The organism is Parabacteroides sp. PF5-9, assembly GCF_029893105.1.
GTDB lineage: Bacteria > Bacteroidota > Bacteroidia > Bacteroidales > Tannerellaceae > JARXWG01.
The window spans coordinates 1-102908 of record NZ_JARXWG010000014.1; the positions used below are offsets into that span (position 1 = coordinate 1).

94 protein-coding genes and 1 tRNA gene are annotated in these 102908 nt (G+C 40.6%); 37 read left to right on the forward strand and 58 right to left on the reverse strand.

Translation table 11 applies throughout. The features are described 5' to 3' along the window. Positions 1-301: 301 nt before the first annotated feature. From pdxA to M2135_RS09085, 9 genes are all read right to left on the reverse strand, one after another. On the reverse strand, positions 302-1405 hold the full coding sequence (pdxA, locus tag M2135_RS09045) for a 4-hydroxythreonine-4-phosphate dehydrogenase PdxA (RefSeq protein WP_280748169.1): 1104 nt from the start codon (positions 1403-1405) through the stop codon (positions 302-304). Between the two features lie 12 nt (positions 1406-1417). Continuing rightward, on the reverse strand, positions 1418-2464 hold the full coding sequence (locus tag M2135_RS09050) for a DUF4837 family protein (RefSeq protein ID WP_280748170.1): 1047 nt from the start codon (positions 2462-2464) through the stop codon (positions 1418-1420). Between the two features lie 55 nt (positions 2465-2519). Beyond that, positions 2520-3554, reverse strand: a complete 1035-nt coding sequence (gene rlmN, locus M2135_RS09055; RefSeq protein WP_280748171.1) for a 23S rRNA (adenine(2503)-C(2))-methyltransferase RlmN — start codon at positions 3552-3554, stop codon at positions 2520-2522. A 93-nt stretch (positions 3555-3647) separates the two neighbouring features. Continuing rightward, entirely contained in the window at positions 3648-5783 is a 2136-nt protein-coding gene (locus tag M2135_RS09060; protein WP_280748172.1) for a peptidylprolyl isomerase, read from the reverse strand. A gap of 97 nt (positions 5784-5880) precedes the next feature. Further along, on the reverse strand, positions 5881-7134 hold the full coding sequence (locus M2135_RS09065; protein ID WP_280748173.1) for a hemolysin family protein: 1254 nt from the start codon (positions 7132-7134) through the stop codon (positions 5881-5883). Then, positions 7131-7769: an LPS export ABC transporter periplasmic protein LptC gene (gene lptC, locus M2135_RS09070; RefSeq protein WP_280748267.1), complete on the reverse strand. Its 639-nt coding sequence runs from the start codon at positions 7767-7769 to the stop codon at positions 7131-7133. The genes M2135_RS09065 and lptC overlap by 4 nt, the downstream gene beginning before the upstream one ends. Before the next feature lie 7 nt (positions 7770-7776). After that, on the reverse strand, positions 7777-9141 hold the full coding sequence (locus M2135_RS09075; protein WP_280748174.1) for a hypothetical protein: 1365 nt from the start codon (positions 9139-9141) through the stop codon (positions 7777-7779). Between the two features lie 31 nt (positions 9142-9172). Continuing rightward, positions 9173-10444 (reverse strand): hypothetical protein, encoded by a 1272-nt coding sequence (locus M2135_RS09080; protein ID WP_280748175.1) that lies wholly within the window; start codon positions 10442-10444, stop codon positions 9173-9175. Further along, positions 10431-11159, reverse strand: coding sequence for a type III pantothenate kinase (locus M2135_RS09085; RefSeq protein ID WP_280748176.1), 729 nt, complete (start codon positions 11157-11159; stop codon positions 10431-10433). Before M2135_RS09085 ends, M2135_RS09080 begins: the two co-directional genes overlap by 14 nt. Before the next feature lie 512 nt (positions 11160-11671). On the opposite strand from M2135_RS09085, the gene cysK reads away from it, so the two are divergent. Then, positions 11672-12619 (forward strand): cysteine synthase A, encoded by a 948-nt coding sequence (gene cysK / locus M2135_RS09090; RefSeq protein ID WP_280748177.1) that lies wholly within the window; start codon positions 11672-11674, stop codon positions 12617-12619. A 64-nt stretch (positions 12620-12683) separates the two neighbouring features. Here cysK and M2135_RS09095 read toward each other — a convergent pair whose 3' ends face one another. Further along, complete coding sequence (locus M2135_RS09095; protein WP_280748178.1) at positions 12684-12884, reverse strand: winged helix-turn-helix domain-containing protein; 201 nt, start codon at positions 12882-12884, stop codon at positions 12684-12686. A 217-nt stretch (positions 12885-13101) separates the two neighbouring features. On the opposite strand from M2135_RS09095, the gene M2135_RS09100 reads away from it, so the two are divergent. Further along, on the forward strand, positions 13102-14166 hold the full coding sequence (locus M2135_RS09100) for a 6-bladed beta-propeller (protein WP_280748179.1): 1065 nt from the start codon (positions 13102-13104) through the stop codon (positions 14164-14166). Positions 14167-14168: 2 nt separating this feature from the next. Here M2135_RS09100 and M2135_RS09105 read toward each other — a convergent pair whose 3' ends face one another. From M2135_RS09105 to M2135_RS09140, 8 genes are all read right to left on the reverse strand, one after another. Then, positions 14169-15443, reverse strand: a complete 1275-nt coding sequence (locus M2135_RS09105) for a DEAD/DEAH box helicase (RefSeq protein WP_280748180.1) — start codon at positions 15441-15443, stop codon at positions 14169-14171. A 65-nt stretch (positions 15444-15508) separates the two neighbouring features. Beyond that, entirely contained in the window at positions 15509-16327 is an 819-nt protein-coding gene (locus M2135_RS09110) for a transporter substrate-binding domain-containing protein (RefSeq protein ID WP_280748181.1), read from the reverse strand. Between the two features lie 4 nt (positions 16328-16331). Further along, positions 16332-18476 (reverse strand): putative porin, encoded by a 2145-nt coding sequence (locus M2135_RS09115; RefSeq protein ID WP_280748182.1) that lies wholly within the window; start codon positions 18474-18476, stop codon positions 16332-16334. 71 nt (positions 18477-18547) lie between these two features. Further along, positions 18548-19090 (reverse strand): 2-oxoacid:acceptor oxidoreductase family protein, encoded by a 543-nt coding sequence (locus M2135_RS09120; RefSeq protein ID WP_280748183.1) that lies wholly within the window; start codon positions 19088-19090, stop codon positions 18548-18550. Between the two features lie 4 nt (positions 19091-19094). Further along, complete coding sequence (locus tag M2135_RS09125) at positions 19095-19859, reverse strand: thiamine pyrophosphate-dependent enzyme (protein ID WP_280748184.1); 765 nt, start codon at positions 19857-19859, stop codon at positions 19095-19097. Positions 19860-19901: 42 nt separating this feature from the next. Further along, positions 19902-20072: a hypothetical protein gene (locus tag M2135_RS09130; protein ID WP_280748185.1), complete on the reverse strand. Its 171-nt coding sequence runs from the start codon at positions 20070-20072 to the stop codon at positions 19902-19904. A gap of 7 nt (positions 20073-20079) precedes the next feature. Beyond that, positions 20080-21165 carry a 3-methyl-2-oxobutanoate dehydrogenase subunit VorB gene (locus M2135_RS09135; RefSeq protein ID WP_280748186.1) on the reverse strand — a complete coding sequence of 362 codons (1086 nt, stop codon included), beginning with the start codon at positions 21163-21165 and terminating at the stop codon, positions 20080-20082. A gap of 3 nt (positions 21166-21168) precedes the next feature. Further along, a complete protein-coding gene (locus tag M2135_RS09140; RefSeq protein ID WP_280748187.1) occupies positions 21169-21396 on the reverse strand; it encodes a 4Fe-4S binding protein in 228 nt (75 codons plus the stop codon). Between the two features lie 776 nt (positions 21397-22172). Here M2135_RS09140 and M2135_RS09145 point away from each other — a divergent pair. The 5 genes from M2135_RS09145 to M2135_RS09165 all read left to right on the forward strand — a co-directional run bounded on the left by M2135_RS09145 (position 22173) and on the right by M2135_RS09165 (position 25652). After that, on the forward strand, positions 22173-22934 hold the full coding sequence (locus M2135_RS09145) for a hypothetical protein (protein ID WP_280748188.1): 762 nt from the start codon (positions 22173-22175) through the stop codon (positions 22932-22934). Next, complete coding sequence (locus M2135_RS09150; RefSeq protein ID WP_280748189.1) at positions 22909-23286, forward strand: GtrA family protein; 378 nt, start codon at positions 22909-22911, stop codon at positions 23284-23286. Before M2135_RS09145 ends, M2135_RS09150 begins: the two co-directional genes overlap by 26 nt. A gap of 7 nt (positions 23287-23293) precedes the next feature. Then, positions 23294-24235 (forward strand): glycosyltransferase family 2 protein, encoded by a 942-nt coding sequence (locus tag M2135_RS09155; RefSeq protein WP_280748190.1) that lies wholly within the window; start codon positions 23294-23296, stop codon positions 24233-24235. 196 nt (positions 24236-24431) lie between these two features. Beyond that, a tRNA-Pro gene (locus M2135_RS09160) sits at positions 24432-24506 on the forward strand. 165 nt (positions 24507-24671) lie between these two features. After that, complete coding sequence (locus M2135_RS09165; RefSeq protein WP_280748191.1) at positions 24672-25652, forward strand: hypothetical protein; 981 nt, start codon at positions 24672-24674, stop codon at positions 25650-25652. Positions 25653-25671: 19 nt separating this feature from the next. On the opposite strand, the gene atpG is transcribed toward M2135_RS09165, so the two are convergent. Genes atpG through atpD form a run of 9 tightly spaced genes read right to left on the reverse strand, consistent with a single transcriptional unit; the run spans position 25672 to position 32789 of the window. Then, on the reverse strand, positions 25672-26541 hold the full coding sequence (gene atpG, locus M2135_RS09170) for an ATP synthase F1 subunit gamma (RefSeq protein ID WP_280748192.1): 870 nt from the start codon (positions 26539-26541) through the stop codon (positions 25672-25674). 4 nt (positions 26542-26545) lie between these two features. Next, a complete protein-coding gene (gene atpA, locus M2135_RS09175; RefSeq protein ID WP_280748193.1) occupies positions 26546-28132 on the reverse strand; it encodes a F0F1 ATP synthase subunit alpha in 1587 nt (528 codons plus the stop codon). Between the two features lie 3 nt (positions 28133-28135). Continuing rightward, entirely contained in the window at positions 28136-28687 is a 552-nt protein-coding gene (locus M2135_RS09180; RefSeq protein ID WP_280748194.1) for a F0F1 ATP synthase subunit delta, read from the reverse strand. 4 nt (positions 28688-28691) lie between these two features. Next, positions 28692-29192: a F0F1 ATP synthase subunit B gene (gene atpF, locus M2135_RS09185; protein ID WP_280748195.1), complete on the reverse strand. Its 501-nt coding sequence runs from the start codon at positions 29190-29192 to the stop codon at positions 28692-28694. Positions 29193-29204: 12 nt separating this feature from the next. Next, positions 29205-29453 carry an ATP synthase F0 subunit C gene (gene atpE, locus M2135_RS09190; RefSeq protein WP_280748196.1) on the reverse strand — a complete coding sequence of 83 codons (249 nt, stop codon included), beginning with the start codon at positions 29451-29453 and terminating at the stop codon, positions 29205-29207. 44 nt (positions 29454-29497) lie between these two features. Next, positions 29498-30556, reverse strand: a complete 1059-nt coding sequence (gene atpB / locus M2135_RS09195; RefSeq protein WP_280748197.1) for a F0F1 ATP synthase subunit A — start codon at positions 30554-30556, stop codon at positions 29498-29500. Beyond that, entirely contained in the window at positions 30543-30968 is a 426-nt protein-coding gene (locus M2135_RS09200) for a hypothetical protein (RefSeq protein WP_280748198.1), read from the reverse strand. Before M2135_RS09200 ends, atpB begins: the two co-directional genes overlap by 14 nt. A gap of 21 nt (positions 30969-30989) precedes the next feature. Continuing rightward, positions 30990-31232, reverse strand: a complete 243-nt coding sequence (locus M2135_RS09205) for a F0F1 ATP synthase subunit epsilon (protein ID WP_280748199.1) — start codon at positions 31230-31232, stop codon at positions 30990-30992. Positions 31233-31250: 18 nt separating this feature from the next. Then, positions 31251-32789 (reverse strand): F0F1 ATP synthase subunit beta, encoded by a 1539-nt coding sequence (gene atpD / locus M2135_RS09210; RefSeq protein WP_280748200.1) that lies wholly within the window; start codon positions 32787-32789, stop codon positions 31251-31253. A gap of 527 nt (positions 32790-33316) precedes the next feature. Between atpD and M2135_RS09215 the strand changes: the two genes are divergently transcribed. After that, positions 33317-34750: a serine hydrolase domain-containing protein gene (locus M2135_RS09215; protein ID WP_280748201.1), complete on the forward strand. Its 1434-nt coding sequence runs from the start codon at positions 33317-33319 to the stop codon at positions 34748-34750. Between the two features lie 154 nt (positions 34751-34904). After that, positions 34905-35354 (forward strand): hypothetical protein, encoded by a 450-nt coding sequence (locus tag M2135_RS09220; RefSeq protein WP_280748202.1) that lies wholly within the window; start codon positions 34905-34907, stop codon positions 35352-35354. A gap of 30 nt (positions 35355-35384) precedes the next feature. Here the strand turns inward: M2135_RS09220 and M2135_RS09225 are convergent, their stop codons facing one another. The 5 genes from M2135_RS09225 to M2135_RS09245 all read right to left on the reverse strand — a co-directional run bounded on the left by M2135_RS09225 (position 35385) and on the right by M2135_RS09245 (position 40479). Beyond that, the gene (locus M2135_RS09225) at positions 35385-36515 is read right to left on the reverse strand and encodes a glycerate kinase (protein ID WP_280748203.1); all 1131 of its coding nucleotides are present in this window, start codon (positions 36513-36515) and stop codon (positions 35385-35387) included. A gap of 106 nt (positions 36516-36621) precedes the next feature. After that, positions 36622-37641 (reverse strand): galactofuranosyltransferase, encoded by a 1020-nt coding sequence (locus M2135_RS09230; protein ID WP_280748204.1) that lies wholly within the window; start codon positions 37639-37641, stop codon positions 36622-36624. A 6-nt stretch (positions 37642-37647) separates the two neighbouring features. After that, positions 37648-38760 (reverse strand): UDP-galactopyranose mutase, encoded by a 1113-nt coding sequence (glf, locus tag M2135_RS09235; RefSeq protein ID WP_280748205.1) that lies wholly within the window; start codon positions 38758-38760, stop codon positions 37648-37650. Positions 38761-38803: 43 nt separating this feature from the next. Next, positions 38804-39820, reverse strand: a complete 1017-nt coding sequence (locus M2135_RS09240; protein WP_280748206.1) for an inorganic phosphate transporter — start codon at positions 39818-39820, stop codon at positions 38804-38806. A gap of 11 nt (positions 39821-39831) precedes the next feature. Further along, positions 39832-40479: a DUF47 family protein gene (locus tag M2135_RS09245; protein ID WP_280748207.1), complete on the reverse strand. Its 648-nt coding sequence runs from the start codon at positions 40477-40479 to the stop codon at positions 39832-39834. Positions 40480-40768: 289 nt separating this feature from the next. Here M2135_RS09245 and M2135_RS09250 point away from each other — a divergent pair, with 289 nt between their 5' ends. The 16 genes from M2135_RS09250 (at position 40769) to M2135_RS09325 (ending at position 55236) form a co-directional block, all read left to right on the forward strand. Continuing rightward, a complete protein-coding gene (locus M2135_RS09250) occupies positions 40769-40945 on the forward strand; it encodes a hypothetical protein (RefSeq protein ID WP_280748208.1) in 177 nt (58 codons plus the stop codon). A 337-nt stretch (positions 40946-41282) separates the two neighbouring features. Beyond that, the gene (gene aspS / locus M2135_RS09255; protein ID WP_280748210.1) at positions 41283-43055 is read left to right on the forward strand and encodes an aspartate--tRNA ligase; all 1773 of its coding nucleotides are present in this window, start codon (positions 41283-41285) and stop codon (positions 43053-43055) included. Positions 43056-43090: 35 nt separating this feature from the next. After that, on the forward strand, positions 43091-44185 hold the full coding sequence (locus M2135_RS09260) for a Nif3-like dinuclear metal center hexameric protein (RefSeq protein ID WP_280748211.1): 1095 nt from the start codon (positions 43091-43093) through the stop codon (positions 44183-44185). Between the two features lies 1 nt (position 44186). Continuing rightward, positions 44187-44951, forward strand: coding sequence for a C4-type zinc ribbon domain-containing protein (locus tag M2135_RS09265; protein WP_280748212.1), 765 nt, complete (start codon positions 44187-44189; stop codon positions 44949-44951). A 72-nt stretch (positions 44952-45023) separates the two neighbouring features. After that, a complete protein-coding gene (tilS, locus tag M2135_RS09270) occupies positions 45024-46340 on the forward strand; it encodes a tRNA lysidine(34) synthetase TilS (protein ID WP_280748213.1) in 1317 nt (438 codons plus the stop codon). Between the two features lie 205 nt (positions 46341-46545). After that, positions 46546-48564: a transcription termination factor Rho gene (gene rho / locus M2135_RS09275; RefSeq protein WP_280748215.1), complete on the forward strand. Its 2019-nt coding sequence runs from the start codon at positions 46546-46548 to the stop codon at positions 48562-48564. A gap of 122 nt (positions 48565-48686) precedes the next feature. Beyond that, complete coding sequence (locus M2135_RS09280; protein WP_280748216.1) at positions 48687-49157, forward strand: adenylyltransferase/cytidyltransferase family protein; 471 nt, start codon at positions 48687-48689, stop codon at positions 49155-49157. A 6-nt stretch (positions 49158-49163) separates the two neighbouring features. Then, the gene (locus M2135_RS09285; RefSeq protein ID WP_280748217.1) at positions 49164-49892 is read left to right on the forward strand and encodes an SDR family oxidoreductase; all 729 of its coding nucleotides are present in this window, start codon (positions 49164-49166) and stop codon (positions 49890-49892) included. Positions 49893-49898: 6 nt separating this feature from the next. Next, a complete protein-coding gene (locus M2135_RS09290) occupies positions 49899-50792 on the forward strand; it encodes a CDP-alcohol phosphatidyltransferase family protein (protein ID WP_280748219.1) in 894 nt (297 codons plus the stop codon). Further along, complete coding sequence (locus M2135_RS09295; protein ID WP_280748220.1) at positions 50789-51616, forward strand: lysophospholipid acyltransferase family protein; 828 nt, start codon at positions 50789-50791, stop codon at positions 51614-51616. Before M2135_RS09290 ends, M2135_RS09295 begins: the two co-directional genes overlap by 4 nt. Positions 51617-51715: 99 nt before the next feature. Continuing rightward, positions 51716-52903 carry a sigma-54 dependent transcriptional regulator gene (locus M2135_RS09300; RefSeq protein WP_280748221.1) on the forward strand — a complete coding sequence of 396 codons (1188 nt, stop codon included), beginning with the start codon at positions 51716-51718 and terminating at the stop codon, positions 52901-52903. A gap of 3 nt (positions 52904-52906) precedes the next feature. Next, on the forward strand, positions 52907-53419 hold the full coding sequence (locus M2135_RS09305) for an LptE family protein (protein WP_280748222.1): 513 nt from the start codon (positions 52907-52909) through the stop codon (positions 53417-53419). Positions 53420-53447: 28 nt separating this feature from the next. Further along, positions 53448-54194: a hypothetical protein gene (locus M2135_RS09310; protein WP_280748224.1), complete on the forward strand. Its 747-nt coding sequence runs from the start codon at positions 53448-53450 to the stop codon at positions 54192-54194. A 7-nt stretch (positions 54195-54201) separates the two neighbouring features. Further along, the gene (secG, locus tag M2135_RS09315; protein ID WP_280748225.1) at positions 54202-54561 is read left to right on the forward strand and encodes a preprotein translocase subunit SecG; all 360 of its coding nucleotides are present in this window, start codon (positions 54202-54204) and stop codon (positions 54559-54561) included. Between the two features lie 84 nt (positions 54562-54645). Continuing rightward, positions 54646-54948, forward strand: a complete 303-nt coding sequence (locus M2135_RS09320) for a DUF4491 family protein (protein WP_280748226.1) — start codon at positions 54646-54648, stop codon at positions 54946-54948. A gap of 84 nt (positions 54949-55032) precedes the next feature. Further along, a complete protein-coding gene (locus M2135_RS09325; RefSeq protein ID WP_280748227.1) occupies positions 55033-55236 on the forward strand; it encodes a hypothetical protein in 204 nt (67 codons plus the stop codon). On the opposite strand, the gene M2135_RS09330 is transcribed toward M2135_RS09325, so the two are convergent. From M2135_RS09330 to M2135_RS09380, 11 genes are all read right to left on the reverse strand, one after another. Continuing rightward, the gene (locus tag M2135_RS09330) at positions 55216-55740 is read right to left on the reverse strand and encodes a TlpA disulfide reductase family protein (protein ID WP_280748228.1); all 525 of its coding nucleotides are present in this window, start codon (positions 55738-55740) and stop codon (positions 55216-55218) included. The genes M2135_RS09325 and M2135_RS09330 overlap by 21 nt on opposite strands. 12 nt (positions 55741-55752) lie before the next feature. Beyond that, on the reverse strand, positions 55753-57543 hold the full coding sequence (locus M2135_RS09335) for a M14 family zinc carboxypeptidase (RefSeq protein WP_280748229.1): 1791 nt from the start codon (positions 57541-57543) through the stop codon (positions 55753-55755). Between the two features lie 101 nt (positions 57544-57644). After that, positions 57645-58520 carry an N-acetylmuramoyl-L-alanine amidase-like domain-containing protein gene (locus tag M2135_RS09340; RefSeq protein WP_280748230.1) on the reverse strand — a complete coding sequence of 292 codons (876 nt, stop codon included), beginning with the start codon at positions 58518-58520 and terminating at the stop codon, positions 57645-57647. Position 58521: 1 nt separating this feature from the next. Then, complete coding sequence (gene uvrB / locus M2135_RS09345) at positions 58522-60540, reverse strand: excinuclease ABC subunit UvrB (RefSeq protein ID WP_280748231.1); 2019 nt, start codon at positions 60538-60540, stop codon at positions 58522-58524. Between the two features lie 3 nt (positions 60541-60543). Next, entirely contained in the window at positions 60544-60744 is a 201-nt protein-coding gene (locus M2135_RS09350) for a PspC domain-containing protein (RefSeq protein ID WP_280748232.1), read from the reverse strand. Positions 60745-60790: 46 nt separating this feature from the next. Continuing rightward, positions 60791-63442 (reverse strand): DUF5916 domain-containing protein, encoded by a 2652-nt coding sequence (locus M2135_RS09355; protein ID WP_280748233.1) that lies wholly within the window; start codon positions 63440-63442, stop codon positions 60791-60793. A 114-nt stretch (positions 63443-63556) separates the two neighbouring features. Further along, positions 63557-64291 carry a copper homeostasis protein CutC gene (locus tag M2135_RS09360; RefSeq protein ID WP_280748234.1) on the reverse strand — a complete coding sequence of 245 codons (735 nt, stop codon included), beginning with the start codon at positions 64289-64291 and terminating at the stop codon, positions 63557-63559. A 350-nt stretch (positions 64292-64641) separates the two neighbouring features. Next, the gene (lpxA, locus tag M2135_RS09365) at positions 64642-65409 is read right to left on the reverse strand and encodes an acyl-ACP--UDP-N-acetylglucosamine O-acyltransferase (RefSeq protein WP_280748235.1); all 768 of its coding nucleotides are present in this window, start codon (positions 65407-65409) and stop codon (positions 64642-64644) included. Between the two features lie 21 nt (positions 65410-65430). Continuing rightward, positions 65431-66813 (reverse strand): efflux transporter outer membrane subunit, encoded by a 1383-nt coding sequence (locus M2135_RS09370; protein ID WP_280748236.1) that lies wholly within the window; start codon positions 66811-66813, stop codon positions 65431-65433. A gap of 6 nt (positions 66814-66819) precedes the next feature. Continuing rightward, complete coding sequence (locus M2135_RS09375) at positions 66820-69990, reverse strand: efflux RND transporter permease subunit (RefSeq protein ID WP_280748238.1); 3171 nt, start codon at positions 69988-69990, stop codon at positions 66820-66822. A gap of 23 nt (positions 69991-70013) precedes the next feature. Next, positions 70014-71180, reverse strand: a complete 1167-nt coding sequence (locus M2135_RS09380; protein WP_280748239.1) for an efflux RND transporter periplasmic adaptor subunit — start codon at positions 71178-71180, stop codon at positions 70014-70016. A 212-nt stretch (positions 71181-71392) separates the two neighbouring features. Here M2135_RS09380 and M2135_RS09385 point away from each other — a divergent pair, with 212 nt between their 5' ends. The 6 genes from M2135_RS09385 to rpmA all read left to right on the forward strand — a co-directional run bounded on the left by M2135_RS09385 (position 71393) and on the right by rpmA (position 75602). Then, positions 71393-71782: a DUF3784 domain-containing protein gene (locus M2135_RS09385; RefSeq protein WP_280748240.1), complete on the forward strand. Its 390-nt coding sequence runs from the start codon at positions 71393-71395 to the stop codon at positions 71780-71782. A gap of 152 nt (positions 71783-71934) precedes the next feature. Next, positions 71935-72858 (forward strand): DMT family transporter, encoded by a 924-nt coding sequence (locus tag M2135_RS09390; protein ID WP_280748241.1) that lies wholly within the window; start codon positions 71935-71937, stop codon positions 72856-72858. A 73-nt stretch (positions 72859-72931) separates the two neighbouring features. Next, the gene (locus M2135_RS09395; RefSeq protein ID WP_280748242.1) at positions 72932-74092 is read left to right on the forward strand and encodes a DUF362 domain-containing protein; all 1161 of its coding nucleotides are present in this window, start codon (positions 72932-72934) and stop codon (positions 74090-74092) included. A 2-nt stretch (positions 74093-74094) separates the two neighbouring features. Continuing rightward, the gene (locus M2135_RS09400) at positions 74095-74865 is read left to right on the forward strand and encodes a DUF6599 family protein (protein WP_280748243.1); all 771 of its coding nucleotides are present in this window, start codon (positions 74095-74097) and stop codon (positions 74863-74865) included. A 140-nt stretch (positions 74866-75005) separates the two neighbouring features. Next, positions 75006-75323 carry a 50S ribosomal protein L21 gene (gene rplU, locus M2135_RS09405; protein ID WP_280748244.1) on the forward strand — a complete coding sequence of 106 codons (318 nt, stop codon included), beginning with the start codon at positions 75006-75008 and terminating at the stop codon, positions 75321-75323. Between the two features lie 21 nt (positions 75324-75344). Continuing rightward, positions 75345-75602: a 50S ribosomal protein L27 gene (rpmA, locus tag M2135_RS09410; RefSeq protein WP_280748245.1), complete on the forward strand. Its 258-nt coding sequence runs from the start codon at positions 75345-75347 to the stop codon at positions 75600-75602. Between the two features lie 107 nt (positions 75603-75709). On the opposite strand, the gene M2135_RS09415 is transcribed toward rpmA, so the two are convergent. Beyond that, positions 75710-76006 (reverse strand): hypothetical protein, encoded by a 297-nt coding sequence (locus M2135_RS09415; protein WP_280748246.1) that lies wholly within the window; start codon positions 76004-76006, stop codon positions 75710-75712. A 173-nt stretch (positions 76007-76179) separates the two neighbouring features. On the opposite strand from M2135_RS09415, the gene M2135_RS09420 reads away from it, so the two are divergent. Both M2135_RS09420 and serS read left to right on the forward strand, forming a co-directional pair. Then, on the forward strand, positions 76180-76701 hold the full coding sequence (locus M2135_RS09420; protein ID WP_280748247.1) for an NlpC/P60 family protein: 522 nt from the start codon (positions 76180-76182) through the stop codon (positions 76699-76701). A gap of 88 nt (positions 76702-76789) precedes the next feature. After that, positions 76790-78061, forward strand: a complete 1272-nt coding sequence (gene serS, locus M2135_RS09425) for a serine--tRNA ligase (protein ID WP_280748248.1) — start codon at positions 76790-76792, stop codon at positions 78059-78061. Between the two features lie 74 nt (positions 78062-78135). On the opposite strand, the gene M2135_RS09430 is transcribed toward serS, so the two are convergent. The 3 genes from M2135_RS09430 to M2135_RS09440 form a co-directional block, all read right to left on the reverse strand. Further along, complete coding sequence (locus M2135_RS09430) at positions 78136-79113, reverse strand: dihydroorotate dehydrogenase-like protein (RefSeq protein WP_280748249.1); 978 nt, start codon at positions 79111-79113, stop codon at positions 78136-78138. Between the two features lie 85 nt (positions 79114-79198). Further along, positions 79199-79867, reverse strand: coding sequence for a YggS family pyridoxal phosphate-dependent enzyme (locus tag M2135_RS09435; RefSeq protein WP_280748250.1), 669 nt, complete (start codon positions 79865-79867; stop codon positions 79199-79201). A gap of 16 nt (positions 79868-79883) precedes the next feature. After that, the gene (locus tag M2135_RS09440; RefSeq protein ID WP_280748251.1) at positions 79884-80387 is read right to left on the reverse strand and encodes a DUF4494 domain-containing protein; all 504 of its coding nucleotides are present in this window, start codon (positions 80385-80387) and stop codon (positions 79884-79886) included. Positions 80388-80571: 184 nt separating this feature from the next. Between M2135_RS09440 and M2135_RS09445 the strand changes: the two genes are divergently transcribed. Continuing rightward, positions 80572-80838: a hypothetical protein gene (locus M2135_RS09445; RefSeq protein WP_280748252.1), complete on the forward strand. Its 267-nt coding sequence runs from the start codon at positions 80572-80574 to the stop codon at positions 80836-80838. A gap of 86 nt (positions 80839-80924) precedes the next feature. Here the strand turns inward: M2135_RS09445 and ndk are convergent, their stop codons facing one another. Next, the gene (ndk, locus tag M2135_RS09450) at positions 80925-81386 is read right to left on the reverse strand and encodes a nucleoside-diphosphate kinase (RefSeq protein WP_280748253.1); all 462 of its coding nucleotides are present in this window, start codon (positions 81384-81386) and stop codon (positions 80925-80927) included. A 382-nt stretch (positions 81387-81768) separates the two neighbouring features. Then, entirely contained in the window at positions 81769-83052 is a 1284-nt protein-coding gene (locus M2135_RS09455) for a DNA recombination protein RmuC (RefSeq protein WP_280748254.1), read from the reverse strand. A gap of 310 nt (positions 83053-83362) precedes the next feature. Between M2135_RS09455 and M2135_RS09460 the strand changes: the two genes are divergently transcribed. Then, positions 83363-84646 (forward strand): MATE family efflux transporter, encoded by a 1284-nt coding sequence (locus tag M2135_RS09460; RefSeq protein WP_280748255.1) that lies wholly within the window; start codon positions 83363-83365, stop codon positions 84644-84646. A 67-nt stretch (positions 84647-84713) separates the two neighbouring features. Here the strand turns inward: M2135_RS09460 and M2135_RS09465 are convergent, their stop codons facing one another. The 8 genes from M2135_RS09465 to M2135_RS09500 all read right to left on the reverse strand — a co-directional run bounded on the left by M2135_RS09465 (position 84714) and on the right by M2135_RS09500 (position 95039). Continuing rightward, positions 84714-86423 carry an acyl-CoA dehydrogenase family protein gene (locus tag M2135_RS09465; RefSeq protein WP_280748256.1) on the reverse strand — a complete coding sequence of 570 codons (1710 nt, stop codon included), beginning with the start codon at positions 86421-86423 and terminating at the stop codon, positions 84714-84716. Between the two features lie 2 nt (positions 86424-86425). Then, entirely contained in the window at positions 86426-87445 is a 1020-nt protein-coding gene (locus tag M2135_RS09470) for an electron transfer flavoprotein subunit alpha/FixB family protein (protein ID WP_280748257.1), read from the reverse strand. 1 nt (position 87446) lies between these two features. Beyond that, positions 87447-88319: an electron transfer flavoprotein subunit beta/FixA family protein gene (locus M2135_RS09475; protein WP_280748258.1), complete on the reverse strand. Its 873-nt coding sequence runs from the start codon at positions 88317-88319 to the stop codon at positions 87447-87449. Between the two features lie 147 nt (positions 88320-88466). After that, positions 88467-89852: an MFS transporter gene (locus tag M2135_RS09480; protein ID WP_280748259.1), complete on the reverse strand. Its 1386-nt coding sequence runs from the start codon at positions 89850-89852 to the stop codon at positions 88467-88469. A gap of 133 nt (positions 89853-89985) precedes the next feature. Beyond that, the gene (gene gcvP, locus M2135_RS09485) at positions 89986-92841 is read right to left on the reverse strand and encodes an aminomethyl-transferring glycine dehydrogenase (protein ID WP_280748260.1); all 2856 of its coding nucleotides are present in this window, start codon (positions 92839-92841) and stop codon (positions 89986-89988) included. Between the two features lie 11 nt (positions 92842-92852). After that, positions 92853-93491 carry an MBL fold metallo-hydrolase gene (locus M2135_RS09490; protein WP_280748261.1) on the reverse strand — a complete coding sequence of 213 codons (639 nt, stop codon included), beginning with the start codon at positions 93489-93491 and terminating at the stop codon, positions 92853-92855. Further along, a complete protein-coding gene (gene rsmG, locus M2135_RS09495; RefSeq protein ID WP_348537112.1) occupies positions 93488-94108 on the reverse strand; it encodes a 16S rRNA (guanine(527)-N(7))-methyltransferase RsmG in 621 nt (206 codons plus the stop codon). The genes M2135_RS09490 and rsmG overlap by 4 nt, the downstream gene beginning before the upstream one ends. Before the next feature lie 76 nt (positions 94109-94184). Continuing rightward, positions 94185-95039: a DUF3298 and DUF4163 domain-containing protein gene (locus tag M2135_RS09500; RefSeq protein WP_280748263.1), complete on the reverse strand. Its 855-nt coding sequence runs from the start codon at positions 95037-95039 to the stop codon at positions 94185-94187. 534 nt (positions 95040-95573) lie between these two features. Between M2135_RS09500 and M2135_RS09505 the strand changes: the two genes are divergently transcribed. After that, complete coding sequence (locus M2135_RS09505; RefSeq protein WP_280748264.1) at positions 95574-96731, forward strand: 6-bladed beta-propeller; 1158 nt, start codon at positions 95574-95576, stop codon at positions 96729-96731. Between the two features lie 90 nt (positions 96732-96821). Here M2135_RS09505 and M2135_RS09510 read toward each other — a convergent pair whose 3' ends face one another. Then, the gene (locus tag M2135_RS09510; protein WP_280748265.1) at positions 96822-100778 is read right to left on the reverse strand and encodes a hybrid sensor histidine kinase/response regulator transcription factor; all 3957 of its coding nucleotides are present in this window, start codon (positions 100776-100778) and stop codon (positions 96822-96824) included. Positions 100779-100961: 183 nt separating this feature from the next. Here M2135_RS09510 and M2135_RS09515 point away from each other — a divergent pair, with 183 nt between their 5' ends. Beyond that, positions 100962-102668, forward strand: coding sequence for a T9SS type A sorting domain-containing protein (locus M2135_RS09515; RefSeq protein ID WP_280748266.1), 1707 nt, complete (start codon positions 100962-100964; stop codon positions 102666-102668). The last annotated feature ends 240 nt before the right edge of the window (positions 102669-102908 follow it).

Consider the following 102908-nt stretch of genomic DNA (forward strand, 5'->3'; position numbering starts at 1 on the left):
TCTGTTTTCTGTTAGAGGTACGTCTAAACAAATTTAGAGGTACCTCTAAATCGATTTAGAGGTAGGTGTAAAACATTTTAGAGGTACCTCTAACAGAAAAGTGTTCGAAACAATTCTGTTTTTTCATTACGAAGTGGTAAAAAAAGCAATGGGAGGTTGTTTGGAAATGTCAATTCTAAACAGCTTTTCAACTGACAGTCAGTACGTGTAAGGATTAAAAGGGTAGAGGGTTGAAAACAAAAAAAGATGTATGGTTTACTCCTTACATCTTTTTCTTATTTCAATATCAGCTTCGTCTTGTTTAAATATCAGCTTCTTCCTGGGTCAGATCTAATTTTTCATTATCCGCGCCTTTGTCGAAATATTGCTTTCGTAAAGGGTTTTCAGTCGCTTCACGGTATCTGATGCGATTGCGATAAATATCCAGTGCCGTATAGATTGACTGCCGGAAAGAGGCTTCAGAGGCTTTATTCTGGCCTGCAATATCGTAAGCCGTTCCATGGGCTGGGGAGGTTCGGATAACAGAAAGACCTGCGGTGTAATTCACGCCGTCTTCCATGGCTAATGCTTTGAAAGGCGTCAGTCCCTGGTCGTGATACATGGCCAGAACACCATCAAACTTACTATACATTTCAGCACCGAAGAAACCATCTGCGGCATAAGGGCCAAAAGACATCACATCTTTCTTTTCGGCTTCTTGCATGGCCGGGATAATGATCTCTTTTTCTTCCGTACCCAGTAAGCCGTCATCTCCGGCGTGAGGGTTTAGCGAGAGTACCGCAATACGCGGTTTAATTATGCCAAAATCCTGTTTGAGCGAGCGATTAAACAAAACCAGTTTTTGGGTAATATCTTCGACAGTAATTGTGGATGCCACTTTAGAAAGAGGGATATGACCTGTAACCAGTGCTACCCGCATCTGGTCATTCATCAAAATCATAAGTGCTTTTCTTCCCAATCCACCAAAGTGTTCTTCAAGATATTCGGTATGTCCAGGAAAATGAAACGCTTCGTTTTGAATGTTGTGTTTATTGATTGGTGCTGTCACTAATAGATCAATTGTTCCCTGTTTAAGATCGGCAATTGCTGTTTCCAATGCTTTAAAAGCGGCCATGCCGGCCACTTCTGTCGACTGTGCCAATTCAACTTTCGTCTCTTCATCGACACAATTGATGATATTGATACGGTTGTTGCCGGCCTCTGCAGCGTTTTTGATACTATTCATGTTTACAGCAGGCAATTCCAATGCTTTGCGGTGGAAAGCAGCAATTTTTGATGATCCGTAGATAACGGGAGTACACAACTCTGTTATACGGGTATCAGCAAATGTTTTTAGAATCACTTCGTAACCAATTCCATTGATGTCACCATGTGTGATGCCGACTTTGATCAATCCTTCTTCCATGTATATGTGTTCTTATTTTTCGTTTTTAGCAAGTTCAACAGTTGTACTTACTATCGGTTTTTCAAATTCTCCAGGTAAGCGTAATGTATATAAGGAGGCTTCGAGTCGCCTCATGTAATTTCTTTTATCGGTCTCCGGTGCATAGACAAAAGCTTCGGCAACGATGATGCGGTTACTTGTTTCATCCAAACGTGTATGGCTGACAAAAGGGCCTCCCATCATGTCTCCCTGCATGCGCCATAATCCACGTAATACACCGCAGTATTTCCCATGAACGGTTATCGGCGTATAGGAAGGTTTCAGATAATGTGTTTCTGTAGCCATATAGGACTCTGGAAAGCTGCCGGGTATATTCGCTTTTAAGACAGAATCTCTTTTATGAATCAGGTATTCTGCGGTAAAGGTATTTGGATCGGTATATGGAAAAGAATAGACAACAACATCCATCCGGCCTGTAGAAGCATTATTAGATGTCCAGAAAAAATCGGTCGTGTCTTTATAGAAATTCATATTGGTCGGAACATTCAGCATAATACCGAATTTCTCTTTGACAGTATTCATCACCGTGATATTATATTCATTTTCGAATAATGCGACTGCGCGGTTCATTTCCACATTTGTAAAAAAGTCGACTAAGATCCGCTTATTATCTAACATGAATGCCAAGAGTTCTTCACGGTTGGGCGCATTGATTGTTACTGCAACCTGCCCTTGTACCCATCGGTTGTCTTCATAGTTCATAGATACTTTTGTATACGCAGTAGGATTGATGTTTACAAGAAGAATGTTGCGGACATAGGTTAATATACCGTTAAAGTCGTTAGGCGTAACATAGGTAATACGCATGGAAGGTTCTGCTCGTGGTAATCCCAGAACGCTTGAGGTTAACTCTTCTTTTACCGCTTTTCCCGCCTCACTATTCCAGTCGGGACGTTCCATGACTACAACAATCTCGTAAGGAATACCGGTCGCTTTAGCTACAATTGAACCGGAATTACAATTACTCATCATACCGAGAAGTAAAAGCAAACTTGTAATAATTAAAATATGAGTCTTCATTTGCGTAATAATTAATAATGATACAAATGTAATTCTTTTTATTGAACAATTAGGTTTACTTGTTTTCGCTGTTTTTTGCAGTAGACAACATTCCACAGGCCGCAAATATATCTTCTCCACGGGATGTTCGTATTGTACATAAGACTCCTTTGGCATTTAATGTATCGCGGAAAGTTTCCATTTTTGTTAAGTCTGAACTTTCCAGTGCTACATTGGGGATGGCATGAAAGCGGATCAGATTAACTCTGCATGGTATCTGTTGTAATAAACCGGCCAAGGCTTCCGCATGCTGAATACTATCGTTCAGATTTTTAAAAATGATGTATTCAAAAGAGACTCTTCTCTGATGAGAAAAGTCATATTGTTTAATTAGGTTAATAATCTCTTTAGCCGGAAAGGCTTTTTCGACGGGCATCAAGGTTAATCGTTCTTCCGGAAATGGGGAATGTAGACTGACGGCTAAGTGACAATCACTTTCTTTCAGAAAACGTTGAAGTCCCTTGTTTACTCCGATGGTAGAAACTGTGATGCGTTTAGGACTCCAACCGTATCCGTAGGAGGCTGTCAGTATTTCCAACACTTTAAATAATTCATCCGTATTGTCTAATGGTTCACCCATTCCCATGAATACGATATTCGTTAAAGTGTCTGTTTCTGGCAACGCCTGAATCTGATTAAGTATTTCGTTTGCTGTGAGGTTGGCTTTGAATCCTTGTTTTCCCGTCATGCAGAATAAACAATTCATTTTGCATCCTACTTGCGATGATACACATAAGGTTGCCCTGTCGTGTGTCGGTATGTATACCGACTCTACAAAATAGTTGTTTTCAACAGGAAACAGGTACTTGATCGTTCCGTCGATGGAACGCATAGATTCAGTCGGGGATGTTATACCTACATCGAAATGATTCTCCTCCAGCCAGGTTCGTTTCGCTATCGCAATGTTTGTCATTTCAGCAATACTGGTCACTCTTTTTTTATATAACCAGTCTGCTAATTGCTTACCGGCATAAGCAGGAAGATCTGCCTGAATAGCTACTGCTTTCAGTTCGTCTAAGGTCATTCCCAACAGATGCTTTTTCTTATTCATTTCCGATGTTTAGTACAAAGATAAAAAAAGCTGCCGTATCATAGAGATACAGCAGCTTAAGAGTTGATAAAAAGTCTGTTATTTTATTGTCTTTTAATAAAAGCGAATGCGATTATCTTCAACTTTCGCTTTGTTAATTAATGATTGAACGGCCTGGAAACCATAACGATATTCATTCATTTGGTTCAGTGCTCCAACCTGTTGTGTTTCGTTGTATTCTTTGTTATCGTTATTAACGGCATATGTTTGGACTACGTATACACCGTTATTACCTATAATCGGCTCACTTGTCTGGCCGGTTTGTGAAGAAGCAACATATGCATTGACTTTAGGCTCTACACCGATACCTGTAATCCGACGGGTCTCGAATGTCACAAACTTGGCAGAATCAACAGCTGATCCCATCGCCTGTGCATAAGCACTGACCGAACTGAGATTTTTTGATTTTAATTCATTGGCTATTTTTTCTCCTTTCTTCTGAGCGATTAATTCAGTCTGGATAGTCGGAGTCACATTGGCTAATGAACGATATCCTTCTGGAATAGTTCCTTGAACAGCAGCAACGATAAACCGGTTTCCAACTTCAAAGATATCTGAAATAGCTCCTTTTTCATTCTGGAATGCCCAACGAATCACCTGACGTGAGTTAGATATCATTGCAAGTGTTTGATCACTGGCTGTAATTGTCACATCTTTGGTCACGTTATATCCAGCACCCTGAGCGTTTTCATTTATTTTGGCAATGGTGTTATTGGTCGAAATAAACTGATTCAGATCATTATAAATGTTACTGAAAGTCGTAGAACTAGGTGATACGGTCAGATCGACATCTGCCACTTTATACTTCGTTACATTGGCTGTTTTCTCTGTAACCTTAACCAGGTGTGTGCCGTATAATGATTTAACAACAGCTATTTCATTGATCGGTGTTGAGAAAACTGTTTTTTTGAATTCTTCGTTAATACCTCTTAAGGCAGTCGCTTCTGTAAACCAACCCAATTCACCACCGGCTTGTGCAGCTTGATCCATTGAAAATTGTCTAGCCAATTCAGCAAAGTCAGCACCTGTTTTCAGAACATTCTTTAAACTGTCGGCAAGAGCGGTCGTGCGTGCTTCCGTTAGACCAGCCAACATGATATGGCTGACAAATACGGAGTCGGGAGCAACGGTTTTATCAACCAATTTGAACAGTCTGTATTTATTGTTTGAAAAGAATGGACCTTCGATCGCACCGATCTCAGCAGATGTAGCAAACTGTTTCAATTCGGCATCAAATGCATTTTCAGAAAAGAAAGCATCAATGTAAGGAACCTCCGAATTTTCATTGACTATTTCAGCAATTCTGTCTGATGAGGCCAACTCTTTCTTGATCTCTTCAATTTCAGCTTGAACTTTATTATAGTCGTCTTGGCTCGGATTGATATCTACAGAGATATAATCGATGACTTTACTTTCTTTCTGTTTGTATAACTCTTTACGCTGGTTGTAGATTTTTTCTATTTCACCTTTACTCACCTGTATAGTAGAATCAGGGATAGAGTTGTAAGTTTGCATTGCAAAAACAATATCTTTACTTCCGGTAGAGGCGTTGAACGCATCTTTGGCTTCTAAGGTGTTCGCAGAAACAGCTTTACTTAACAGTGTGGTATATTTTTGCTCCAGACGTTGAAGTTTAATATTCTTTTCCCAGAACAGCCAGAAACTTCTGGCTTGCAGTAATTGCGCCTGCTGCTCTGCCGGATAAGAAGAGATATTATCGTCGTCAATGGCTTTAAGGAAGTTCAATAACGCCGTTTTATCAAATGCTCCGGTCTGAGGATCTGTAAAAAGTTGCATCTGTTGAATCATCGGAGAGATGTTTTCACCCTGCACCATGTCGAACAACTCTTCAGGCCCAACAGTCAACCCTAATTCTTCTGTTGCCTTGTTCAATACAAATTCTTGAACCATACTATCAAAGACAGACTGGCGAATCTGTGCCGTAATCTCTTCGGACAGATTTGCTGAACCGCTTTGCATTTTATAGACTTCAGACATTTCGTCTATGCGCAATTGATAGTCCTGAATATTAATAACTTCTCCGTCAATAGACGCGATTTTCTCCTGAGATTGTCTGAAATAAGTAGAACCTGAGTTTAAAAAGTCACCGATAATAAAGGCGAACAGTGCCACCCCCACAACAATCACTAATAGTCCTGCCTTGCTTCTAATTTTTTCCAGCGTAGCCATTTATCTTTTATTTGTTTAAAGTTTATAACTCCTCATTTTAAGGGCACGAAGATACAAAAAAAAGGATTTGTTCCATCAATTAATCCTTTTTTTTTGTCTAACTGTTCACTTTCATCCTTACAAGTTCTATTTTAGTAGCAGTTACCTTGACAATTTTAAATGTATATTTATCAATTTCAATGGTCTCGTTGAGTTTGGGGAATTTTTGATAATGGTGTAAAATGAATCCGGCAACAGTCACATAGTCATCGGCATCGGGAATGTCCAGGTTGAACATTTCGTTCAGGGCATCTATCTCCAGTCTTCCGGATAACAGGTATTCATCTTCTGCCACTTTCTTGGCGATATGCGATTTGATGTCATGCTCGTCTTCTATCTCTCCGAAAATTTCTTCTACCAGATCTTCCAGTGTGACAATACCTGTGGTACCTCCGAACTCATCGACGACAACAGCAAGGCTTTTTTTATCCTGCATCAAGAGTTTCATTAATTTATTCGCTGCCATCGTTTCGGGGACAATAGAGACACTGTTTATATTCTGCATGATATCCGAAGGGTGTTTAAACAGTTCGGAGGAGTGGATATACCCAACAATATCATCAATATTTTCATTATAGATAAGTATTTTGGAAAGGCCTGTCTCAATAAATTTTGCGCGCAACTCTTCAACCGAAGTCTGTGTATCGCAAGCGACAATCTCTGTACGGGGAACGATACAATCGCGCAGACGCACATTGGAAAAATCCAATGCGTTTTGAAATATTTTTACTTCGGTTTCTATTTCCGAATGTTGAGGAACATCTTCCAGGCTTTGTTGGATAAAATAATCGAGGTCGACCTTACCTAATCCCTGTTCGTTCGCCTCATTTTTTTTAACGCGCAATACCCATAAAATGCTGTGTGAAAGGAATGATGCAAATTTTGAAATCGGATATAATAGAATGTAAATAATGAATAGGGGGATCGCAAACAGATTTAATGAGAAATTGGGATTGATCCGAAAAATTGTTTTGGGAATAAATTCACCGGCAAACAGGATTAACAGGGTAGAAATAATAGACTGAATCAATACGATTAAAGCTTCGTTAGGAATAAACCGTGCGATGTAGGGTTCTAACAGAAGTGCCATTTGTAATCCATAGATAACAAGTGCGATATTATTGCCCACAAGCATGGTGGAAATAAACTGATTCGGATGACGGTAGAAAATGGATAGTAGTTGACAAGAGAGACTTTTGTTCTTTTTATCCAGTTCAAAACGCAGTTTATTTGATGAGACAAAGGCTATTTCTATGCCTGAGACAAAGGCTGAGAAAGCCAGGGATATGAATATGTAGACAAATGTGTTCAAAGGTTATCCTGTTCGGTATTGTTTGCTGTTTGAGTACTGTCAGCCGGAGCAGAGTCTTTTACTGGGAAAACACCCTGGGAGTTAAATATGCGATATTGAGACATGTTTTGATTGGATTCAAAACCAATACCGGTAATAATTTTATCTTCTTGTGTGATTTTGATATACTGATCCGAATAAATCTTTTCGTTTTCCTGATCCCAATACAATAAAGAAGTCTCGAAAAACTCTCCATTCAGATTTTCTATCTCCACATTGTTGATCGCTTTCCATAGTTTCTTTTTTTCAAAGTAATAAGCGGTATCCGCTTTTATACTTGCTTCGGTTTGGAAGAGCGTATCAAATTTCTCGACATAGACGCCTTCCGGAAAATACCAGTAAGGTTCTTCTGCTTTTCCATAAATGAACCATTCTTTGGTTACCAGCCGATAACGGGTCACTCCCGAATCGGAAATAAGTGATGCGACATCTGTCGTTTTCACCGTAAAGGTGTTTTCGGGGTCGAATACCACCTCTACCACTTCCGTTTTATCCTTTCCGCAGGAGGTAGATAATAAAAGCAACATAACAACCACTGCGATAGTGGTTGTTATGTTGGTATAAGTCGTTTTGCAATGAAAACGTTTATTGGTCATACTGTGATTATCTAACGATGGTTCGCTCGTTAATCCAACCACCGATAGTGATTGTTTTCCCTTTTTCCAAATCCGGATGCATGAAAATTTCTTCGGTAGAAGGGAGGTGGGCACGATAAGCGCTGATCAATGAGTTCGCTTCTTCTGCAACTGTAGAATCAACTTGTCTGCCTTTTTCAAACTTATCAATAGCTGTATTGTATACCACTCTTGCCATTACTCCATCATTCGGATAAACCGATTTGGCTGTTGCTGCATACATCTTTCCAATCAATAAATAAGGACTTCCGTAATTCGGATTGTTTTCGATGGCTTTTAATGCATACTGTCTGGATCTTGAATAGTTGTTTTGTTCAAACATCAACAACGCAATCATGTAATAATCATCAGCGATAGAATTCGGATCTGTATCCAGAGTAGCCGCTTCTTCAAAGTAGGTGATTGCTGTATTATAATCTTTATCACGAACAGCCTGTTTTCCTAAACCAACTGCTGATTCAGCTGTAGGTGCATTCACGTGTACGTATCTTGAAGCTGCGAAATAAGCATCGATTTCCTGGCAACGTACTCTTCTGAACAACGCTAACGTTTCACGAAGAAATTCCATGTCTGTTTTGTTGTCTTCGATTTTTGCAGCATACATATTCTGCAATGTTTCGCAATCTGCAGCGCCACTGTTTACGAATCCATTGTCGACAGCTGATTTGTAGGTAGTCAGATTTTTGATATCACGTTCTGAATTAGCTGCTTGGGCTGCTGCGATCTGTGTATCCAAGATGGCAGAACTTTTCAGGTAATCTTCCAGATATTGTTCTTTAAAACCAGGATCACTCAGTAATTGCTGGTGAGCAGAAAACATATAAAGCGAAACGGCTAGAGCTTCTGTTTTTTCACCGAACTGCTCGAGTACAGGTTTCAACCAACCATACAACACTTTCGGATCTACTTTATCACCCATGTATTGGATGTAATCCTGTGCTTTACGAGAGATAATCCAGTCGGTTCCGTAACGCGGATCATTACCGAAATATTTAACACGTTTGTCATACACAGCCATCAAATCATCCACTAATGCACTTTTTTTAGCAGGATCAGTTTCGTTACCGATTTGCCAACCAACGATTTGTACACCATACAGATAGATGTCCTTCGTCGCAGCAGGACATTCTTCATACACTATTTTCCAAAACGGATAAGCATCCGCATAGTTTTTTGCTTTTGCGTAGGGAACGAATAAACTAATGTTGGTAATACAACGTACACTGTCCTCACCAGAACCGAATTGAGTACCATTATCTACTCCCTTTTGCGCATAGGCCCCGAATACTCCTATCGAGAATCCGATGGCAATTAATAACACTTTGATTTTCATATCTATTCCTATATAAAATTAACAACTCGAATCAATCAATTTTCCGTTTAAAGAACCAGAATTCATTAAATGTGTAGTTCACTGTAAACCGAAAATATTGCTCATCAATCATCGATTTCAATTCCGGTCGTACCTTCACATATTCAAAAGAAATATTAAGTAACGAACGGTTATCAATCAATGGGAGGCCAAATCCTAAACTTGCTCCGTACTCTTTGTAGCCGTATGGGTTGTACATGTTTCCTTCCTTCATGGTGATTTCCTGGTAGGAATTGCTGTAATGTGCTCCAACACGATATCTGACGCGACTAAAATAGGCTCTGTTCATGTACTCCGGTATATACTCGGCACCGGCAGCTACGCGCATACGGTTTTTAAAATTATCCTTTTTATCAAAGAATGTAGCACTACTCCAATCTTCATATAAAAAATCTGCAGCTAACGTCAGTTTATTCTCTTTTGTATAGGATATACCTGCACCGTAAGAATGTGGTATATCAAATCGTTGTCCGGTTATGGTGTCGCTCTCCGCATTGGAGGTAGAACCTACGCTTTCAATGGAATAAGAAGTGGTATTGAGTTTGTTGGACGGCGAATAGATAAGACCCAAGGTGAAACGCTCTCTGGCGCTGATCGGGTGTGTATATTGTACACCGAAATCCAGTTTAATGTCTCTTACTTCAATACGTTCTTTCTTATATACATTATTGGCAACACTCGACGAAGGAAAAATAACATTCTGCTCATGTGTAATATTTCCAAAGAAATAGCCGACATTGGCTCCAACTGAAAGACGCTTCTTCCATATATCTATAGACAAACCAGCATACACTTCGTTTAATCCACCCGAACCAACAAAGTTTTCGGTATAGCTTAAATCTCCGTTAGTGATCTGATCGCCAAACTTATATCCGACATACGAATAAGGCAACATTCCTATACTCATCGCCATCCACCGGGTTATCGGAAATTGCATAGCAACATATTCAAAATTTCCATTGACATTCTTTCGGCTGTTCGCTCCATCGTCAAACCATGAAACTTGTCCGGCTGCACCAAAATCGAAAAGAAATGTTAATGAATCCATGCTGGTATAAGACGCCGGATTCATCGGATTTATTTGTTTAGAAGATCGTAACCCGATTCCTACACCTCCCATTGCTCTTCCGGCTCCAAACGACCGATCTGCCAACTCTCCATACCCAAATCGTGTATATGGCGAATTGGTATTATTTTGCGCATGTAATGATAACTGAGTGAATATAAGAATACTTATAATTACTACCTTATTAATTTTCAACATTATACTCTAAGATTCTGTTTAATCCCATCAACACTAAATTAATGTCTGCAAAGATGCAGTTTTTTAGTCGTCTTTCAAAATAAAACGAATGACCTCCTGTTAAAAAAACCAAAAGATCGGGATATTTTGCTTTCAGTTTATCGATATATCCATCCATTTCGAAAATAATTCCATGTACAACGCCTGCTTGAATAGCCGAACGGGTGTTTACTCCGATCAATGGAACCTCTTCTTTTTCGTTTACCAACGGTAATTTCTTTGTAAACTCATGCAGTGCCCTGAAGCGTGTTGTCATTCCCGGGGAGATGTTCCCGCCCAGATACAGTCCGGAAGCCTCAATGACTTCATACGTAATTGCTGTTCCGGCATCGATCACCAGGATGTCTTTTCCGGGTTGCAGGTAATTCGCCCCGACGGCCGCTGCCAGACGGTCTTTTCCTAACGTTTCCGGCGTTTCATACCCGATTGTAATCGGTAAAGAGACATGTTCGTTCAGCAAAATGAATGCAGGTAATTTCTCTTTTAAAAACAGAATGACATCATCACTGATTCCGGTTACAGTCGACAGTATACCGTTTGTCGGACTATACGTTTCAAGCAATGAGGTGACAACACTCAGGTCAAATACGTTATAGGTAAGCGAGACTTCCAACTGTCCCTTATTGTATATTCCAACTTTTGTCGATGTATTACCTTGCTCGATAATCAGATTCACTTCGCTGAATTTTACGGCAAAGAAAAACAAAATTGGTGATAAATAGATCAATACGGCTGGTAATTTTTGTCAAAAAGCTAAGTTCATACCGGTTATTTAAATATTCTTTAGGATGGAAGCCTGTCAGTTTTAAAAAATGTAAATCGATAGTCGTTATAAAATGGAATAACAACAAAATTCCCTTAGGCAATACATGTCAAGAGAGAACCAAATCAAAAATCGTCACGTCGCTGTCGGTTTATTTGAGGCATCATAAACACTTTTTTGTTAGAGGTACCTCTAAATAATTTTAGACGTACCTCTAAACGGATTTAGACGTACCTCTAAATTGTTTTAGACGTACCTCTAACAGAAAACAGAGGTAGGTGTCACAGAAAAGTGTTTTTTATGGAACAAAAAAACCGACAGCATGTTGTATTATAATCGTTATATTTGTACAAAGAAACGATCCATGTAGCGGATTTTTTTTTGATACCTCCTCTGAAAATCAGGTATAATATAAAAAAATCATTATGACACAGTATGCAAAACAATTAACTGATTTTATCGGCCGTACTCCTTTATTGGAGTTGTCCCGTTTTAATGCAGCCAATAAATTGGATGCGGTTTTGGTGGCCAAACTGGAGTGTTTTAATCCGGGAGGAAGTGTGAAAGATCGTATCGCTTTAGCGATGATTGAAGATGCGGAATCAAAAGGTTTGTTGAAGCCGGGTTCTACAATAATCGAACCGACCAGTGGAAATACAGGGATCGGTTTAGCACTTGTTTCAGCCATAAAAGGATATACATTAATTCTTACGATGCCCGAGACAATGAGCCTGGAACGCAGGAATTTGTTAAAAGCATTGGGAGCACAATTGGCATTAACACCCGGAGAAGAAGGGATGAAAGGGGCGATAGCCAAAGCGGAAGCTTTACGTCTGCAGATCCCGGATGCCGTCATATTGCAGCAGTTTGAACATCCGGCTAATCCGATGGTACATAGGCATACTACGGCCGAAGAGATCTGGAAAGAGACCAACGGCGAAGTGGCTGTTTTTGTGGCGGGAGTAGGAACGGGCGGAACAGTGAGTGGGGTAGGTGTGGGATTGAAAAAGTATAATCCGGCTATTCGTATTGTAGCAGTGGAACCGGCCGACTCTCCTGTATTGTCGGGAGGAAATCCGGGGCCGCACAAGATTCAGGGTATAGGAGCCGGTTTTGTTCCAAAGAATTATCATCCGGAAGTCATCGATCAAATCATTCGGGTTAGTAATGATGATGCGATTCGTACCAGTCGTGATCTGGCTCGAAAGGAAGGACTTTTGGTCGGTATTTCATCGGGAGCAGCAGCTTATGCGGCTGTTCAGTTGGCAAAATTACCGGAATATAAAGGGAAGACTATCGTGACATTATTGCCTGATACCGGAGAACGTTATCTCTCCACGGTGTTGTATGCTTTTGATGATTATCCATTATAAAAAGCGAGTCCGGTCTGAAATGCAGACCGGACTCGTTTTTTTCTATTTATCAGTTATACATCTGTTAAACTAATTCGACATACAATATGCCATTTTGATTGTTGAAACGGATTTTATTTTCCCGTGCCAGCCATCCTAACGCCATGAAAATATGGGATTCACTCCAATGGGTTAATTCTCCGATTTTACGGATAGAGGTGCTCCTTTTTTCGGCCAATATCTGCCACACCCGCCCTGCATTTCTGCCTACATCATTCTTTTCCATATAATACAAGATTTTGATTTCGCTTAAAACTAATAAAAATAACCATATAAATCAAGCCTTTTGAGATGTTTTTATCCGAAAACATCGTTTTTCTGTGTTATAACAAGAAAAAGACCGTTTTGTTCATTGTTTTTGTTTTTCTTGTTCATGATATTCAATAAATAGCTGTTTCTTTCGTTTCTACAAAGTAGAAGCGTTTAATTGAATAGATGGAGCGATGAAGCGAACTTTTGGAATTTTATTGGTGGTGCTGGCCATAGGCTGTGCAAAAACAATCTATGAGCGGGTAAATAATGATGTTGTAAAAACGTTTATGACGGGAGTCTTATCGGATATCGCTGATGAGGTTATTGCTATTCCATTGGAACTGCCTGAGGGTGAGTTTATAGAAAAGGTCAGGAGTGTACGAAAAGAAGGGAATAACCTGTTTCTGATCAGTAACGAGGTGCTTTATCGTTTCGACAAAGCAGGTAAATTTATTTGCCGCATAACGAATCCGGAAGAGATTCAGGTAGCCGGTTATGTTGTTTATCAAACCAAACGCGAATTGATTGTTTTAGGGAATAAAGATGATATTTTTTACTATTCGTATGATGGGGTTTTATTGGAGAAGAAAAAATTAAAGAGTGATTTTCAGCATCATCAGATGTCGTCGGTTGCGCTTTACCGAGACCGGATATGGAGTATGGAGGAGTACGCATCGATTGATGCGGATACCGGCAGTCTACGTATAGAGAAGGCTGTGGTCGAATACGATACCTCATTCAACAAAATCACTACGCGTTCGTTATCACCTGTTGATTTGGGCAGAGCACAATTTGCTCAGGTGTATCCTATTCCGCGGTTAGCTGTTGCTGATCATTCCGGGATGCTCTATGCCTATGTGCCTTCTACGACCGATGAGTATTTATTGCAAGACACATTATCTCTGAAAAATCGTTGGGAAGATGCCACCCGAGATGCCTGGCAAGAGCAGATGGTGTCTCTGTTTCCTTTCTGTTTGGGTAGTCGTTTCTGGATCGCAAATTATCAACAGAACGGAGATCAGTCTTTAAATTATTCTTATTGTTATGATTTTAAAAACGATATTTCCTGGCAGAAAAGTGAGGGTTGGAGAGATGATTTTTATCAAACAGGCATGATTAATGATCTGGATTCGATCGATATCTATAATCATTCCTATTGTTTTTTTAAAACGGGAAAGGAGTTGGAAACCTCTTTCCCGGATAAGGAGAACGAATTGCAAGCAGTCTTGTTTATCGTAAAAATAAAACAGGCCTGATATCAGGCCTTCTTTTGGGGTTTTCCGGTCTTGTTTTTGTTGGAAGGATTGTTTTTTTGACCGGCAGGTCTTTTTGTTGTTCGTGAATGACTCCCTTTTTTTCGGAACTGTCTATATTTCTCCGGTTCATATAAGGGGACTTCTCCGAATTTAGTATCGATAGGTATTTTATAGACCTCTTTTTCCAGAAAGTCCTCTATCCGTTTAAATTGCGCTTGCTCTTCTACAGAGACGAAAGTGATAGCCACTCCGGCTCCGTCGGTTCCCCGGGCTGTTCTTCCTATACGGTGGACATAATCTTCCGGATCATGCGGTATATCAAAATTAACGACCAATGTGATATCATTAATATCTATGCCGCGCGAAACAACATCGGTGGCAACAAGAATATCGATCCGGCCGTTTTTGAATTCTTTCATCACCTCTTCCCGTTGTGCCTGTTCCAGATCGGAATGCATGGCGGCAACATTAAACTTCATACGTTTGAGCGTCGAAGCTAACTCTTTTACCTTTAATTTAGAGGAAGAAAAAATGATCACCCGCTTCGGTTTACTTTGCGAGAAGAGATCTTCCAAAATCGGCAATTTCTGCATATCATAACAGATATAGGCCGTTTGCATAATCGATTCGGGCGGGCGTGAAATGGCTATTTTGATCTCTTCAGGATTTTTCAGAATCGTTTTTGCCAATGTGCGGATCTTAGGAGGCATAGTGGCTGAAAACATGATGACCTGACAGGAGGCTGGCAGTTGTTTGTATACCTGCATGATGTCGTCATAAAATCCCATATCCAACATTCGGTCGGCTTCGTCTAAAACAAAAAAGGAGACTTGGGATAAGTCGACTGTGCCTAATTTAATGTGAGATAACAGTCGTCCGGGGGTGGCTATAACAATATCGGCACCCATTTCAAGACCTCGCTTTTGCTGTTCCCAGGTAACCCCGTCGGTACCTCCGTAAACAGCTACAGCAGAGACAGGGATGAAGTAAGTAAATCCTTCGATCTGTTGATCGATTTGTTGAGCCAATTCACGGGTAGGTGCCATAATAATGGCATTCACTGCGTGATCAGGATGTTGATTTTTGCTTAATTCGTTAATAATTGGCAATACAAAGGCGGCTGTTTTCCCAGTTCCTGTTTGTGCACATGCGATAAGGTCGTGACCTTCTAAAATAACTGGAATTGTAAGTTCTTGGATGGGAGTTGTTTCTATAAAATTCATGGCATCAAGTCCATCCAATACATCATCTTCCAGTTTCAGTTCATCAAATCTCATTATACGATTAATTTTTGGTAAAGATAGATAAAATTCAATAATGTGAGCGGGAAACCGTCTTTTGGTTATGGATAATAGCGTTTATAGATTTTATTGTATACGCCATTTTTGCGTATCTGACGCATCCAGGAGTTTAAACTATCGAGTAAGACAGGCGAATCTTTCCGGACTGCCCATGACTGTAATTGAGTGAAACTGATATCGGTATCAATATCAATTTCAGGGAACTGTTTTTTTGACTTCAATGCAATTTGCTGATCGCATACGACATAGTCGATATCTCCTTTGGCCACCATAATAATGAGTTGTTCGGAAGAGTATACCTTATCTTCTACAATATAAATCGTATCTCCAATTTCATGTTCCAGGTTACGGATACGTAGTATGGCCGGAGAGTTTTCAGGGATATAGAGTGTCTTTCCCGCCAGATCTAATTGATTACGGATAGGAGGGATGTTGTTATTGGCTTTTGCTGTCCGCTGAACAAGTACCTGTTTATTCAGAACAATAGGATCGGTAAAAAGATAAAGTTCCCGGTTTTCGATCGTCACTGGTATATTTTGAGCAATGATATCACACTGTTGTGTCGTTAATTGATCAAAGCTTTTTGTCAGACTCATTTCCAGTTGAATTTGAACTTCCAATCCTGATACCTGCGCGATGGCCTGTGCCAGTTCGTATTGAAAACCTTCGATGGTATCTCCAGAAATATAGTATCCTGATTGATTATATTCGGTGACCATCCGTAGAACTCCTTCTTGGCGGATTTCCTCATAATCTCTTGGTGATATCGTTTTGTTTTTAAGATACCAAAGCATTATCATACTGATTACGGCAAGAAATAGTAATACGATATAAACCGTAAAAAGTTTTTTGAAACGCATGCGATTAATTATTGAAATTTACGGAAATACCGATCTTGATAACCATCGGATCTAACGGGTAGTTTGGCAATGAGAAGTAATTGGGATCAACGAATTTGGATCCGACATTATAGGCCATCACAAAAAAACGAGCCTGTTTCAAGTGTAAATTGGCATAGGCATTAATAAGCGGATAGCTGCCTATCTTTTGTCTTCCAGGATGCGCCTGAAAGTCAAATCCGTTTTCCGGTTGTAATTGAAACTGCATGGTGGCCGGTTCGTAATAAGGCGCGTAATAATCGGTATGATAATATAAGTTGGCTCCCAGTTGAACGGTTAAAACCGACACAGGCTTAAATACCACATACATATTAGAGTATACGCTTACTTGCGGAAGGGGGAGTATCTCTTTTTTGCTGGTATATTGATAAACCGCTTCGTTCTCCCAACCGAAAGCACGGTAATGAAAATCTTGTTTTAGTCGTGCTGTGATGATTTGTATATCGTTTTCGTATTGATTCGGATGTCCTGTCTGATCGAAATAAACATAGTTGGTCAGACTGGTCACTCCTGCGGATAGTTGAGTTTTGGAACTTTCCAGATCGATTGTTCCTCCGGCATATACCCGCTTTTCATTTTTTAATTTGTAATCCCACTGAAAATAGCGCGAACGGTTGTGGCGGTAAAAGAATGCCGGAGTCAAATTGTTGATATAGCCATCCAAGCGTATGCCGGCTTCTTTTTTGAAAAGTGAAAATTTGGTCTGTATTTCACCATTCAAACGGAATTCTCCGATGTCGTCGCCCACGACACAAAGTTCTCCTCTGGCATTGTAAGTCAATACACTTCCTCTTCGTTTGGATAATTCTGCTCCGAGGTAAGTCGAGAATTCATCAAACTTCTCGAATACCTCATAATTTGTTAAATCTTCCGGATAACTTGGTTTTACAGTTGGATTTTCCGGATCAATCGATAATATGGACGGATTTTCGGGACCTATTGGCTGTAGTTTAAACTGGCGTTTCTCCATATTGACAAAGGCTGTTAAACCAAATTTGGCCCAGTCCTGAAAGCCTTCACGAAGGGATAAAGCAAATGTGTTGGATAATTTCCAGCTTTCGGCACGGTCGTTCAATGCAGCTGTATCTTGTCGGTAGATATATGGATATTCATAGTCAATATTTCGTGTGTTTTCTCCCGATCCGACATAGGCTCGCCGCCGGTTATCTTCGTAATTGATGGTATGAATGATACTTGATACCGGTACAAATACATTGATATCTATCGGATTCCCCTCTTCATCTACTGTTTCCCCTATTGTGCGGTGAAATCCTAAGTTGTAACGATGAGTTAGGTAAAACTGTTTACCACGCACCCGGTTGATATAATTGTAAAGGCGGGTTTTGATTCCTTTACTGGTAGGCGATTTATCATCCGCAATGGTATCCGGATTGGTGATGTATCCAATATTTCTTATCCCTCCATTTTCGTGGAGTGCAAAATGGTAGTTACGGACAAAAGCATTCATCTCGTAGCGATCCGATCGATAACTCCCGAAAAAGCGGTAAGTAAGTAATTTGTTTCCGTTAGAAGCGTAATGTCCCCGACTGAAAATATAATCCATTTCTGCTCCGACATTTATTTTTTTGCTGAAGTTAGAGGTTAAAACCCCTTTCAGATGGTCTGCTTTCGCGTCGCTTCCGCCTCCAAATGTATAGAGGATGTTGGTATAAGGTACTTTGGTATCGTAGAAACAGGCGTTTTTGTCGTCAATGATATAATAATCGAATGGGTCGGCAAACATAAAATCACGAGCCTCCTTTCGTTCGTTGAATATTTTGGATTGGGCGCCCGAGCCAAAATTGGCCAAATAGCCGACAGCCACTGAGTTTGATTCCACCAATGTCCGGTTACTGGAATTGAATATCCCGGTATCTATCGGTACCACATAAGCCTCTCCCAATAAAGGGGTTAAGCGATAGGCGATCGTGTTTTGAGTACGTATGGCCGCGCTATCCGCAAAAAGAAGACTATCTGGAATCTCTGTGTCGGAAGAAGTCAGGTCTTGAAGAGAGAAAGCACTTCGTTCGCCCAAATCTCCGCCTTGTTGAGCATCAACAGAAGAAACACCCAATAGGAGTAAAAGCAATATATTCAAGCAATGCTTCATGGGTTGCAAATATAGAATAAAAAGGGCGTTCTTCCGTAAGAAACGCCCCTCTTTATCATCTTTTTACAAGTTTACACTTTCTGAATGATTTCCATACCCTTTTTAATCGCCGCTTCATTCATAGGGATGAGTTTATGGTGGCGTTCAGGTAAAGATTTCTTTAATCCCAGGAGTACATTTTCGAGTTTAACCATCGGAACGATCTTCAGCATACCTCCCAGGATCAGCATATTGAATGCTTTTTCGTTTTTCATCTCGGTAGCAGCATCCATCGCATCCACACGATATACGTTGATATCCGTTCTTTTTACGGGTGTATGAATGCCATAACCGTCGTAGATTAGTATGCCTCCGGGTTTGACCTTACTCTCAAATTTATCCATGGAAGGCTGATTCAGAATAATGGCGATATCGTATGCATTGAGAATCGGCGAACTGATCGGATCGTCACTGACGATGACTGTGACATTCGCTGTTCCTCCACGTTGTTCAGGGCCATACGACGGCATCCAGGTGACCTCTTTTCCTTCCATCAATCCGGAGTAGGCAAGTATTTTCCCCATGGATAATACCCCTTGTCCTCCAAAACCTGCTATAATTATTTCCTGCTTCATGTGATTAGTCGTTATTTTTTAAGTCTCCCAGCGGATAAAACGGGAACATATTCTCTTCCATCCATTTATTGGCTTTTTCCGGTGTGGTTTTCCAGCCCGATGAACAGGTTGAGACAAATTCAACAATCGAAGTTCCTTTTCCGGCCATCGCATTTTCAAATGCTTTGCGAAGCATTTTCTTGGCTTTACGAACTGCGGCTGCCGTATGAACACTCTGACGGGTCACCAGACAGGTTCCCTCCAGTTGTGCCAATAGATTGGTTATTTTTAAAGGGTAACCATTCAATGCGATATCACGTCCGTAAGGGGTCGTCGATGTAGGCATCCCCTCTAACGTGGTCGGAGCCATTTGTCCGCCTGTCATTCCGTAAATGGCATTATTGACAAAGACGATAACGATGTTTTCTCCCCGGTTGGAGGCATGAATCGTTTCAGCCGTACCGATTGCAGCAAGGTCTCCGTCGCCCTGATAGGTAAAGACCATTTTATCCGGATTTAACCGTTTGGCAGCTGTAGCTACAGCCGGTGCGCGTCCGTGAGCCGCTTCGATCCAGTCGATGTCCAGGTAGTTGTAAGCAAAGACTGCACATCCTACCGGAGAAACACCAATTGTCTGATCTTCAAGCCCCATATCGGCAATCACCTCTGCGATGAGTTTATGAATCACCCCGTGGCTACAGCCGGGGCAATAGTGCATCGGATTGTTATTCATTAATCCGGGTTTATCGTATACGAGATTTTCCGGTTTAATTATTTCGTTGAGTTCCATATATTAAAATGTAAATTATATGTTAAATAGATCATCCCATTCTTATCCGAAATACCGGAGTACATATTGCACGATTCGCAGCACCACCGCAAATCCACCTAAAGCCAAAAATACGGTGCGATCACTAACTGCAAAATAACAGACTACAGCCGCAATGGCCAGTACCATAAAAATCAGTGTAAAGACTTCATCTAATCTGCTTCCTCGTTGCATGGGATTTCTATTTATTGATTATTTTATCTTTTAAAGCAACTAAAATTTCATCCGGTGTGAAGACGATTCCGCCCAGACGTCCGAAGTGTTCCACTTTTACTTTTCCGTTTACAGCCAAGCGAACATCTTCAACCATCTGACCGGCATTTAACTCGACAGATAACATCCCTTTCACTTTGTCGGCATACCCACCAATGGCATTCGAAGGGAAAGGCCATAAAGTGATCGGGCGAAGTAATCCCAGTTTAATCCCTTCCGCACGGGCGTTTTCTACCGCTTTTTGGCAAATACGAGCGGAAGAGCCGAAGGCCACTAACAAATAGTCGGCATCTTCGCATAGAAACTCTTCGTAGCGTACTTCATTTTCTTCGATCTGACGGTATTTAGCCTGGAAGCGCAGGTTGTTCTCTTCCATCGCTGCCGGATCCAGTTCCAACGATGTCACCACATTGCGATCGCGGTTGTTTTTCTTTCCACGAGCGGCCCATGGCGATTCTTCATAGATCTCACTTTCTGTTTTACGCGGACGTAGTGGAGGAAGCGTTACTTTTTCCATCATTTGTCCGATAATACCATCGGCAAGGATCATAGAAGGGTTTGAATATTTAAAGGCCAAGTCAAAACCTAATCCGACAAAGTCGGCCATTTCCTGTACTGAAGACGGAGCTAATGTGATGAGGCGGTAATCGCCATGTCCTCCTCCTTTTACTGTCTGGAAATAATCGGCCTGGCTGGGTTGTATGGTTCCTAATCCAGGTCCACCACGCATAATATTTACAATCAGGCAAGGCAATTCTGCACCTGCAATGTAGGATATCCCTTCTAATTTCAGGCTGATACCCGGACTGGAGGATGAAGTCAATACCCGTTTGCCGGTCGCAGCACCTCCATAAACCATGTTAATAGCGGCCACTTCACTTTCTGCCTGTAAAACCACCATGCCGGTTGTCTTCCAAGGCATTTCGGCCATTAACGTTTCAAGGATCTCCGATTGCGGAGTGATCGGATAACCAAAATACCCGTCGGCTCCATATCGTATGGCTGCGTATGCAATCGCCTCGTTACCTTTTAATAGTTTTATCTCTTCTGCCATCGCTTAAATTTTTACTTTATAAATTGTCAGACAACCGTCGGGACATACCAATCCACAACTTGCACAACCGATACATTCGTCCGGCTTTTTCATATACACATAATGGTATCCTTTGTTGTTAACCTCACGCGGATGCAATTCCAATACATCCGTAGGGCAAGCCACGACACAGAGGTTGCACCCTTTGCATCGTTCGGTGTTAACAACAACAGTTCCTCTTATTTTTGCCATAATTCGCTTATATTTAATGCTTCTTAGTATTCTATCGCTTAAAAAGACGGACAAAGTTAGCAAATTCTTTCTATTCAATCTGTTTTTTCAATGAGTTATCCGCACAATTTCGGATAAAGGAGCGATTGGTCATCTCTTTTTGATGACTGTTTTGTTGGTGTAGATTTAGTTGGGGTGACTGTGTCGTTTTATAGTTAAAAACAAGAAAAATGTGATAAAAATAAAACGAAATGCATTTTTTGCTAACTCATTCTTTTGTTGTTTTTGATCAACCAGGAGCCTTTTTTGAGTGTTTTAGGCAAAAGATAGGTTGTATTTGATTTTTTGAACTGCATCATCCGTTCTTTTTATCGGAATGATTTTTAAAAAGATGCAGATAGTCTTGGAGAAACATCTAAATACTTTGAGTAAACCATTTAGATGATTTTTTTGAGGGGCTGAAATAGCTGAAAAAACAGATTCAAAAGCGGTTGTTTTTCTCCAGAATAGTTCATTTTTCAGATCGTGAAAAATGAGTGATACAACTTGAATATCAATACTTGAGTCGTAAATAAACCCCCAAATCCTTGCGCTTTTTACGGACAGGTTTGTCTTGGTGCTCAAATAGACGAGTATTGAAGGGGGTAAAATAACAATTTGTTCAAATTGTCAAAATGTAACTTCAGCTTTAATCGAGTTAAAAAACGGTTTATAGATCGATTTTTCGTTATTAAAGAAAAAGCCGTACCTTTGTTCTGCATCTTATTTTTAAGAAGTAGATTCTAAATAAAAGGTTTATGGGGAAAGAAGAGGGTGATGTGTTTAAACAGTTTCGGGAGTCTTTTGATAAAATGGAAGGTCATTTCCATATTTTGGAACAACGTATTCCTGTAAAAGAACAGATGGCGTATTTTAAGAATTCCGAACAAATGCGTAAGGATAATGCATTGACACCCCCTTTGGATGACGAGGAGAGTGAAGTTCTTTTTAATTTACTTCAACTGGAAAGTACGACTAAAGCGGAGAAAAAAGAGTTGTTGACTACGCTTGCAATCTCAAAATCGATTAAAGCATATCGCTTACTGCAGGAGTATGTGCAATCTCCCGATCCGGAAGTCAAAGACTGGGCGTATATGGCCTTAATGGAATCCCGTATCTCTTTGGAGTCGGAATTATCTGATGAAAAGCAAATCTATATATCAACCGGTTTAGGCGGCAGAGACGGAAAGTTGCGTTTTTATATCCTCATCTTGTCGAAAGATAAAAAGCCTTTTGAAGAGTACCAGCGCCAGGTGATCGAACGCGAATTTGCTTACTACTTGCCGAAAGATGATTGTGAGATCGAACGGTTGGATGTGATGGAACAGTATGTTGAACTACTTTTTTTGATCCCTGTCAAAGCGGATATCAAAGGCATACTGGATAATGTTATTAATGAATGTAATCAGTATGGCAATTTCCTTTCAGATGCTTTTACGATCACCAATGTAAAGGAGTTGACCAAAGAAGAAGTAGCGGAAATTATCGAAAAAGATGGAGACGATCAAGCAGGCGATTAAGTATGGTATTGTGGGGGTGAGCAATACTGTTATTACTGCGATTGTTATATGGATAATGATGCGGATTGTTGGATGCTCGGATGTTTTATCGAATGCCATAGGTTATGCGGCAGGGGTTGTCAATAGTTTTATCTGGAATAAGCAGTGGACTTTTCAGAGTTCGGCTGGATGGATCCGTAGTGGTATCCGGTTTATAATTGTTTTTGGGATCTGTTATCTGTTGCAGTTGGGTTTATTGATTTATTTGAATAAACATCTGATGATCGATTCGTATTATAATCAGCTTATTGCGATGGCTTTTTATACGGTGATTAACTTTATACTGAATAAATTCTATACGTTTAAACCATAAATATATAATGAAAAAACTATCGGTGATAGTGCCTTGCTACAACGAAGAACTGGTGATTGCTGAGTCTTACCGGCGTACCAGAAAAGTGTTGTCCGCCATACCTAATCCTACGGAAATCATCTATATAAATGATGGAAGTAAGGATAATACGCGTGTATTGTTGAATGAAATCGCCTCCTCTGATCCTGAAGTAAAAGTGATTCATTTTTCCCGTAATTTCGGACATCAGCCGGCAGTAACCGCCGGCATAAATAATTGTGATGCTGATCTGGCTTTGATATTGGATGCCGATATGCAAGACCCTCCGGAATTGATTCCTGCGATTATGGCATTGCAGGAAGAAAAAGAGGCCAATGTGGTCTATTGTGTGCGAAAATCCCGTGAGGGTGATGGATGGTTTAAGCGGCTTTCGGCGAAACTGTTTTATCGCTTTATGAATGCCATGAGCGAAGTTCAATTTCCGGTAGATACAGGTGATTTTCGTTTGATTGACCGCAAAGTGATGGATCAGTTTAATAGCCTGAAAGAAAAAGGGAAGTATATTCGTGGGTTGATCAGCTGGATTGGTTTTAAGCAGGTTCCATTTTATTATGAACGTGAAGCACGGGTAGCTGGTGAAACAAAGTATCCTTTACGGAAAATGTTACGGTTTGCTTCTACAGCACTGATCTATTTTTCTAAAAAACCGTTGAAGCTTGTGATGGGTTTGGGATTTACGGCGGTATTGGTCGGATTGCTATTGACTACATGGATTACATTAGGGAAATTATATGGTTTCAGCAATGCTGAATCGGGTTGGTCTTCTATTGTGACCATCATTGTCTTTTTTGGCGGTGTGCAGCTTATCACCATTGGCGTACTGGGGCAATACATAGGCACTCTTTTTGATGAAATCAAATCGCGTCCGGAATATATTATTGACGAGAAGGAAAATTTTAAAAACGATTAGCCTGAACAGGTTGAAAAAGTATAAAACATTAAAACAAGTCGCTGTAGAATAGGGTTGTCTTAGTGCGGAAGAGTTTGATCAATGAGGCGATCCTTCTAAAATGGTCGGTAAAATCTGAAAAAAACAGTGAAATAATTTTGCTTTTTCAAATAAAACCCTACCTTTGCACCGCATTCGGAAAGAACATCTGAATATTCGGGGTGTAGCGCAGTCCGGTTAGCGCACCTGCTTTGGGAGCAGGGGGTCCCAGGTTCGAATCCTGGTACCCCGACAAAAAATAGCTTGTAATGAAATAATTACAGGCTATTTTTGTTTATTTAATTAGTTTTGACCATTTTTGTATGGAAATTTCATACAGTCTCTATTGTACCTGGACACTTTAATTAGGCTATAGCATAGACTTATTTTTATAGTAAGACAATAAAAAAGTACCATTATGAATAAGTTATCTCTTTTATCTATTCTCATATTGATGTTGTTGGTCAGTTGTGAAACGCATCTTAGTCGCTCTGTTATAGAGCCTTTGACTGTAGAGGAGATCCAGTCGGTATTGGCTGAAGATCCATCGTTTGAAGAAACTTACCGAACTATAAAACTGATCAGGGATACTTATCTGACCTCGGAGTTGGAGCAGGCTATATTTGCCGATTTGACTTATAAACGGTTGATTGATTATCTGAAATTGACTTCCGATACGCTAAAAATGGCGCAAGTGCAAGATTCTATTCTAATAGATTGGGAGTATGATTACGGATTCTATTTAGCCAAATTGGATTCGGTCATTAATTATTGGGAGGGTTATAAAAGAAGCCATTCTTTGAATAAATATGTAGAGATCGAATTGGAACGCATCAATAGGGATTATTATCCATATAGCAGAGAGGTTAGAAAAACGAATTTAGGGTTTCGGATTACTCCGATAAGTGGTAAGGTAGAGCGGATTGTCTTTGGTTATAAGATCGTTGAGAAAGGCAATGAGGAGGCTTCTTCTTTATCCGATTACACCAGATGCCAGTCTTCAACTTCTTTTTCTGCACCGGTACTAAGGTATTGGGAGGCCAGTAGAGCTGATCTGGAAATATTATCCGATAAATCGGTAGAAGCATTGTTGAGCGACTATACGCTCTATGTTAATGTAGAGGAGATTAAAATAGATGGTCAGACAATGAGTGTGAATAATTTGCAGATGCCCGAATCGGTAGAGAACTATTATAAGTACAAAGACCGGAGTGAGTTTCTGAGAAAAAAATATGCCGAAGATCTGATCAAGGAAGAGGTTTATAGCGATTATATTTCCGAATCATTGTATACCTTAAATGCCTATGATAGTTATTTGAAACAGCGAGATCCTTTAGCCTATCGATTTCTCGGATTATTGAAAGAAGAGGATATGTTGTACGATCTTCCAAATCTCTGAAAAAGAATAAGATTCTAAGTTAGGCAAACGAACTTCCGATAATATCCAACAACTCTGATGTGATGTTTTGTTGCCGTAGTTTGTTGTATGCTAATTGTAACTCACCAAGGATTTGATCCGCATTTTCTGTCGCCATTTGCATAGCCATTGTACGGGCTGCATGTTCAGAGGTTTGATTTTGCATCAGTACATAATAGAAGTTCGATTTAATGACCATCGGTATCAACTCTTCTAATAGTTGCTGCTTCGACGGTTCCATAATAAAATCAGCTTTCTCATTGGATGGGGTGTTGGAAAAACCTTTTGACATCGAAAAAGGCAATAGAGTCATCTCCTTGATCTCTTGTATGGCCATGTTTTTAAAATGGTAATAGATCAGTTCGACCTGTTTGACCTTTTTTGAACGGTAAAGTTCCATAAGGTGAGTGACCATTTCTGCTGCTGCTTGATAGGTCGTTTTCCCCGCCAGATGATCCGCCTCTTCTCCCGATTCAAACCCGATGTCGAATCCCTCTTTTTCTACCGATTCCCGTATTTTTTTACCAATGGGGAAAAACAAAAGCGGATCTTCCGGGTAATAGGCACGGATATTATGCAATACTTTGGTCATATTGACATTGAATGATCCGCACATCCCTGAATTGGAAGAGAAGATCACAATAGCCACAGGGCCAGTCTCCTGTTTTTGAGTATAAGGAGATTCGATCTCCTCATGATCTAATAGGCTGGAGATTAGTCTGTCCATAGACTCTTTATAGATGGACGTATTTTCCAGTAAACCTTGTGCCTGATGCAACTGTGCTGAAGCAACCATTTGCCTGGCTTGGGTTATTTTTTTTGTATTACCGACGGAACTGATCCGGTTTTTTACTTCTTTCAGCGAAGCCATACTTTTATGCTTTAAATTCTTTACTGATAGTTGCGGCTATTTCTTTTAAAATAACTTCTATTTCAGGAGTGATAATCCCTTTTTCCAACGAATCGAGTACTTGTTCTTTATGTTGCAATTCCAATTGTTTAAGAAAATTTTTTTCAAAATCATTGACTTTTCCTAAAGGAATTTCTTTCAACAAACCATGTGTTCCACAATAAAGTATCGCGATCTGCTCTCCGGTACTCATCGGTTGGTATTGAGGTTGTATCAACAACTGTGTGTTTTTCCTCCCTTTATCGATGACCTGTTCGGTTACTGCATCCATATCTCCGCCAAACCGGGTAAAGGCTTCCAGTTCCCGATATTGTGCCTGATCTATCTTTAATGTTCCGGCAACCTTTTTCATCGATTTGACTTGCGCATTTCCTCCTACGCGAGAAACAGATATCCCGATATTAATTGCCGGACGGTTCCCCTGATTAAACAGGTCTGTATCAAGGAATATCTGTCCGTCGGTAATAGAGATTACATTGGTCGGAATGTAGGCTGATACGTCTCCGGCCTGTGTCTCGATAATAGGCAAAGCCGTTAATGAACCGCCACCTTTGACACGCCCTTTCAGACTATCAGGAAGGTCATTCATTGTCGCAGCAATTTCATCCTGATTGATGATTTTAGCAGCACGCTCCAATAACCGTGAATGCAGATAAAAGATATCTCCCGGATACGCTTCACGACCGGAAGGGCGACGCAGGATAAGTGATACTTCACGATAGGCTACCGCTTGTTTGGATAAATCATCGTAGACGACCAATGCATGACGCCCTGTGTCGCGGAAATATTCTCCGATAGCAGCACCAGCAAACGGTGCAAAATACTGCATCGCTGCCGGGTCGGATGAGGTGGAGTTGATAACGATGGTATAATCCATCGCTCCTTTTTCCTTGAGTGTGTTAACCAGTGATGCTACCGTCGACGCTTTCTGTCCGATAGCCACATAGATGCAATAGACCGGATTTCCTTCTTCGTAATTCTTCCGTTGGTTAATGATGGTATCAATGGCAATCGCTGTTTTGCCTGTTTGACGGTCGCCGATAATCAATTCACGTTGTCCACGGCCGATCGGAATCATCGCATCAATTGCTTTTAACCCTGTTTGTAAAGGTTCATTTACCGGTTGTCTGAAAATCACTCCTGGCGCTTTTCTTTCTAAGGGTAAAGAGATCCGTTCACCGGTAAGCGATCCTCTTCCGTCAATCGGTTCACCCAGTGGATTCATCACGCGGCCGATCATACAATCACCAACCGCAATAGAAGCGATCTGTCCGGTACGTTTGACATGATCTCCTTCTTTCACCAGTTCCGTCGATCCAAGTAATACAGCACCTACATTATCTTCTTCCAGATTCATGACAATTGCTTTTACGCCGTTGTCGAACTCCAGTAATTCATTTGATTCGGCATTCGTTAATCCGTATATACGGGCAACACCGTCGCTGACCTGAATGACTGTGCCTATCTCTTCCAACTGTTTATCCGGATCAATTTCATCCAGCATTTTATAAAGGATATCCGAAACTTCACTTACTCTAATATGATCTGTCATAACTCAATCCATTTTTACACGCTCTGTTAACTCTTTTTTTATCTGTCTCAAGCGGGTTGCCGTACTGGCATCCCAACGATAAGTATCCCATTTAATGACGTAGCCGCCTATAATACTGGGATCTACCGTTTCATCAATATCCACCGTTTCATTTGTTAGCTGCTCTAATTTTTTGACCAACTGTTCTTTTGTTGCTGAGTCGATAGGTACTGCTGTAACAATCTGCATATGCAATAATTTGTGTTCATTCCGGTAAATTGCCTGATAATCCAAACAGATTATTTCCAGAAAAAACTCTCTTTTTTGCCGGATAATCAACCGTAGGAAATTCAGAAACTCATCGCTTGTCTCTCCTCCGGCAGCCAGACAAAGCACTTCCTCTTTTTTCGCTTTCGAAAGCACTGGGTTGGCAACCGTTCGTCGTAACGCTTCGAATTGCGTATAACTTTTACTCAATCGAAGAGTCTCATCGTAAATCTGTTTCTCTTTTCCGTGCATATGCGCATATTTGTAGAGCGCAACAGCATACCTTCGAGAAATTGTACCTGTATCCATCACTTTATGATTTATAAATCATTTCTTCTTGGAGTAGACGTTCGATTAACGCTTTTTGTTTTTTGTCGTTACTCAACTCTTCATTGACCACCTTCTCTGCAATTTTTACAGAGAGATCAACAAGTTGATCTTTAATCTCTCCGAGTGCTCTTTTTTTAGCGATTTCAATTTCTTCGGTCGCTTTTTTCATCAGAATACGGGTTTCAGCTTCTGCCGTTTCTCTGGCTTCTGCCTCGATCCGTTTTTTTGTTTCCATAGCTTCTTCTATAAGCTTTTTCTGTTCATAACGTGCCTTTTCCATCATGGCTTCGGCTTGCTGACTCAGTGTAGCTAGCTGCTCTTCTGCTTTACGGGCGGCTTCAAGAGATTCGTTGATGTAACTGTTTCTCTTTTCCACGCTTTGTGTAATGATAGGAAAAGCATATTTCGCCAAAATGAAAAAGACTATTCCGAATGAAAGCGTCATCCAGAATAGAAGTCCTGTATCCGGAACGAGTAATGACATATTATTCTTTTTTTAAATGGCAAGAAAACAGACAACTACCGCAAAGAGAGCGACACCTTCTACCAACGCCGCTGCAATAATCATATTCATACGAATATTGTTAGACACCTCCGGTTGCCGGGCGATAGCCTCCATCGCAGAAGCTCCGATTTTACCAATACCCAAACCTGCTCCGATGGCTGCCAAACCTGCTCCGATTGCTGCTCCTAAAGTGCCTAATTGCATTCCGGCTGTAGCTTGTAATAATACTGCTAGTAACATAACTTTAAAGTTTAATAATTATACATTTGTGAATTGAAATTCGTTTAATGTGTCTCATGTTTGACTTTCGACAATCCGATAAATACGGCAGAAAGGAGTGTAAACACATACGCCTGGATATAAGCGACCAGTATTTCCACAAAATTCATGAATACACTGAAAAACACAGCTAATATCGACATTCCGGTATTTATGGCTGTCCCCATAGATACGGTAATGAAAATCAAACAAACTAATCCTAATATGACTGAGTGTCCCGCCATGATATTGGCAAACAGACGAATCATCAAGGCGAAGGGTTTAGTTAATACCCCGAATATTTCGATTACCGGCATGATAGGAGCCGGTATTTTTAACCATAAAGGAACATCGGGCCAGAATATTTCTTTCCAGTACGCTTTTGTTCCCGTCAGGTTCACGGCCAAAAACGTACATACCGCCAGAACAAGCGTGATCGCTATATTTCCAGTCACGTTCGCTCCTCCCGGAAAGAAAGGAACTAGCCCCATCAGATTATTAATAAACACAAAGAAGAATACCGTGAGTAAATAGGGTACAAATCGTTTGTATTCGTCTCCTATACATGGTTTTATAACATCATCCTGGATACTTATCAGAAGCATTTCCACTGCCCCTTTAAATCCTTTCGGAGGCGTATGGTTGGCCTGGCGATACCAACGGGCTAATGGTAGAATAACCCATAATAGGACTATACTATTCATAAATAATGCGAGTACATTCTTTGTTATTGATAGATCGATCGTAGGCCGTACAGTCTCTCCGACGCTGTTTGTCTCCACTATTTTACCTGCATATTTCCCTTCATGGGCAATATGAAATCCTCTATATTCGTGTCCATGACTTATATGTGAAGATAAAAATAGATGCCAGCCGCTATTCTTTCCTTTTACGATCACGGGTAAAGGGATGCAAATCTCCTTTTCACCCCATTGAGTAATATGCCATTCATAGGAATCGCCTAAATGTTCAAAAACGATCTCTTTTACATTCACCTCTTCTGTTGCGGTTAGATTTCCCGGAGCAAGTAGTGAGAAGAAGAAAAGAAAGACCAGGCTAATTATATACTTATTATTTAGTCTCATTTTTTTCTTTATCCTGAGCTTGAATAATCTTTTTGTTATATAAAAAATAGATATACATCTCTAAAAAAGAATATATAAAGTAATTGCACATTAGCGTGACTGAAAACTGCATTTTAACTTCTGGATTATAAGCTACATATAACATCAGAAATAAAATGGTCAGTACAAATTTGGCCGCCTTAACTGTCATAAAATAATGCAGTAATCTATCCGGGTTTGTTTTCCGGAGGCGATTCAATCCAAAGGTTAAAACAAGTCCCATGATCCAGTAAAAGATACTGATCGTCGGATATATTCCGAAATAATCTTTCGAGATGATAAATTCCAAAAGTACTCCGCCAAGCGATCCGACACCGGCATAGACTACGGTGACTAAAACGAATAGTTTAAGTTTTAAGCTAAAATGTGCCATATCTGTTTTTGTATGAAGAGGTTATTGTTCGGTAAAAACCCAGATTTGATTATTTTTTATTTCTACGATACCATCTTCAACATCTATTTCTAACTCCTCTCTCTGCCCTTTAGCTTGATACTTGATTGTCCCTTTTTTCAATGTGGACATGATGGGGGCATGATGGGGCATAACCGTAAAAGCGCCTTGAATACCAGGGAAAGAGGCCTTCTCCACTTGCAGGTTGCAACGAATACCCTTGGGGGTAATGATTGTCAATTCCATAATGACGATAGATTGATTTTATTTTGTTATATCCGCTTGCATTTCTTCTCCTTTTCGAATCGCATCTTCAATGGTGCCTACATTCAGAAAAGCTTGTTCAGGCAAATGATCCACTTCGCCATCCAGGATCATTTTAAACCCTTTTATCGTATCTTCAATGTCGACGGTTACCCCTTTGACACCAGAGAATTGTTCGGCCACTTTAAATGGCTGTGAGAGGAAACGTTGTACACGACGTGCACGGTTGACAACTGTTTTATCTTCGTCCGATAACTCTTCCATACCTAATATGGAGATGATATCTTGCAGTTCTTTGTTACGTTGTAAAATCTGTTTGACCCGTTGAGCCGTATTATAATGCTCTTCGCCAATAATAAGCGGATCGAGTATGCGGGATGTCGATTCCAGTGGATCTACAGCGGGATAAATCCCTAATTCGGTAATTTTACGACTTAATACTGTTGTTGCATCAAGATGGGTAAAAGTTGTTGCCGGAGCAGGGTCTGTCAGGTCATCAGCCGGAACATATACGGCTTGCACGGAAGTAATCGAACCGTGTTTGGTCGATGTGATCCGTTCTTGCATCGCCCCCATTTCCGACGCCAGTGTCGGTTGATACCCCACCGCTGAAGGCATACGCCCCAATAAAGCTGAAACTTCGGAACCGGCCTGTGTAAAACGGAAGATATTATCAATAAAGAAAAGAATGTCTTTCGGACTTCCATCTTCGGAGTTGTCGCGAAACGATTCTGCAATGGATAAACCTGATAAAGCTACGGATGAACGAGCTCCCGGGGGTTCGTTCATCTGCCCGAAGACGAGTGTTGCTTGGGATTTACCGACTTCGTCATAGTCGATCTTTGTCAGGTCCCAATGTCCTTCTTCCATGCTTTTCTTAAACGCATCACCATAACGGATGACTCCGCTTTCAATCATTTCCCTCAGAAGATCATTCCCTTCACGTGTGCGTTCGCCCACTCCGGCAAACACTGAAAATCCGTTATGCTTTTTAGCGATATTGTTGATCAGTTCCATGATGAGTATGGTTTTTCCTACTCCGGCACCACCAAATAGACCGATTTTCCCTCCTTTGGAATAGGGTTCCAATAGATCGATCACTTTTATACCAGTAAACAGAACCTCCTGCGTGGTATTCAGATCCTCAAATTTGGGCGGTTCGCGATGAATAGGAACACTATCTTTTTTATCTAATGGGCGCATACCGTCAATCGGGTCGCCCACGACATTGATCAGGCGTCCTTTGACTTGATTGCCGGCTGGAACCCTAATGGCCGAATAGGTAGGGAATGCTTCCATACCTCGTCTCAAACCATCGGTCGTATCCATAGCGATGGTACGAACCGTGTTCTCACCGATATGCTGTTGCACTTCCAAGACAAGAACCTGACCATCCAGGCCATTGATTTCAATGGCATCATGGATATGTGGCAGATCTATTCTGCCTTCATCATCTGCTTCAAAACGAATATCTACAACGGGACCGATAACTTGTGTGACAAATCCCTTTTTGCCTGTTTTTACCTTTTCATTAACCATACCTTATTCAGTTAAAGTTTGACGATCCAAATATGGGCATGAAAAAAGAATAATAAGTGGTCCAAATGAAGCCTTTAATCTCCCATTTTTGGTCAATTCGTCTATCATTATCTAAATTTTAATCATCCGTTCATTTTATTTAGCCCGGCTTAATTCATATTTATTCAAAGAACAAAGAACTCTCAGGAAAAGTTGTATCTAAATGTGCGTTCATTCTTTCTGCCTTATCCAATAGAGATACTAATAGTATGTGAACTGTTTTTTTGTTGTATGCTGTCCTCTTTTTTATTACACCTACCTCTGTTTTCTGTTAGAGGTACGTCTAAAATAATTTAGAGGTACCTCTAAATCCGTTTAGAGGTAGGTGTAAAACAATTTAGAGGTACCTCTAACAAAAAAGTATTATAAGAGATGTAAATAGACCAATGGATCGTTTTTATTTTTTATGCAAAATGCGGGCGAAATGGTTGTAACCGGATGATCGATATAACGTCAAAAGGGTAACACATATTTCAACTATATATTTTATGAACTATCGTTATTTTTCTGCAATCGTTTTTGTCTGGTTCTCGATGTTTTTTTCTATTCAGGTTTCAACTGCAAGGGGTATTGATTTGGACGCCATTGATGCATACCTTCAAATGAGATCGGAAAAAGAAGGTTTACCTGGTTTTTCGGTGGCCATCGTGGATAAAGATGAGGTGTTATTCGCAAAGGGGTATGGCCGATCCGGTCATCGTCCAATAACAGCAGATACTCCTTTTGCGATTGCTTCACTGAGTAAAGCCTTTACAGCCTTGTCGATCATGCAATTGGTAGAGGCAGAGCAGATACGTCTGGATGATGATATCGGATTGTTTATTCCTGCATTTGAACAAAAAGGGATCACTGTCAGGCATTTATTGAATCAGACGAGTGGCTTTTCCGATAGAACTTTTCCGGAAATGCGTTTTTATGAGCAACCCGATAATTTGGATGAACTTATCGATCGAATGAAAAATATAGAATTAATCACTCAGCCGGGTGAGCGGTTTAATTACCATAATCCGAATTACTCTGTTTTAGCCCGGTTGGTCGAAATTGTCAGCGGCGAAGCATTTTCGGACTACTTGGAGAAATATATATTCGAACCATTACAAATGGATCATACTTATAATATGGCTGCAACAAAAGATTTTTATACTGTTGAGAATCTTGAATTTCAAAATGGATATAATTTTCTGTTTGGTCGTTCGATCCAGATAAAGGAACCGGACTGGTTTGTTCAGGGGTCGGCAGGTATGTTATCGACAGCGAATGATATGGCGCGTTGGTTGATGATGTTTATGAACGGAGGGGTCTATGATACACACCGGTTGTTGAGCAGTGAAAACATCCGTTTGATGGGAACACCTCCGGAAGGAATAAACAGTTCTTATGGCATGGGCTGGAGTGTTTGGGACAATAAGAATTGGAGTCATAATGGTATTTTGTGGACGGCTCAATCAGAGCAGATAATACTGCATGAGGAAGGGTATGGAATTGTTATTTTGTTTCATAGCGGTCTGAATATGTTGGTCAGTTATAACTCCTATATGACTGGTATAGTTGATATTATAAAGGGTAAAACACCTGCAAAATCGAGTGCTTTGCTGTTTTATATGGGGGTGGGTATTGCTGTTTTATTGGTCTGTTATATTCTTTTTATCCTCAGATATATCATAAAGGTAAAAAACCGGGGGAAAATATGGAACAATAAAATAAGTATGGTGTTTGAACTCATCGTTCTGATTTTTCCGCTATTTCTTCTTATTCTCCTACCTTCGACAGTCACTTTCCTTTCGGGGCGAGTGTTTCATTGGGTGCGACTGTTTTGGATGATGCCTGATGTGATTATTTTTCTGGTGGTTGCAGCGGTGTTGAATCTTTGTTTGATCGGTTTGATCTTTTATCGCTATTTGCGCCCCAGTTTATATTGTTAGAAATGAATATTAATTGATTGATTAATAGATTATTTTCTTTTGTGCGTCGTGCGTTTTCTGTGAAGTATGATTTTCCCCCATTTCGTTCTTTCGATAATAAAATAGAAAAAATATTATATTTGTTCCAATTTTAATACACTAATAATTACTTACTATGGAAGGTAGTATAATGATAGCAGTAATTGCTGCTCTATCTGCTATTGCAGGTGGAGCCATTCAAGGGTATTTTTCTTATTTACTTAATAAGCAGAAGAATAAATATGATAGATTAAGAGAACTTGACAATAAGCAAAAAGAAATATACTGGGATTTTTGGTATTCTATGCAAGTATTCATGAATCATAATACAGACAGAGAAGCTTTTGAAGCATTTCAAATAAATGTCACAAGGTTGGCTCTATATGCGGATAATAGCACATCAAAAATAGTTCAAGAGTATTTTCAAACACTTATAAATCAAAATAATAATAAAAAAAGTCTATCAAGAGAATCTCATACGAAGTATCAAACTAAGATTATGAATTCTATGAGAATGCATTTGGAAATGGATGGCTTTGACAATTTTGAACTAATAGCCTTTACTCCTCAAAACAATATAGAATGAGAATTTATTAGTGGTATTAAACTTTTTCCGTCATCTCATCACACGTAAAATTTGTTCAACTGTTCTTGTGATATTTTGACAAGCAAACAGTTTATTCATAGCTAATTCGGAAGTTACCGGCCCTGACTGTATTGAGAATACAGCCAGAAAACCGAGTTTATTCAGTATATCGGTGGCTTCTATACTTCCTCCGATTGCAATAACAGGGATTTGTTGTTTTTGGGCTGCCTTTAACACTCCTGCAGGTGCTTTTCCCATCGCTGTTTGGTGATCCAGTTTTCCTTCACCGGTAATAATCAGATCTGCCCCTTGGATGAGTTCCTCAAAATGGAGATGTTCCAGAACCATCTCTATACCCGGTTTTAATGTAGCGTTTAGAAAAGCCAGAAAACCTCCTCCCAATCCTCCGGCAGCACCGGCACCTGGAATCGGATCGATATTTTTTTGCTCTTTCTCGTGAATCACCTGTGCAAAATGTTTTAATCCTTTATCCAGTTCAAAAATCATCTGTTCATCTGCTCCTTTCTGGCGCGCATAGACCAAAGCAGCACCATTTGTTCCGGAAAATGGGTTGTTGACATCACAAGCGATGGTGAAAACAGCATCGTTCAGTTCAGAAAGTTTGTGTGAATGGTCGATGGAGTGAATGTGTATTAATTGCTGTCCACCTTTACCCAACTCTTTCTTCTCTTTATCCAGAAAACGGAAGCCAAGCGCCTGAAGCATACCGGTTCCACCGTCGTTGGTCGCGCTCCCGCCGATTCCGATCAGAAATTTACGGCATCCGCGAAACAGTGCATCTTTGATCAGTTCACCGGTGCCATAGGTCGTTGTTTGCATCGGATTCCGTTTTTCAATCGGAACTAAAGGTAGTCCGCTGGCAGTAGCCATCTCTATAACGGCCGTCTGTCGATCACCAAGTATGCCGTATTCGGCTGTAATTGGTTGCATCAGCGGATCATGAACACGACATTGAATGATCTTGCCATTCATCGCTTCAACGAGTGTCTGAATGGTTCCTTCACCTCCGTCGGCTACCGGTATTTTAATGACTTCGCAGTCGGGAAAGACTTTATGTACACCATATCCGGCATATTCGGCAACTTCTATCGAAGAGAGAGAACCTTTAAAGGAATCGGATGCGATCACGACTTTTTTCATATTAATGTAGTTGTTATTTGGAATCGAAGATTTTACGATTCACTCTTTCTGAGAGTAAGATCCTATCGATTCTAGCTATTTATCTTCAGGGGTAATTTACCGGCTCTCAGACAATCGGGTACCCAATCTGCGATAAAGCCTCTTTGAATGCCTTTTTGAAATAGTATCCTTCGGATAGTTGTTTGCCGATAGTGGCGGCATTTTTTTTCATTTCTTGATATTCTTCCGTAGTGATACCGGCTAATAACTCATCTAAATCGGTAAGGGAGGAGATACATATACCGACTTTGTTTTCGTTGACAAAATGAGCCATGGCTGCCTCTTTCCAGATAATAACCGGCAATCCGCAACGCATATATAAGGAGAATTTATGTGGGTTGTTGTATTTCATATATTGTCCTCTGGGGCCGTCACAAAAAAGTATGGAATTTCCATCCCATACCAATCCGAAATCTCCATCGGCAGAGGCTACCAAGTCATCAGACGACATAAATCCTTTGTAAGAGAAGTGGTCTTTGTGGTGTATCAACGTTTCATCCAGCCCTTTCCCATAGACATTCAGCTGATAGTTTGTGATATGAGCCGATAAATCGTACAGAAATTTGTTTTTCTTTGGACTTAATGTTCCGGCATAAAGTACTTTATATGGTTTTGTCGCTGTTTTGTGTTCTTGCGGTTCTTTATTGGATAGGTAATCGAAAATGTTTAATATGCCGACTGGGACCTGACAGCCGTTTGTTTCCAACCATTTTTTCATAACCGGATTATGGGCAATAAGATAATCGGAATGATTCAATCGTTTTATTTCCTGTTGAGGAGTAATTCTTTTGCGATAGAAACTGCTTAGGTCATGAATGATAGTAACCACTTTCCCTCCGCGTAAATGAGTCAATCGACATAAATAAATATAATATTTTCTCAGATTATAAGGTAAAACCAATACATCCCCTTTCTTAATAACGAAAGGGGCTTTCATCATACCGGCCAGTGTAACAAAAAAATCGATAAATTTATTATTATAACCGGGCAAAGGGAAGCCGATATTCCGGAATCCCATATTGACCATTATATGATCAATGTCTCTTCTTGCTTTACTTGGTGTTTTTTTTAACAGGTACAGGTTCATAACAGGTTAGTTTTTGATTAATTGTTCTGCAAGCTGCAAAGCTGCTTCTATTGTATCGTCCATATCGAAATAAGCATATTGAGCCAGTCTTCCTCCGAAGAAGACATTTGGTTGTTGTGCGGCAAGTGTTTTGTATTGTTGATAGAGGCGACTGTTCTGTTCGTCATTAATCGGATAATAAGGTTCCTTTCCTGTTGTGAATGAAGCTGGATATTCTTTCGTGATAATAGTGGTTGGCTGTTGCCCGAATTCGAAATGTTTATGTTCGATTATGCGCGTATAGGGAATATCCCGTTCCGTATAATTGACAACAGCATTTCCCTGATAATTATCCGTGTCTGGTTTTTCATGTTCAAAATGAAGGCTTCTATATTCCAGATGTCCCAGACTGTAATCAAAAAAGGCATCAATACAGCCGGTATATAAAATAGTATCGGCCAGATTATCGAATATTTGCCGGTCTTCGAAATAATTTGTATTCAGTCTCACTTCGCTTCCTTTTAGCAGGGCGTCAATTAACGGGTTATATCCTCCAATAGGTATCCCTTGATACCTGTCATTGAAGTAATTATTGTCGTAAGTAAACCTGAAGGGAATACGTTTGATGATAAACGGTGGTAGTTCTTTGGCATCACGTCCCCACTGTTTTTCTGTATATCCTTTAATGAGGGATTGGTAGATATCTTCACCACACAATTTCAGTGCCTGTTCTTCAAGATTGGCCGGTTCTTCGATATCGGCATATTTCCCCCGTTGTGATTCTATTTCTTTCAGTGCTTCGGCCGGAGTGATTACGCCCCACAACTTGTTGAACGTATTCATATTGAAAGGCAGGTTATATAACTTCCCTTTATAATAGGCAACAGGTGAGTTCGTATATCTGTTAAACTCGACAAACGAGTTCACATAATCCCATATTTTTTTATTATCGGTATGGAATATGTGTGCACCATATATATGCACATTGATCTGATCGATTGATTGACAGTAAATATTACCACCGGTATGCGGACGTTTATCGATCACCAGGCAACGTTTACCGGCCGCATGTGCTTGTTGGGCAAAAACAGCACCGAATAAACCGGAACCTACAATTAAATAATCGTATTGTTTTTTCATATACACACAAAGATAAAACTTTATCGGATTATCCTTATGTATTTTATATGAAAAGAGAGACGAAGAGATAAACTCCTGCCGCTAATAATCCGCTGACGGGTATTGTAAGAATCCAGGCGACGAGTAAATTTTGTGTTACTCCCCAGCGCACAGCAGATAGACGTTTGGTTGCCCCGACACCAATAATGGCTCCGGTGATCGTATGTGTCGTACTGACAGGGATTTTCAAATACTCAGTCAGATAGAGTGTCAATGCTCCGGCAGTTTCGGCGACCATACCTTCCAAAGGGGTAACTTTCGTAATTCTTGATCCCATTGTCTTGACAATTTTCCATCCGCCCGACATCGTTCCCAGTGAGATCATGGTAAAACAGGCAAATGCCACCCAGTTCGGTAAATCTTCTATCGATTCAATCCCCATGCCTAAGCCTAAAGGATGGGCAGCAATAAGTGCTGCGGCAATGATACCCATCACTTTTTGCGAATCATTCAGACCATGTCCGATACTGAATAAAGCGGATGAGACCAACTGTAGTTTTTTGAACCACGACTCGGCCTTATGCGGATTGGCTTTTTTACAGATATTCAATACGAGCAAGGTCAAAAGAAAAGCGATTGTCATACCGATGATAGGAGCCAGGAAGATGAACGCTGCAATTTTGAGGATCACAACACTTTGTACGGCTTTAAAACCGCTTGCCATAATCGCCGCTCCTGCAAATCCCCCGATCAAGGTATGGGAAGAAGAGGAGGGGATTCCGAACCACCAGGTGGCCAGGTTCCAGATAATTGCAGCAATTATTCCGGCGAAGATCACCGGAAGAGTAATAAAATCTTCATACACGGTTTTCGACACGGTATTGGCTATCCCAAATTCTCCGATTAAGTATTTTGCAATAAAAAAGGCAACGAAGTTAAAAAACGCTGCCCATAAAACCGCCTGGAAAGGCGTGAGTACCTTTGTGGATACGATCGTTGCAATTGAGTTGGCCGCATCATGAAAACCATTGATATAATCAAAAATAAGGGCGAGAATGATAATGGTTACTAATAAAGTCATCTGAGGTCGTTTTAGGCGTACTTGACAATGATGGTTTGGATGATTTTTCCGACATATTCGGCAGAATCGGTTGTTTTTTCCAATTCGTAAGCAATTTCTTTGAGTTTGATCAGTTCGATCGCATCTTTTTCCTCTTCAAACAACTTAATGATAAACAGTTCATACACATCATCTGCCCTGTTCTCGATATCATGTAATTCCTTGCAATACACTTTGATGTTTTTGGCGCTCTTTTTTAATACATCGAGTTCATCAATGGCTTTTCCGATGCCAATGGCACTTTCTCGTATTAAGTGAGCCAGTTCAACCATACTTTCAGGGATATACTTAGGTTTATAGAGAGCAACGCGCTTGGCGCAACTGTTGATTCCGTCGGTCACATCATCCAGTCTGGTCGCCAAATGATGAATATCTTCCCGGTCGAAGGGTGTAATAAAGGTGGCATTCAATTCATCAAAAACCTGATGAGAAAGTCTGTCTCCAATACGTTCTTGCTCTTTGATTCTTTTGTAATAGTCGACCTGTACGGAATGATCCTGACTTTGCAGACATTCTATTAAAAGGTCGGAAGCCACCAGTACGATGTCAGACATCTGTTTTAACAACGGAAAAAACTTAGGCTCTTTAGGCGTAAAGCGATTAAAGAAGGAATTCTTCATAAGGTAGAATATATAGTGATTTTACTTAAAAATAATTTGACTAAACCTCTTTGGAAAACGATGCAAATGTATAAAAAAGATGAAAAAACAGTCCTATATCCCATTAATTATTTCAGTTGTTGAACCGTTTTTTTATTTGTTTTTCATTCAGTATTTCAACAAGTAACGCGAATGCAATGACAACAGAGATATACCTTTGGATTATTTGAAGAGTCTGCGTGAGTTCTTGAACTAAAATAAGTACACGTTTGTTTTGTCTGTATTAATAACAGATTAAAGATATTTTATCATGGAAAAGAAGAAAGAAACAGAGAAGCTGGAGATCATTGAAAAATATCAGCACAGAACTCCGGAACTTCACCCGGAAGAGATACCCGGATGGATGAAAAACGATTGGGGGAGTGATACTATTCAGGATATGTGGAACAATCTGCAACTGGCGGTGATTGCCCCTCGGAAAATTTAGATAAATAGGAGTCCTGTAGATGAGTTTTTTACTTATTTACAGGACTTTTTTTGTTTCGTAAAGAACACTTTTCTGTTAGAGGTACCTCTAAAATGTTTTAGACGTACCTCTAAATGAATTTACACGTACCTCTAAATTTGTTTAGACGTACCTCTAACAGAAAACAGACCTACCTGTAGACAAAAAAGAATCCAGTGGATGTAGAAAAACGTTACGTATAAAAACAAAATAACTCCGTTATTTCGTCTGAAGAACAATAAAATCTTAAGTTTATAGTATTATCTTTGCAAATTCATACGCGTATGGAATAATACGTTAATACATTAAATATCAGCATATGTATAGAACAAGAACTTGTGGAGATTTACGTCTTGCAGACGAAGGATTAGTTGTTACGCTGGCAGGATGGGTACAGCGAACCCGTAAAATGGGTGGGATGACGTTTGTAGATATTCGCGACCGTTATGGTGTTACTCAGTTGGCATTTAATCAGGAGGTTAATGAAGCACTGTGGGAGAAAGCCAATAAATTAGGACGGGAATATGTCATTCAGGCAACAGGAAAAGTGCAGGAACGTTCCAGTAAAAACAAGAATATCTCAACGGGTGATATCGAAATAATTGTTACAACATTAGACATATTGAATGCAGCATCTACTCCGCCGTTTACCATAGAAGATGAGACGGATGGGGGAGATGATTTGCGTATGAAATATCGCTATCTGGATTTACGTCGTAATCCGGTACGTGCGAATCTGGAACTGCGTCATAAGATGACGTTCGAAGTGCGCCGTTATTTGGATGAGCAAGGTTTTCTGGAAGTAGAAACTCCGGTTTTGGTGAACTCTACTCCGGAGGGCGCCCGCGACTTTATCGTTCCTTCCAGAATGAATCCGGGACAGTTTTATGCATTGCCACAGTCGCCACAGACACTTAAGCAGTTGTTGATGGTTTCCGGTTTCGACCGTTATTTCCAGATTGTGAAATGTTTTCGTGATGAGGATCTGCGTGCCGACCGTCAACCCGAATTTACACAGATCGACTGTGAAATGAGTTTTGTGGAGCAGGAAGATGTCCTGGCCTTGTTTGAAGGAATGGCTAAACATTTGTTCAAAGTGATTCGGGGTGTAGAGATTAAAGAACCGTTTACCCGTATGTCTTGGCATGATGCGATGAAATATTATGGCAGTGATAAACCCGACCTTCGTTTCGATATGCAATTTGTCGAATTGATGGATATTCTACAAGGACATGGGTTTACTGTTTTTGATCAAGCAGCTTATGTCGGAGGAATCTGTGTGAAAGGGGCTGCAACGTATACGCGTAAGCAGTTGGATGCATTGATCGACTATGTTAAACGTCCTCAGATTGGTGCAAGTGGAATGGTTTATGCGCGTGTGGAAGCCGATGGCAGTGTGAAATCCAGCGTAGATAAATTCTATACACAGGATGTTCTTCAGCAAATGAAAGAAGCTTTTCATGCAGAAGCGGGGGATCTTATATTGATCTTGTCCGGCAGTGAAGTGATGAAGACGCGTAAACAACTTTGTGAGTTGCGTCTGGAAGTAGCCAGTCAATTGGGATTACGTGATAAGAATAAATTCGTTTGTTTATGGATCGTTGATTTCCCTCTGTTTGAATGGAGTGAAGAAGATCAACGTTTTTATGCGATGCATCATCCTTTTACCTCTCCTAAGCCGGAAGATGTGCCTTTGTTGGATTCCGATCCGGGTGCTGTACGTGCTAATGCCTACGATATGGTGATCAATGGGGTGGAAGTCGGCGGTGGTTCTATCCGTATCCATGATAGTGTATTACAGAATAAAATGTTCCAATTACTCGGATTTACGGAAGAACAGGCGCAGGCGCAGTTTGGTTTCTTAATGAATGCGTTTAAATTTGGAGCTCCTCCTCATGGTGGTCTGGCGTATGGACTGGATCGTTGGGTCTCTCTGTTTGCCGGCTTGGATTCGATTCGTGACTGTATCGCTTTCCCAAAAAATAATTCAGGACGTGATATGATGCTCGATGCTCCGACATTTATTGATCAAAAGCAGTTGGACGAGTTAAACTTAGCTGTGAAGGCGACAGATAATAAAGAATCGGTTTAGCTTAATCATTAAACATTAATAATTAGTCATTGCCATTGAAGATAAAAGAAATCATAAAAGAACTGGAATTATACGCTCCGCTTCCTTTGCAGGAAGGTTTTGATAATTCAGGAGTGCAAGTCGGTGATGTATATCAGGTGGCGACAGGTGTATTGCTTTGTCTGGATATCACGGAAGAAGTGATTGAAGAAGCGATTGAATTGGATTGCAATCTGATTGTCTCTCATCATCCACTGGCATTCAAACCTTTTAAATCGTTGACAGGATCGACTTATATCGAGCGCTGCATGATCAATGCGTGCAAAAATGATATCGTCATTTATTCGGCACACACCAATCTGGACAATGTTATTGGCGGGGTCAATTATAAGTTGGCCGAAATGATCGGGTTACAGAATGTCCGTATTCTGAGCCCGCAGAAAGACGCACTGTTGAAACTGGTTACATTTGTTCCTGAACTTCACGCTGAGGCTGTTCGCACGGCATTATTTCATGCCGGTACGGGGCATATCGGAAATTATGATTCATGCAGTTTTAATGCACCGGGAACAGGTACATTCCGTGCTCAGGAAGGCACGCATCCCTTTTGTGGTGAAATTGGAGAACTGCATTCGGAAAAGGAAGTGCGTATAGAAACCATTCTTCCGGCCTATAAAAAACTGTCAGTGACACGTGCTCTTCGATCTGTTCATCCGTATGAAGAGCCGGCATTTGATTTTTATCCCTTGAATAATTCCTGGGAGCAAGCAGGGTCGGGGATAGTCGGTGAGTTATTGGATGCTGAAGATGAATTGACTTTTTTGCAACGGGTGAAAGATATTTTCCATGTTCCTTGTGTTAAACACTCGCAATTGACCGGTAAAAAAATCCGTGAAGTGGCCTTATGTGGAGGCAGTGGTGCATTTCTTATAAAGGATGCTATCGCTTATGGGGCGGATGTTTTTATTACGGGTGAAGCTAAGTATAATGACTTTTATGATGTGGAAGATCGTATTTTGTTGGCAGTCATAGGACATTATGAGTCTGAAGTCTGTACAAAAGAGATCTTTTATACGATATTATCGAAAAAATTCCCTACCTTTGCGGTGCATTTTTCGAATGTTAATTCAAACCCTGTAAAATATTTATAGAATGGCTACAGATAAACAATCTGCTGAAAAAGAAATTACAGTTGAAGATAAGCTATCCGCATTGTATCAGCTTCAGACAATGGTGACTGATATAGACAAGATTAAGACACTTCGCGGAGAGTTGCCTTTGGAAGTTCAGGATCTGGAAGATGAAATAGCAGGTCTGGAAACTCGTTTGCAAAACTACCAAACTGAGATCAAAGAATATGAAACTTCAGTTGTAGAACAGCGGAATAAAATTACTGAATCAACAGCATTAATCGAACGATATAAATCTCAATTAGATAACGTGCGTAATAACCGTGAATTTGATAACTTGTCGAAAGAGATCGAGTTTCAAGGGTTAGAAATCGAATTTTCTGAAAAGAAAATACGTGAGGCGAATGATGCGACTGGTTATAAAAAAGAAGAGATTGCTCAATTGACAGAACGTTTGGATGGCCGTAAGGCTGACCTGGTTCAGAAAAAGAGTGAATTGGAAGAGATTATCTCTGAAACCAAACAGGAAGAAGAAAAACTTCGTGAAAAGGCTAAAAAGCTGGAATTAAGTATAGAACCTCGTTTATTGACAGCGTTTAAACGTATCCGTAAAGGTGCTCGTAACGGGTTGGCGATCGTTTATATTCAACGTGATGCGTGTGGTGGTTGTTTCAATAAGATCCCCCCACAGAAGCAGATGGATATAAAGTTACGTAAGAAGATCATTGTTTGTGAATATTGTGGTCGTATCATGATCGACCCGGAATTGGCAGGTATCGAAGAATAAAAAAACGTATAAGAATAAGGAGACGGGGGCATAGGGTAAACACTCTTGTCTCCGTTTTTCCTTATATAGACCATGGTAAATACGGTTCGTAAATACATTCAGGAGTATCAGTTGTTGGAGGAAAACCGGCCGGTTCTGGTCGGATTGAGCGGAGGTGCGGACTCGGTTGCGCTGATCGCTGTTTTGAAACGATTAGGATACTCTTGTCTGGCGGCTCATTGTAATTTTCATTTACGGGGTGAAGAGTCGGATCGGGATGAGGCTTTTGTGTGTCAACTTACCGAACAATTAAATGTACCGCTAGTTCGCATCGATTTTGATACCATTAACTATGCCGAACAAAACCACATCTCTATTGAAATGGCTGCTCGTGAACTGCGGTATAGCTGGTTTGAAGAAAAACGAAAGGAATTGAAGGCACAGGCGATAGCTGTGGCGCATCATCAGGATGACAGTATCGAAACGCTTTTATTGAATCTTATTCGTGGGACGGGTATTAAAGGGCTGACAGGTATTTCTCCGAAAAATGGGTCTGTTGTACGACCTTTACTTGCTGTTAACAGGGAAACGATCATTTCCTGGTTAAAAGAACAGCAATTGGAATATGTGGACGACAGTACGAATACGGATGATGCCTATAAACGTAACTTTGTACGTATCCACCTGATCCCTTTGATGGAAAAACTGAACCCTTCAGTCAGAATCGCTTTGGCGCGGACAGCCGACCATCTTTCAGAAGCAGAAGTGATCTATGATCGTGTGATTGAAGAGGCTCGTGAAAAAATATTTACGGAAAGCCACAAAATGTCAATTGGAGAACTTCTTAAATATCCTTCTCCGAAGACCATTTTATATGAGTTGCTGAAGCCGTTCGGATTTACCCGGATCGTTTCGAATGAACTATTTTTAGCTTTGGACAGAGAATCGGGTAGACAATTTTATTCCGCATCTTATCGCTTGGTGAAAGATCGGGAATATCTGCTGTTGGAAGCGATAGAAAAGCACTCTTTGTCGACATATATAATAAATGTAGAGGAAGGGGAGTGGCGTGGGCCGATTGAACTCTTTTTTCAGAAAATTGTTGTAGATAAAGAGTTCAGGATTGAAAAAGATAAATATACCGCTTATTTTGACTATGATCAGCTGCATTTCCCTTTAACACTTCGATTGTGGCAGACTGGAGATTGGTTTGTCCCTTTTGGTATGCAGGGGCGAAAAAAACTGAGTGATTATTTTTCCGATCGGAAACTCAGTCGGATAGATAAAGAGCAGATATGGCTTCTCTGTAGCGGCGAGAATATCATTTGGATTGTTGGTGAACGAAGTGATAACCGTTTCCGGGTAGATAATGCGACAAAACAGGTCTTGAAGGTAAAATTTTCCCTATAAAAAGATTGGATATATAAAAAAGTTCTTACATTTGCGCAGATTTACTCCGCAGATCTGTTTCCAATCAAATCGAATGAGGTAAACAATCCGGTTTTTTTCATAATAAAGATATTTATTCAATCAAAATAAGATATAATGATAGTGATATCACGTATCGCGCTAAAAGTGTGGTATGTCTCATGTCACGTGTTATTTACTTCACAATATGCAAAAATACAACATTTTAGAACTAAATGAGAAACTCCTGCCAGAACTACAAGCGATCGCTGAGGAGTTAGGTATAAAAAAAATCAATAGCTTTAAAAAAGAAGAACTGGTTTATCGTATATTAGATGAACAAGCGATTTCATTAGCTGGTATTCAGGTAGAAAAACAGAAAGAAAAAGAGGCTAAAAAAGCCGAAAGTCGTGTGAAAAAAGACCGACCGGAAAAAGCAACAAAAACTCCCGCAGCCAAAAAGGCGAAAACAGCAAAAGCTGAAGTGACTGCAGAGGAAAAGAAAGTTGTAAAAACGGTAGAAAAGAAACAACCTGAGGAAGAAAAACAGGCTGAACTGGATTTTCAACCTGAGCGTAAAAAAAGAGTTCGTATTGAAAAGAAAGAGAAAGTAGCAGGTGCTGCTGTCCCTACGGAAAATAATAAAGGAGTGGTCGTATCGAAAACGCCTCAAACAGTAGCAACCGTCATAGAAACTCCTGATGAAAAGCCAAAGAAAGAGAAAAAGGTAAAAAAGGAGAAAGATGATGTGGTTGAAATATCCGGTGAACAACCGTTACTTCCACCTGTTACAGCAGAAGCGAATAAGGAAGAACGATTACCGGAGGCTACGCAGGAAGAAAAAGTTGAAATTGTTCTTCCGGCGACAACAGAAGAAGAACCTAAAAGGGTTGTTTTCAGACATCCGGATGCAAAATCTGTCCTCGATCAGGTTTTTCCATTCTCCTCTTCTCCTACCAAACCGGAAACTAAAGTTCAGAATGAACAAAATAGCGTTCAACAACCTGGAAACAATAAACAGGTCAATAACCGTCAGAATAATCACAATAATAAGAATAACAACAATAATAATGCTCCACAAGAGAAGATATACGATTTTGACGGTATCTTAACCGGAGTCGGTGTATTGGAAATGATGCAGGACGGTTATGGTTTCTTGCGTTCATCCGATTATAATTATCTGACTTCTCCTGATGATATCTATGTCTCTCAATCACAAATCAAACTGTTCGGTTTAAAAACAGGTGATGTCGTAGAAGGAGCTATTCGTCCTCCGAAAGAAGGTGAGAAATATTTCCCATTGGTAAAAGTCGATAAAATAAATGGACGATTACCGGAAGATGTGCGTGACCGTGTTCCTTTTGATCACCTGACACCGTTGTTCCCTGATGAGAAATTTATGTTGACGGCTCGTCGCTCGCCTAAGGTGCATGATCAGATTGCTGTTCGTGTGGTTGATTTATTCTCACCGATAGGTAAAGGGCAACGTGGATTGATTGTGGCTCAACCGAAAACGGGTAAGACTATGTTGTTGAAAGATATTGCTAATGCGATAGCAACGAATCATCCGGAAGTGTATATGATTATTCTTTTGATCGATGAACGCCCGGAGGAGGTGACAGATATGGCTAGAAGTGTCGATGCAGAAGTGATTGCTTCTACTTTTGACGAACCGGCAGAACGACATGTAAAAATTGCTGAGATCGTTTTAAATAAAGCGAAACGAATGGTTGAATGTGGACACGATGTTGTTATCCTGTTGGATTCAATAACTCGTTTGGCTCGGGCTTATAATACAGTACAACCAGCTTCAGGAAAAGTGCTTTCCGGAGGGGTGGACGCCAATGCACTTCAAAAACCCAAACGATTCTTTGGAGCGGCCCGTAATATAGAGAATGGTGGTAGTTTGACTATTCTGGCCACGGCTTTGACAGAGACCGGATCAAAAATGGATGATGTCATCTTTGAAGAATTTAAAGGTACGGGTAATATGGAATTACAACTGGATCGTAAATTGTCTAATAAACGTATCTATCCGGCAGTGGATATTACGGCTTCCAGTACACGTCGTGATGATCTGTTACAGGATGATAGTACGTTGAACAGGATGTGGATTTTACGTAAATACCTGGCAGATATGAATTCGTTGGAAGCTATGGAGTTTGTAAAAAAACGTATGGAGAATACAACAGACAATATGGAATTTTTAGCTTCAATGAACGGTTGATCCATAGTTGTTTTGAGATAAGACGAGAGGTGAACGGCAGAGCGGTTCACCTCTTTTTCTTTTATAAACTTTTCCTGTACGGAAAAGTTTCCGTAAGTTTGCAACTTGAAAAAAGTATGCCCATGTTTAAGGATAAAACAATCGTTTATACTTCCGGTACATTTGATATGTTTCATTACAATCATTTGCGGATGATCAATTATGCCAGAAGTTTAGCAGATCTATTAATTGTTGGAGTAAGTACGGATGAATTGGTTTCCTCCTATAAAGCGGCTCCTATTATTCCGTTCAATGAACGTTTACAGATTATTGAAGCATTAAAAACACCGGATATTGTTATTCCTCAACATACTTTGGATCATACGGAAATCGTAAAGAAACTCAATATAGATGCCTTTGTAGTCGGAGATGACTGGTATGGAAAATACGACTATCTGAAAGAGTTGAATGTACAGGTTTTTTATTTTCCTTATGGAACAGGTGTCTCTTCTTCAAATTTGAAAAAAACGATTCATGATTCGTATGAAGCGACCTTGAATTCTCAACGACAGTCCAAGCCTGTGACTGTAAAGGGTTCTCACGAAAAAGAGTGATTTTTGATGAAAAAATATGCTTTAATTACCGGTGGTACGAAAGGTATTGGAAAAGCTGTTGCACTCTGTTTAGGGAAAGCCGGTTATAATCTTTTACTGACTTATGCGACTGATAGCGTATTGGCTGAAGAAACTCAAAAAGAGTTGAGTGGTCTGTGTGGAGTCAAAGTGTCGGTTGTACAAGCGGATATCACTCAACGAGTTGCAATTGGCGTAATCGCTGACTATCTGACAACTCACGATTTATTGTTGGATGCTGTAGTGATGAATGCCGGATTGACTTGCCGGGATCCTTTTGAGCAGATGACGATGGAGAGTTGGGAAAAGGTATTCTTTGGCAATGTTCATTTCCCGGTATTTCTTTTACAGCGAATTATTCAGCAAATAAAAAAGGAAGGGAGTGTTGTGTTTACCGGTTCCTTGATGGGTATTCAGCCGCATTCTGTCTCGTTGGCCTATGGGGTAACAAAGGGGGCTGTTCATTCATTGGTGAAAAATCTGGTAAAATTTCTTGAACCTTACGACGTGCGGGTAAATGGAGTTGCTCCTGGTTTTGTGGATACGGAATGGCAAAAAACAAAACCGGCAGAGATTAGGCGTAATATTGAAAATAAAACATCATTGGGACGTTTTTGTGAGCCGGAAGAATTGGCCGAAGTCTATAAGATGTTGATTGAAAATAAGTATTTTAACGGAGAAATAGTTGTTGTTGATGGTGGCTATTTGTATAAATAATTGGTGATGGGTGAGTTGAATAAAGAATACGAATCATCCTTAAAGTCCATTGAAACAGAGAATTTCATTGATCGGATATTCTATCGTCCGGTTGGTTTCAGGATAGCTCGTTTGTTACGGGGGACAGGTATAACCCCTAATATGGTGACTATATTGTCCATCTTTGTGGGTGCAGCAGCCGGATTTTTCTTTTATCAAGGGAGTTTATTGTATGCCGTTTGTGGTATTTCAGTGCTTATATTGGCCAATATCCTGGATTGTGTCGACGGACAGTTAGCTCGTTTGACAGGTATTAAATCTGAGATAGGCCGGATATTGGATGGTGTTGCCGGAGATATCTGGTTTGCTTGTATCTATGTCGGATTGGCTTTACGTTTATCACAGTTATATGATAATTATTGGTTTTTTGCCTTAGCTGTTTTATCCGGTTTTTCCCATTTGATTCAGGCCAATATTACGGACTATTATAAAACGCTCCATTTATATTTTATCAGTAAAGAAAAGGGAGCAGAGTTTCAGACTCCGGATCAGATCAAATTGCATCAAGAAAAATCAGTTCAGGGGATTAATAAGTTTTTTTATTTCCTATACTTATGGTATACCTTGTTTCAGGTAAAGGTTACTCCTAAACTTCAACAGTTACTCATCCGGTTACATACGCGTTATGGTGATGATATACCGGAAGATATTCGTATTGCATTCCGGAAAAAGAGTTGTCAATTGATGCCTTTAATTGATATGTTGACTTTTAACGGACGTACAATTATGATGTTTCTGATTGTTTTGTCAGGGTATGTCTGGATCTATTTCTTATATGAAATAATAGTTTTGAATCTCGTGTTAGCGATAGCTATGCATAAACACGAAAAAATGTGTACTTCTTTTTTGAATGAATTATGAAAGAGACTGTAGTTGATATCAATGATTTACAAAAAATAGTTCCTTTTTTTAGGTCTCGTTTTGGAAAACTCATCGGAAAGGCTGCAATTAAATTATTTAGTATTGATAAAGTCAACAGAGTACATGCTAATAATTGTCATTTAAGAGGTTCTGCGTTTACTTCTGCTATCTTAAATGATCCGATTATTGACTTAAAATATGAAGTGCACAACAAAGAGATTCTTGAGAGTCTTCCAGAAGGTGCTTTTATCACGGTTTCCAATCATCCGATAGGTTCATTGGATGGGATTATGTTGATTGATATATTTGCATCACGTCGTCCCGATTTTAAAGTGATGGTAAATGGTATCCTGACTCAGATAGGCGCGATGGATGATAATTTTATCTCTGTAGTTCCTGATTCGACGAACAAAGGAGCTAATCTTGCCAATGTAAATGGGGTACGGCTTTCGCTACAACGATTACGTGAAGGTCATCCTATGGGGTTTTTTCCGGCGGGTGCGATCTCTTTTTATGATAAAAAGAAAAAGAAAATAGAGGATCTTTCCTGGGCGCATAGTGTGATTCGATTGATTCGAAAAGGAAATGTACCGGTATACCCGGTCTATTTTGACTTTCTGAATACCCGTTTTTTTTATTGGCTGGGGAATATAGACTGGCGGATACGTACATTACGTATACCGGTGGAAGCCTTTAATAAGCGAGGCAAAAAAGCGGATGTATATATAGGAGACCCTATTCCACCCGAAGAGATTCAATCTATTACAGATGATGAGGCATTAGCCGATTTTCTATATAAACGCACATACGCCTCAAAAAAATAAATTCTTCCCGCATTGTATCAATCTTCCATAGTGATTATTTGAATTAAGTTTGTAATTTTGTCAGGTAAACTGAAATAATTACAGATTTTAGTAAAGCAGATGGCAAAAGTTGATATTCAACAAATAAAACAACGTTTTGGTATTATAGGGAATAGTCTGGGGCTCAATCGAGCCATTGATGTGGCTTTGCAGGTTGCACCCACTGATATGTCTGTTCTTATTACTGGAGAGAGTGGAGTTGGAAAAGAGACATTCCCGCAGATTATTCATCAGAATAGTCCGCGTAAGCATGGACAATACATAGCTGTAAATTGCGGGGCAATTCCGGAAGGAACAATTGATTCGGAACTGTTTGGACATGAAAAAGGTTCATTTACGGGTGCATTGGCAGATCGTAAAGGGTATTTTGAAGGATCCGACGGTGGAACTATTTTTTTGGATGAGGTAGGGGAGTTGCCGATTCCGACACAAGCTCGTTTGTTGCGTGTATTGGAGACCGGAGAGTTTATCAAAGTCGGTTCTTCTAAGGTGCAAAAGACCAATGTACGGATTGTTGCAGCGACCAATGTTAATCTGATGCAAGCTGTTGCTGATGGAAAATTCCGAGAAGACCTGTATTATCGTTTGAATACTGTACCTATTCAAGTACCGCCCTTACGTGAACGTTCTGAGGATATTTTGTTGTTGTTCCGGAAGTTTGCCGGTGATTGTGCAGAGAAGTACCGTATGCCGGCTATTCATCTGGATGAGGAAGCCCGGCAATTACTGACTTCCTACAGATGGCCTGGTAATGTCAGGGAACTGAAGAATATTACGGAACGTATTTCTGTTATCGAAGAAAACCGGGATGTCACAGCGGATATTTTAAGACAATATCTGCCTGATCTGACAAGAGATAAATTACCTGTACTTGTCAAACAGGAAAGTGATCAGAAAATTTTTAATAGTGAACGTGAAATCCTTTATCAGGTATTGTTTGATATGAAAAAGGATGTGACCGAATTAAAAAAACTGGTTCATGATATCATGGGTGGAAATATACAGCCCCCCAACGATTCCGCATATGCTCATCATCCGATTCATCCGGCTGCGGTTCACCCTGTAGAGGCACCTATCCAGGAAGCAGAAGATGTGGTTGAAGAATCTCTTTCTTTGGAAGATGTGGAGAAAGAGATGATCCGAAAAGCTTTAGAACGTCATAACGGACGGAGAAAAAATGCAGCGGCTGATTTGAAAATATCAGAACGTACCTTATATCGGAAAATCAAAGAATATAATTTGGAATAAGTGATGGTTAGAAAAAATATATTGGGTATTTGTTGTGTACTGTTGATGAGTATAACAGCCTGTTCTATTTCCTATAAATTCAATGGTGCTTCAATTGATTATTCTAAGGTATCATCTATCTCTATCCATGATTTTCCGAATCAAGCTCCCATGGTATACCCTCCTTTGTCGCAGATGCTGACAGAGAAGGTTAAAGATATTTATACGCGACAAACACGTTTGCAGATGGTTACCAGTAATGGTGATCTAGACTTGGAGGGTGAGATTATCGGTTATGAATTAACTCCTTTGGCAGTAAAAGAAAATGCGATGGAGAGTCAAACACGATTGACGATCACAATCAGAGTGCGTTATACCAACCGTACAGCGCCGGAGGATGATTATGAACAGTCGTTTACAGCCTATCAGGAGTATGATTCTAGTAGAATGCTGGATGATGTGCAGGCTGAATTATGTACAGCCATTATCGAAGAATTAGTTGATCAGATTTATAATACTACAGTAGCAAATTGGTAAGATGAAACCAGCCGTTTTATATCACTATATGGAAACATCAACATTGCTTTCGGAAGAGACTCTTCCGGAATTGGAATTGTTGGTTTTTCAGTATCCCTATTTTGATATAGCCCGGCTGTTGTATCTTAAAAACCTGGCTGTATTGGATGATCCCCGTTTTAGTCCGGAACTTAAAAAAACAGCTATTTATATTCCTGACAGAAAACGACTTTTTTTTCTGATAGAAGGAGAGCGTTTCGGGTTGAAACTTCCGTTGTCAGGACAAGAACGGACAACATCAGATGGAACATCATTCTCTTTGATTGATAATTTTCTTTCTTCTTATGAAAATAAGAAGAGTAAAGAGGGAGAAGAAGATCTGACCATTCAATCGTCGGCCTCTTCCGATTATATATACTGGGCTTATTCGTCGGAAGAACCAACAGAAGAACAAGATTCCCATAAACTACAACATCATACACTTATTGACTCATTTATTGAAAATGAGGAAAATAGGACACCAGGTAGTCGGTTGATCAATCTGGAAGAAGATGAACCGAATGAGGAATCGGAAATACCATTGTCTATTGTTGAATTGGAGGAGGATGCTTTTTTTGAGTCAATGGAAAATTCTTATCTGACCGAAACTCTGGCACGGATTTATATCAAACAAAAGCGCTATACTAAAGCATTGCAAATAATTAAAAACTTAAGTTTGATTTATCCGGAAAAAAATGTTTACTTTGCAGACCAAATCAGATTTTTGGAAATGTTGATTATTAACAATAAAAAATAAGACTAAAATGTACGTGTTTATTTCTATTCTGATCCTGATCGCTTCGATCTTATTGATCTTGATCGTAATGATTCAGAACTCAAAAGGGGGAGGTTTGGCATCAGGGTTCTCTTCTTCTAACCAGATTATGGGTGTACGTAAAACGACAGATTTTCTGGAAAAAACAACATGGGGATTAGCTGGAACAGTAATTGTACTGAGTATAATTATTACTGCATTTATTCCTCGTGAACAACAAACGAACCAATCGGAAATCAGACAACAAGTCAATGACGCTGTAGTTATTGATCCGAATATGATTGCACCTGACTTTGGAACAGCACAACCTGCTCCGGCTGATGCAACTCCCGATGCTCCGACAGAATAAATACATTGTATAAGAAATACAGGGGAAAGACATTCAATTGACGAATGTCTTTTTTCTTTTGTGATACAAATAGATTGAGTAGTCATGGAAGATATTAATTGGAATGGTTTATTGATAGGTGCTGTGACTTTTGTAATAATTGGCTTGTTCCATCCGATTGTCGTCAAAGCCGAATACTATTGGGGTACCAAATGTTGGTGGCTTTTTCTATTATTGGGCATAATAGGTATAGTTGCATCACTATTTATCCAAAATGTGTTTCTGTCTGCTATTTGTGGTGTGTTTGCTTTTTCTTCTTTCTGGACAATAAAAGAGTTGTTTGAACAGGTAGAACGCGTTCGTAAAGGATGGTTTCCTAAAAATCCAAAGCGAAAATATCCATTCTAATTGTAAATCGGCAATACTCTTCTTTTGTTTTCTTGATAATCCGTAACTTCATTCTATCTTTGTCGCGATTAATAATAAATAAAGATGAAAACAAAAAAGAAAAATGAGTTGGTTCAATATTTAAAAGCCAACCGTAAGGGAAGCCGTGAGGCTGAACTGGAACAGCACAGTCGCCCTGTTAGTTATAACCGGGTATATCGTTCTAAAAAAGTGTATGACCGCAAGAAATATAAGGCAGATGATAAGGATCTGCCTTATTTGTTTTTATTACTGGGTATTCTGAATTAATGCGGTTAATTGATCTGCATTGATATGTAACTTTTCGATAGCCATCCAGGTCACAATGCCTTCTTCATTGATGATATACAATCTGGGAATTGTACTATTTGCAAACAGATTGAAAATGCTTCGATCCGGGTCAATATATTTGGGTATTGTAAATTGTCGTTTTTCATCATTCCAATAAGTATCTGTAACTTCTTTACTTTGTTGCCGAGCAATGGCAACAACTAAATATTGCGGATCATCCATTAAGTTTTCCCATACTCTTTGAACGATGGGTAATTCGCGGTCGCAATCTTCACAAGTCGTGGAGAATAATACCAACAACGATTTTTTGCCCAGGAACTCCTCTGAATTGAATAGGCCTTCTGCCCCATCAGATACGGTAAATGACGGTACTTTATCCCCTGTATGGATATAATTAATCATTTCACCTGAATTCGGATCATCCTCATTAATACAGGAGAAAAGAGAAAATGTCAGAAGAGTGATAAACCAAGTGTATCGCATATTTTTGTTTGATTATGGGGTGTAAACTTTTCCGACCGGATATCGGTTGACTCCGACTTCAACGCGCGCTCTTACCTTTGTCATAAAGAAATTAAGGATTGCGCGTGGATCATTGGCTAAAGCCGGATCCTCTTTTTTCTTGGTCTCGAACTCAGCTTTCAGAACCGGATCTTCTTCCAGCATCTCACGTCCTTTTGTTTCCATATAGTTCAGGCTAATCCAGAATTCATTAGGTGCTTTTATGAAATTATTATAAAATCCCCAGTAAACAAGCGAGGTAGAGGATTTAGGTTCCAGCATATGCGCAATGATCTTCACTTTAGGTTGTGAAGTTGATACCCATATATCCCCGGCATGATATCGGATATGTTCTTTGGTTGTTTTATAATCTGTTTTTAATGTTATTCTTCCCTCGTAAGGTGTTTTTGACCATTCGGCATCGGTGAAATGATAGGTCTCTACTTCCAGGATGGTATCTCGTTTAAACCGTTCATAATGAATACCATGAATATCTAATAACTCAATCGTCGTCAATTGTTCCTGTGGGATGATATATGCTTCGGGTAATCTGATTTTATTCTCTCCGGTAAAGGATAAAAAGAGGTGATAATCTAATGTAACCGGAGCATTTCGGTCGTAATAGGTCCAGTTTCCTCCCGAGAGGTCGCTGATAACGGTCGTATCTTTCCATCCTAGGTAACGAATCGGAACAGACTGTGCCATATTGTGTACATAGTCCAACGCCAGCGAATCTTTTCTGAATTCACGAGAAGATACATATCGGTCGGCCTTTTCTATTTCGGCCTTTAATATCTTGTTGTGTCGACCTGCAAGCTCAAGAGCATGTTTGAGATAAAGATACGTGGCATCCACCCGTTCTTTATAGGGTTTGTAGATATGGTTTTCGATCAATAATCCAATGCGGTTGTTAGCGGAGGCATATCCATTTGAATATTGTGGTGCAAATACATCCGGAAAGACACTCATTCCAACATCAGGCACATGGGTGATAGAAAAGAAATAGGGGAAAAGCGGGAATCCATCATCTTCCATTCGCCCTTTCAACTCTTTTTCAAACGTATTCATACTCCATTCCAACATATTGGGAGTCAGAAATTCACAATGTTCCAGTCCATAGGTGGAGACATACTGGAAATCAGCACCGTTTGTTACATGGATATCGATAAACAACTCCGGCATCCATTGGGCATATAAACTTAATAAGGATCGCATTTCAGGAGCATCTGCCTTGATGAAATCCCTGTTCATATTTAGGCGTTGAGCGGTAAATCGGGCACCAACTTCAACCGGTCCGTTTTGATTGATCCGGTAGTGTATACCGAAATCTTCATGTCCGTCCACATTGATGATCGGGATAAAAAGGAAAGAGACATTATCCAATAGTCCGGGGTGTTCGTCAAATAAAACAGCATCGCGAATAAACATCAGACCGGCATCTTTTCCGTCTGGTTCTCCGGCGTGAATATTCGCTTCGGCAAGTACGACTACTCGTCCTTTTGCTCTGATCTGTTCAGGAGAAGTCAGTCCGTCTTTATCGATGATAAGAAGAGGAATCTCCCGGCCTTGTGGTGAGACACCGATAGTTGTATATGTTATTTGACGAGAATGCTTGGCCAGTAACCGACAGTAATCAATGGTTTCCTCATACCGTGGAGTATGCTCGTAGTTATTTTTCTCATAATAAGTTAAGAAATCTTCTTTCTGAAGTGCTTGCTGCGTGCAAGAAAAAAACAGAGAGATAAAGACAACAAGTGTAGTGAAGCTTAAATATTTTATGCGCATAATTTATGACAAATAGATTATATTGTATCAAAGGTATAAAATAATTAAGAATCTGTATAAACAGAGGAATAGAATATTTTAACCAGATTCGTATGGAATAGCTAATTTGTTTGTAGAGGTCTCACTACAATGATTCCGGTATTACTTTTCATATTTTCCGTATAAGTCGAAAGCGGTTCCGAGTTGATAATCACTTTCTTTTCTTTCGATGAGGCGTGTATGAATGTCAGTTTGTCCCCTTCGTGATAGATAAAACCGATATGTGATATATCGAGTCCTTTGATGGAGGTGACAAAACAGACCATGTCACCGTTTTGCATTTTTGCTTTTTTATATTTGATCAACTCTTTCGGTAGATAGTAATACATGCGGGTATTGATATCCCGTTCAATCTTTTCTATTTTAGGTATTAAGTCGGGATGATTTTTTAATTGTATATAGCTATCCGGATGTGTAGACATAAAGGATAGGTTTAAAGGCAGAATAACACCACCGATCTGTCGTGTAATATCTTTAACAAACCCTTTTCTTTCGTTGGTATAGATCCAGTCGGAAGTATAATGCAAACGGGATGAATAGTCTGTAATTTTCCCGTTCCTATAACGAAGTCGTTGAAGGTTCCGGCAGAAATGCTCAAAGGAGGGTGTAGGGCTTTTTATTGTTTGGCTCAGGGCAATCACATTTTCGACGAAAGTAGTACAATCCATTTCCCGTAGATTGATCACCAATGATTCCGGCTCTTTTTCCAGTGTAGAAGCAACATAAGGAGTGTTGAGAAAGTATTTACCAGTTTCAATCAACAACTGATCCATCGGTAAAGAGCGTTTAGGGAGCATTTGTTTGGCGAAACGTTCAAAAATCAACCGGTCTTCATAAATATAACAAAAAGGTTCAGCATTTATCGTTTGTGCGTTGATTGTTTGTAATGCGCATAGAAAAGAGTAAAAAGCCAGAAGAAGATATACCTTTTTTTTCATATCATTCTTTTATTTTCAAAATGTCTTGCAACTTAATCAGTTCATCGCGATACTGTGCCGCTTCAATAAATTCAAGTTTTTTCGCTGCTTCCGTCATTAATTTTTTCGTTCGTTCGATCGCTTTTTCTAATTGTTCACGGTTCATATATTGGACAATCGGGTCGGCAACAAGGCTGGCCTCGGATTCAATGTAGGCATTCGGTTCGGCACTACCCGGTTTTCCGCCAAGAAGTGAAACACTTGTTTTTACAATTTGCTTTGGCGTAATACCATGTTTCTCGTTATATGCCAATTGTTTTTCTCTGCGTCGGGTAGTTTCTTCAATGGTCAGGCGCATACTTTCCGTGATTTTGTCGGCATAAAAAATCACCTTCCCGTTAATATTACGGGCAGCACGTCCGGCAGTCTGTGTCAATGAGCGATGGGAGCGAAGAAAACCTTCTTTATCAGCATCCAGAATAGCAACCAAAGAGACTTCCGGTAGATCCAGCCCTTCACGCAATAGATTCACCCCTATCAATACATCAAACAGACCTGTTCGTAAGTCATCCATAATACGTACCCGTTCAAGTGTATCGACATCACTATGGATATAATTACATTTGATCCCCATCCGACTAAGATAAGCCGTTAACTCTTCGGCCATACGTTTAGTCAAAGTGGTCACTAAAATACGTTCGTTTATAGCCGCCCGTTGCGTAATCTCTTCCATCAGATCATCGATCTGATTCAATGTCGGACGGACATCTATGATCGGATCCAATAGTCCTGTCGGACGGATTAACTGATCGACAACAATACCTTCACTTTTTTCGAGTTCATAGTCCGCCGGAGTTGCACTGACATAGATGGCCAGTGGAGTCAATGATTCGAATTCTTCGAAGGTTAACGGGCGGTTATCGGTTGCTGCGGGAAGACGAAATCCATATTCCACCAAGTTTTTTTTCCGAGCAGCATCACCTCCGTACATGGCTCGGATTTGCGGAACGGTTACATGACTTTCGTCAACGACCAGTAAAAAGTCTTTTGGAAAATAATCCAACAGGCAGTAAGGACGCTCACCGGCCGCTCTACCGTCGAAATAACGGGAATAGTTCTCGATGCCCGAACAATGTCCCAGTTCGCGGATCATTTCCAGGTCGAATGTCACCCGCTCGTAAAGCCGTTTGGCCTCAAAAGGTTTTCCAATCTGTTTAAAATACTCTACCTGTGTCCCTAAATCGACATCAATCTGACCGATTGCTTGATTAATACGGTCTTGGGTGGTCACAAAAAGATTGGTCGGATAAATATTTAACTCATCCTGTTCATCAATTTCAATACCTGTTTGCGGATTAAAAGAAGAGAGACGTTCTATCTCGTCTCCCCAGAATTCGATCCGATAGGCTAAACCATCATATGCTTCAATTGCCGGAAAGATATCAACAGTATCTCCATTGACACGGAAACAACCGCTATTGAAGTCTACTTTGTTATTGATATATAAAGCATCTACAAAACGCCGCAACAACTTATCACGGCTTATTTGCATACCTCGTTTCAGGTAGGTTACCTTTTCTGCGAATGCTGTAGGGTCAGCCATACCGTAGAGGCAGGATACCGATGAAACGACGATCACATCTTTTCGGCCGGATAGGAGAGAGGCTGTTGCACGCAATCGTAATTTATCAATTTCCTGATTAATCTCCAGATCTTTCTCTATATAAGTATCCGAAGAAGGCAGGTATGCTTCAGGTTGATAATAATCATAATAAGAGACAAAGTATTCAACGGCGTTGTTTGGAAAAAAAGATTTGAACTCACTATATAACTGAGCCGCTAATGTTTTATTATGACTCAATATTAAGGTAGGCCGTTGTACTTCTTTAATGACGTTTGCAATGGTAAATGTTTTACCAGAACCAGTTACGCCCAGTAAGGTTTGGAAAGGCACACCGCCTCTTATCCCATCAGACAGAGCGGCAATAGCTTCGGGTTGATCCCCTGTGGGACTGAACGAAGACGATATTTCAAAACTCATTCTTTAAAATTGCTCTCCTTGTTGAGGCATTACGATCCAGAGTATGAGATAGGCTAATGCTCCGGCAAATGCGGTAAATATGCTTAACAAAATATAACCAACCCGTACCAATGTCGGATCGAGATCAAAATACTCCGCAAATCCGGCACACACGCCTGCTATCATTTTATTCCTTGAACGATACAATCTTTTCTTTTCTTCCATAATACTTGTGTTATATATATACAAAAATAATCAATACTTTTCAGTTCTACAAGTTAAACCAGTAATTCAGTTTAACCATGAAGACATTGGAAGCCGGCAAGCCGAACATGCGATCTAAATTATCTCCCCACCCGGAGATCACCCGGCTGTCGCGGTTTGACATAGAATGTTCCCAGACCAGGTAAAGGGTGGAGCCGGGCAGGTATTCCCAACGAGCCACCAGGTTAGAGCGGAATTCATTAAAACTAAAATTAGGATTCTTGAAACTATATTGTTCGCCGTTTCTGTCTACGTGATAAGATCCGTCGGCATAACTGATTTCATCCGCTCCGTAGACGTGAAAGCGGTCATTATATGACCGGGCTAACGTATTTGTTGCCTGTTTGAAATCGGTATATTTCCCGGTAGAGGTATAGGGTGCTCCGTAGAACTGAATGGATATATCCGGGGTTACATTCATCTGTACTTTTAATGTCAGCCCGTAGGTGTTTTGTCTGAGATGCCCCATGACATATGTATCTTGGGCAAAAGGAATGTTTGAGCCACCGTTGGATATGGTTGCGACATATTGTAGGTTCTCTCCTTTTGTTTCATAGGTGAAATCTCCGGAAACAAGAAACTGATTACCTAAGCGTAAGGTGATTCCCGGGATAATGGTATGATACTGATTACCAGCTACATTATAGTCCCATATATATTTGGCATTTACAGCAATGCGTTTAGTTTTATCGGTGTTTAAACTAAGTGTACTAACTAGAAAAGGGCTAATGCGTAAACCGGGTCCTCCGTATAGTTTCCGAGGATTGATAAAATTCCAACCATAGTTTTCCGTAAAATCAATCTCAAAACTATTTAGCAACATACTTTTCCATTGTAATGTGGCGCTGTTTTGGAGGCTTCTACCTCCGTAGTCCCATTTGTTTATTTGCTTCAATGTAATAGTGTTGCTTCTGAAAATTTTCCATGGATTGGTTTGACGAAAAGCAATTTCTGTTTCATTCATTAAGTAATCCGCCTCTTTCATATATCCGATTGTATTCAAATCGAAACCGGGAGAAGACCAGCCGAATGTTTCGGCAAATGTCCATTTGGCATTTCCTTTTCTTCCGACTGTCAGATACCCTCCGGTTCCGGACAACGAGGTTCGGTTAGGGTCAACCCCTAAATAACGATTAGAAGTAATACGTTGATATAAATGCGTCGTATTCTGTTGCAAACGGGTGATCGCTTCTTTTGTACCGTCAAGATAACTGAACATACCTTTGGATTCAATATAATACAACCTGTTTGCAAAATACTGTGTAAAATCGATTCCTGCCGTATACGCGTTTCGTACCAATCTGTTTTCTAAATGAGGTTCATCATTGAAGGCGCGATTGACAGAAGTGATCATTCCTCCCAACAAACTATTTCCTTTCCAGTTTTTTTGAACGCGTGCGACGGTATAATTTGTTAATGGTTCTACGACCTCTTTATCTTCGACTCCATCACGTGTGACTTTTAAAGAAGAGCGGGCGGTAATACTTTGGACTACACCGATCGTTAAGCCGTTTTTATTTGTTCCCGTCAGCTTTAAAGCGCCGATAATCGGAACATTATCCGCTGTACTGGTAAAACTGTTTACCTGATCGATATCCGCCGGACTATAGGAAGGCATAGCGCCAATCCGCCGGGTATAAAACATCATATCACTGCCGTTGTTGAAATCGAGAATATGTTTGCCTTCCAGAAAGAACGTTCTTTTTTCGTCGTAGAATGTTTCATAAACTGTCAGGTTCATAACCGATGGATCGAGTTCAACCTGCCCGAAGTCGGGGTTTATTGTCAGATCCAAGGTATAATCGGATAACGCCAGTTTAGCATCCAATCCGGCATTGCCTTTCCAGGAAGATCCTTTTTGATAGGGACTTCCTTCTATTTTTGGTTCGCTGCTATATTTGCCCATCACGTAAGGCAGAATTTCAATAGCCCGTGGTTTGGGTAGATCATTCATCCCGTGCATCTCTCCAAAAGAGAATACATGTCCGTTATTTTTTACAGGGATCAGGCTCCAGTTTTGTGTTTCATTCTTATGTCGAATGATTCTTCGGATATGTAACCCCCAGATACCCTCTTCTGAAAATTGGTTATAGCGTAATTGACTGAAAGGAATCTGCATTTCGGCCGTCCAACTCGAATCCGCCATATTCACCTGTGTACGTGCTTCCCAAACAGCATTCCAACTGCGAATACCTTCCAGTTTATCGGTAACGATCAGATCGGTTTTATTTCCCCCCAGATTGATATTAAACTCGGGAGAAGCACGATAATCATGATAGGTATCGAATGCGACACTGACCAGATCACCCGTATTGTTCTCATCCCGGTTTCCTATAAAGCGGTTCATTTTTTCCGGTTCAGATTCTTTACAGTAGATACCCACATAAATGTATTTATCGTCATAAAATATTTTTGCTCTGGTTGGTGATGAGGTTTCTGCCCGTTCATTGGGAGATACTTGTACAAATGTGTCTGTCCATACTCCTTGCTGTTGCCACAAATCTTCATTCAAGCGACCGTCTATATCCGGTTTCTCACTACTGATTCTTGTTACGGTATATTTTCGTTTATAAGCGTCGTCAAAAGGAATAACAGCTTCTTGCTGCGCACGACAAAACATACTGATGGTTAATGAAATAAGGATAAACAGGTACTTCATGGTCTATTAGATTTAAGGCAACGTCAATAATAGTATTCAGACAAAAATAAGGTTATCTGATTTATAATCAAATTTTTTGACCTGTTTTTGATGCAAATCAAATATCTTATTCTTTCAAAGCAGGTAAGCCGCCACTTTTTGACGATCCGTTTCGACCCTCTCGAACTCAGAAGTAACGACACTACTGCCCATTGGTACCTGTTCATTCCGATAGTTCATTTGGCTGTGTACGATACTTCGTGCGGATGTGTGGAACTCTTTTGCACCTGTTGCTGTTTCGATTTGGGCGATATTGTTTTCGCGTACTCCGCTTCCCGGCATGATGATAATCCGGTCACCAGCCTGTTTGACCAGTTCGGCTATTAATGGGATACCTTGTTCTGCGGTGGCCTGTTGTCCTGATGTCAATATCCGGTCGCATCCCGCTTCGATGAGTTGTTCCAGGGCGGCGAACGGGTCACGGCAAACGTCAAAAGCTCTATGGAATGTGATTGATAAAGGCTTTGCAGCCGCAATAAGTTTGTTTAATAAGGTGAGATCAATATCGCCTTGGGGAGTGAGACATCCGAAAACAACACCATGTACCTTTAACTGTTTACATAGTTCAATATCGATTAACATCGATTGAATCTCTGCCTCGGAATATAAAAAATCGCCTCCACGGGGGCGGATAATGACATGGATATCGATCGAAGAGGTTAAAGCCTGTGCTGTTTTGATTTCGCCATAACTGGGTGTTGTTCCTCCTTCGGGTATAGCGGCACAAAGTTCTACCCTTGTGGCGCCGCCGGCTTCTGCCTCTACACAGCTTTGAGCAGAATTAGCACATATTTCGATGATGCGTTTCATTGTTGAATCATTTTAACCGAACAAATATAGTGTTTCTGTCTTATTCGCAAAAAAAAGAGAAATGACCGACCGATTTATTTGTACCATTACGAATACTTTTTTGTTAGAGGTACGTCTAAATTATTTTAGAGGTACCTCTAAACTGATTTACACCTACCTCTAAATAAATTTAGACGTACCTCTAACAGAAAACTGTTTATTATATTACCAAAAAATGGTCGGAATGTTGTTTTTAACGCTATTGGATGAAGTAGAAAAAGGGTGTAGATTCAAAAAAAAGAAAAACGGGAGGTAAATCTTAAAGATTATCCTCCCGTTTCTGTTTTCTTAATTTATTAAAATAAACCGAGTTACCTGATAATACCCAATTTTGTCGTTTCCAGGAATCGAACGATATTTTCGATCTCTTCACTCATCGGTACCTGATCCTTAATCTTGATAATACTATCATCCAGACTGTTGTTGCTTTGATACAATAAACGATAAGCGTGGGCAATATGGTTCAGGCATTTATCGGTAAAATTATTCTGCATCAATACTTTTGCATTTACTCCGTAATAGATGATCGGTTCTCTGGCCGCAACAATATACGGAGGAATATCCTTGTTGAAACGACTTCCGGTCTGAATCATACTCCAGGTGCCGACACGACTGCCCTGGCTCATCAGAATACCTCCGCCGAATATCACAGCATCTTCCAACACACAGTTGCCTGAAATCTTACTTCCGTATCCGATCACACAGTTATTTCCCACTTTTGTATCGTGGGAGATATGGACACCTTCATGCAGAAAGTTGCCATTTCCGATCACCGTACTGCCGGTAGAGAATGTAGCCCGGTTGATGACTACATTTTCCCGGATCACATTATTGTCGCCAATAACCACCTGCGTATCATCTCCTTTGAATGCAAAATCCTGAGGAAGTGCAGCGATTACCGCATTTTGGAATATTTTATTCCCGTTTCCCATGCGTGTTCCACTCATCAGACTGGCATAGGGCATAATTTCACAATCGTTACCGATCACAACATTTTTGTCGATATAGGCAAACGGATGAACCGTTACGTTGGCTCCGATGACTGCACTGGGATCGATATATGCTAATGGACTGATCATATTATTAAATTTTAAGGTTCATTATTCTCTTCCTCCACCAAGGGCGCGATAAAGACTTACCACAGCCTGCATACGTTGGAATGTATCGGATACTTCTGCCAGTTGGGCTGATAATAGTCCTTGTTGAGCGGTTAACGTCTCAAGATACGAAGAACTACCGAGGGTGAAAAGCGACTTTGTCGCATTCACAGCACTTTCCATTGCTTCTACCTGTGATCTTCTTTCAACCATTTTGGCAGATGCTGTCTCATATAGATATAAGGCATCACTCACTTCTTTCCCTGCATTTAAAATGCTTTGTTGGAAATTAAGGGCGGCTTCCTCTTGTTGTGCTTTACTAACCTTTAACCGGGCGATGTTTGCCCCTTTATTAAAGAGCGGTTGGGTTAAAGAGCCTACAGCCGATAGAAGTACCTTACCTGGGTTGACAATCATTCCGCCGGCGCTGTTTGTCCATCCGGCAGAACCGTTCAGTATCAGTTGCGGATAAAAGGCCGAACGGGCTTGATTCGTGGCATAATAAGCGACAGCCAGTTGCATTTCGGCTACTCTTACATCGGGACGATTGGCTAACATCTGTACGGGAATACCTGCATTCAGATCCTGAGGCAATACCTGTCTCTCCAATACTCCGCGCGCAATGGAATGAGGAGCCTCTCCCAGTACGACTGAGAGTGCATTTTCTGTTTCCCTGATTTGTCGGCGAAGGTCGGCCAAAGCAGCTTCTACCTGATGACTATTCGCCCGGCTTTGCGCAACAGCCGCTTCATTGGTCATACCGGCATTTTTCATGGCGGTCATCGCACGGACGTTTTCTTTCCATATCCGGGCTGTTTCTTCGCTTATTGCCAATTGACGATCCAACATCAACAACGTGTAATATGTGTTTGCTACATTGGCAATTAATTGTGAACGTACCGCCTGACGATACGCTTCACTTTGCAATAAGGAAGCTTTGGCGCTTCTGTTGGAGTTTAATAAACGTCCGAAAAGATCGATTTCCCAACTGGCTACAGCCGGTAATTGATACGTTTTATTCACCGAACCGCCGTCGAAACTGCTTAATGTCCCTTGAGGAGCCAGGTTCAATGAAGGCAGGTAGGAGAGGCGGGTCGACAGTAACATGGCTTGTGCCTGTTCTACTCTTAATGTCGCTGCCTGAAAATCGGTGTTATTCTCCAATGCGTGTTCAATTAACGCCTGTAGTTGCGGATCACGAAAGACTTCCTGCCACGGCAAATTACCCATATTGGTTGTATCCGAAGTAAATGTATCGGTCGCCGCATAAGGATCACGATACATTCCTGCGGTCTCTATATCATCCGGACGATCATAGGATTTATAAATGTGGCAACTACTGAGTAAAGCAGTGGTACACACGAGATATATTAGTTTCTTTTTCATTTTTACTTACGATTTAGCGTATTGTTCTATTTCCGTTTCCATATCGCTGTTGTCCATATCTTCCCATTCCAGCGGACTGATTTTTTCCTGTAAATATTGGAAAACAACAAACAATACCGGCACAATGAATATCTGTCCCAACATTCCAATCAACATACCTCCTACAGCACCCGAGCCTAATGTACGGTAGCCATTGGCGCCTACTCCGTTTGCAAACATCAATGGCAACAATCCGATCACCATGGCTAAAGAGGTCATTAAGATAGGACGCAGACGGGCGGCTGCACCAAGCAGTGCCGACCAGGATATTCCCATACCTGTACGACGACGTTCCAATGCAAATTCGACAATCAAAATAGCATTTTTTGCCAATAACCCGATCAACATGATCAACGCAATTTGCAGATAGATATCATTTTGTACACCCATCATCCGGGCAAAGATAAAAGTTCCGGCCAGCCCAAAGGGGATAGACAAGATTACCGCCAGTGGAAGTATATAACTTTCGTACTGTGCACTAAGCAACAGATAAACGAAAAGGATACATAAGGCAAAAATAATGATTGTCATATCGCCTGAACTCTCTTCTTCACGTGTCATACCTGAAAATTCGTATCCATAGTCGGAAGAAAGCGTTTCGGCAGCCACTTCTTTAATGGCGTTGATTGCATCCCCCGAACTGTATCCCGGAGCAGCAGCACCATTGACCAACATAGAGGTAAACATGTTGAAACGGGTGATGTTATCCGGTCCGTAAATCTTCTCAAGAGTAACAAATTCGGAAATCGGAGCCATTTCATTTCCGTTGCGGATATATATATTCTGTAAAGACTCCGGATTGATACGATATTGTGCTTCTGCCTGAATATATACGCGGTATAATTTACCGAAACGGTTGAAGTTAGACGCATACAACCCGCCGTAATACCCCTGCATGGTAGATAATATTGCGGTAGGACTTATGCCTGCACGTTTACATTTTGCAGCATCGATATCCAATTGATACTGCGGGAATGTCGGATTAAACGTGGTTTGGGCATAGAGGATTTCCGGCCGCTGATTGAGTTTTCCAAGGAAACCTTGGGCTTCCTGGAAGAATTGATCGAGATTACCACCCACTTTATCCTGTAAGTTCAATTCAAAACCACTGGAAATACTATAACCCGGTATCATCGGAGGGGTGAATAACATGATGCGGGCATCTTTGATCGTTGAGAGTTGAGCTGTTAATGTGGCGATCACCCCATTGACATCACTTCCTTTCTCGGTACGCTCATCCCAGTCTTTCAAACGGCAAATAAACGAACCGTAAGAAGTTCCCTGTCCGCCGATCATTCCATAACCGGAAATTTTACTGCGACTTTGAATATGAGGATTAGCAGCAATAATACCATCTATTTGATTCATCGTAGCATCCGTGACTTCCAAAGATGTTCCCGGTTGCATGGTTACATTCACCATAAGCGTTCCGGTATCCTCACTCGGAACCATTCCGGTAGGTGTTGTCTTCATCAACAGGCCTAATACTACAACACTACCGATCACCAATGCGAAACCGATCCATTTACGTTGAATAACAAACATGACTCCTTTTTTATATTTTTCGAGCAGTTTGTTATAGGATGTATTAAAGGCGATATGGAAGCGATCGACAAAACTCTTTTTCTTACCCTCATGATCCGTATGCGGTTTCAGGAAGATCGCACACAAGGCCGGACTTAATGTCAATGCATTCACGGCAGAAAAACCGATAGCAATAGCCAGAGTCAAACCGAACTGTTTATAGAATGTACCGGCAGTACCTCCCATAAAACTGACAGGGATAAATACCGACATCATCACAAGCGTAATGGAAACAATCGCTCCACCGATTTCACCCATGGCATCAATTGAAGCCTGTTTGGATGATTTATACCCCTGATCCAGTTTGGCATGGACGGCCTCGACGACAACGATCGCATCGTCGACAACGATCGCAATGGCCAGTACCAACGCACAAAGGGTTAAAAGATTTATACTGAATCCCAGAATAGTCAAACCAGCAAAAGTTCCCAATAGGGCTACCGGAATAGCTATCGACGGAATTAATGTCGAACGAATATCCTGCAAGAAAATATAAACCACCAGGAATACCAATAGGAAAGCTTCGATCAAGGTTTTTATTACTTCATAAATAGAGGCAAATAAAAAGTCATTGACACTCATCAATACTTCATAAGACATTCCCGGAGGGAAGGATTTGGCAGACTCTTCCAATACCTTATCGATCTCATTGATAACTTCTGTGGCGTTTGAACCAGCCATCTGGAAAACCATGAACGTAAGGGCAGGTTTGCCATTCGCATTACTTTCGACACTATAAGACTGACCGCCTAATTCGATACGGGCAACATCTTTTAGGCGAAGTATATTCCCATCAGCTGTAGAACGAATAACGATCTCTTCAAACTCTTCCGGAGTTTCCAGTCGTCCTTTATAGCGAATCACATACTGAAAAGACTGGTCTCCGTTTTCTCCGAACTGTCCCGGAGCAGCTTCGATATTTTGTTCGGCCAAAGCTGCGCTGATATCACTTGGCATCAACATATATTGAGCCATAATCTCCGGTTTCAACCAGATACGCATCGTATAGTCACGAGCTCCCATGACCATCGCATCACCCACACCGTTTACACGCTGTATCAGTGGCATGATATTGATTTTGGCATAGTTCTGAAGGAAGGTCTGATCGTAACGGCCGTCACTAAAGATCGTGATCCCTTGCAGCATACTGGTTTGTCGCTTCTGGGTAATCACCCCGACGCGGGTAACCTCGGCTGGTAAAAGACCCTGTGCCTTGGATACGCGGTTTTGCACATTGACCGCCGCCATATCGGGATCGGTACCTTGCTTAAAATATACATTGATCATGGCCGTACCGGTATTAGATGCGGTCGATGACATGTATAACATATTTTCTACCCCGTTCAGTTGCTCTTCGATAGGGGCAATCACCGTATTGAGTACGGTTTGTGCATTTGCACCGGTATACGAAGTATATACCATTACCGTAGGCGGTGCAATGTCTGGATATTGTTCTACCGGCAGTGAAATTAATCCCAAGATACCGACAATAACAATAATAACGGAAATAACCGTAGATAATACCGGACGGTTTATAAATCTATCTAATTTCATAATGTATGTTCTTTATCCTGAGATCAATTATTTTGTCCCTGTTGCGCACCTTGTTGCATCGCTTTTATTCTGGCGGCAGATTCTTCGGGGCTGATAGGCTTAATGGGTGTACCATCTCTTAAAGTAGAGATTCCTTCTACAGCAATTTGATCGCCGGCTTTCAAGCCTGCTGTTACGATGTAACTTTTACCGTCATTGGATGGATAAATTTCGATTTCCCTGCTTTTAACCACCGATCCTTCCGATAAAACATAGACAAATTTCTTATCCTGTATCTCATAAGTAGCTGTCTGAGGAACCAGAATCGCCTGCTCTTCACGGTAGGGTAATAAGACCGTACCGGCACCTCCGCTGCGGAGGATGTTATTGGCATTGGGGAATGTGGCGCGAATGGTTGCCGTACCGGTTGACTGTTCGATTACACCACTCAAGGTCTCAATTTTTCCTTTTTCACCATAAATAGAACCGTCGCTTAACTGTAATTGCACTTCAGGCATTTTGTCCAGTATCTCCTGCATATTGCCTCCTCCACGAATCAACGAGAGAATTTGTTTCTCTGTCATAGAGAAATAGACAAACATCTCGGAGATATCGGAAACAACAGTCAAAGGAACAGCCGTAGCCGAACTGACCAGGCTTCCTATACGATAAGGAATGGTACCGACGATCCCATTAGATGGACTGACAACGTTGGTATAGGAGAGATCGTTCCGGGCATTGATAAGCTGTGCTTTAGCCTGGGCCAATTGCGCTTTCCGTGTGGCCAGATCGTTTTCTGCCATTTGCAATTCATAATCGCTGATGATGTTCTGCTCCCGTAGCTGACGTTTGTTGTTAAAGGTCAACTGTGAGGTTTGTACACTCGTTTCGGCCACTTGCACGTTGGCTTCAGCCACTTGTAGTGCCGCCTGATAAGGAACCGGGTCAATGACAAACAAGGTTTGTCCTTTACGAACAACCGAACCTTCATCGACTTTCAATTCGGTGATAAACCCGGCCACTTTGGGTCGGATCTCAATGTCTTGCTTGCCTTTGATTGTGGCCGAATAAGAACTGATTAGTTCGGTACTGGACGGTTGTACAGAGATAACTGCGATTTCTCTGACATTATTTCCCGTATTTTGTTCTTTATTGCCGCAAGCAAATAAAGAAAGGCTTAACACAAACAGCAAAGCTGGTTTGGTGTTCATTCTGATTTTTTTAAATAAAGATGTACTCATATCCTTAAAGTTATATATGTCAATATCTTTGTTCCAAAAGAGGAGCCCTCTTCCGGTACGGTTCTCAAGTAATATTTTTTTGTGTAAAGTGGGATACCTATTAAAATGCGGGACAAATTTACATTATTTTTGCGATTTATAGTTCATCTTATTTTTATGAAATAATAAAAGAATGTTTATTTATGACAACGATTGTTGAATACATAATAGGCTTGTTTTTTATAGCTTGTGGATTTTTGATCGAAAAATATCCGATGGTCTTATCCGGGTATAACACCATGAAAAAAGAGGATCGTGAAGCGATCCGCTCTACCGGTATTATCAGAATTATACGTATTATTTTTGTCGCTATGGGATTGGTTCTGATCGTGGGTGCTTTTTTATTATCTGTAAGCGGATATACTTCTTTTCTTGACCTGTGGACTACAATGGTTATTGTGGGAGGTCTGGCCGTATTGACGGGAATGCAGTATAAATATACAAAGCATATTGCAGCTTCAAGGCAACAAGTTTATATTTCTTGTGTTGTGCTTATTTTTATTCTCCTCATTCGTTTATGTTTTTGGGTGTGAACAGAAATTCATTCGACAATTGTCAAACGATCATTCCATAATTATCGAACGATCATTTGACAATTGTGGAATGATCGTTTGATAGCTATGAAACGATTTTTTTGTAAGACAAAAAGCGTACCTTTGCCGCATGAACTCTTTTGAGTAATGATATGAATAACGAAAAGCTGAAAGGGCACGCACTTATTCTGATGGCAAATATTCTTTTTGCGATCAATATGCCGGTTTCCAAATACCTTTTACCCAGTCATGTATCTCCTGAGTCGTTAACCATTATGCGGATGGCATTTGCCTGTGTGATGTTTTGGGTGACGTCGCTTTTTGTCAAACAAGAGAAGATCAGTTTGCGTGATTTGGGTATTCTTTTTATTTGTGCACTTTGTGGAATTGCACTTAATCAGGGGTTGTTTATCCGGGGATTATCGATCACCTCACCTGTAGATGCATCTATTATAGCGACCGGGGTGCCTATTTTCGTGATGATTCTGGCTGCGATTGTTTTAAAGGAGCCGATCACCCGCATGAAAGCTTTAGGGGTATTATTGGGTATTTCCGGGGCAATCACTTTGATTTTGCAATCGACCCAGGCAAGCAATATGTCCAGTAGTCTGAAAGGTGATCTGTTGGTGATATTCAGCGGGTTGTCCTATTCTGTTTATTTGGTATTGGCGAAACCGATTACGTTGCGTTATTCGTCGGTGACGATTATGAAATGGATGTTTCTGTTTGCCACACTGATGTTGATACCTTTTACTTATAACTATGTATTGGAGACACCGGCGTTTCATCGGACTGTTTTTGATTTCAATGAATGGGGGGCTATCTTTTATGTACTTTTTTTTGCAACATATATCCCTTATCTGTTGATTCCGATGTCCTTAAAGCGGATTCGTCCGACAACCGTGAGTATGTATAATTATGCTCAACCTATTGTAGCTTCGTTTATTGCCATATTGGTGGGACAGGATAGTTTTAGTCTGTTTAAACTGGGATCGGCGGCTTTGGTTTTTGTCGGGGTTTATCTGGTGACGCAAAGTAAGAGCCGGGCGGATATGGAGAAGGAGGAGAGGAGATAGAAGTTCCATCTTCTTTTTTCTTATTTTTTTCTTGTAAATTTACACCAACATTATAATCTCTAATAACGAAATCATGAAAAGACGCAATTTTTTCCGTTCGATCGCAGCCAGTGGAGTAGGGGCAGTACTCTCGCCAGTCGTAAAAGCTGCTCCGGCACCAACCGTTACACAGACCCGTAAAAAACCGGAAACCAATATCGCTACCGCTAAAGCGATTCCCAGAACGATCAATTCCATGCCGGGGAAATATCCGGGTAAAGTGGTCAAAGTGACAAATCCCGATTGTATCGTCGATGGTAAACCTTCGGAAACGGTTGCGTATGAAATGATCAAACAATGCCTGTTGCACCTGACGGGTGAGACGGATCTGAAAAAAGCGTGGCGCCAATTTGTCGGGCCGGAGGATATCATCGGTTTGAAAGTAAACCCGATCGGAGGTCGGTTGTTGTCGACTACCCATGCTGTCACAAAATCGGTGGTTCGGCAATTGGAAGAAGCCGGTATTTCAAGAAGTAAGATTGTTATTTGGGACCGACGTCAGGAAGGATTGGACGATGCGGATTTTAATGCGACAAACTACCCCGGAGTGCAGTTTATGTCGACCGAATGTTATGATGAGAATAAGAGTTATATCAGTCCGGAAGGGCGTTTTTACAGTGAAGAGTGGATTGATAAAGAGCAATTTTATTATGCCGATGTAGAAGGTGAATATGATGCTTACACATTGCCTTATATGGTGAACGGAGGTAAGAATTCCTATTTCACGAAGATTTGTACCGAAAAAGTGACTAAGATTATCAATTTACCGGTGGTTAAGAATGCCGGAACATCGGTAACCATCTGTATGAAAAACCTGGCATTCGGCGCAATCACCAATACCGGGCGTTTGCATCAGGATCTATGGCATGATACCTGTGCCCATGCGTGTGCATTTCCTCCACTGCGGGATAAGGTGGTACTGAATATAGCCGATGGATTGTATGGCTGTTTTGATGGTGGGCCGGCTGCTAATCCACAGTTTATCTGTCGATACAATACCATTTTGGCTGGTACCGACCCTGTCGCTGTCGACCGTATCGGATATGATATTGTTTTAGCCAAACGCATCGAAGAGGGAATCCAACGCGAAGAGCGTCCCGGATCTCGTACCTTTATGGAAATGGCTGAAGAACTCCAGTTAGGAATAGAAAAACGGGATAAGATTGAACTGATTGATCTAAATCTAAACAGTTGATTATGAAAAAAATCTTTGTTTTCTGTTTTTTATTCACCCTCTTTTCTTCCCAATTCTCAATTGTCTATTGTCAATTGTCCATTACCCGCGAACGCACGTTCACGGGTGCCGGTCTGTATGGTTTTATGAACGGTGGAGCCGATCAGTTTCTGGAGTATGGCGTGACATCGTTAGTGACCCGGGATGTGGTTTTCAATGAGGAACCGTTTACGATCGATATTTATGAGATGCCGACAGCGGAAGATGCCTACGGTATTTATTCTATCCACGTATTCAGGTGTCAACGAGCCGATACGTTGGAGTGTATCAATTGTTTGTCTCCGTTTCAGTATCAAGCGGTGATTGATAATAAATATGTTTCGGTTGTTTTTCCTTCCGGTTCATCCAGAGGACGTGTGTTGGCTGATGAGTTAATTACCCATTATCTACCGACAGGGAAGGAACATAATCCTGTATTTCCAGAAATGTTGGATCTGCAAACTCCTTATTCCGGAGTATTGAAATATTTAAGGGGCTCGTTGTCGGTATCGACAGCAAGCCGTTCATTGACCTCCTTATTGAAGGAGTATTCTTATACAGGTGTTTGGTTCTATGCCGATAAAGGGTCGGATGATTATTATGCATTGATCTATTTTAAGGATAAGGAACAGATAATCCGGTTTAAAACAGAATTCACGGAGTTGGAGATACTAAAAGAAGGAAATGATTTTCTTTATTTTAAAGGGATGGAGTTGATGGATGATACGCCCGACTTCGGTCCTTTTGGTTTTTGATGTAAAAAAGTTGTAGGAAAGTTTGCACAAAAGATTCAGAAACAGTAATTTTGCACACTGAAATTCTGCAGAGGGTCAATAAGAGGAGTCGGTGACGACACCCACCCCCGGGACATAACCTGTTTAAATAGTAAAGACAGATGTACGTAATCGTAGAAATTAACGGGCAACAGTTTAAGGCTGAACAAGGAAAAAAATTATTTGTTCACCACATTCAGAACGCAGAAAGCGGTGCTGTTGTTGAGTTTGAAAAAGTGTTGTTGGTTGACAATAACGGAGCAGTAACAGTAGGTTTGCCTACGGTTGAAGGCGCAAAAGTAGTATGTGAAGTACTTTCGCCGCTTGTAAAAGGGGATAAGGTGTTGATCTTCCACAAAAAGAGAAGAAAAGGACATCGTAAGTTGAACGGTCACCGTCAACAGTTCACCGAAGTAAGTGTAAAAGAAATTATTGCTTAACGTTTAAAGGAGAAAAAAGAAATGGCACATAAAAAAGGTGTAGGTAGTTCGAAGAACGGTCGTGAATCGGAAAGTAAACGATTAGGCGTGAAGTTATTTGGTGGTGAAGTCGCTAAAGCGGGAAATATCATTGTACGCCAGAGAGGAACAAGACATCATGCAGGTCAGAATGTAGGGATCGGTAAAGATCATACATTGTATGCACTGGTTGATGGTGTGGTTGTTTTCCGTAAAGGAAAAGAAGACAGATCTTATGTTTCTATAGAAGCGAAAGCATAAATATTTGCTGAAAAAATAAAAAAAGGCTATCCTATTTGGGATAGCCTTTTTTAGTATTCCGTAAGATGTTCTAAAAGTAGGTGGCTACTTTGAGATGTCTTCTTTTTTTATACCGCTAATAGATCAGAGAATCCGACCAATCCTCCGAGTGCAGCAATAAATGAGGATAAGAACATCATTGAGAGTACTATTCCGATGACCATCCACAATAAAACCGCTTTAGCGAAGTTCGCTTTAGTGGCTGTTGTTCCTCCTCCGAATGCCCAAACGAACAGCATAATGAAATTCAGAAAAGGAATACAAAGAAGCAATAGGGTAATTATCCATTCGCCTAAGCTGATCTCTTTTGAAGTTGGAGCAGGTGCAGACGTTGGACTTTCTGTTGTAGTCATAATTTCTTCCATAATAAAACGATTTAAAGAGTTTATTTTGTAGCTATAATACAAACCGAATACAATATCAAGTTTACTTGAATGATGCCGAGGCGCAGTTTATATTCTGTAAATATAGGAAAAGTTAAGAAGTATATTGTAGAACTCTTTTATCTTTGTTGAAGAAACAGCTAAGGGAATTATAGATGAAAACTCGATATTTACTTTATATCTTCGTTGTGTTGTGTCTGTTATCTGCTTGTGGAAGTAAACAGCGTGTTGTTTTACCCGCAGATTTTAAAGGACCTAACGAATTATCTCGTTTATATGGCATTAAAATAACCCCCTCTGATAATATCTATCTCTACAATGAAGGAGCCAAATGGTTGGGAACCCCTCACCGTATGGGTGGGAATACCCGGAAAGGAGTCGACTGTTCCGGCTTTGTGGTTATAATGTATCAACAAATCTATCATAAAAAATTATCGCGCTCTTCTGCCGATATATTGAAAAAGGATTGTAAAAGAGTCAGCCGATCCCGTCTGCAAGAGGGCGATCTGGTTTTCTTCCGGACAGGAGGAGGCTCGAAGAAAGTCCCGAATCATGTCGGTATTTATCTTAAAAACGGCCGTTTTATCCATACCAGTACTTCAAAAGGTGTGATGGTCAGTAGCCTGAGTGAACCTTATTTCACCCGAGCGTGGATCACGGGTGGAAGAGTGAAATGATTTTCAATTGTCCATTGAAAAAGTTGGCTGAGCCAACTTTTTCCCTACCTTTGTGCCACAAAATCAATAATTATTTAGATCCGATTGTATGTTGACACTAAAGGTAATAACGGAGAATAAAGAAGAAGTTATTCGCCGATTGGCTAAAAAGCATTTTGATGCGAAAGAAGTGATAGAAGAAGTCATCGAATTAGATAAAGTCAGACGAAACAGTCAGACAGAACTGGATGGTAATTTGGCCGAACTGAATAAGATTTCCAAATCGATCGGATTATTGATGAAAGAGGGTCGGAAAGAAGAAGCTGAAGCCGCTCGTGTCCAAGTAGCCAAAATCAAAGAACAAAACAAGACTTTGGAGGATGCAAGATCTACTGCCGAATATCGTATGCAGGAGTTATTGGTGCAAATGCCTAATCTTCCGCACGATTCTGTACCGGAAGGAAAAGTAGCTGAAGACAATGTGATTGAAAAAACAGGAGGTGTTATTCCTGAGTTAGGTGATGATGCTTTACCCCATTGGGAATTAGCAAAGAAATATGATTTAATCGATTTTGAATTAGGCGTAAAGATTACCGGTGCCGGTTTCCCAGTATATAAAGGTTATGGTGCCCGGTTGCAGCGTGCGTTGATTAATTTCTTTCTGGATAATGCCCGTGAAGCCGGTTATCTGGAAGTACAACCTCCCTATGTGGTCAATGCGGATTCAGGATATGGCACAGGCCAGTTGCCAGACAAAGAGGGTCAGATGTATCATGCAACCGAAGATAATTTGTATCTGATACCAACGGCAGAAGTACCTGTGACCAATATTTACCGGGATGTTATCCTGAATGAATCTGATTTCCCGGTTAAGAATACGGCTTATTCAGCCTGTTTCCGTCGTGAGGCCGGTTCGTATGGAAAAGATGTACGTGGATTGAACCGGTTGCATCAGTTTGATAAAGTAGAAATTGTCCGTATTGATAAACCGGAACATTCTTATCAGTCTTTACAAGAGATGGTAGATTATGTGCAGTCACTGGTAGATAAATTGGAACTACCCTGGCGTATACTTCGTTTGTGTGGAGGAGATATGAGTTTTACTTCGGCTCTGACATTTGACTTTGAAGTATATTCTGTTGCTCAGCAACGTTGGCTGGAAGTAAGTTCCGTATCTAATTTTGAAAGCTATCAAGCGAATCGTTTAAAATGCCGTTACCGTGATGATAGTAAGAAAACCCAGTTGTGTCATACACTAAACGGTAGTGCACTTGCTTTACCGCGTATTGTCGCAGCCTTATTGGAAAATAATCAGACACCGGAAGGTATTCGTATACCGAAAGCGTTAGTTCCTTATACGGGTTTTGATATGATAAAATAGAACTACGAATAATAAAAAAAGGAGTCAATGAGGATATTTCTCTTTGACTCCTTTTTATTTTGTCCTTTTTAATTTTAATCTCTACTCGAAAAGTACTTCATAAACTGTGAACGTTCATACATGGCCGGATTCTGTATGTTGGCGTAATTCAGTTTTCCTCTGAAGTCAGCAAGTGATTGATAATTAGCTTGCGTCATCCACTCTTCCATACAGGTTAGTATCTGTGAAATAATGGTACCTCCGGAGGTATATAAAGCGCTGCACATTTGAACGGCAGATGCTCCGGCAAGTAGACATTTGATAACATCTTCCCAGTCATGTATACCGGTAGAAGAAGCGATATGGATATCCGGAATCAGCCCGGAGACGATGGCTGTCCAGCGAAGTGTATCGCTTAAGTCTGAATGACTGCTGAATACATTGCCAGAGACGAGTTGCATCGTATTAATATCGATATCCGACTGATAAAAACGATTGAATAATACAACACCGTCGGCTCCGTTTACTTTCAATGTATTGACTATTGCCGGTATATTATTGAATAGTTTACCGATTTTAATAATTACCGGTATAGAAATTGTCTGTTTAACTTTTCGGATGATATCAACATATAACAGACGAACCGCATCATAATTATCTGTCAGTCCGGTCTCCATGATATGGATATTCAACTCTAATGCGTCTGCACCGGCTATTTCAATCTGACGGGCAAAATCGATCCATGCATCTGCTTTGTAACAATTAATACTGGCTATAATAGGAATCGTACAGTGTGCTTTTGTTTTTTTGATCAATTCCAGGTAATCAGTGACTTCATTGGCCTTTACATATTCCCGGATATAATCCTCTGCATTGGGATAGTCGGAACTATGTCCTAATCGTTCGCTTTTCATCTCGATTTGCTCTTCAAAAAGCGATTTTAAGACAATGGCTCCCGCACCGGCTTTTTCAAATTCCTTATTTCGTTCCGGATTTCGTGTAAGACCAGAACTTCCGACTATAATAGGATTGCGTAGTTTCAAACCCGCATATTGGGTGGTTATATCAATCATGTCCGATTTAGTTTAGTTCAACGCGACAAAGGTAAAGATTTATTCCATTAAGCCTCTTTTTGCATGAGTTAAAATGGTTAAAGGGTCAATAGTGTCTTTCTCCGAAAATATGGCTTCCCACACGGATCATCGTACTGCCTTCCTGTATGGCAATCGGATAGTCATGACTCATGCCCATGGATAATTCCGTAAAATAAGCTGTATGACTGAAATAAGTCTCTTTCATTTCAACAAACAGTGCGTGTAGTTGTTTAAATTCTTTTTCGATCAACAGCTCATCTTCGGTGTATGTAGCCATACCCATCAACCCGCAAATTTGAACATTCGGATAATCATTCAGTGTGAGATGTTGCAATAATTCACGGCACTCATCAGGGGAGAGACCATGTTTGGTCTCTTCTTGTGCAACATATATTTCGAGCAGTATGCGCACGACACGGTGGTGTTTGGCCGCTTGTTTATCGATCTCTTCCAGCAACCTTAACGAGTCGACGCTATGGATCATATCAATGAAGGGGATGATCTCTTTGACTTTATTGCGTTGTAATGTCCCGATAAAATGCCATTCGATATCGTTGGGTAATAGCTTCTGTTTGGCGGTTAGTTCCTGTGCACGACTCTCACCAAATATACGTTGACCGGCGTAATAGGCTTCCATCACAGCGTCTGCCGGATGAAATTTGGATACGGCAACAAGCGTCACCTCTTGGGGAAGCGACGCTTTGAGTGTATGTATACGTTGGGCTATATTCATCGTGTGTAGGTTTGACTTATACAATGTCTTCTTCAGATCGTTGACGGTGTGTTGCGATCAGTTCTTCTTCCGATTTGACGGCTGGAACTTTACTGGCGTCGAATGGGAAAACGTCGATCAGAGCGGTTTCGTTTACAGAAGCGATCGTATAATCGGCCAATGTTCCTTTCATTCCCTCTTCTAAAACGTCGATAGCTCCTTTCAGGGTAGAGGCTTGAGCCAGCATCTGTGCGGCTGTTTTTTTCTCTGCTCCACTTTTCTCATCCAAAGTAATAAAATAAACCTTTATTTTATAAAAACGATCACCTGTCTCATTGAAAAACAATTCCGAAAAACGGGCACGTTTGATATCGGCTATCGTGAACTCTCCCGAGATAAATGGCCGGATTTCTTCTATAATTCTGGCTTCAGCCTCGGTGAAAGAGAGGGCATCTACCAAATAAGGTTCCGTGACTTTTTTCTGCATTCCATTCTCCATGATTTTTTCAAAAGAGACTTTACATTCAAACCAATTGTGCATATCAATACTTTTTTTTATTGTTTTATAATAATATATTTTCGATAGATAAAAGATTGATTATTAGACGGAATGTTTATGATATACCTGTCTGATAATCCGACGCAAAGATACAATTTTATATGATGGTTAGGCTTGAAAAATTTATTTTTCTATCTTTGCAGCATAACCTAATAAACAAATCAATATGGCAAGAAGGAAAGGACAGACAATGACCGAAGAGCAGAAAGCAGCTATGCGTGCTAGACGTCAGGCGAGAAAAACAGGAAAAGAGACAGCCTATACCCGCACTTTAGAGAACCTGAAACTTTTATCTTTTGATGAACTCGAAGGGGTTATTGCTTTTGCGCATCGCTACAAAAAGGATCAAATGGCAAAAGAGGAACTCAAACTGATTAAAGCAAAAGAAGAAATTGATTTGAAGCTGAAAGCACTTAAAAACTTAGAGCTATAATCTTTTAAAAAGAAGATGCTCCAAAAGTCATAAAATTTTTGATCTCGTTATAAATTGTAAGCAATTACCCCTCACGGGGTAACTGTTTACAACTCATCTTCCGCATATATGGATGAACGGTTTTTCAACGAATAATCGTAGATCTCTTTTTCGTCAAAGAAACGTTTCAATTCACTCTCAGCCGTTTCCGGACTATCGGAAGTATGAATGATATTCTCCTGTACACTCATACTGTAATCCCCACGGATCGTTCCCGGAGCAGCATTTCGACTATTGGTTGTTCCGGCCATACTTCGCACGACCTGTATCGCCTCGACCCCTTCCCAACAACAGACTATAACGGGGCATACCCGCATGGAATCCTTAACCTGTTGGAAAAACGGTTTCTCTTTTAAATGACCGTAATGTTCGCTCAGGAGCTCATCTGTCAACCAGACCATTTTCATTCCGGCAAGTTGTAATCCTTTTTCCTCAAAACGGGAAATGACTTTACCGATCATACCTCTCTGGATAGTCCCGGGTTTTAAAATGACGAGTGTCTTTTCCATATGATAAATTGTATATGTGTATACTTGAATAAAGCGCGATGCAAATTAACAAGAAAATCGGATGGAAAATGGTACTTATCTTTAGAGAATTCGCATGGATGTATTCAAACGTTTTTTATTTGCCTTTCGGTTTCGATTTTTCGAGGTAGAGTACACACTCTTTTATCTATATGATCTATCTTTTTTCTCTGGGTCTGTTCGTACTAAGATCCGAAGAATTAATCGTCTACCAATTGGTAGACGATAGTGACACAGTTGGTAGACGGAAGTGCACCAACTGGTAGACGAAAAGGAACCAACCGGTAGACGATTAACTTTTCAGGGGAAAAAAGGAGATCACCTTGATCAAAGAGGGAGCTCTTTTGCATGTTTTTCGGAAGGGTTACTCTTCTGTTTTTTCGTTGGGTTCATCCTCTTCGGCTAATAGGCCGATTTCGGGGAGTATGGCGCGTGCTTCATGTGCGCTCAATGTATCGACGTCTTTTAATTTGCGTTGGATCGCACGGGTACGTGTGCCAAGCACCTCTTCGATCTGTCCGCTGGCGGTCTGCAGGTTTTTTTGTGCTTTTTCGAGCATGCCGCCCATTTTTTCAAATTCTTTTTTGACAGCACCTAAGATGTGCCATACTTCACCGGAATGTTTCTGAATGGCCAATGTACGAAAGCCCATTTGCAGACTGTTGAGGATGGCTGCCAGGGTGGTGGGGCCGGTAACGACGATTTTATGTGTCCGTTGTAACTCTTCCATTAAAGCGGAACGACGAATCACTTCGGCATAAATGCTTTCAAAAGGAAGGAATAAAATGGCGAAATCGGTGGTTGCTGGCGGATTCAGGTATTTTTCGGAAATATCTTTAGCCATTTTCTTGACGGTTGTTTCCAATAGTTTGCCGGCCGCTTCTATGGCTGCCGTATCTCCGCTGTCGTAGGCATCGAGTAACTGTTCGTACACATCTTTGGGGAATTTGGCATCGATCGGTAGATAGACAAACTCATGAAAATCATCTCTTCCGGGTAGTTTGACAGCAAATTCGACCACTGAATCCGATTTTTTGTTGGTATGCACATTGGCTTCGTATTGTTCGGGGGCAAGTAGCTGTTCCAAAAGCATACTCAATTGTATCTCTCCGATATTTCCTCGTGTTTTCACATTGCTGAGTACGCGTTTTAACCCGCCTACATCTTGGGCGAGTGTTTGCATTTCGCCTAATCCTTTTTGTACCCCCTCAAGTTGTTCGGAGACTAAGCGGAAAGATTGACTGATTCGTTCATTTAACGTTTTTTGCAATTTCTCATCTACAGTCACACGAATTTCTTCCAACCGTTTTTCGGTGTTTTCGATCAGTTTTTGTTGGCGATCATCCAGTTTGTCGAACTTTTCGCGTTGCAATTCATTGAAAGAAGTAATCCCTCTGTCAAAGGTTTCCCGAAATTCGTTTAAAGAACGAGCCAGATCTTCGCGATTATCTTTACCGATAGTACGTGTCTCTTCCCGGTTTAAGCGAAAATCTTCCCTGAAATTGTTTTCGATCCGGTCGAACATTTTCTGAACGTCCAATAGCCACTGTTCAAGGGATTTGTTTTTGTTGTTGTTTCGCGTTATTACAATATGTACAGCTTGAAAAACAAGGCTTACAATTAACAATGTTATGATGATCCAATCCATGTTTCGTCGATTTTGACTCCAAAGATAATAGAATATAAGTAGGTTTCAATCAATTAAAAGAAGTTAAAAGCAGAAACATTTCCATCTATATCTTTGGAAGATACAAGGAAATATTTCTATATTTGTGACACATTTGGAACAGTAAGTAGTTCTAATTAGTGATAATAATTCATAGCATATTGTACGGTTAGACCGTATATATATAAAAAATTATTGTTTTTCATTGGTTAAAGTTAAGGGTTAGTGTAGAAGGTCGTTAGATGTGAATCTCGCGACCTTCATTTTTTTTAATCATTCCATACGCTTGAACATGAATCAAAAAATACTTCGGTTGGCAATACCTGCTATTATTTCGAATATTACTGTGCCTTTGTTGGGTTTAATCGATGTGGCCATTGTTGGTCATCTGGGTGCAGCTTCTTATATCGGTGCTATTGCGGTCGGCGGTATGCTCTTTTCTATCATTTACTGGTTGTTTGGTTTTTTGCGTATGGGCACCAGTGGTTTTACGGCTCAGGCTTATGGGGAGAACAATTTGAATGAAGTTGTACGTTCACTCCTCAGGGCGACGGGTGTTGGATTTATTATAGCATGTGGCTTGTTATTCTTGCAATATCCTATTTATAAGATTGCCTTTTTTTTCATTGAAGCCAGCGATGAGGTCAGGGAGTTAGCCATCATTTATTTTCGGATATGTATATGGGGTGCTCCGGCGGTATTGGGGTTGTATGCCTTTACCGGATGGTTTATTGGGATGCAGAATTCTCGTTATCCGATGATTATTGCTATCACACAGAATATCGTTAATATAGTGGTTAGCCTTTGTTTTGTATTTGGCTTGGGGATGAAAGTGGAAGGGGTAGCCTGGGGTACTCTGATCGCTCAATATACAGGCCTGTTTATGGCGATCTTTATGTATATGCGTCATTATAGTCATTTGCGTGAACGGTTGATTTTGGAGGGAACATTCACCAAAGAAGCGATGAGACGTTTCTTTGGGGTGAACAGTGATATTTTTTTCCGGACATTATGTTTGGTCGCTGTGACCACCTTTTTTACCTCCGTAGGGGCGCGGCAAGGAGATGTTGTATTAGCTGTTAATACCTTATTAATGCAGTTGTTCACTCTGTTCTCTTATTTTATGGATGGATTTGCTTATGCCGGAGAGGCTTTGGCCGGACTTTATACCGGCGCTAAAAACAAAAAGTCTTTAAATCAAATGGTCAGGTTATTGTTTGTCTGGGGAGTAGGTCTGGCGCTTTTATTTACCTTACTGTATGGAGTAGGGGGAAAGTCTTTTTTGGGGGTATTGACCAATGACGTGTCTGTTATAGCGGAATCAGGGAAATACTATTATTGGGTATTGGCTATACCGTTGGCCGGTTTTGCCGCTTTTTTGTGGGATGGTATTTTTATTGGTATGACAGCGACTCGGAAAATGCTTTATGCGATGTTGATCGCATCCGGTAGTTTTTTTATACTGTTTTATCTGTTTTATCCGGTTTTGGGTAATCATGCGTTGTGGCTGGCATTTTTAACTTATCTGTTTATGCGTGGGGTGATACAGAGTGTATTGGCTAAAACAATTTGGTAGACAACATAAAAAAAACCTCTTTCTGCCGACAGCAAAAAGAGGTTTTTGATATTCAATGTCTATGTATTTATGCTTGTACTTTGAAGTAGCCTAAAGCGCCACAGTCGAAATTCGTGATATACGAATAATGTTTATGGACTTCAGCTTCTCCATACGTGATATACACTTCGGCTGAACGACGGAATGTTTCATCTTTGTTGGTATCTTGTAATAGAAGATATCCGAAAATACAATGAGCAGCCGACTCTACCAAACGACGGGCATGGAAATCGATCAGTTCATTGTTTTTTGTTTCGGTAACCATCTGTACCATCTCTTCATATTTAGCAGTCATATCCATCAGTCTCTGTTTTAACAGATCCAGTTCGGGCTTATAGTCCAGACTTTCGTATATACGAATCTGATTGAGATAAGTCCCTGTCGTGACGTGGCGGATTGCTGCAACCACCTGTAGTTGGGTGGTTCCTTCATAGATATTGGTGATACGTGCGTCACGGTAAATCCGTTCACAGGCATAGTCCTTCATAAAACCGGAACCTCCATGAATCTGAATCGCATCATAGGCATTTTGATTGGCATATTCCGAGGTCATCCCTTTGCCCATAGGCGTGAAAGCATCGGCTAATTTGCTGAATGTTTTCATTTCCTGACGTTCTTCGGGTTCAAGTTTTCGCTCGCGGGAGATATCTTCCAAAGCTTTATATATATCGACAAAACGTGCCGTTTCATAAAGCATGGCACGTGAGGCGTCTGCTTTGGCACGCATCAGTGACACCATTTCGTAAACAGCAGGGAATTCAATGATGGCTTTTCCAAACTGTTTGCGTTCTAAAGCATAAGCATAACCTTCACGGTAAGCCGCTTCACAGATACCGACCGACTGAGCCATAATACCTAAACGTGCACCGTTCATTAAAGCCATAACGTATTTGATTAATCCCAACTTACGTTCGCCACAAAGTTCTGCTTTTGCATTTTTATAAACCAGTTCACAAGTCGGTGATCCTTTGATCCCCATTTTATTTTCGATACGACGCACATCGACGCCACCATTTTTTTTGTCATAGATAAACATAGAAAGACCGCGACCATCGCGTGTGCCTTCTTCCGAACGAGCCAATACCAGGTGGATATCTGCATCACCATTGGTGATAAAACGTTTTACACCGTTCAGATACCAGCAATTGTCTTTTTCGTTAAACGTTGCTTTCAGCATAACAGATTGTAAATCTGATCCGGCATCCGGTTCGGTCAAGTCCATCGACATGGTTTCTCCTCCGCATACGCGTGGAATATAACGTTGGTGTTGATCTTCATTGCCAAACTCATAGAGGGTTTCGGCGCAATCCTGTAATCCCCAAAGGTTCTCAAAACCGGCATCAGCGCGTGAGACCATATCTGCAGCCATAATATAGGGCACGATCGGGAAATTCAAACCATTATATCGGCGCGGCATAGCCATACCCATTAATCCGGCTTTGCGCACGGCGTCCAGGTTCCGTTGTGTTCCGGAAGCATACGTTACTCTTCCGTTAGATACGGTTGGTCCCTCATGATCCACTTCTTCTGCATTAGGCGCTATGATTTCATCACATATCTCACCAACAATCTCCAATACTTTTTCATAACTGTCCATCGCGTCTTCAAAATCGATGGGCGCGTAATCGAATTTATCTTTGTCGGTGTAATTGCGCTCTTTTAATTCTACAATCCGCTTCATTAACGGATGGTGAAGATGATGTTTGTATCCTGGAGTATCTAAAAAATAGTTAGCCATAATTACTTCGTGTTTTTCTTGTAGTATTTAATCATTTTGGGAATAACCTCTTCAACCGTACCGGTAATTACATAATCGGCGATCGTGTTGATCGGAGCGTTCGGATCATTGTTGATAGAGATGATGATCGAACTTTCCTGCATTCCTGCAATGTGCTGAATTTGCCCTGAGATACCACAGGCAATATAGAGTTTCGGACGGACAGTGACACCTGTTTGTCCGATCTGACGTTCATGTTCGGTAAAACCGGCATCTACCGCTGCGCGCGAACCACCAACTTCTCCACCGATAACTGTGGCCAGATCATGAAGTAATTGGAAATTTTCACGTGAGCCTACTCCATAACCACCAGCGACGATGATCGGAGAGCCTTTGATATTGGTTTTACTTTTTTCAATTTGGCGGTCGATCACGGAAACGACGAAATCAGCGTCACTAACGAATTGAGAAACATCGTGTTTTTTTGTTTCACCTGTATAGTTTGCATCAGCCATCTCTTTTTTCATCACCCCTTCACGGACAGTCGCCATTTGTGGGCGGCATTCCGGATTGATGATGGTTGCCACGATGTTTCCACCAAATGCGGGGCGAATCTGATAAAGTAGGTTTTTATAGACTTTATTCTCTTTTTTCTCCTCGTGATCACCAATTTCAAGAGAAGTACAGTCTGCTGTTAATCCGCTACCTAATGCCGAGGAGACGCGTGGCCCTAAGTCACGACCGATACTTGTTGCGCCCATTAAGGCTATTTGCGGTTTTTCTATCTCAAACAGTTTGATTAAAACCGAAGTATGAGGCAATGAGGTGTATGGATATAATCGTTTATCATCAAAAAGGTGAAGCATATCAACCCCGTAAGGAAAAACTTGTGAACCGATACCTTCCAGTTGATGACCGACAGCAACAGCTTCGAGTTTACATCCCAGCGTATTGGCTAACGAACGTCCTTTTGTAAGCAATTCGAGGCTTATATCGGCAACAATGCCGTCTTCTATTTCGCAGTATACAAATAAATTATTCATGTTATCCAATGGTATGATTCAAAATTAATTCTCTCATCAACCCTTCGATTGCATCGTCGGTTGGTTCAAGTGTCATATTCTCTTTGGCCTGGAAGATGACATTTTCGATCTTCTTCACTTTCGTTGGCGAACCGGAAAGACCACACAATTTTGTGTCGGCATTGACATCTTCCACACTCCATTCCTGTAGGTTAAGATATGGGCGCTTGTCATATATTTCGATATAATCGATATCGGCTTCTTGTCTTTCCGTTACTGTTTTTGCATGTTTGTATTTCTGAATAAATACGGCATTACGTGGGCGACAAGCAGGAGCAGAACCGTTGATAGTAACTACCAGTGGTAATTTTCCCTCTACGGTTTCGACACCTCTTTCCAAACGACGTTTGACTGTGATTTTACCGTTTTCAATTTTTTGAATTTCTTCGGCGTATGTCACTTGGCTTAATCCTAATTTTTCGGCTACCTGTGGACCTACTTGTGCTGTATCTCCATCAATTGCCTGGCGTCCGCAAATAATCAGATCGTATGCTTTTATTTTTTGGATAGCCATGGATATGGCATAAGAAGTGGCCAATGTATCGGCTCCGGCAAAAGCACGGTCGGTTAGTAAATACCCACCGTCAGCTCCGCGATACATACCTTCACGGATAATTTCAGCGGCACGTCCCGGTCCCATTGTTAACAAAGTAACTGTTGTTCCAGGATAAGCATCTTTCAGACGAAGAGCCTGTTCCAATGCATTCAGGTCTTCCGGATTGAAGATAGCAGGGAGAGCGGCACGGTTGACTGTTCCGTCGGCTTTCATTGCATCCTTTCCCACATTACGTGTGTCCGGCACCTGTTTTGCTAAAACAATAATTTTAAAACTCATATATTTATTTTTTATGATAGTTAGAAATTAGGTTGTTTTTCATTTAGTCGCGTGCAAAAATAATCAAACATTCTTTAAATCAAAGAAGATTTGAGAGGTTTATGCACACTTTAGAGTTTTTTGAGCATTTCAATAGGTGGATAGGTCTCAGGCTTTTGTTTGTTTGGCATCCACTCTTTTTACAACCACTCCGTAGATGATCAGTGCAAAAGCCGAAATAAGTGCTATTGCTCCAAAATAATACCAGATATAATGGGCATGAACACTGGCGGCTGCCCATTCGGCATGCGAGTTGAACAAGGTCGGTTCCGGACAATATTTATTTAATAAATACCCCGAAAGCCCAAAGCCGAAAATAGAAGAAAGAAAGGAGTGTAAATGGCTAAAACCTAAATATAAACCTTCTTCTCCTTTTGGTGCTTGCAAAGAAAAATACTCCAGAAAACGAGGTGAGATAAATGTTTCGGCCAATCCCTGAAATACAATTCCTATTACCATCATAAAAGCAACGGGGTGCATGGTCAGTATAGTCTGATTGCTATCCAATACATTACCATAGGCCATGCAAAGTGCAGAGATCGGCATGATAAACATACCGACGGTCATTGAACTGAGGGCTGTCCGTTTACTCATGAGTTGTGTCACCAGATTTACGGTCAATACCACCACCAATGGATTCACATTGGCATACCAGGAAGGAGAAGCTCCTTCACCGGCTAAACGTAAGACATATTTAGGCATAGTGGCATATAGTTGATGCTGAACCATCCAGAATCCGGTAATGATAAGTATCAATGCGATCAAACGGCCATTGGTACAAACTTTGAGCAAAGCCTGCCATATTTGACGAAAACTTTTACCTTCTCCACTATGTTGACTGCTTTTATAAAAGAACCAAACAGCAAAGAGGGCGATTAAAGTCATGGTGGCAGAGAAGTAATTCAAGGTAATCAATCCCTCATTTCCCATCGCTTCACGTAAAGGTTTTACAATTGTTTTTCCGGAAAACGCTCCGATATTAACCATGGAATAGAATATGGAGAAACCTTTGGCTCGGTTTTCCGGTGTCGTTTCTTTAGCAACCGTTCCGGAGATAACACTTTTGATAAATGATCCTCCGATAACGATCAGTGCCATAATCGGAAGAATACCATAACGCCAGTTGCTTTCCAATAAACCTGTAAAATGGGTCGTCATACTGTATTCCACCAAACCGGCAGATTCCAATATAGTAGGAAATAAGCCTAAACCGGCATATCCCAATGTTAAAAGCGAAAAAGCGAGTAACATGGAATTACGGAAACCGATTTTATCGGCCAATGCCCCTGCAAAAGTCGGTAAAAGATAAAGACAGGCAGAAAAAATACCGGCTATAGCCGCAGCTTGAATATCATTAAAACCTAATATTCTACTCAGGTAGAGTGTAATAACAATAAAAACACCATAGTATGCGGCTCTTTCACATAATTCGACGATGTTGGCTACCCAAAACGCTTTGCTGAATTTGGTTTTCTCTTTTTTTGTTGTGTTCATGGTATATAAATGTAATTTGCTTTTTATTAAAAAGGCACAAATACAAGCGGAAGAGAAAATGAGCGCGCTTTGTATTTGTGCCGTACTAATTTATGTCTGTTGATAGACGATCTTCATCGTATTCGACCCGGATTTAGATTTCACATGCTCCACAAATGGTCGGAATCAGGTTCCGGTCGCCATAGGCATTGTCGACTCGTGCCACATTGATCCAGAATTTGCCATCATGCAGCCACTCTAACGGGAAAGCCGCTTTACTACGTGGATATATATGATTCCATTCATCAGCAATCACTTCATATTCGGGATGAGGTGCATTTTTCAATACGTTGTCTATTTTGTCGGCAGTACCGTTTTCAACCTCTTTGATCTCTTTCCAGATACATTCCAACACTTCGACAAAACGATCCAATTCAGCTTTACTTTCACTTTCTGTCGGTTCGACCATCAAGGTACCATGTACAGGGAAAGAAAGGGTAGGCGCATGGTATCCGAAATCCATCAGACGTTTGGCGATATCACTTTCGTCAATACCTGATGACTCTTTTATATTCCGGCATTCAAGAATCAGTTCGTGTCCTACACGACCGGTTGTTCCGGTATAAACGATTCCGTAGCTGTCTTTCAATTTTGCTGCCAGATAATTGGCATTCAGTATCGCAATTTTTGTAGCACATGTCAATCCTTCAGCACCTAATAGACGTATGTAAGCATAGGTGATAGAAGCTATACCGGCGCTACCGTAAGGAGCAGCAGATACCGTATTGATATCACTTCCCCATACGACCGGATGCGAAGGCAGGAAGGGTACTAAATGTGCTGCCACGCAGATCGGGCCAATACCTGGACCACCCCCCCCATGAGGAGAGGCAAATGTTTTATGTAAATTCAAATGGCACACATCGGCGCCGATAGTACCCGGATTGGTTAATCCGACTTGCGCGTTCATATTGGCACCATCCATATATACTTGTCCGCCATATTGATGTACTATATCACACATCTCTTTGATATCTGCTTCGAAGATACCGTGCGTAGATGGGTAAGTAATCATCGTAGCGGCCAGTTGTGTTTTATTAGCTTCCGCTTTTTCACGGAAGTCCGCCATATCGATATTTCCTTTTTCGTCGGTCTTGACCGTAACGGTTGAGTATCCGGCCTGAATGGCACTGGCCGGATTTGTTCCATGCGCCGATGCAGGTAGTAACACAATATTGCGGTGACCTTGCCCGATACTTTCCAGATAACTTCTGATCACACGCAATCCAGCATATTCGCCAGCAGCTCCCGAATTTGGTTGTAAACTTACGCCCTTGAATCCAGTGATCTCAGCCAGATAGGCACACAGATTTTCGATCATCTCTTTATACCCTTCCGTCTGTTCTTCCGGTGCATACGGATGGATATTTTGAAATTCGGGACGACTTAACGGAAGCATCTCAGACGCTGCATTCAGTTTCATCGTACATGATCCCAGTGATATCATCGATTGTGCGAGTGAAATATCCCGACGTCCCAAACGGGTAATATATCGCATCAATTCCGTTTCGGTATGATATTTCTTAAATACATCCTGTTGCATAAAATTAGAAGTACGGGCAAAAGTCTGCTCAAAATAAACCTTTTGAGGGATAGACTCCTCCAACATATACTCTTTTCCGGCAGCACCTCCGAAGATATATAATAATACGCCGATATCAGTCAGCTGAGTCGTCTCATCAAGACTTATACCTATTTGACCTCCTTCGAAATAGCGTAGGTTGACCTTACATTCCAGTGCAATCTCACGTAATGCATTGATTGAAACGTGCGGAGGAAGTTCGATCAACAATGTATCGAAATAGTTTTTGTTTAGTTGTTTATAACCTAATTTTTCCAATTCCCCGGCCAGGAATCCAGCGGCAGAATGGATACGGTTTGCAATGTTTTTCAACCCTTCTGCTCCGTGATATACGGCATAGAAGCCTGACATAGAAGCCAAAAGCGCTTGGGCGGTACATATGTTTGAGGTCGCCTTTTCGCGTTTAATATGCTGTTCGCGGGTTTGTAAAGCCAACCGGTATGCCGGATGTCCGTAAGCATCTTTTGAAATGCCGATAATACGCCCTGGGATAGCCCGTTTATATTCCTCTTTAGTCGCAAAATAAGCGGCAGACGGCCCTCCGTAAAACATCGGGATACCAAACCGCTGACTGCTACCGAATACCACATCCGCTCCCCATTCTCCCGGAGGAGTCAGTAGTACCAGACTCATCAGATCGGCGGCGACAGCTACTTTGCTTTCATTCGCATGTGCTTTTTCCACAAATGTTCTATAATCTTCCACCGCACCGTTTGCATTCGGATATTGAATAATAGCAGCAAATACATCCGGAGTGAATGTAAATTTCTTATAGTCGCCAACAACGACCTTTATCCCTTGCGGAATCATTCGGGTATGGATAACAGCAAGCGTCGATTCGAATACCTGTTCGTCAACAAATACTGTATTGGCTTCTGCTTTTATCTGTGTACGGCTACGGCTTCCATGAAACATGGTGATCGCTTCCGCAGCAGCAGTCGCTTCATCCAGTAGCGATGAATTTGTGAGCGGCAATGCAGTCAGTTCGCTAACCATGGTTTGGAAGTTTAATAATGCTTCCAGGCGACCTTGTGAAATCTCAGCTTGATAGGGCGTGTATGAAGTATACCATACCGGGTTTTCAAAGACGTTGCGTTGGATAGGAGCAGGGCATACCGTATCATACCAACCCATACCGATATAGGAGGTAAATATTTCATTTTTGGAAGCCAGTTCGGCTATATGTTCGGCAAACTCACGCTCGGTCATTGCTTCCGGCAGATTCATCTCTTCTTTTAAACGGATATTTGCCGGAATAGTCTGATCGATCAGTTCATCCAGGGTTTTGACGCCTACAGCCTGTAGCATAGAGGGGATATCTTCCTCTGTAATACCTACATGGCGATTTACAAATTTATTTGTGTCCATAACGTATAATTTTATAAAAAAGGATTATTCATTTTTTCGTTGAAGATTGTCGATGTCGGTCCGTGACCGGGGTATATAATCGTTTCATCCGGCAAAGAGAGCAATTTTTCCTGAATAGCTGTTATTAATACCTCCTGATTGCCTCCCCATAGATCTGTGCGCCCGATACTCCCTGCAAATAAAGCATCACCTGTAAACAGATATCCGTTCTCTTTATTGTAGAAGACCAGACTGCCAGGAGAATGTCCGGGAACAAGCAGTGTTGTGAGTTCGGAATGCCCGAATTTGATTGTATCTCCACCGACAAGATAGTTGGTGACAGGGACATTTTTCAGGGTAATCGGCAATCCGAATAATTGAGCCTGTTGTTCCGGTGAAGGCAATCCTTCTGTTTCTGTTTTGTGCGCTTCCGGCGATAGACCGTATGTCCGGTACACATATTCGTTACCCAGAATATGATCCAAGTGCAGATGTGTACATAGATACCGTTTAATCGTCAGCTTTTCCTGTGCGACAAAATCGCTTAACCTTTTTTCTTCTTCCGGCGTCACACAGCCACAATCGATCAACACCGCTTCCCGTGTTTCATCATACAATAGATAGGTGTTTTCCATAAAGAAATTCACCTCAAATGTTTGAACAGTTATCATAACGGCACGTATACCACTTTTTTAGTTTCAAAATAGGGTTCTTTGAAATGATCTTGCAGTTCGATGCTGACCGCTTTATTCCGAAAAGGCAGTATCTCATGTTGTAATTCACCGCCCTTCAGGCATATTAACCCGTTGGGTAATGCATTCAGTTGCTCTTTCCGAATATTCTTTTTAACGATCTTGACCAGATCGCTCAGGGGCATGACAGCACGACTTACAACAAAATCAAAAAGTTGTTTTTCTTCTTCTCCTCTGCAATGACGGAAAGTGACATTTTTTAATTGGATCGCATCAGCTACAGCCTGTGCGACTTTTATTTTTTTTCCGATACTATCGATCAGATGAAAACGAACTTCGGGATAAAGTATCGCCAAGGGAATGCCGGGAAACCCTCCTCCGGTACCCAGATCCATAACCGATGAACCCTCTTTAAATTTCAACATATATACTATCCCTAACGAGTGTAGTATATGATGAAGGTAGAGGTTTTCGATATCTTTGCGGGAGATGACATTGATTTTGGAATTCCAGTCGGCATATAAGTCATATAAAGCCGTAAATTGCTTGATCTGCTCTATTGTTAAGTCCGGAAAATAGGCGTTTATAAGCGACAGTTGATCCTTGACAACTGACCCGGTTTCCGGTGATTGATTGGCGTGATTCATCGTTTATATCTGGCTTCGTCCTGTTTTAGTTGATTAAGTGTGATATCGGACTCTCTTCCCGCAGTAGGTGAAGGATCTCTTTATAAGAGAGCTTAACGTTGGTTACTCCAACCACATAGGCTGCGATTTCATATTCATTGAACGAGTAGGTGATCCCTTCATGATCGACCAGAAAGTTGCCATTCGGATATATCTCGTCGATACTAAAGAACCCCATATCTTCAAGTTCTTTGGCGGTTGTCGCTTCATTCTGCCGCGCAATTTGATCAACCAATAACTGCGCCAATGCATCTTGAAAGCCATCGATGAAAATATTTTCTTCGGTCAGATCGTCGCCTGTTTTCAGATTGATCACATGATTCATAAAAGAGTGTGCACCATGTGCTCCACCGGTATAATTTTCAAAATAAACGGTATAGCTTAAAATATCGTTTTGATTATAGACAATCTCGTTGTTCGACATTTCATAATACGAGAACCATCCTCCGACAGGAGATTCCTCTGATGCGTTTTTCAGTTCGTCCTGATAATCATTTTCCAGGTCTTTATAGGCTGTCAGATAATCTTCGGTATACTGTGATACGGCTTGCTGAGGTGATAACGATTCATATCCTTCTCCTAAATAAGCCAACAGGAAACTTTCCTGTATTTTCTTCAGAATCTCTTTGTTGGTATATTGATTCGGATAGATGAATTTAATTTGTAGGTTACAGTTCGGATTCTGCGGATTGTCAAGTAAATGATATGTTTTTTCTACTGTAATGGAGTCGAATCGAATATCATTTTCAGTGTTGGTTTTGGTTCCCGGCCGACAGCTTGTTATGGCTATGCCCATAATAAGTAAAACGACTAAGAAGCCTTTGTGTAGCTGCGTTTTCATCTTAATATCTCTTTAATAATTAGACTTTGCAAATGTACGTCATAATATCTTATAAACAAATGACGGGTGATATGTTTAAGAGATATCACTTTTTTCATTCAGATCGTCTACCTGTTTTATCTGATTACTCTGGCTGTTTTTTCTGCGAGGGTTAATCGTCTAACAGTTGGTAGACGATAGTGCACCAACTGTTAGACGAAAGTGCACCAATTGGTAGACGAAAAGGCACCAATTGGTAGACGATTAATTGATCCGCAAAATTTGTGAGGTGATACGGACGGTTGGAGGAGAGGAATGAAGGCTTTAAGGTAAAGGGTTGTATCTGATGTTTGTATTTGAACACATACGACATAGAAATCCAATTGAACCGATGATTGTTATTCACTTTTTTATTGGAGTTTTAAAATGTATTTGTACTATAGCTGAATAATAAATCGTTGATAAATTTGCCTATTACGAAAATATCGTTATTTTTGCTCCGAAACGGTTTGTGATTTTATAACAGAATATAGAACCTGTAAAATTTATTAGAAAATGAAAAACATGATTACACGATTGGTTATTATCCTATTCATAACGGCAGGATGTGTAGGATGCAAGCATCCTGATGCTTCCGAAGGTTTTTTTACAATTGATGTTACGGCAACATATCCTAAGAAAGAACTTATTCTACAGGATTTTCTGGATGTGGAATATATTGTGTTGGAAACGAATGATGAGTTTCTTTGCGAAGGTATACCATTGGCTATAGGTAATGAAATCATAATGACGAGAAATATTTCCGGAAATAGAGATCTATTTCTCTTTGATAGAAACGGCAAAGGAATAAAAAAGATAAATCGCTTTGGAGAAAGTGCTGAAGAATATATATTTAGTCATAATAGCTTTCTGGATGAAGAAAATAGTGAAATATTTATTTGCGATAGAAAAATACTAGTCTATGATCTGCAAGGCAACTTTAAACGATCTTTCGACAAAAAGGAAGATGCTAGTTTACAGGATTTAGCTAACTTTGATGGAGAGAGTTTTATCTGGTGGAACTCAGCCTTCAATTTTGATATTGATGAGAGAGCCGTAGAAATGCCATCGTTTTTTATTACATCCAAACAAGATGGGAGTACGTTGAAGGAAATAGAGATTCCGATAGAAAAAAGAAAAACACCAGTGATTATGTGGCGTGAAGGCGATATGATTTATGCTATAGGTACTAACAATAAGACAATAATCCCTTACAAAGATGAAATGATATTTACAGAGGCTTCGTCGGACACTGTTTACCGGTATACACACGACCACAAACTGATTCCCTTTTTAGCCCGGACTCCTTCTCTGCAATCGATGGATCCGGAAGTATATCTTTTTCCGGGAGTGATTACCGATCGTTACTGTTTTATGGAATTAAAAACAAAAAAACGAGATTATCCAGACACAAGTTTGGTTCTTGATAGGCTAACGGGGGAAACATTCCGTTCTGCCGTATATAATGGGGATTATTCGAACAAAGAGCGTGTACTGATGTATTCATTAGGAAGAAATGGAAATCCCAACATTGCTTTTTGCCAAAAAATAGATGCCCATCTCCTTGTCAGCGCTTACGAAAAAGATCAATTGAAAGGTGAATTAAAGGAGATTGCCGCAACATTGAACGAAGAATCCAATCCGGTGATTATGTTGGTAAAGTATAAAAACTAAAAGTAACATTTAATAGGAATGCCAGTGATTTTGTCGAAACTGTTCGTAAAATAGCTGAAGAAGCGAATGATTAACTATGAACATGATGCGTTATGAGATATTTTCTAACTCTTTGATAAACTCCGAAGGCGACTTTCCATACTGTTTTTGAAAGCAGGTAGAAAAATAGGCGGGTGAACTGAAACCTACTTTATAGGCGATTTCGCTGATTCGTTTTTCGCCGGACTGCATCAGTTGTACGGCTTTTTTCAGACGGGTGATACGAATAAAATCGACAGGAGAGATATTGGCCAGTCCTTTTACTTTGCGGTAAAGGCTGGAGGTACTTAACCCCATCTCTGCCGCAATGCTTTCGACATTCAGGTTTTCATTGGTGATATTTTCTTCCAGATAGGTGTTGAGTTTGGATAAGAACAGATTATCCAAAGGGGTGTTTGCTAAAGAGGCGGAAGGAATAAGTGGAGCCTCCAGATACGTTTTGTGAAGAATTTCACGGCTCTTCAGTAAATTTTGTATTTGGGCAGTCAGCAATTCCAATGAAAATGGTTTTTCCAGATAGGCATCGGCTCCTTTATTCAACCCTTTCAACCGCGATTGCAGGTTGTGTTGTGCCGTAAGTAAAATAAAAGGAATATGGCTGAAGTGGATATTGTTTTTTACTGTATTACATAGTTCAAATCCATCCATAACAGGCATCATGACATCACTGATAATCAGATGGACAGGGTTGTTCTCCAGTCGCTCAAGTGCTATTTGGCCATTTTCGGCTTCTACGATCTCGTAGGAAAGCGCTAATTCTTCGGCAATAAACTGCCGCATCTCTTTCTGATCTTCGACAATTAATACGATCGGTTTATCGGAAGAGACAGATACGCTTTTTCTAACCTCTTTGGTCGGAGCGGTCAGAAGATCTATATCAAAACAATACTCTTCCTGTTCGACAGGGAGGGTTAATATGAATTGATTCAGTTGATCGGCTGTCTGCTGATAGGAGAGGGTACCTTTATGAAATTCGGCTAAAGAGCGAGACAATGACAATCCAATTCCGCTACCTTGCATATTTTCTGTCTCTTTCAGACGATAGAAAGGGGAAAAGATTTTTTCTTCCTCACTTTGCGGGATCAGGTAGCCATCGTTAGTCACAAGCAGTGAAAAAAAGTTGTTTTCAGGTGTTGTCAACCGGATACTGATTTTTTTATCGCTATATTTAATGGCATTCGTCAACAGGTTACTGACTATTTTTGAAAAAGCCTCCCGGTCGATATAAGCTATAAAACGATCTTGGGGCAGTTGAATATGGATTGTTTTTTCCTCTTTTTCGAATAAGGGAAGAAAAGGTTGTATGATCGTATCGACCCATAACAGCACATCTGTTTTGACATAGTTTAATAAGAAACCACGACTTTCGGTTTTTCTGAAGTCGAGCAACTGATTGCTCAAATCAAGTAGTCGTTGTGTGTTTGTTTCGATCGTTTTTAAATTCTTTTTAGTAGCAGGCGAACCGTCTCCGGAATGTCGTATCTTTTCCAATGGTGCTTTGATGAGAGTCAGTGGCGTGCGTATTTCGTGTGTAATAAATGTAAAGAACTGTATTTTGGCGTGATAGAGTTCTTTCTCTTTTTCGTTTTCAAATAATTCCTGATTGAGTTTATGCTGTATTTCAAGTTTTCTTTTTTTATACCTGTAGAATAAGATCACACAGCACACAATCAGTAACAGATAGATCACAAAGGCCCAGGGGGTAATCCAGAATGGTGGGGTAATAACGATCTGCAGCGTTTGTGTATTTGCTTGCCAGAGGTTGCTGCTATTGGTCGATCTTACCTTAAACCGGTATTTGCCTGGAGAGAGGTTGGCAAAAGTAATTTCTTTATTCTTGCCCATTTCGATCCAGTCGTTGTCTACTCCTTCCAGCATATAAGCATACCGGATAGCATCCGGGGAGGTGTAACTTACAGCTTGGTAGGTGATTGTAAAAGTGGAGGAGTTGTAAGGCAATTTTAGCTGTACGGTAGAGTCGGAGAGGAGATGATTTATGGATTGTTTCTCCTTGCTTTCCGGAATATGGATACGGGTAATGTATACCGGTGGAACAAACAGATCTTCTTTGAAATATTGGGGTTTAAAAGAGACCATACCGTTTATAGTTCCCATGTAAATTGTTCCGTCATTCGCTTTGTATGAAGAACTGTAGTTGAATTGTGTTTCATGCAGTCCATCGCTACCGGTGAATGTACGTATATTACAGGTTTCAGGATGAAACCGTACTAATCCGTTGGCCGTTGATATCCAGAAAAAACCGTTACAATCTTCTTCGATCCGATAAGTTATATTACTGGGTAGGCCATGCTGAGTCGTGATATGTATGAAGTTGTCGGTATCTGCATTGTAACGAGAGAACCCGTACATTGTTGTAATCCATATGTTCCCTTTGGAATCTTCAAAGACTGAAGTGGTGTTATTACTGCCCAGTCCGCTGTTTGGATCCGAAGAGGAATAATGGGTCAGTTTATTGTTTTCCGGTCGATAGTTATAAATCCCATTTGTTGTTGCTAACCATAGTGTTCCATTCCGGTCTTCATAAAACTGACGTACCAGTGCGCCGATATTACTCCAGGGTATGAATGTGTCGCTCTCCTGTTCGTAAAGCACTGGGCCGGAAGAGGTGCCGACAAAAAAATCTCCTTTCCGTGTTTTGAAAAAGCAGAGAATGAAATTTTCAATGGGTGTTTGAGAGGTTCTTATTTGTGTATATTGTTTCACTCTTTTACCGGTCGTTATATCAAGAACTTCAATACCACGATTGAATGTTCCGATCCATAACTTATCTTCGTCGGCATATAAGCCATGTATATTCGTTGCCGATAAGCGGTTAATCGGGTTGTTTAACGAATAATTGATCATTTCACCAGTCACTGGATTGTATCGGTTGATCCCATTATCTTCGGTTCCCAGCCATATATGACCATACTGGTCGGGACATATTTCGCGTACAGCGTTTCCGAGCATGTCGGGATGGGTTTTGCCTCCGATATAATTATTGAATCGAGTATATCGTTGAGGGAGGTAACTTATTCCTCCGAAAAAGCTTCCTAACCACATTCCTCCCTCACGGTCTTTGGTGATGGAATAGATGGCATTATCGGAAATAGCGTATTCGTTGGTCAATGACTTTTGTAAATGCAAGATCTTTTTGTCTATGATGTTGTAGATGTATAGACCGGATTCGGAGGCAATCCAGTAGGTCACATTATTATAGGGTGTTATTGCTCTTACCTGTATGTCTGGAATAATGGTTTCGATTTGTCCGGTAGAGGCATGTAATAGTTTTAATCCGGCTTTGTTTGTTCCTAAAAGGATGCCTACTGTGGTGACAGGGCAGATGGCAGAAAGATGTACCAATGTCTGTTGTTCGTCTTCGGTTAAGATAGGAATAGGAATAAACCGATCCGTTTCGGATTTGTAATGATAGAGGTTATATTCATCGGCAAACAGTGGGAAACCATTTTCTGTGCGAGTCATGAGATGTGGAAAGAGAGTCTCTTCTGTAGGATAGCTTTTTACTTCTGTATCTGTCGGATTATATACGACGATCTGTTTATTTCCGGCAAACCAAAGCTTTCCCTGATTATCTTCGGTGATAGCATGAAAATAATCCAGGCTTTTCTCCTCGGAATGAAAAGGTAATGGATGAAATGTATCGGTCTGATAGTCGTAATAACAGGTGCCGTTTAATGTACATATCCAAATTCTTCCGGAAGTATCTTCAAAAAGATGAACAATCCGGTCGTTGGGTAGTCCTTCACTATGGGGCGAGGAGGAGTTGTAGCGATAGACTTTGAACGATTGTCCGTCGAAGCGGTTTAATCCGTCATCGGTTCCAAACCACATAAAGCCTTTCTGATCTTGCAAAGAACAATAGACCGTATTATGGGATAAGCCATGTTTGTTGGTATAATGACGGAAATGATAATCCCTGTTTGGCTCATATCCATAGAGGGATTGAAACAGAAAAAAAAGAGACGTAATTATAAAAGCCAATCGCATACTCTAAGACGCATAATGTATTGATTGCTGCAAAGCTAATAAATATATTATGGTTATGCGATATGGACTGATTTTCAATCTGTAAAATTGTTGGAAAAAGACTAATATTTATTCGTTATAATCGTTGGTGTTTTTATTTTATCTGATAACTTTGCCCTTGTTAAATTTAAAACGTGGATAATTATGAGAAAAATCTTTACTTCTTTTTGTTTAGCTGCCATGGCCTTAATGATGACCCTTCCAATGGTGGCACAGGAGAGACAACTCTCAAATGGTGAAAAAACAATGGTCGTTAAAAAGGTAGTACCTGCTATCTTTGACCAAGTGAAAGAGATGACAGGCTTTGATTTTTTGGCTTTCACTAAACCTGGTTTCGGAATCGAAGATGTTGTGAATTCTTTACCTTATACGCAATCAAGTGCATTACGGGCGGATAAAACACCGTTGACTCTGCAACCGGATAGTATGGTCTTGGATCTGAGTACACTGGATATTGACGGTATACCGGCTTTTGTTCTTCCTCTCTTGAAAAATGTGAAAGTTTATTTTGCAGATTATCAGAAGTTGACTACAACTACAGGCGAGCAACCTGTTGAAATTGCAATTCCCGGGAAAATATCTGTCAATATCATCGTGCCAAACGCGCTTTCAATGACGTTGACTTTTGGTGAAAAAGTGGGAATCTTGCCATTTGGTGAAATGAAAGCAAATTTGGAAATTAATGAAGCGTTGGCCGGTATGATTCCTATACCAGGAGGCGAACTTTTCTCATATAAAGAATCGCTCGTTAATAATGTCTTCAACTATAATTTAGTTATTGGTGATGCTTTGCGTGCCATGATCGACGAAGAAGGAGAAAATCCAACACCGAATATGCTGGTTAAACTGGATATTACCAAAATGCAGACAAACGGTACTGTTGAAGCTTCTTTGTTTGGTATTCCTAAAGGTAGCACAACACAACAGGTACAGATGGGTGATGCAGTTGTGTATATGAATTTGATCAATCAAGCTGCTTTATTACCTGTCGATTCTATCTTGTTGACCTCGTATGAAATGGGTGTAGTAAAAGGCTATCGTAAACTAACTACAAGCCTTGAACCGAAATCAGCTCAGGATTTGGTGTTAACAACTCAGGACTCTGTTCGTCTAAGCAAAAATGAACCTTGGGAATGGGCTAAAAAACAGATTGTGACAATGACCGATTATACTTCAGTGAACACGCCAAAAGCTGCAGTTGCAGATCTTTTAAGTAAAGCTGTTTTTGATTTGGCCACAACATCCGGAGGTATTAAGCAGTACGCTATGCAGGTTGATGTGATTGTTGCTGATATTAGTGGTGACGGAATGATTAACGATGACGATAAGATTACGACAATGCTGATCGACATTATTCCTTCTATGGGAGGAACAGTAATGAATCCGATCCAGGCTTTTGATATGAATATCTGGACATTGCCCGATACTGAAGATGAAGAAGAGTTGTTGAGAGCAGCAGAACTAGGTTTGGAGCAAGTGATGAATATCAAAGCTGAACTTCCGGTAGACAAACAGACTATTGACATTACATTCTCTCCGATCAAAGATGGAGTAGCTGTTCCGATGGCAACAGCTTATGTGAAGTCAAATGCAATGAGTATCATTACGACAAATGATCCTGTGGCTCTTAGTGATTTAGATATCATTGTGCAAGATGGCGGACTTTATATCTTGAATGGTGAAAATGCGACTTATGCTATCGTTAGTCTGCAAGGAACAACTTTGGCAAATGGACGTATCAATAGTCCAAGTCAGTTTATTTCACTTTCTAATATGATGAAAGGTGGTATTTATATTCTGACAGTGAACCAGAACGGTCTAAACAAATCTGTAAAGTTCATTAAAAAGTAATACGAGAAATCGTTTGATTTTGAATTTATAAAATGGGCTGTCCGACTAATGGACAGCCCATTTTTTTTGAAAGGTGTTTTTGGGCATCGTTTCTCGTTTTTATAAGTTAACGTGAACGTGATATAAATATTTATCTTCGGATAGTGTAAGATTTGAAGGTTTTCCGAAGACCAAATCCCACAGGGATTTAATGTGCATAACCCCGGGTGAAGAGGAGCGTAGCGGATCGACCCGGGGTAT

Bases quoted from the DNA above. Each gene is read 5' to 3' on its own strand.
- pdxA (WP_280748169.1), bottom strand. From the start codon at position 1,405: ATGGAAGAAGGATTGATCAAAGTCGGCATCACACATGGTGACATCAAT.
- M2135_RS09050 (WP_280748170.1), bottom strand. From the start codon at position 2,464: ATGAAGACTCATATTTTAATTATTACAAGTTTGCTTTTACTTCTCGGT.
- rlmN (WP_280748171.1), bottom strand. From the start codon at position 3,554: ATGAATAAGAAAAAGCATCTGTTGGGAATGACCTTAGACGAACTGAAA.
- M2135_RS09060 (WP_280748172.1), bottom strand. From the start codon at position 5,783: ATGGCTACGCTGGAAAAAATTAGAAGCAAGGCAGGACTATTAGTGATT.
- lptC (WP_280748267.1), bottom strand. From the start codon at position 7,769: ATGACCAATAAACGTTTTCATTGCAAAACGACTTATACCAACATAACA.
- M2135_RS09075 (WP_280748174.1), bottom strand. From the start codon at position 9,141: ATGAAAATCAAAGTGTTATTAATTGCCATCGGATTCTCGATAGGAGTA.
- M2135_RS09080 (WP_280748175.1), bottom strand. From the start codon at position 10,444: ATGTTGAAAATTAATAAGGTAGTAATTATAAGTATTCTTATATTCACT.
- cysK (WP_280748177.1), top strand. From the start codon at position 11,672: ATGACACAGTATGCAAAACAATTAACTGATTTTATCGGCCGTACTCCT.
- M2135_RS09095 (WP_280748178.1), bottom strand. From the start codon at position 12,884: ATGGAAAAGAATGATGTAGGCAGAAATGCAGGGCGGGTGTGGCAGATA.
- M2135_RS09100 (WP_280748179.1), top strand. From the start codon at position 13,102: ATGAAGCGAACTTTTGGAATTTTATTGGTGGTGCTGGCCATAGGCTGT.
- M2135_RS09105 (WP_280748180.1), bottom strand. From the start codon at position 15,443: ATGAGATTTGATGAACTGAAACTGGAAGATGATGTATTGGATGGACTT.
- M2135_RS09110 (WP_280748181.1), bottom strand. From the start codon at position 16,327: ATGCGTTTCAAAAAACTTTTTACGGTTTATATCGTATTACTATTTCTT.
- M2135_RS09115 (WP_280748182.1), bottom strand. From the start codon at position 18,476: ATGAAGCATTGCTTGAATATATTGCTTTTACTCCTATTGGGTGTTTCT.
- M2135_RS09120 (WP_280748183.1), bottom strand. From the start codon at position 19,090: ATGAAGCAGGAAATAATTATAGCAGGTTTTGGAGGACAAGGGGTATTA.
- M2135_RS09125 (WP_280748184.1), bottom strand. From the start codon at position 19,859: ATGGAACTCAACGAAATAATTAAACCGGAAAATCTCGTATACGATAAA.
- M2135_RS09130 (WP_280748185.1), bottom strand. From the start codon at position 20,072: ATGCAACGAGGAAGCAGATTAGATGAAGTCTTTACACTGATTTTTATG.
- M2135_RS09135 (WP_280748186.1), bottom strand. From the start codon at position 21,165: ATGGCAGAAGAGATAAAACTATTAAAAGGTAACGAGGCGATTGCATAC.
- M2135_RS09140 (WP_280748187.1), bottom strand. From the start codon at position 21,396: ATGGCAAAAATAAGAGGAACTGTTGTTGTTAACACCGAACGATGCAAA.
- M2135_RS09145 (WP_280748188.1), top strand. From the start codon at position 22,173: ATGGGGAAAGAAGAGGGTGATGTGTTTAAACAGTTTCGGGAGTCTTTT.
- M2135_RS09150 (WP_280748189.1), top strand. From the start codon at position 22,909: ATGGAGACGATCAAGCAGGCGATTAAGTATGGTATTGTGGGGGTGAGC.
- M2135_RS09155 (WP_280748190.1), top strand. From the start codon at position 23,294: ATGAAAAAACTATCGGTGATAGTGCCTTGCTACAACGAAGAACTGGTG.
- M2135_RS09165 (WP_280748191.1), top strand. From the start codon at position 24,672: ATGAATAAGTTATCTCTTTTATCTATTCTCATATTGATGTTGTTGGTC.
- atpG (WP_280748192.1), bottom strand. From the start codon at position 26,541: ATGGCTTCGCTGAAAGAAGTAAAAAACCGGATCAGTTCCGTCGGTAAT.
- atpA (WP_280748193.1), bottom strand. From the start codon at position 28,132: ATGACAGATCATATTAGAGTAAGTGAAGTTTCGGATATCCTTTATAAA.
- M2135_RS09180 (WP_280748194.1), bottom strand. From the start codon at position 28,687: ATGGATACAGGTACAATTTCTCGAAGGTATGCTGTTGCGCTCTACAAA.
- atpF (WP_280748195.1), bottom strand. From the start codon at position 29,192: ATGTCATTACTCGTTCCGGATACAGGACTTCTATTCTGGATGACGCTT.
- atpE (WP_280748196.1), bottom strand. From the start codon at position 29,453: ATGTTACTAGCAGTATTATTACAAGCTACAGCCGGAATGCAATTAGGC.
- atpB (WP_280748197.1), bottom strand. From the start codon at position 30,556: ATGAGACTAAATAATAAGTATATAATTAGCCTGGTCTTTCTTTTCTTC.
- M2135_RS09200 (WP_280748198.1), bottom strand. From the start codon at position 30,968: ATGGCACATTTTAGCTTAAAACTTAAACTATTCGTTTTAGTCACCGTA.
- M2135_RS09205 (WP_280748199.1), bottom strand. From the start codon at position 31,232: ATGGAATTGACAATCATTACCCCCAAGGGTATTCGTTGCAACCTGCAA.
- atpD (WP_280748200.1), bottom strand. From the start codon at position 32,789: ATGGTTAATGAAAAGGTAAAAACAGGCAAAAAGGGATTTGTCACACAA.
- M2135_RS09215 (WP_280748201.1), top strand. From the start codon at position 33,317: ATGAACTATCGTTATTTTTCTGCAATCGTTTTTGTCTGGTTCTCGATG.
- M2135_RS09220 (WP_280748202.1), top strand. From the start codon at position 34,905: ATGGAAGGTAGTATAATGATAGCAGTAATTGCTGCTCTATCTGCTATT.
- M2135_RS09225 (WP_280748203.1), bottom strand. From the start codon at position 36,515: ATGAAAAAAGTCGTGATCGCATCCGATTCCTTTAAAGGTTCTCTCTCT.
- M2135_RS09230 (WP_280748204.1), bottom strand. From the start codon at position 37,641: ATGAACCTGTACCTGTTAAAAAAAACACCAAGTAAAGCAAGAAGAGAC.
- glf (WP_280748205.1), bottom strand. From the start codon at position 38,760: ATGAAAAAACAATACGATTATTTAATTGTAGGTTCCGGTTTATTCGGT.
- M2135_RS09240 (WP_280748206.1), bottom strand. From the start codon at position 39,820: ATGACTTTATTAGTAACCATTATCATTCTCGCCCTTATTTTTGATTAT.
- M2135_RS09245 (WP_280748207.1), bottom strand. From the start codon at position 40,479: ATGAAGAATTCCTTCTTTAATCGCTTTACGCCTAAAGAGCCTAAGTTT.
- M2135_RS09250 (WP_280748208.1), top strand. From the start codon at position 40,769: ATGGAAAAGAAGAAAGAAACAGAGAAGCTGGAGATCATTGAAAAATAT.
- aspS (WP_280748210.1), top strand. From the start codon at position 41,283: ATGTATAGAACAAGAACTTGTGGAGATTTACGTCTTGCAGACGAAGGA.
- M2135_RS09265 (WP_280748212.1), top strand. From the start codon at position 44,187: ATGGCTACAGATAAACAATCTGCTGAAAAAGAAATTACAGTTGAAGAT.
- tilS (WP_280748213.1), top strand. From the start codon at position 45,024: ATGGTAAATACGGTTCGTAAATACATTCAGGAGTATCAGTTGTTGGAG.
- rho (WP_280748215.1), top strand. From the start codon at position 46,546: ATGCAAAAATACAACATTTTAGAACTAAATGAGAAACTCCTGCCAGAA.
- M2135_RS09280 (WP_280748216.1), top strand. From the start codon at position 48,687: ATGTTTAAGGATAAAACAATCGTTTATACTTCCGGTACATTTGATATG.
- M2135_RS09285 (WP_280748217.1), top strand. From the start codon at position 49,164: ATGAAAAAATATGCTTTAATTACCGGTGGTACGAAAGGTATTGGAAAA.
- M2135_RS09290 (WP_280748219.1), top strand. From the start codon at position 49,899: ATGGGTGAGTTGAATAAAGAATACGAATCATCCTTAAAGTCCATTGAA.
- M2135_RS09295 (WP_280748220.1), top strand. From the start codon at position 50,789: ATGAAAGAGACTGTAGTTGATATCAATGATTTACAAAAAATAGTTCCT.
- M2135_RS09300 (WP_280748221.1), top strand. From the start codon at position 51,716: ATGGCAAAAGTTGATATTCAACAAATAAAACAACGTTTTGGTATTATA.
- M2135_RS09305 (WP_280748222.1), top strand. From the start codon at position 52,907: ATGGTTAGAAAAAATATATTGGGTATTTGTTGTGTACTGTTGATGAGT.
- M2135_RS09310 (WP_280748224.1), top strand. From the start codon at position 53,448: ATGGAAACATCAACATTGCTTTCGGAAGAGACTCTTCCGGAATTGGAA.
- secG (WP_280748225.1), top strand. From the start codon at position 54,202: ATGTACGTGTTTATTTCTATTCTGATCCTGATCGCTTCGATCTTATTG.
- M2135_RS09320 (WP_280748226.1), top strand. From the start codon at position 54,646: ATGGAAGATATTAATTGGAATGGTTTATTGATAGGTGCTGTGACTTTT.
- M2135_RS09325 (WP_280748227.1), top strand. From the start codon at position 55,033: ATGAAAACAAAAAAGAAAAATGAGTTGGTTCAATATTTAAAAGCCAAC.
- M2135_RS09330 (WP_280748228.1), bottom strand. From the start codon at position 55,740: ATGCGATACACTTGGTTTATCACTCTTCTGACATTTTCTCTTTTCTCC.
- M2135_RS09335 (WP_280748229.1), bottom strand. From the start codon at position 57,543: ATGCGCATAAAATATTTAAGCTTCACTACACTTGTTGTCTTTATCTCT.
- M2135_RS09340 (WP_280748230.1), bottom strand. From the start codon at position 58,520: ATGAAAAAAAAGGTATATCTTCTTCTGGCTTTTTACTCTTTTCTATGC.
- uvrB (WP_280748231.1), bottom strand. From the start codon at position 60,540: ATGAGTTTTGAAATATCGTCTTCGTTCAGTCCCACAGGGGATCAACCC.
- M2135_RS09350 (WP_280748232.1), bottom strand. From the start codon at position 60,744: ATGGAAGAAAAGAAAAGATTGTATCGTTCAAGGAATAAAATGATAGCA.
- M2135_RS09355 (WP_280748233.1), bottom strand. From the start codon at position 63,442: ATGAAGTACCTGTTTATCCTTATTTCATTAACCATCAGTATGTTTTGT.
- M2135_RS09360 (WP_280748234.1), bottom strand. From the start codon at position 64,291: ATGAAACGCATCATCGAAATATGTGCTAATTCTGCTCAAAGCTGTGTA.
- lpxA (WP_280748235.1), bottom strand. From the start codon at position 65,409: ATGATCAGTCCATTAGCATATATCGATCCCAGTGCAGTCATCGGAGCC.
- M2135_RS09370 (WP_280748236.1), bottom strand. From the start codon at position 66,813: ATGAAAAAGAAACTAATATATCTCGTGTGTACCACTGCTTTACTCAGT.
- M2135_RS09375 (WP_280748238.1), bottom strand. From the start codon at position 69,990: ATGAAATTAGATAGATTTATAAACCGTCCGGTATTATCTACGGTTATT.
- M2135_RS09380 (WP_280748239.1), bottom strand. From the start codon at position 71,180: ATGAACACCAAACCAGCTTTGCTGTTTGTGTTAAGCCTTTCTTTATTT.
- M2135_RS09385 (WP_280748240.1), top strand. From the start codon at position 71,393: ATGACAACGATTGTTGAATACATAATAGGCTTGTTTTTTATAGCTTGT.
- M2135_RS09390 (WP_280748241.1), top strand. From the start codon at position 71,935: ATGAATAACGAAAAGCTGAAAGGGCACGCACTTATTCTGATGGCAAAT.
- M2135_RS09395 (WP_280748242.1), top strand. From the start codon at position 72,932: ATGAAAAGACGCAATTTTTTCCGTTCGATCGCAGCCAGTGGAGTAGGG.
- M2135_RS09400 (WP_280748243.1), top strand. From the start codon at position 74,095: ATGAAAAAAATCTTTGTTTTCTGTTTTTTATTCACCCTCTTTTCTTCC.
- rplU (WP_280748244.1), top strand. From the start codon at position 75,006: ATGTACGTAATCGTAGAAATTAACGGGCAACAGTTTAAGGCTGAACAA.
- rpmA (WP_280748245.1), top strand. From the start codon at position 75,345: ATGGCACATAAAAAAGGTGTAGGTAGTTCGAAGAACGGTCGTGAATCG.
- M2135_RS09415 (WP_280748246.1), bottom strand. From the start codon at position 76,006: ATGGAAGAAATTATGACTACAACAGAAAGTCCAACGTCTGCACCTGCT.
- M2135_RS09420 (WP_280748247.1), top strand. From the start codon at position 76,180: ATGAAAACTCGATATTTACTTTATATCTTCGTTGTGTTGTGTCTGTTA.
- serS (WP_280748248.1), top strand. From the start codon at position 76,790: ATGTTGACACTAAAGGTAATAACGGAGAATAAAGAAGAAGTTATTCGC.
- M2135_RS09430 (WP_280748249.1), bottom strand. From the start codon at position 79,113: ATGATTGATATAACCACCCAATATGCGGGTTTGAAACTACGCAATCCT.
- M2135_RS09435 (WP_280748250.1), bottom strand. From the start codon at position 79,867: ATGAATATAGCCCAACGTATACATACACTCAAAGCGTCGCTTCCCCAA.
- M2135_RS09440 (WP_280748251.1), bottom strand. From the start codon at position 80,387: ATGCACAATTGGTTTGAATGTAAAGTCTCTTTTGAAAAAATCATGGAG.
- M2135_RS09445 (WP_280748252.1), top strand. From the start codon at position 80,572: ATGGCAAGAAGGAAAGGACAGACAATGACCGAAGAGCAGAAAGCAGCT.
- ndk (WP_280748253.1), bottom strand. From the start codon at position 81,386: ATGGAAAAGACACTCGTCATTTTAAAACCCGGGACTATCCAGAGAGGT.
- M2135_RS09455 (WP_280748254.1), bottom strand. From the start codon at position 83,052: ATGGATTGGATCATCATAACATTGTTAATTGTAAGCCTTGTTTTTCAA.
- M2135_RS09460 (WP_280748255.1), top strand. From the start codon at position 83,363: ATGAATCAAAAAATACTTCGGTTGGCAATACCTGCTATTATTTCGAAT.
- M2135_RS09465 (WP_280748256.1), bottom strand. From the start codon at position 86,423: ATGGCTAACTATTTTTTAGATACTCCAGGATACAAACATCATCTTCAC.
- M2135_RS09470 (WP_280748257.1), bottom strand. From the start codon at position 87,445: ATGAATAATTTATTTGTATACTGCGAAATAGAAGACGGCATTGTTGCC.
- M2135_RS09475 (WP_280748258.1), bottom strand. From the start codon at position 88,319: ATGAGTTTTAAAATTATTGTTTTAGCAAAACAGGTGCCGGACACACGT.
- M2135_RS09480 (WP_280748259.1), bottom strand. From the start codon at position 89,852: ATGAACACAACAAAAAAAGAGAAAACCAAATTCAGCAAAGCGTTTTGG.
- gcvP (WP_280748260.1), bottom strand. From the start codon at position 92,841: ATGGACACAAATAAATTTGTAAATCGCCATGTAGGTATTACAGAGGAA.
- M2135_RS09490 (WP_280748261.1), bottom strand. From the start codon at position 93,491: ATGATAACTGTTCAAACATTTGAGGTGAATTTCTTTATGGAAAACACC.
- M2135_RS09500 (WP_280748263.1), bottom strand. From the start codon at position 95,039: ATGAAAACGCAGCTACACAAAGGCTTCTTAGTCGTTTTACTTATTATG.
- M2135_RS09505 (WP_280748264.1), top strand. From the start codon at position 95,574: ATGAAAAACATGATTACACGATTGGTTATTATCCTATTCATAACGGCA.
- M2135_RS09510 (WP_280748265.1), bottom strand. From the start codon at position 100,778: ATGCGATTGGCTTTTATAATTACGTCTCTTTTTTTTCTGTTTCAATCC.
- M2135_RS09515 (WP_280748266.1), top strand. From the start codon at position 100,962: ATGAGAAAAATCTTTACTTCTTTTTGTTTAGCTGCCATGGCCTTAATG.